The 114031-nt window shown below is 71.3% G+C and carries 97 protein-coding genes and 4 pseudogenes (1 of these 101 cut by a window edge); 46 read left to right on the top strand and 55 right to left on the bottom strand.

The window, feature by feature from the left end:
• From ABIA33_RS30600 to ABIA33_RS30560, 9 genes are all read left to right on the top strand, one after another.
• Positions 1-288 carry the 3' portion of an asparagine synthetase A gene (locus ABIA33_RS30600; RefSeq protein WP_370085928.1) on the top strand. The gene continues 729 nt to the left of window position 1, outside the view, so the window shows 288 of its 1017 coding nt (coding positions 730-1017); its start codon lies off the left edge, out of view; it ends in the stop codon at positions 286-288.
• A gap of 56 nt (positions 289-344) precedes the next feature.
• A complete protein-coding gene (locus ABIA33_RS30595; RefSeq protein ID WP_370085939.1) occupies positions 345-1679 on the top strand; it encodes a glutamate synthase-related protein in 1335 nt (444 codons plus the stop codon).
• Positions 1672-2916: an MFS transporter gene (locus ABIA33_RS30590; protein ID WP_370085927.1), complete on the top strand. Its 1245-nt coding sequence runs from the start codon at positions 1672-1674 to the stop codon at positions 2914-2916. Before ABIA33_RS30595 ends, ABIA33_RS30590 begins: the two co-directional genes overlap by 8 nt.
• The gene (locus ABIA33_RS30585) at positions 2909-4363 is read left to right on the top strand and encodes an amidase family protein (protein WP_370085926.1); all 1455 of its coding nucleotides are present in this window, start codon (positions 2909-2911) and stop codon (positions 4361-4363) included. The genes ABIA33_RS30590 and ABIA33_RS30585 overlap by 8 nt, the downstream gene beginning before the upstream one ends.
• Before the next feature lie 79 nt (positions 4364-4442).
• Positions 4443-4646 (top strand): MbtH family protein, encoded by a 204-nt coding sequence (locus ABIA33_RS30580; protein WP_370085925.1) that lies wholly within the window; start codon positions 4443-4445, stop codon positions 4644-4646.
• A gap of 20 nt (positions 4647-4666) precedes the next feature.
• Complete coding sequence (locus ABIA33_RS30575; protein WP_370085924.1) at positions 4667-9265, top strand: amino acid adenylation domain-containing protein; 4599 nt, start codon at positions 4667-4669, stop codon at positions 9263-9265.
• Entirely contained in the window at positions 9262-13233 is a 3972-nt protein-coding gene (locus ABIA33_RS30570; RefSeq protein ID WP_370085923.1) for an amino acid adenylation domain-containing protein, read from the top strand. Before ABIA33_RS30575 ends, ABIA33_RS30570 begins: the two co-directional genes overlap by 4 nt.
• On the top strand, positions 13230-13673 hold the full coding sequence (locus ABIA33_RS30565) for a nuclear transport factor 2 family protein (protein ID WP_370085922.1): 444 nt from the start codon (positions 13230-13232) through the stop codon (positions 13671-13673). Before ABIA33_RS30570 ends, ABIA33_RS30565 begins: the two co-directional genes overlap by 4 nt.
• A gap of 273 nt (positions 13674-13946) precedes the next feature.
• On the top strand, positions 13947-15005 hold the full coding sequence (locus ABIA33_RS30560; protein ID WP_370085921.1) for a branched-chain amino acid aminotransferase: 1059 nt from the start codon (positions 13947-13949) through the stop codon (positions 15003-15005).
• A gap of 68 nt (positions 15006-15073) precedes the next feature.
• On the opposite strand, the gene ABIA33_RS30555 is transcribed toward ABIA33_RS30560, so the two are convergent.
• On the bottom strand, positions 15074-16642 hold the full coding sequence (locus ABIA33_RS30555) for a beta-N-acetylhexosaminidase (protein WP_370085938.1): 1569 nt from the start codon (positions 16640-16642) through the stop codon (positions 15074-15076).
• Between the two features lie 2 nt (positions 16643-16644).
• Complete coding sequence (locus ABIA33_RS30550; RefSeq protein ID WP_370085920.1) at positions 16645-19518, bottom strand: beta-mannosidase; 2874 nt, start codon at positions 19516-19518, stop codon at positions 16645-16647.
• A 262-nt stretch (positions 19519-19780) separates the two neighbouring features.
• Here ABIA33_RS30550 and ABIA33_RS30545 point away from each other — a divergent pair, with 262 nt between their 5' ends.
• From ABIA33_RS30545 to ABIA33_RS30535, 3 genes are all read left to right on the top strand, one after another.
• Complete coding sequence (locus ABIA33_RS30545) at positions 19781-20365, top strand: type VI secretion system tube protein Hcp (protein WP_370085919.1); 585 nt, start codon at positions 19781-19783, stop codon at positions 20363-20365.
• Positions 20366-20653: 288 nt separating this feature from the next.
• The gene (locus ABIA33_RS30540) at positions 20654-21136 is read left to right on the top strand and encodes a luciferase family protein (protein WP_370085918.1); all 483 of its coding nucleotides are present in this window, start codon (positions 20654-20656) and stop codon (positions 21134-21136) included.
• Between the two features lie 200 nt (positions 21137-21336).
• Positions 21337-22149 carry a putative protein N(5)-glutamine methyltransferase gene (locus ABIA33_RS30535; protein ID WP_370085917.1) on the top strand — a complete coding sequence of 271 codons (813 nt, stop codon included), beginning with the start codon at positions 21337-21339 and terminating at the stop codon, positions 22147-22149.
• Here ABIA33_RS30535 and ABIA33_RS30530 read toward each other — a convergent pair.
• On the bottom strand, positions 22146-23081 hold the full coding sequence (locus ABIA33_RS30530; RefSeq protein WP_370085916.1) for an alkaline phosphatase family protein: 936 nt from the start codon (positions 23079-23081) through the stop codon (positions 22146-22148). The genes ABIA33_RS30535 and ABIA33_RS30530 overlap by 4 nt on opposite strands.
• 153 nt (positions 23082-23234) lie before the next feature.
• On the opposite strand from ABIA33_RS30530, the gene ABIA33_RS30525 reads away from it, so the two are divergent.
• Complete coding sequence (locus ABIA33_RS30525; protein ID WP_370085915.1) at positions 23235-23978, top strand: PIG-L deacetylase family protein; 744 nt, start codon at positions 23235-23237, stop codon at positions 23976-23978.
• A gap of 315 nt (positions 23979-24293) precedes the next feature.
• Positions 24294-24938 carry a DUF2461 domain-containing protein gene (locus ABIA33_RS30520; RefSeq protein ID WP_370085914.1) on the top strand — a complete coding sequence of 215 codons (645 nt, stop codon included), beginning with the start codon at positions 24294-24296 and terminating at the stop codon, positions 24936-24938.
• Positions 24939-24978: 40 nt separating this feature from the next.
• Here the strand turns inward: ABIA33_RS30520 and ABIA33_RS30515 are convergent, their stop codons facing one another.
• A complete protein-coding gene (locus ABIA33_RS30515) occupies positions 24979-25866 on the bottom strand; it encodes a UbiA family prenyltransferase (RefSeq protein ID WP_370085913.1) in 888 nt (295 codons plus the stop codon).
• An 88-nt stretch (positions 25867-25954) separates the two neighbouring features.
• Between ABIA33_RS30515 and ABIA33_RS30510 the strand changes: the two genes are divergently transcribed.
• From ABIA33_RS30510 to ABIA33_RS30500, 3 genes are read left to right on the top strand one after another with little or no spacing between them, the layout of a single operon-like run.
• On the top strand, positions 25955-27034 hold the full coding sequence (locus tag ABIA33_RS30510) for a type III polyketide synthase (RefSeq protein WP_370085912.1): 1080 nt from the start codon (positions 25955-25957) through the stop codon (positions 27032-27034).
• Between the two features lie 7 nt (positions 27035-27041).
• On the top strand, positions 27042-27563 hold the full coding sequence (locus tag ABIA33_RS30505; RefSeq protein ID WP_370085911.1) for an isoprenylcysteine carboxyl methyltransferase family protein: 522 nt from the start codon (positions 27042-27044) through the stop codon (positions 27561-27563).
• A gap of 10 nt (positions 27564-27573) precedes the next feature.
• The gene (locus ABIA33_RS30500) at positions 27574-28599 is read left to right on the top strand and encodes an NAD(P)/FAD-dependent oxidoreductase (RefSeq protein WP_370085910.1); all 1026 of its coding nucleotides are present in this window, start codon (positions 27574-27576) and stop codon (positions 28597-28599) included.
• Between the two features lie 6 nt (positions 28600-28605).
• Here the strand turns inward: ABIA33_RS30500 and ABIA33_RS30495 are convergent, their stop codons facing one another.
• The gene (locus ABIA33_RS30495; protein ID WP_370085909.1) at positions 28606-29343 is read right to left on the bottom strand and encodes a zf-HC2 domain-containing protein; all 738 of its coding nucleotides are present in this window, start codon (positions 29341-29343) and stop codon (positions 28606-28608) included.
• A 264-nt stretch (positions 29344-29607) separates the two neighbouring features.
• Here ABIA33_RS30495 and ABIA33_RS30490 point away from each other — a divergent pair, with 264 nt between their 5' ends.
• Positions 29608-30207 (top strand): hypothetical protein, encoded by a 600-nt coding sequence (locus tag ABIA33_RS30490; protein WP_370085908.1) that lies wholly within the window; start codon positions 29608-29610, stop codon positions 30205-30207.
• Between the two features lie 49 nt (positions 30208-30256).
• Positions 30257-30712, top strand: a complete 456-nt coding sequence (locus ABIA33_RS30485; protein WP_370085907.1) for a hypothetical protein — start codon at positions 30257-30259, stop codon at positions 30710-30712.
• An 18-nt stretch (positions 30713-30730) separates the two neighbouring features.
• Here the strand turns inward: ABIA33_RS30485 and ABIA33_RS30480 are convergent, their stop codons facing one another.
• Positions 30731-31519, bottom strand: a complete 789-nt coding sequence (locus ABIA33_RS30480) for a BTAD domain-containing putative transcriptional regulator (RefSeq protein WP_370085906.1) — start codon at positions 31517-31519, stop codon at positions 30731-30733.
• Positions 31520-31759: 240 nt separating this feature from the next.
• On the opposite strand from ABIA33_RS30480, the gene ABIA33_RS30475 reads away from it, so the two are divergent.
• Complete coding sequence (locus ABIA33_RS30475) at positions 31760-32044, top strand: hypothetical protein (RefSeq protein WP_370085905.1); 285 nt, start codon at positions 31760-31762, stop codon at positions 32042-32044.
• A gap of 56 nt (positions 32045-32100) precedes the next feature.
• On the opposite strand, the gene ABIA33_RS30470 is transcribed toward ABIA33_RS30475, so the two are convergent.
• The 11 genes from ABIA33_RS30470 to ABIA33_RS30420 form a co-directional block, all read right to left on the bottom strand.
• On the bottom strand, positions 32101-33318 hold the full coding sequence (locus ABIA33_RS30470; protein WP_370085904.1) for a hypothetical protein: 1218 nt from the start codon (positions 33316-33318) through the stop codon (positions 32101-32103).
• A gap of 155 nt (positions 33319-33473) precedes the next feature.
• Positions 33474-34349, bottom strand: coding sequence for a maleylpyruvate isomerase N-terminal domain-containing protein (locus ABIA33_RS30465; protein ID WP_370085903.1), 876 nt, complete (start codon positions 34347-34349; stop codon positions 33474-33476).
• Positions 34350-34435: 86 nt separating this feature from the next.
• On the bottom strand, positions 34436-34708 hold the full coding sequence (locus ABIA33_RS30460) for a hypothetical protein (protein ID WP_370085902.1): 273 nt from the start codon (positions 34706-34708) through the stop codon (positions 34436-34438).
• A gap of 88 nt (positions 34709-34796) precedes the next feature.
• On the bottom strand, positions 34797-35417 hold the full coding sequence (locus ABIA33_RS30455; protein ID WP_370085901.1) for a hypothetical protein: 621 nt from the start codon (positions 35415-35417) through the stop codon (positions 34797-34799).
• Positions 35418-35495: 78 nt separating this feature from the next.
• On the bottom strand, positions 35496-35714 hold the full coding sequence (locus ABIA33_RS30450; RefSeq protein ID WP_370085900.1) for a ferredoxin: 219 nt from the start codon (positions 35712-35714) through the stop codon (positions 35496-35498).
• Positions 35711-37075 carry an NADH-ubiquinone oxidoreductase-F iron-sulfur binding region domain-containing protein gene (locus ABIA33_RS30445; RefSeq protein WP_370085899.1) on the bottom strand — a complete coding sequence of 455 codons (1365 nt, stop codon included), beginning with the start codon at positions 37073-37075 and terminating at the stop codon, positions 35711-35713. Before ABIA33_RS30445 ends, ABIA33_RS30450 begins: the two co-directional genes overlap by 4 nt.
• Positions 37072-37809 carry a ferric reductase-like transmembrane domain-containing protein gene (locus ABIA33_RS30440; protein WP_370085898.1) on the bottom strand — a complete coding sequence of 246 codons (738 nt, stop codon included), beginning with the start codon at positions 37807-37809 and terminating at the stop codon, positions 37072-37074. Before ABIA33_RS30440 ends, ABIA33_RS30445 begins: the two co-directional genes overlap by 4 nt.
• A complete protein-coding gene (locus ABIA33_RS30435; protein WP_370085897.1) occupies positions 37806-38744 on the bottom strand; it encodes an FAD:protein FMN transferase in 939 nt (312 codons plus the stop codon). Before ABIA33_RS30435 ends, ABIA33_RS30440 begins: the two co-directional genes overlap by 4 nt.
• On the bottom strand, positions 38741-39178 hold the full coding sequence (locus ABIA33_RS30430) for a hypothetical protein (protein ID WP_370085896.1): 438 nt from the start codon (positions 39176-39178) through the stop codon (positions 38741-38743). Before ABIA33_RS30430 ends, ABIA33_RS30435 begins: the two co-directional genes overlap by 4 nt.
• Before the next feature lie 160 nt (positions 39179-39338).
• Positions 39339-40718, bottom strand: coding sequence for a sensor histidine kinase (locus tag ABIA33_RS30425; RefSeq protein WP_370085895.1), 1380 nt, complete (start codon positions 40716-40718; stop codon positions 39339-39341).
• A 6-nt stretch (positions 40719-40724) separates the two neighbouring features.
• Positions 40725-41411, bottom strand: coding sequence for a response regulator transcription factor (locus ABIA33_RS30420; RefSeq protein WP_370085894.1), 687 nt, complete (start codon positions 41409-41411; stop codon positions 40725-40727).
• A gap of 74 nt (positions 41412-41485) precedes the next feature.
• On the opposite strand from ABIA33_RS30420, the gene ABIA33_RS30415 reads away from it, so the two are divergent.
• A complete protein-coding gene (locus ABIA33_RS30415) occupies positions 41486-42112 on the top strand; it encodes a methyltransferase (RefSeq protein ID WP_370085893.1) in 627 nt (208 codons plus the stop codon).
• A gap of 72 nt (positions 42113-42184) precedes the next feature.
• On the opposite strand, the gene ABIA33_RS30410 is transcribed toward ABIA33_RS30415, so the two are convergent.
• Positions 42185-42913 carry a hypothetical protein gene (locus tag ABIA33_RS30410; RefSeq protein ID WP_370085892.1) on the bottom strand — a complete coding sequence of 243 codons (729 nt, stop codon included), beginning with the start codon at positions 42911-42913 and terminating at the stop codon, positions 42185-42187.
• A gap of 436 nt (positions 42914-43349) precedes the next feature.
• On the opposite strand from ABIA33_RS30410, the gene ABIA33_RS30405 reads away from it, so the two are divergent.
• Positions 43350-44054, top strand: coding sequence for a transglycosylase SLT domain-containing protein (locus tag ABIA33_RS30405; RefSeq protein ID WP_370085891.1), 705 nt, complete (start codon positions 43350-43352; stop codon positions 44052-44054).
• Positions 44055-44157: 103 nt separating this feature from the next.
• Complete coding sequence (locus ABIA33_RS30400; RefSeq protein ID WP_370085890.1) at positions 44158-44496, top strand: hypothetical protein; 339 nt, start codon at positions 44158-44160, stop codon at positions 44494-44496.
• A gap of 452 nt (positions 44497-44948) precedes the next feature.
• Here ABIA33_RS30400 and ABIA33_RS30395 read toward each other — a convergent pair whose 3' ends face one another.
• From ABIA33_RS30395 to ABIA33_RS30385, 3 genes are read right to left on the bottom strand one after another with little or no spacing between them, the layout of a single operon-like run.
• Positions 44949-45827 (bottom strand): sugar phosphate isomerase/epimerase family protein, encoded by an 879-nt coding sequence (locus ABIA33_RS30395; protein ID WP_370085889.1) that lies wholly within the window; start codon positions 45825-45827, stop codon positions 44949-44951.
• On the bottom strand, positions 45824-47011 hold the full coding sequence (locus tag ABIA33_RS30390; RefSeq protein WP_370085937.1) for a dihydrodipicolinate synthase family protein: 1188 nt from the start codon (positions 47009-47011) through the stop codon (positions 45824-45826). Before ABIA33_RS30390 ends, ABIA33_RS30395 begins: the two co-directional genes overlap by 4 nt.
• A 46-nt stretch (positions 47012-47057) precedes the next feature.
• Positions 47058-48209 (bottom strand): Gfo/Idh/MocA family protein, encoded by a 1152-nt coding sequence (locus tag ABIA33_RS30385; protein WP_370085888.1) that lies wholly within the window; start codon positions 48207-48209, stop codon positions 47058-47060.
• Positions 48210-48258: 49 nt separating this feature from the next.
• On the opposite strand from ABIA33_RS30385, the gene ABIA33_RS30380 reads away from it, so the two are divergent.
• Both ABIA33_RS30380 and ABIA33_RS30375 read left to right on the top strand, forming a co-directional pair.
• Positions 48259-49329, top strand: coding sequence for a LacI family DNA-binding transcriptional regulator (locus ABIA33_RS30380; protein ID WP_370085887.1), 1071 nt, complete (start codon positions 48259-48261; stop codon positions 49327-49329).
• Between the two features lie 313 nt (positions 49330-49642).
• On the top strand, positions 49643-49837 hold the full coding sequence (locus ABIA33_RS30375; RefSeq protein WP_370085886.1) for a DUF1059 domain-containing protein: 195 nt from the start codon (positions 49643-49645) through the stop codon (positions 49835-49837).
• Positions 49838-49902: 65 nt separating this feature from the next.
• Here the strand turns inward: ABIA33_RS30375 and ABIA33_RS30370 are convergent, their stop codons facing one another.
• From ABIA33_RS30370 to ABIA33_RS30345, 6 genes are all read right to left on the bottom strand, one after another.
• The gene (locus tag ABIA33_RS30370) at positions 49903-51552 is read right to left on the bottom strand and encodes an APC family permease (RefSeq protein WP_370085885.1); all 1650 of its coding nucleotides are present in this window, start codon (positions 51550-51552) and stop codon (positions 49903-49905) included.
• A gap of 154 nt (positions 51553-51706) precedes the next feature.
• Positions 51707-52306 carry a hypothetical protein gene (locus ABIA33_RS30365; RefSeq protein ID WP_370085884.1) on the bottom strand — a complete coding sequence of 200 codons (600 nt, stop codon included), beginning with the start codon at positions 52304-52306 and terminating at the stop codon, positions 51707-51709.
• 92 nt (positions 52307-52398) lie between these two features.
• A complete protein-coding gene (locus tag ABIA33_RS30360) occupies positions 52399-53427 on the bottom strand; it encodes a LacI family DNA-binding transcriptional regulator (RefSeq protein ID WP_370085883.1) in 1029 nt (342 codons plus the stop codon).
• Positions 53428-53465: 38 nt separating this feature from the next.
• Positions 53466-54287 carry a carbohydrate ABC transporter permease gene (locus tag ABIA33_RS30355; protein ID WP_370085936.1) on the bottom strand — a complete coding sequence of 274 codons (822 nt, stop codon included), beginning with the start codon at positions 54285-54287 and terminating at the stop codon, positions 53466-53468.
• 68 nt (positions 54288-54355) lie between these two features.
• The gene (locus ABIA33_RS30350) at positions 54356-55303 is read right to left on the bottom strand and encodes a carbohydrate ABC transporter permease (protein WP_370085882.1); all 948 of its coding nucleotides are present in this window, start codon (positions 55301-55303) and stop codon (positions 54356-54358) included.
• Positions 55304-55475: 172 nt separating this feature from the next.
• Positions 55476-56807 (bottom strand): ABC transporter substrate-binding protein, encoded by a 1332-nt coding sequence (locus tag ABIA33_RS30345; RefSeq protein ID WP_370085881.1) that lies wholly within the window; start codon positions 56805-56807, stop codon positions 55476-55478.
• A gap of 282 nt (positions 56808-57089) precedes the next feature.
• On the opposite strand from ABIA33_RS30345, the gene ABIA33_RS30340 reads away from it, so the two are divergent.
• The 7 genes from ABIA33_RS30340 (at position 57090) to ABIA33_RS30310 (ending at position 65932) form a co-directional block, all read left to right on the top strand.
• A complete protein-coding gene (locus ABIA33_RS30340) occupies positions 57090-59150 on the top strand; it encodes a beta-galactosidase (protein WP_370085880.1) in 2061 nt (686 codons plus the stop codon).
• Positions 59151-59303: 153 nt separating this feature from the next.
• Positions 59304-60896 (top strand): glycosyl hydrolase 53 family protein, encoded by a 1593-nt coding sequence (locus ABIA33_RS30335; RefSeq protein WP_370085879.1) that lies wholly within the window; start codon positions 59304-59306, stop codon positions 60894-60896.
• Between the two features lie 148 nt (positions 60897-61044).
• The gene (locus ABIA33_RS30330; protein ID WP_370085878.1) at positions 61045-62625 is read left to right on the top strand and encodes a glycosyl hydrolase 53 family protein; all 1581 of its coding nucleotides are present in this window, start codon (positions 61045-61047) and stop codon (positions 62623-62625) included.
• 189 nt (positions 62626-62814) lie between these two features.
• On the top strand, positions 62815-63309 hold the full coding sequence (locus ABIA33_RS30325; protein WP_370085877.1) for an N-acetyltransferase: 495 nt from the start codon (positions 62815-62817) through the stop codon (positions 63307-63309).
• Between the two features lie 33 nt (positions 63310-63342).
• Positions 63343-63657, top strand: coding sequence for a cytochrome P450 (locus tag ABIA33_RS30320; protein WP_370085935.1), 315 nt, complete (start codon positions 63343-63345; stop codon positions 63655-63657).
• 200 nt (positions 63658-63857) lie between these two features.
• Positions 63858-65123 (top strand): SpoIIE family protein phosphatase, encoded by a 1266-nt coding sequence (locus tag ABIA33_RS30315; protein WP_370085876.1) that lies wholly within the window; start codon positions 63858-63860, stop codon positions 65121-65123.
• A complete protein-coding gene (locus ABIA33_RS30310; protein ID WP_370085875.1) occupies positions 65120-65932 on the top strand; it encodes an SAM-dependent methyltransferase in 813 nt (270 codons plus the stop codon). The genes ABIA33_RS30315 and ABIA33_RS30310 overlap by 4 nt, the downstream gene beginning before the upstream one ends.
• Positions 65933-65954: 22 nt before the next feature.
• Here ABIA33_RS30310 and ABIA33_RS30305 read toward each other — a convergent pair whose 3' ends face one another.
• From ABIA33_RS30305 to ABIA33_RS30290, 4 genes are all read right to left on the bottom strand, one after another.
• The gene (locus ABIA33_RS30305; RefSeq protein ID WP_370085874.1) at positions 65955-66503 is read right to left on the bottom strand and encodes a hypothetical protein; all 549 of its coding nucleotides are present in this window, start codon (positions 66501-66503) and stop codon (positions 65955-65957) included.
• Positions 66487-66978, bottom strand: coding sequence for an RNA polymerase sigma factor (locus tag ABIA33_RS30300; RefSeq protein ID WP_370085873.1), 492 nt, complete (start codon positions 66976-66978; stop codon positions 66487-66489). Before ABIA33_RS30300 ends, ABIA33_RS30305 begins: the two co-directional genes overlap by 17 nt.
• Before the next feature lie 76 nt (positions 66979-67054).
• Positions 67055-67705 carry a class F sortase gene (locus ABIA33_RS30295; protein ID WP_370085872.1) on the bottom strand — a complete coding sequence of 217 codons (651 nt, stop codon included), beginning with the start codon at positions 67703-67705 and terminating at the stop codon, positions 67055-67057.
• A gap of 48 nt (positions 67706-67753) precedes the next feature.
• On the bottom strand, positions 67754-68137 hold the full coding sequence (locus tag ABIA33_RS30290; protein WP_370085871.1) for a sortase-dependent protein: 384 nt from the start codon (positions 68135-68137) through the stop codon (positions 67754-67756).
• Between the two features lie 428 nt (positions 68138-68565).
• Here ABIA33_RS30290 and ABIA33_RS30285 point away from each other — a divergent pair, with 428 nt between their 5' ends.
• The gene (locus tag ABIA33_RS30285) at positions 68566-71265 is read left to right on the top strand and encodes an FAD/NAD(P)-binding protein (protein ID WP_370085870.1); all 2700 of its coding nucleotides are present in this window, start codon (positions 68566-68568) and stop codon (positions 71263-71265) included.
• A 35-nt stretch (positions 71266-71300) separates the two neighbouring features.
• Here the strand turns inward: ABIA33_RS30285 and ABIA33_RS30280 are convergent, their stop codons facing one another.
• From ABIA33_RS30280 to ABIA33_RS30270, 3 genes are all read right to left on the bottom strand, one after another.
• Complete coding sequence (locus ABIA33_RS30280) at positions 71301-72932, bottom strand: molybdopterin-dependent oxidoreductase (RefSeq protein WP_370085869.1); 1632 nt, start codon at positions 72930-72932, stop codon at positions 71301-71303.
• 191 nt (positions 72933-73123) lie between these two features.
• Positions 73124-74221 (bottom strand): winged helix DNA-binding domain-containing protein, encoded by a 1098-nt coding sequence (locus ABIA33_RS30275; RefSeq protein WP_370085868.1) that lies wholly within the window; start codon positions 74219-74221, stop codon positions 73124-73126.
• A 181-nt stretch (positions 74222-74402) separates the two neighbouring features.
• Entirely contained in the window at positions 74403-74825 is a 423-nt protein-coding gene (locus ABIA33_RS30270) for a VOC family protein (protein ID WP_370085867.1), read from the bottom strand.
• A 163-nt stretch (positions 74826-74988) separates the two neighbouring features.
• On the opposite strand from ABIA33_RS30270, the gene ABIA33_RS30265 reads away from it, so the two are divergent.
• Positions 74989-75978: a helix-turn-helix transcriptional regulator gene (locus ABIA33_RS30265; RefSeq protein WP_370085866.1), complete on the top strand. Its 990-nt coding sequence runs from the start codon at positions 74989-74991 to the stop codon at positions 75976-75978.
• Between the two features lie 199 nt (positions 75979-76177).
• Here ABIA33_RS30265 and ABIA33_RS30260 read toward each other — a convergent pair whose 3' ends face one another.
• Positions 76178-77578, bottom strand: coding sequence for an ATP-binding protein (locus ABIA33_RS30260; protein WP_370085865.1), 1401 nt, complete (start codon positions 77576-77578; stop codon positions 76178-76180).
• On the bottom strand, positions 77575-78300 hold the full coding sequence (locus ABIA33_RS30255) for a response regulator transcription factor (protein ID WP_370085864.1): 726 nt from the start codon (positions 78298-78300) through the stop codon (positions 77575-77577). The genes ABIA33_RS30260 and ABIA33_RS30255 overlap by 4 nt, the downstream gene beginning before the upstream one ends.
• A 35-nt stretch (positions 78301-78335) precedes the next feature.
• Here ABIA33_RS30255 and ABIA33_RS30250 point away from each other — a divergent pair, with 35 nt between their 5' ends.
• Together ABIA33_RS30250 and ABIA33_RS30245 are read left to right on the top strand one after the other, a co-directional pair.
• Positions 78336-78890 (top strand): hypothetical protein, encoded by a 555-nt coding sequence (locus tag ABIA33_RS30250; RefSeq protein ID WP_370085863.1) that lies wholly within the window; start codon positions 78336-78338, stop codon positions 78888-78890.
• 244 nt (positions 78891-79134) lie between these two features.
• On the top strand, positions 79135-79956 hold the full coding sequence (locus tag ABIA33_RS30245) for a CAP domain-containing protein (RefSeq protein ID WP_370085862.1): 822 nt from the start codon (positions 79135-79137) through the stop codon (positions 79954-79956).
• Positions 79957-79975: 19 nt separating this feature from the next.
• Here the strand turns inward: ABIA33_RS30245 and ABIA33_RS30240 are convergent, their stop codons facing one another.
• From ABIA33_RS30240 to ABIA33_RS30210, 7 genes are all read right to left on the bottom strand, one after another.
• A complete protein-coding gene (locus tag ABIA33_RS30240; protein ID WP_370085861.1) occupies positions 79976-80437 on the bottom strand; it encodes an SLATT domain-containing protein in 462 nt (153 codons plus the stop codon).
• Positions 80438-80521: 84 nt separating this feature from the next.
• Positions 80522-80974, bottom strand: a complete 453-nt coding sequence (locus tag ABIA33_RS30235; protein WP_370085860.1) for a DUF4442 domain-containing protein — start codon at positions 80972-80974, stop codon at positions 80522-80524.
• 104 nt (positions 80975-81078) lie between these two features.
• On the bottom strand, positions 81079-81903 hold the full coding sequence (locus ABIA33_RS30230; RefSeq protein WP_370085859.1) for an ABC transporter permease subunit: 825 nt from the start codon (positions 81901-81903) through the stop codon (positions 81079-81081).
• Positions 81900-82853: an ATP-binding cassette domain-containing protein gene (locus ABIA33_RS30225; RefSeq protein ID WP_370085858.1), complete on the bottom strand. Its 954-nt coding sequence runs from the start codon at positions 82851-82853 to the stop codon at positions 81900-81902. Before ABIA33_RS30225 ends, ABIA33_RS30230 begins: the two co-directional genes overlap by 4 nt.
• Positions 82854-83011: 158 nt before the next feature.
• Positions 83012-83683: a response regulator gene (locus tag ABIA33_RS30220; protein ID WP_370085857.1), complete on the bottom strand. Its 672-nt coding sequence runs from the start codon at positions 83681-83683 to the stop codon at positions 83012-83014.
• Entirely contained in the window at positions 83680-84903 is a 1224-nt protein-coding gene (locus ABIA33_RS30215; protein ID WP_370085856.1) for a sensor histidine kinase, read from the bottom strand. Before ABIA33_RS30215 ends, ABIA33_RS30220 begins: the two co-directional genes overlap by 4 nt.
• A 73-nt stretch (positions 84904-84976) precedes the next feature.
• Positions 84977-85402, bottom strand: coding sequence for a hypothetical protein (locus ABIA33_RS30210; RefSeq protein WP_370085855.1), 426 nt, complete (start codon positions 85400-85402; stop codon positions 84977-84979).
• A 532-nt stretch (positions 85403-85934) separates the two neighbouring features.
• On the opposite strand from ABIA33_RS30210, the gene ABIA33_RS30205 reads away from it, so the two are divergent.
• The 6 genes and pseudogenes from ABIA33_RS30205 (at position 85935) to ABIA33_RS30180 (ending at position 94926) form a co-directional block, all read left to right on the top strand.
• Positions 85935-87347 (top strand): cellulose binding domain-containing protein, encoded by a 1413-nt coding sequence (locus tag ABIA33_RS30205; protein ID WP_370085854.1) that lies wholly within the window; start codon positions 85935-85937, stop codon positions 87345-87347.
• 101 nt (positions 87348-87448) lie between these two features.
• Entirely contained in the window at positions 87449-88696 is a 1248-nt protein-coding gene (locus ABIA33_RS30200) for a glycoside hydrolase family 6 protein (protein WP_370085853.1), read from the top strand.
• Positions 88697-88807: 111 nt separating this feature from the next.
• A pseudogene (locus ABIA33_RS30195) lies at positions 88808-89449 on the top strand (phosphoribosyltransferase); the annotation flags it as partial.
• Between the two features lie 545 nt (positions 89450-89994).
• On the top strand, positions 89995-91671 hold the full coding sequence (locus ABIA33_RS30190; protein ID WP_370085852.1) for a putative Ig domain-containing protein: 1677 nt from the start codon (positions 89995-89997) through the stop codon (positions 91669-91671).
• 196 nt (positions 91672-91867) lie between these two features.
• The gene (locus ABIA33_RS30185; protein ID WP_370085851.1) at positions 91868-94114 is read left to right on the top strand and encodes a hypothetical protein; all 2247 of its coding nucleotides are present in this window, start codon (positions 91868-91870) and stop codon (positions 94112-94114) included.
• Between the two features lie 170 nt (positions 94115-94284).
• Positions 94285-94926, top strand: a complete 642-nt coding sequence (locus tag ABIA33_RS30180; protein WP_370085850.1) for a LysE family translocator — start codon at positions 94285-94287, stop codon at positions 94924-94926.
• 12 nt (positions 94927-94938) lie between these two features.
• Here ABIA33_RS30180 and ABIA33_RS30175 read toward each other — a convergent pair.
• A pseudogene (locus tag ABIA33_RS30175) lies at positions 94939-95523 on the bottom strand (carbohydrate deacetylase); the annotation flags it as partial.
• Between the two features lie 80 nt (positions 95524-95603).
• Between ABIA33_RS30175 and ABIA33_RS30170 the strand changes: the two are divergent.
• The gene (locus tag ABIA33_RS30170) at positions 95604-96503 is read left to right on the top strand and encodes an arylamine N-acetyltransferase (protein ID WP_370085849.1); all 900 of its coding nucleotides are present in this window, start codon (positions 95604-95606) and stop codon (positions 96501-96503) included.
• Between the two features lie 10 nt (positions 96504-96513).
• Positions 96514-97654: pseudogene (locus ABIA33_RS30165) on the top strand (RNA-guided endonuclease InsQ/TnpB family protein).
• Positions 97655-97815: 161 nt separating this feature from the next.
• On the opposite strand, the gene ABIA33_RS30160 reads toward ABIA33_RS30165, so the two are convergent.
• Positions 97816-98142, bottom strand: coding sequence for a VOC family protein (locus ABIA33_RS30160; RefSeq protein ID WP_370085848.1), 327 nt, complete (start codon positions 98140-98142; stop codon positions 97816-97818).
• A gap of 192 nt (positions 98143-98334) precedes the next feature.
• Here ABIA33_RS30160 and ABIA33_RS30155 point away from each other — a divergent pair, with 192 nt between their 5' ends.
• Positions 98335-98607, top strand: a complete 273-nt coding sequence (locus ABIA33_RS30155; RefSeq protein ID WP_370085847.1) for a hypothetical protein — start codon at positions 98335-98337, stop codon at positions 98605-98607.
• A 47-nt stretch (positions 98608-98654) separates the two neighbouring features.
• Here the strand turns inward: ABIA33_RS30155 and rph are convergent, their stop codons facing one another.
• The 7 genes from rph to ABIA33_RS30120 form a co-directional block, all read right to left on the bottom strand.
• The gene (gene rph, locus ABIA33_RS30150; protein WP_370085846.1) at positions 98655-101291 is read right to left on the bottom strand and encodes a rifamycin-inactivating phosphotransferase; all 2637 of its coding nucleotides are present in this window, start codon (positions 101289-101291) and stop codon (positions 98655-98657) included.
• Positions 101292-101691: 400 nt separating this feature from the next.
• Positions 101692-102369: a TetR/AcrR family transcriptional regulator gene (locus ABIA33_RS30145; protein WP_370085845.1), complete on the bottom strand. Its 678-nt coding sequence runs from the start codon at positions 102367-102369 to the stop codon at positions 101692-101694.
• Between the two features lie 59 nt (positions 102370-102428).
• Positions 102429-103595: an acyl-CoA dehydrogenase family protein gene (locus ABIA33_RS30140; RefSeq protein WP_370085844.1), complete on the bottom strand. Its 1167-nt coding sequence runs from the start codon at positions 103593-103595 to the stop codon at positions 102429-102431.
• Positions 103592-105664: a biotin carboxylase N-terminal domain-containing protein gene (locus tag ABIA33_RS30135; protein WP_370085843.1), complete on the bottom strand. Its 2073-nt coding sequence runs from the start codon at positions 105662-105664 to the stop codon at positions 103592-103594. The genes ABIA33_RS30140 and ABIA33_RS30135 overlap by 4 nt, the downstream gene beginning before the upstream one ends.
• On the bottom strand, positions 105661-107259 hold the full coding sequence (locus ABIA33_RS30130; RefSeq protein WP_370085842.1) for an acyl-CoA carboxylase subunit beta: 1599 nt from the start codon (positions 107257-107259) through the stop codon (positions 105661-105663). The genes ABIA33_RS30135 and ABIA33_RS30130 overlap by 4 nt, the downstream gene beginning before the upstream one ends.
• Before the next feature lie 28 nt (positions 107260-107287).
• Entirely contained in the window at positions 107288-108991 is a 1704-nt protein-coding gene (locus ABIA33_RS30125; protein ID WP_370085841.1) for an acyclic terpene utilization AtuA family protein, read from the bottom strand.
• A 179-nt stretch (positions 108992-109170) separates the two neighbouring features.
• Positions 109171-109704, bottom strand: coding sequence for a hypothetical protein (locus ABIA33_RS30120; RefSeq protein ID WP_370085840.1), 534 nt, complete (start codon positions 109702-109704; stop codon positions 109171-109173).
• 155 nt (positions 109705-109859) lie between these two features.
• Here ABIA33_RS30120 and ABIA33_RS30115 point away from each other — a divergent pair, with 155 nt between their 5' ends.
• The gene (locus ABIA33_RS30115; protein WP_370085839.1) at positions 109860-110831 is read left to right on the top strand and encodes an ArsR/SmtB family transcription factor; all 972 of its coding nucleotides are present in this window, start codon (positions 109860-109862) and stop codon (positions 110829-110831) included.
• 68 nt (positions 110832-110899) lie between these two features.
• On the opposite strand, the gene ABIA33_RS30110 is transcribed toward ABIA33_RS30115, so the two are convergent.
• From ABIA33_RS30110 to ABIA33_RS30100, 3 genes and pseudogenes are all read right to left on the bottom strand, one after another.
• Positions 110900-112321 (bottom strand): aldehyde dehydrogenase family protein, encoded by a 1422-nt coding sequence (locus ABIA33_RS30110; protein ID WP_370085934.1) that lies wholly within the window; start codon positions 112319-112321, stop codon positions 110900-110902.
• A 10-nt stretch (positions 112322-112331) separates the two neighbouring features.
• On the bottom strand, positions 112332-113258 hold the full coding sequence (locus tag ABIA33_RS30105; RefSeq protein ID WP_370085838.1) for an NADP-dependent oxidoreductase: 927 nt from the start codon (positions 113256-113258) through the stop codon (positions 112332-112334).
• Between the two features lie 197 nt (positions 113259-113455).
• A pseudogene (locus ABIA33_RS30100) lies at positions 113456-114031 on the bottom strand (hypothetical protein); the annotation flags it as partial.

Below are 114031 nucleotides of genomic sequence, written 5' to 3'. Positions count from 1 at the left end.
GTGCCCGGAGTGCTGCGCAACTTCGACCTGATCGCCCCGGAGGGCTACGGCGAGCTGTGCAGCGGCAGCGAGCGCGAGTCCGACTACGCGCGGATCGTCTCCCGGATCCGGGAGACCGGGGAGAACCCCGCCAAGTACGGCTGGTACCTGCAGTTGGTCCGCGAGGGCATCCCCGCGAGCGCCGGCTTCGGCATCGGCGTGGAGCGGCTCACCCGCTTCGTGACCGGACTGGACAACGCCTGGCAGGCCAACGCCTTCCCGAAGCTCCCCGGCGTGGTGTCGCCGTGAGCGCGGCGGGGCCGAACGCCCCTGGTCCGAGCACGCCAGGTCTGAGCACCCCTGGTCTGAGCACCCCAGGTCTGAGCACGCCCGGCCTGCCCGAGCAGGCGATCCGGGAGCGGGCCCGGCTGGGCGCCGCCGCCGCCTTCCCGCCGGACGGGGCCTACGGGCAGACGCTGTTCGGCGCCGAGCCCGGCGCCGGGACCGGCGACCCGCTGGACGCCTTCCGGCTGGCGCAGCCGGTGTTCATGCCGCTGCGCCTGGAGAAGCTGATCGAGCTGGGCCGCGAGCCGCTGCACACGGACGTGGACCTGTCGGCGAACGTGGGCGGGTTCTCCTCGCCGCTCCCGCTCTACCTCTCCGCCTTCGGCTCGACCCGCGCGGCCGGCACCGAGCAGGTGCTGGGCGCGAGCCGCCAGGCCGGACGCCTGGGCATACCCATGGTGATCGGTGAGAACGTCGTGCCGATCACCGGCTACGGCCGCGCCGGGGAGCAGACCCAGCGCTCGGTGCTGGCCCGGATCCAGTCCTACACCGGCGAACTGCCGGACGGGATGGGCGGTCTGGCGGTGCAGCAGAGTACCGAGGACGCCGACGCCGAGGTGTGGAACCTGGTGTACAGCGACCCCGGTGCGCGGCCGCTGTTGGAGAGCGGACGGCTGGCCTTCGAGCTGAAGGTCGGTCAGGGCGCGAAGCCCGGTCTGGGCGGCATGACCGTGCTGGACCGGGCCGCCGCCGCGCGGGTGGACGAGCAGTTCGCCATCGAGGAGGTGTTCGGCCCGGACGCCGACCGGGTCCTGCGCTGCGGCAGCGCAGGCACGGTCACCGAGGAGATCCTGCGCCAGCAGGTCCGGCTGATGCGCAACAACTACCCGCGGGCCAAGGTGTGGGTGAAGCTGCACCCGGGCCGGGACATCGCCCAGGCCGCCGCGGTGGCCTGGGAGGCCGGCGCGGACGCGGTGACCGTGGACGGCGCGGAGGGCGGCACCGGTTGGGCGCCGACCATCGCGATCCAGCGCGTCGGGCTGCCGCTCGGTGAGTGCCTGCTGCGGATCGGCCGGTCCGGCGGCCGGCCGCTGGCGTCCGGCCGGATCTGGGAGGGGGGCCGGGCCGCCGTCTGCCTCGCCCTGGGGGCCTCGGCGGTCGGTCTCGGCCGGGCGGCCCTGGTCGCCGCGGACGAGGACCCGGAGCGGGGACTGACCAGGCTGGTCGAGTGCCTGGCCCTGGAGCTGCGGATGCTGACCAGCGCGCTCGGCAAGTACGCCGTCTCCGCGCTCGCACCCGAGGACCTGTGGGCTCCCGGCACGGCCGGCCCGCCGAGTACGTCGGGAGCGCACGGACTGTCCGCACCCGGGTCCGCGCGTGCGCGGCAGAGAGAAGGAGCGCTGAGTCATGACTGATCTGCAGACGCACGTACCGGCCCCGAAGGCGCGCAGCGCCTCCTCCCCGTTCGGTCTCAACTACCTCGGCTTCACCGGCGCGATGGGCCTGGCCTCACTCGGCGACGCCTCCTGGTACATCGCGCTCACCTGGACCCTCTCCCGCAGCGTCAGCCCGGCCGTGGCGGGAGCGCTGCTGGCGCTCGCCTCGCTGCCGCGCATGGTCGCCCTGCTCGGCGGAGGTGTACTGGCCGACCGCAAGGGTCCGCGCCGGGTGATGGTGGTGACCGACCTGCTGCGCTGCGGGGTGATGCTGACGGCGGCCGCACTGATCGCTCTCAGCGGACCCTCGGTGCCGTTGCTGTTCGCCGCCGCGGCACTGGTGGCACTGCTCAGCGCCTTCTTCATTCCGGCCTCGGGCGCGGTCAAGCCGCTGCTGCTGGAGGACCGGGACCTGGTCCGCGGCAACGCCATGTTCGTGCTCGGCCTGCGCGGCGGGCAGGCGGCCGGCGGCCCGATCGGCGCCTGGCTGATCGGTGTGGGCGGGGTGGCCCTGATCGCGGTGGTGAACGCCTTCGGCTACCTGTTCTCGGCCGCCGCCTCCTGGCGCGTGCGCTATCTCCGGGAGCCGGCACCTGCGCCCGAACGGCCGCGCTTCTGGCCGCAGTTGGCGGATGGCCTGCGCTATCTGCGCGGCGAGCGGGGCATCCTGACGGCCGTTCTGCTGATCACCCTGACCGAGCTGGCCTGCGCACCGCCGGTGAACCTGGGTCTGGTGCTGCTCTCCAGGCGGATGGACACCGGTGCCGGAGGGGCCGGCCTGCTGCTCACCGCCTACACGGTGGGTGCGGTGGCCAGTTCGGTCCTGGCGATGTCGCTGCCGCCGCTGCGGCGCGGCGGGCTCGCCCTGATCGTGGACACCGCGCTGGCGGGGGTGTGTCTGCTCGGTACCGGCCTGGCCCACTCGCTCTGGATCACCCTGGGGCTTTACGCGGTGCTGGGCATGGTCACCGGGCAGTCCGGCGTCATCCTGGTGTCCCTCACGCAGCGGTTGACCGCCAGTGCCGTCCGTGGCCGGGTGATGGCGGTACTGTCGCTGGTCATCTACGCCTCCGCGCCACTGGCCAACCTGCTCTACGGCCTACTGGTCGGCTTCCTGGGCTTTGCGGCGACGATGGCGGTCTTCTCCTCGCTGGCCTTCGCAGCCACCGCGATCGTCGTACTGACGCCCCGGCTCCGGAGCGTCCGCCTTGACTGACGACATCTTCTGGGGCGACGACACCCCGACCGCACCGCGGCCGGCCGGATTCCCGCCGCTGCGCGAGCTGGGCCGGCGGCTGCGGGACGGACGGGTGAGCAGCGCGGAGCTGACCCGGCGCTGCCTGGGCCGGATCGCCGAGGCTGACGCCCTGGTGGGTGCGGTACTGGTGGTGGACGGCAGCGCGCCGGCGCAGGCGGCGGCGGCCGACCGCCGGCTCGCGGCCGGCACCGGGCGCGGGCCGCTGGACGGCATTCCGGTGCTGGTCAAGGACAGTATCGACACGGCCGGGCTGGCCAGCACCGCGGGTTCGCGGCTGCTCGCCGACGTGCCGCCGCGCACGGACGCGGAGATCGTGCAGCGGCTGCGGGCGGCCGGTGCGGTGGTGCTGGGCAAGACCAACCTCACCGAGTGGTCCAGTTTCCGCTCCACCCGGGCGTCCGAGGGCTGGTCAGCCGTCGGCGGCCAGACCTGCAACCCGCACCGGCCGGACCACAGTCCGGGCGGATCCTCCTCGGGTTCGGCAGCTGCCGTGGCGGCGGGGATGGCACCGCTGGCGCTGGGCACCGAGACCGACGGCTCCGTCGTCGGGCCGGCCGGGGCGTGCGGTGTCGCCGGGCTGAAGCCGCCGCCGGGGCTGCTGCCCCGGCGCGGCGTCGTACCGATCAGCGAGACCGAGGACTGCGTCGGACTGCTGGCCCCTCGGCTGGAGGACGCCGTGCTCGCGCTGGCCGCCCTCGGCGGCCCGCCGGCCCCCGAACCCCGTCCACCGCGGACGCTGCGGCTGGGACTGTGGCGGGTGACCGGTATGCCGCGTGCGGTGAACGCCGCGCTGGACGCGGCCGCCGAGGCGCTGCGGCACCGCGGCGCGGTCGTCGTCCCGGTCGAACTCGTGCTGGAGCGTGACCTGCTGGCCGACGGGCTGCGAGCGATGTACGCGGAGTTCCGGCCCAGCGTGGAGCGCTATCTGCGGACCCGTGCGGGCGTCCCGCAGACCCTGCCGGACCTGATCGCCGCCAACCTGGCCGACCCGGTCGAGCTCTCGCTCTTCGGGCAGGACCTCTTCGAGACCGCGCTGCGGGTCAGCGAGGACGACCGGGCGCACGCGGTCGGATACCGGGGGCGGGCCGTCGAACGCGCGACGGCGCTGCTGGACGGAGTGCTGCGGCGGCACGGCCTGGACGCGGTGCTCGCCGCGACCAACGAGCCCGCCTGGCTGGTGGACCACCAGCTCGGCGACCCCTTCTCGCCCGGCAGCTCCACCGCGCCCTCGCTGGCCCGCCGCCCCAACCTCACCCTGCCCCTCGGAACGGCGGAAGGCCTGCCGATCGGCCTGTCCGTCTTCGGACCGGACGACCTGACCCCGCTGCTCGGCGCCGCGCTCGGGATCGAGAACGCGCTGCGGCAAACTGCCGGTCTTCTGCCCGAATTTCTGCCGATCGGCTGAGTCGGCTATTTCTATGCTTTTCTCGAAAGCATTCCATGGTTTCCTTCGGCTCGCGCCGAATTTCTTTGAGGAGAATCCGGTGGCAAATCCGTTCGACGACGAGGACGGCACGTTCCTGGTCCTGGTGAACAGCGAGGACCAGCACTCGCTGTGGCCGGCCCGCTTCGACCTCCCGGCCGGCTGGACCCAGGTCTTCGGCCCCGGCGGCCGACCCGCCGCGCTCGCGTACATCGAGGACGCCTGGACCGACATCCGCCCCGCAAGCCTCGCCGCAGGCGTCTGAGCGAAGGACGAGGCCCGGCGATGACCCCCCTGTCGTTCGCGCAGACCCGGCTCTGGTTCCTCCAGCAGGTGGAGGGACCGGCTGCGACCTACAACGTTCCGCTGGCGCTCCACCTGCACGGGCCGCTGGACGCCGAGGCCCTGCGCGCCGCAGTCACCGACCTGGTCGGCCGGCACGAGGTGCTGCGCACGCTCTTCCCCGAGCGGGACGGGCAGCCCTGGCAGCACGTCCTGGATGCTGCCGAGGCCCGGCCGCCGTGGACCCGGACGCTGTGCGCACCCGAGCTGCTGGAGGTGGAGCTGGCCCGCGTCGGCGGCCAGGGCTTCGACCTCGCGATGGAACTCCCGCTGCGGGCCCGGTTGTTCGTCCTCGGCCCGGAGCAGCACGTGCTGCTGCTGGTGATCCACCACATCGCCACCGACGGCTGGTCGCTCGGTCCGCTGCTGCGCGACCTGGCCGCCGCGTACGCGGAGCGGGCTCAGGGCCGCCCACCGGCCTGGGAGCCGCTGCCGGTGCAGTACCGCGACTACGCGCTGTGGCAGCACGAGCTCCTCGGTGCGACCGGACAGCCCGGCAGCCTGATCACCGAGCAGCTCGGCTACTGGTGCGAGGCCCTCGACGGGCTGCCTGCGGAGCTGCCCGTACCCAGCGGGCGGCCGCGACCGGGCACGGCGTCGGGCCGGGGCGCGGTGCTCCGCGCCGAACTCGATCCGGAGCTGCACCGGGACCTGCTGGCCTGTGCCAGGGAGCACGACGCCACCCTGTTCATGGTGCTGCAGGCGGCCTTCGCGGCGGTGCTGGCCAGGCTGGGAGCCGGCGACGACATCCCCCTGGGCATGCCGGTCGCAGGACGCACCGACGAGGCGTTGGAGGACCTGGTCGGCTTCTTCGTCAACACCCTGGTGCTGCGCGCGGACGTCTCCGGCGACCCGACCTTCAGTGAGCTGCTGGCCCGGGTCAGGACGGCCGACCTGGGTGCCTTCGCGCACCAGGACCTGCCGTTCGAGCGGTTGGTCGAGGAGCTCAACCCGGTCCGCTCGCTGGCCCGGCACCCGCTCTTCCAGACCATGCTGCTGCTGCAGAGCCACGCCGGGGTGACAGCCGACTTCCCCGGCCTCCGGGCAAGGGCCGAGGTGGTCGAACTGGAAGTGGCGAAGTTCGATCTGACCGTGGAACTCGCCGAGACCAGGGACGCCGGCGGCGACCCGTCCGGAATCACACTGCTGCTCAAGTACGCCACCGACCTCTTCGACCGGGAATTCATGGAACTGCTCGCCGAGGGGTTCACCCGGATTCTGCGGGTCGCGGCGAAGGACCCGGGAATTCGGCCGAGCCGGATCGAAGCACCGACCATTGACACGGCAATTGCGAGAAGGGGCTCCCACGCCATGGACCGAACGGACGACATTCCTCTCTCCTACGCGCAGCGGCGGCTGTGGTTCCTGAACAAGATGGAAGGGCCCAACAGCACCTACAACGTCGCGCACACCATCAGGCTGCGCGGTCCGGTGGACGTGACGGCCCTGCGCACAGCCGTCGCCGACGTGGTGATCCGCCACGAGGCCCTGCGCACGGTCTTCCACGAGATCGACGGAGAGCCCTACCAGTGCGTCGTCGGCGCGGAGGACGCCAGGCTCGACATTCCGGAGTTCCGGGTCACCCCCGAGCAGTTGGCCCTGGAGCTGGACACGGCGGCCCGTCGGGCCTTCGACCTGGGCGCCGAACTGCCGATCAGGGCGGACCTGTTCACGGTCGGCCCGGAGGAGCACGTACTGCTGCTGGTGATGCACCACATCGCCAGCGACGGCTGGTCGCTCGGACCGGTGATGCGCGACCTGGCCGCCGCCTACCAGGCCCGCAGCTCCGGCTCCGCGCCGGTCTGGGAGCCGCTGCCGGTCCAGTACGTCGACTACACGCTGTGGCAGCAGGAGGTGCTGGGTTCGGCGGACGACCCCGACAGCCTCCTGTCCCAGCAACTCGCCTTCTGGCGCGAGGCGTTGACCGGACTGCCGGAGGAGCTGAGCCTGCCGCTGGACCGGCCGCGCTCGGCCGAGGCCAGCCGCACCGGTGAGATCAGCATGCTGACCTTCGACAAGGCGCTGCACCGGCGACTGCTGGACTTCGCCCGGGAGAACAACGTCACCTTGTTCATGGTGCTGCAGGCAGCCGTCGCGGGCCTGCTGACCCGGCTCGGCGCGGGCACGGACATACCCTTCGGCACCCCGAGCGCGGGCCGCAGCGACGAGGCGCTGGACGAACTGGTCGGCTTCTTCGTCAACACCCTGGTGCTGCGCACCGATGTCTCAGCCGACCCCACCTTCCGCGAGCTGGTCGCCCGGGTCAGGGCGGCCGACCTGGAGGCCTATGCCAACGCCGACGTGCCGTTCGAGCGGCTGGTCGAGGAGCTCAACCCGGTCCGCTCGCTGGCCCGGCACCCGCTGTTCCAGGTCATGCTGGTAGTGCAGAACAACGCCGAGGCCAAGCTGCAGATCCCCGGCATCGACGTGGAGATCGAGCCGGTGGTCACCGGCTCGGCCAAGTTCGATCTGACCTTGGGCTTCACCGAGACCTTCGACGCCGACCGTGAGCCGGCCGGGATCCTCAGCGTGGTCGAGTACGCGACTGACCTGTTCGACCGATCCTCGGTGGAGTCGCTCGCCGCCCGCCTGGAACGGCTGCTGGGACGTCAGCTCGCCGAGCCGGACGTGCCGGTGGGCCGGCTGGAGGTGCTCTCCCGCGCGGAGCGGCAGGCCCTGCTGGTGGACTGGAACGACACCGCGACGGAGTTCCCGGCCGACCGCTGCGTGCACGAGCTCGTCGAGGAGCAGGCCGCGGCCCACCCGGACGCCATCGCGCTGGTCTTCGGCGCGGAGCGGCTCTCCTACGCCGAACTCGACGCCAGGGCCGACCAGCTGGCCCGGCACCTGGTGGCCCGGGGCGTCTCGCGCGGCGAGATCGTCGGCGTCTACCTGGAGCGGGGCGTGGAGCTCACGGTCGCTGTGCTCGCCGTGCTCAAGGCGGGTGCCGCGTACACGATGCTGGATCCGGAGTTCCCGGTCGACCGGATCACCGCGGTGCTCGGCCATACCGGTGCCCGCTTCGCCGTCACCCGCGCGTCCCTGGCAGGCCGGATCGGCGGCGGGACCGGCGGGACCGGCCTCACCGAGATCGTCCTCGACGAGCCGGCCGTGGCCGAGGCGGTGGCCGCGCAGCCGGTCGGGCCGTTGGGCCGGACCGCGCGCCCCGGCGACGCCGCCTGCGTGATGTTCACCTCCGGCTCGACCGGCGTCCCCAAGGGCGTGGTCTCCCCGCACCGGGCGGTGGTCGGCACTCTGGTCGGCCAGGGCTTCGTGGACTTCAAGGCCCCGCACGTCTGGCTGCAGTGCGCCCCGGTCTCCTGGGACGCTTTCGCGCTGGAGCTCTTCGGCCCGCTGCTGTCCGGCGGCGTCTGCGTGCTGCAGCCCGGACAGCGTCCCGAACCATCGGTCATTGCCCGGTTGGTGACGGAGCATCAGGTGGACACCCTGCATGTCTCGGCAAGCCTGCTCAACTTCCTGCTGGACGAGTACCCGCAAGCGTTCAGCGGCCTGAAGCAGGTGATGACCGGCGGCGAGGCCGCCTCGGTCGGCCATGTGATGCGACTGCTGCGCGACTTCCCGCAGCTCAAGCTGGTCAACGGTTACTCGCCGGCCGAGAGCATGATCTTCACGGTGGCTCACGAGATCACCACCGCCGACGGAGACGGCGGACCCATCCCGGTCGGCCGGGCGTTGCGGAACAAGCGCCTCTACGTGCTGGACGAGTCGCTGTCCCTGGTCGCGCCCGGCGTCGCCGGAGAGCTGTACATGTCCGGGGTCGGCCTGGCCCACGGCTACGCCGGACAGCCGGGAATGACTGCCTCCCGCTTCGTCGCCTGCCCCTTCGGCGCCGCGGGCGAGCGCATGTACCGCACCGGCGACCTGGTGCGCTGGCGCACCGACGGCGTGCTGGAGTTCCTCGGCCGGGCCGACGACCAGGTGAAGATCCGCGGCTTCCGGGTGGAGCCGGTGGAGATCCAGACGCTGCTGGCCACCCACCCCGAGGTCGGCCAGGCCACCGTGCTGGCCCGTGAGGACGTCCCCGGGGACAAGCGCCTGGTGGCGTACGTCGTGCCCGACGGGGCGACCACCCCCGACCCGCGCGAGCTGCGCGCGTTCGTGGCCGAGCGGCTGCCCGAGTACATGGTCCCCTCCGCCGTCGTGGTGCTGGACTCGCTCCCGCTGACACCCACCGGCAAGCTGGACCGGCGCGCGCTGCCGGTCCCGCAGTACAGCGTCACCGCCCACGGCCGGGCCCCGCGCGACGAGCGCGAGGAGAAGCTCTGCGCCCTGTTCGCCGAGATCCTGGGCCTGACCGGCGGCGTCGGCATCGACGACAGCTTCTTCGACCTGGGCGGCCACTCGTTGCTGGTCACCCGCCTGATCAGCCGGGTCCGCTCGGTGCTGGGCGCCGAAATCACCATCAAGTGCGTGTTCGAGGCCCCGACCGTGGCCGGCCTGGTCGGACAGCTCACCACCGCACCCAAGGCCCGCCCCGCGCTGCGTGCCCGGGTCCGTAGTGCCGGCGGCGGCGTCTCATGATCCCGCTCTCCTACGCCCAGGCCCGGTTGTGGTTCTTCGAGCAGATGGAGGACGGGGCCAACACCTACAACCTGCCCTATGCGCTCCGCCTCCGCGGAGCCCTCGACCAGGCGGCGCTGCGGACGGCCCTCGACGACGTCCTGTCCCGGCACGAGGCGCTGCGCACCGTCTACCAGGAGGTCGACGGCGAGCCCTGGCAGCAGGTGCTTCCGGTCGAACAGGCCACGGCGCCCTGGGAGGTGACGACCTGCACCGAGGCGGAACTGCGCCCCGCGCTGGAGGACGCCTGCCGGGCCGGCTTCCGGCTCGCCGAGGAACTCCCGATCCGGGCCCGGCTGTTCGTCCTCGGTCCGGAGGAGCACGTACTACTGCTGGTGATGCACCACATCGCCAGCGACGGCTGGTCGCTGGGACCGCTGGTACGGGACCTGGCCGCCGCGTACGAGGCGCGCTGCCGGGAATCCGCGCCGGGGTGGGAGCCGCTGACCGTGCAGTACTCCGACTACACCCTGTGGCAGCAGGAGCTGCTCGGCGCGGCGGACGACCCGGAGAGCCTGCTGAGCCGTCAACTGGCTTACTGGCGGCAGGCACTGGCCGGACTCCCGGAGGAGATCCGGCTGCCCGCCGACCGGCCCCGCCCGGCCGTCCGCGGCCACCGGTGCGCGGCGGTCGCGGTGCACGCGGACCCGGCTCTGCACGAGACGCTGCTGTCCTTCGCCAGGCAACGGCAGGTGACCGTGTTCATGGTGGTGCAGGCGGCCCTGGCCGCCCTGCTGACCCGCCTCGGCGCGGGCGACGACATCCCCATCGGCTCGGTCACCGCCGGACGCACCGACGAGGCGTTGGAGGACCTGGTCGGTTTCTTCGTCAACACGCTGGTGCTGCGCACGGACACGTCCGGCGACCCGAGCTTCCGGGAGCTGGTGGACCGGGTCAGGGAGGCCGACCTCAGCGTCTTCGCGCACCAGGACCTGCCCTTCGAGCGGCTGGTGGAGGAGCTCAACCCGCCCCGTGCGATGGGCCGCCACCCACTGATCCAGATCATGCTGCTGGCCCAGCAGACCGACGCCGACGGCTCGGCCGCAGGCGCCTCGCCCTGGTCCGGACTCGCGGCGGAGCCGGTGGGGGTCGGTACCGACTCGGCCAAGTTCGACCTCACCATCGCGGTGGAGGAGCTCTACCGGGCCGGTTCGCCGGACGGCCTCCGCCTGGTCATCGACCTCGCCACGGACCTCTTCGAACCGGAGACCGGCACCCTGCTGGGCGAGCGGCTGATCCGCCTGCTCGGCGCCGCGCTGGCCGACCCGGGGCTGCCGATCGGGGAGTTGGCGCTGCTCACCGACGAAGAACACGCCGCCGCACTGGCCGTGGCCCGCGGTCCGGTGTCGGCGGTGCCGCCGGGTGTCCTGGTGCACGAGCGGATCGCCGCCCATGCCCGCTCCGCACCGGAACGCATCGCGGTCGAGTACCGGGACACCCGTATCACCTACGCCGAACTGGATGGCAGGGCCGATCGACTGGCCGGGCTGCTGGCGGACGCCGGGGTACGCAGGGGAGCGTTGGTCGGCGTCTGTCTGGGCCGAGGCATCGACATGATCGTCTCCCTGCTGGCCGTGCTCAAGGCCGGAGCGGCGTACCTGCCGCTGGACGCCTCGTATCCGCAGGAGCGGCTGGAGTTCATGCTGCGGGACGCGGAGACGGCGGCCGTGGTCACCACCTCCGCGCTGGGGCAGGGGCTTCCGGTCGGCTCGATCCCGGTGCTCAGGATCGACCGGCTGGACCTGCTCGCCGCGGAACCCGCGTCCGGAGCGAGCGAACGCCCGCCGACCGGGCTGGTCGGCTCGGACGCCGCCTACGCGATCTACACCTCAGGATCGACCGGCCGCCCCAAGGGCGTGGTGGTGGAGCACCGGCAGCTCAGCGACCTGTGCGCGTGGCTGCAGCGGGCCTACGGCGTCACCTCGGCCGACCGGGGGGGCCAGGTCGCCACCCCGGGCTTCGACGCCTCCGTCATCGAGATCTGGCCGGTCCTCTCGGCCGGCGGCACCCTCTGCGTGGTCGAGCAGGACATGCTGGACGACGCCGAGGCACTGCCCGACTGGATCGAGAGGACCGGGCTCACCGTCTGCTTCCTGCCGACACCCCGGCTGGAGGTCATGATCGACCGGCTGGCGGCCCGGCCGGGCGCGCTTCGCTTCGTCTACACCGGCGGTGACGTGATGCACCGCTGGCTCCCCCGGGGCACCCCGATCCGCATCGTCAACGCCTACGGCCCCACCGAGTTCACCGTCGCCGCCACCGCCTTCGACCTGGTGCCGGAACCCACCGGCGGGGGTGAGCTGCCACCCATCGGCCTGCCGGTCGACAACGCCCGCAGCTATGTCCTCGACGATCGGCTGGCCCCGGCGCCGGACGGCTGCGAGGGCGAGCTCTATCTCGCCGGGCAGGGCGTGGCAAGAGGCTATCTGCGCCGGCCGGGGTTGACCGCGTCCCGCTTCACCGCCGACCCGTACGGGCCGCCAGGGAGCCGGATGTACCGCACCGGAGACGTGGTGCGTCGCGCCGCGGACGGCACGCTCGCCTTCGTCGGGCGCGCGGACCAGCAACTCAAGCTGCGCGGACTGCGGATCGAAGCAGGCGAGGTGGAGGCGGTGCTGACCCGCCACCCCTGCGTGGAGGAGGCGGTGGTCGACATCCGCTCCGGGCAACTGGTCGGCTACCTGGTCCCGACCGGGGGCGCCCTGCCCGACCCGGACGAACTGGCCCGCCACGCGGTCCGCTGGCTGCCGACGCACATGGTGCCCACGTCCTGGGTGAGGCTCGAAGCGCTGCCGCTGACCGCCAACGGCAAACTCGACCGCCGCGGGCTGCCCGCCCCGGCCGAGGCCGAGCGACGGCCCTCCCGGCCACCGCGCACCGAACGGGAGCGGCTCCTCTGCGGGATCTTCGCCGAACTGCTGGGCCTGGCCGGTGAACCCGGTTCCCCAGACGGTGTGGGTGCCGAGGACAGCTTCTTCGTACTCGGCGGGCACTCACTGCTGGCGACCAGGCTGGTCAGCCGCATCCGTTCGGCCTTCGGCGTGCGGCTCAGCCTGCACTCCCTGTTCGAGGCACCCACTCCGGCCGCGCTGGCCGAACGCCTCGACCGGGGTGACGCCGGGTCAGCCGGTCTGGACGTGCTGCTGCCGCTGCGCACCGCAGGCTCGCTCGCGCCGCTGTTCTGCGTCCATCCGGCGGCCGGGATCAGCTGGGTCTACTCGGGCCTGCTCCGGGTCCTCGAACCCGAACGACCCCTCTACGGACTGCAGTCCCGTGCCCTCGCCGACCCGCAGGCCGCGCCCGCCGACATCCAGGCGATGGCCAAGGACTACCTGGAGGAGATTCGCCAGGTCCGCCCGAACGGCCCCTACCACCTGCTGGGCTGGTCCTACGGCGCCGGAGTCGCGCACGAGATGGCGACGCAGTTGGAGGCGGCAGGGGAGGAGGTCGGGCTGCTCACCATGCTCGACGGCTATCCGCCGCTGCCCGAGCAGCGCCGTCCGTGGGCCGCCGAGGACAGCGACACGCTGGCCGCACTGCTCGGTACCCTCGGCCACCAGGTCGACGAGCGCACCGCCGCGACGCTCACCCCGGCGAGGTACGCGGAACTGGCCCGCGCGGCGGACGGTCCGCTGGCCGGGCTGGACGCCGAGGTGATCGGGGCGCTGCCGCGGGGCTTCGCCGCCAACCTCGGTCTGCTGGCCGGATTCCGGCCCGGGAGCTACCGGGGGGATGTGCTCTACTTCCGCGCCGCCGCCGACAAGACCGCCGACCCGTCCTCGCCCTCGCCCTCGCAGTGGGCACCGCACGTCGAGGGGCGGATCGAGGTGCACGACCTGGACTGCGTCCACGCCGCACTCACCGGACCCGAGCCACTCGCACTGATCGCCCCCGTCCTGACCGCCCACCTTCGGAGCGCCGAAGCATGACCGCACCCACCGCCACCACACCCGCCGCCACCACGACCGCCGTCGCCACACCCAACGTCACCGGACCCGTCGTCACCGGACCCGTCGTCACCCCGACCGACCAGGTGCTGCGCTTCTACGCCTGCGTCGACTCCGGGGACGCCCTCGCCATGGCCGCCCTCTTCGCCCCGGACGCGGTCTACCTGCGTCCCGGCTACCCGGAGCGGATCGGCCCAGAGGGCCTGCTGCACTTCTACACCGTGGAACGCACCATCCGCGAGGGCGGGCACACCCTGCACCACGTGATCGCGGACGGCCCTGACGTCGCCGTCTTCGGCGATTTCCACGGCACGCTGCACAGCGGCGCGCCGGTCGACCTGAGCTTCGCCGACTACTTCGGCGTCGGCGAGCACGGCCTGTTCTCCCGCCGCGAGACCTACTTCTTCGCTCCGCTCGCATAAACCGACCGGCACATGGGGGGCGGCGTCGCGGGCAAGGGGGCACCTCCCGCCCGAAGGGTGGGGGAGGCTCTCGCCTGGCCGGGTTGTCGTCAGTCGCCAGTGCTCCGCAATGGCTCCTTCCTCCGCCCCGCCCAGACTCTCCCCCAAACTTCGTCCGGGGGTGCCCCCTCCCTCGACCCGCTCCTTCACCCACCCCCCATGTGCCGGTCGGTCTTAGGGCCCGTCCTGCCGCCCGTCCTGCCCCGCACCCACACCCCAGAGGAGATCCCCGTCATGACCACCTTCGCGGAACCCAGCCAGGTCGTGCTCAACCCCGGCCACGGCGAGTCCTTCACCGCTCACATGGTGAGCGCGGAGTGGACCGAGGAGACCGGCTGGACCAGCCTGGCGCTGATGCCGCTGGCCGACCTCACGATCCACCCCGGCATGATCGGCCTGCACTACGGACAGGTCGCCTTCGAGGGCCTCAAGGCCCACCGCCGCACCGACGGCTCGATGGGCGTCTTCCGCCCGTACGACCACGCGGCCCGCTTTCGGCGCTCCTGTGCCCGGCTGGCCATCCCGGAACTCCCCGAGGATCTGTTCGTCGGCGCGATCGAGCAACTGATCGTCGCGGACGAGGGGGCACTGTCCACCGACCCGTCGCACAGCATCTACATCCGGCCGATCATCTTTGCGACGGACACCTCGTTGATGCTGCGCCCCTCGCGAACCTACCGCTTCCTGCTGATGGCCTTCGTGGCCGGCGGCTTCTTCGGCGAGGACATCGAATCTGTCGCGGTCTGGGTCAGCCACGACTACGTCCGCGCCTTCCCCGGCGGCACCGGCGACGTCAAGATCGCCGGCAACTACGCGCCTTCCTTCCTGGCCCAGCAGGCGGCCGAGGCCGCGGGCTGCCGGCAGGCCGTCTGGTTGGACGCCCACGAGCGCCGCTACATCGAGGAGATGGGAGGCATGAACATGTTCCTGGTCCGGGGCTCGGGCCAGGACGCGGAGGTGATCACCCCGCAGCTGACCGGCACCCTGTTGCCGGGCGTCACCCGCCGCACCGTGCTCGCCCTCGCCGAACGACTGGGCCATACCGCCAAGGAGGAGCGCATCTCGCTCGACCAGTGGCGCGCGGAGTGCCTGAGCGGCAGCATCACCGAGGTCTTCGCCTGCGGCACCGCGGCGGTGGTCACCCCGGTGGGCCAGGTCCGCGACCGCGACGGCGACTGGACCATCGGCGACGGCACCCCTGGCCCGGTCACCCGTAGCCTCCGGCAGGCCCTGGTCGACCTGCACCACGGGGAACTGGCCGACCCGAACGGCTGGATGCACACCTGCGGCTGACCGCAGTGGGCCCAAAAGGGCCATGGCCGCGACGCGTTGGGGCGTCGCGGCCATGCGGCCGTCGCGGGTCAGGATCCGCTCGGCCAGGTCACCTCCGTCGAGTGGTAGTAGCTGACGCCCATGGTCTTCCAGCGCGGCCCCTGCGCGCCGAGTCGCTGGTGGAAGCCGGTGACGCTGTGCGTGCTCCATGGTGACCAGCCGAGCTCGGCGATGGCCGGCAGGCGGGGGAAGGCCATGTAGTCGATGTCGGCCGAGGTGACGATCGTCTCGGTCCACAGCGGGGCCTCGACGCCGAGCACCGAGGACTCGCCGACGCCGCTCAGGTAGGAGCCGGGATTCCAGCCGTACGCCTTGTTGACGTCGATGTAGCCGGCCCAGTTCTGCCCGAGCCTGGTCTTGCGGGTGTACTTCATGTCGAGGTACGCCAGGTTCGCCGGCGACATGACGACCTTCGTGCCGTTGGCCGCCGCGCTCGCCACCGCGGCGTCGGTCGCGGTCGTGCCCCAGTACTGGGCGACGGTGGACGGCAGCAGCGTGGTGTTGGCGATGTCGTGCCAGCCGACGACCGCCTTGCCGTGGGCGGCGACGATCTGCTGGGCGTGGCTGATGAAGGTGGCGTAGTCGGAGGCTGGGGTCGAGCTGGCCTCGTCACCGCCGATGTGGATGTAGGGGCCGGGGGTCAGCGCGGCCAGTTCGCCGATGACCTGGTCGATGAAGGTGTACGTCAGGGGCAGCGAGACGCACAGCGAGCTGAAGCCGACGTTGGTGCCGGTGTAGAGCGGCGGTGCGACCCCGTTGCAGTTGAGCTGCGCGTACGAGGCCAGCGCCGCGTTGGTGTGCCCCGGCATGTCGATCTCCGGGACGACCGTCAGGTAGCGGGACGCCGCGTAGGCGACGATCGCCGAGTAGTCGGCCTGGGTGTAGTAGCCGCCGGGGCCGCCGCCGACCTCGGTGCTGCCGCCGTGGACGGCCAGGTTCGGCCAGCTGTTGACGGCGATCCGCCAGCCCTGGTCGTCGGACAGGTGCAGATGCAGGTAGTCGATCTTGTAGAGGGCCAACTCGTCGATGTAGCGCTCCACCTGCGCCACGGTGAAGAAGTGCCGGGCCACGTCGAGCATCGCGCCGCGGTGCTCAAAGCGCGGGTAGTCGACGACCGTTCCGCCGGGCACGGTCCACGGGCCCGGGTTGACGGTGGAGCCCATCACCGCCGGAGGCAGCAGCTGGAGCAGTGTCTGCACTCCGTGGAACAGGCCGGCCGGTTGGTTGGCCTGGACCACCACGCCGGTCGCGGTCGCGGTCAGCTGGTAGCCCTCGGTTCCGACCGTGCTCGGGGCGCCGGAGAGCTCCAGTGCGATGCTGCCGGGCCGGGACGAGCCCACCGTGAGCGGCAGCGGGAATCCCGTCGAGGCGCGCAGGACGCCCGCCAGGTAGCCGCCGACATTGGCGTCGTCGGAGCTGAGGGTCGCCGTGGAGGTCAGCGCGAAGGTGCTGCCGTTCGCCGTCTCGCTGACCGGAGCGGGCACCACAGTGTTGGGGAAGGCGGCCGCCGCGGCGGCCTGGCCGGCGCCGAGGGAGGCGCCCGCGCAGACCAGACCCACTGCGGTCAGCAGCGCGAGAAGTGCGCGTCGCAGTCGCATGATCACCCCGCTACTATGTCGGTTTTGGGCACGTTCCAGCCGGAGACGCTGACCACCGGCGTGGCTCCCTGCAGGTCCGCCGAGCTGTAGGTCGCGGTGAGCGTCTCCGACTCGCCCGGCCACAGGGTGACGTCGTTGTTGCTCCAGATCGAGGACTGCAGCTCGTTGTCGCCGGCCAGCTCGGTGCCGGACGCGGTGCCCCGGCGGATGTCGGCCCGCAGGAAGAAGCCGACGGTCGGCTGGGTCGAGTTGTTGGTGACGGTGACGGTGACCAGCTTGTCGGAGCCGCCGGGGCCGGCCTGGCTGCTTGTCGTCGCGGTCGCCGTGATGCCGGCCTGCGGCAGGCTCTGCAGGGCCTTGAGGTTCGCGTACTGCGTCATCGTCCCCTGCGGGTTGCCGATGGTCTTGGTCCAGTTGGTGACGTCCGCCGTGGTGGACTGCCAGTAGACGTTGCGGTCCACCAGAGTGCCGTTCTGACGCAGCAGCAGTTCCACGAAGTAGACCGTGCCCGACGCGGTCGGCGTGGTCGGCTTCAGCACCGCGTTGGCCACCTGCTGGGAGGCGAGGGTGAGGCCGGCCGAGGTCCGGTCGTCGAGCAGGGCGCCGGCCGTGCTGTAGACCTTGGACTCGACGGTGACTCCGGACTGGCTCGCGCCGCCCAGGTTGTCGACGGTCACCGTTCCGTTGTCCAGCGCGTACAGCGCGTGCAGCGGGCGGTTCGCCTTCTGTGCGCCGAAGTAGGCACCGGCCTGGTCGCCGTCGTTGTTGTAGAGCGACCACAGCAGGGTCGGCCAGCCCTTGTTCATCTGCCAGTAGATCGTGCCGGTCGACGGCGCCGAGGCGTTGGTCGAGTGGTCGACGAAGGCCTCGAACTGGGCCCGGGTGTCCTCGTAGTTCTGGACCTGCGCCTCCTCGACGTACTGGCTCAGGCTGGACCAGGCGCCGTAGCGGTCGGTGATGGCGGTGTCCAGGTTGTAGAGCGTGCCGAAGTGGTAGCCGGTGTGCTTGGTCCCTTCGTAGTTGTTGTGGAACTGGTTGGCGCCCGGTGTCTTCCACAGGGCGGACTGGTCCGAGGCGGACAGGAACCGGTTGATCGAGTCGAGGGTCGGCACGGTGTTGCCGGAACTCTGCTCGCTGTCGAAGCCCCAGGAGCCGCCCGCGTTGGTCAGCGTCGAGTCACCACTGCTGTAGTGGCTGGTGTCGTACCAGTAGTTCGGCGGCACCCAGTCGTACGGACCCTCCTTCTCGCCCGAAGCGCCCAGCTGCGGGCTGCTGTTGTACTCGGCCGAGGAGATGAAGGGACCGGCGTAGTCGGCCGCCGCGAATCCGGCAAGGGCCAGGGACTCCTGGGTGGCGGTCGGCGCGTTGTCACTCCACTGGAAGCTGAACACGGAGGGGTGGTTGCGCAGGATCTGCCCGACGGACTGCGCCGTCAGCTGGTAGTCGGCCTGCTGCGCGCTGGTGTAACTGGTGGCCTCCCAGAAGTCGCAGCACTGGTAGCCGGCGTTGACCAGGATTCCGGCCGCGTCCATCTGCTGGTACCAGTCCGGCGGCATCAGATGGCCTTCGAGGCGAACGGTGTTGACGCCCATCGCCTTCATCAGGCCGATCTGCTTCGCGGTGTCCGAAGGGTCGTAGCGCAGGAACAGGTCCGGGTCCCAACCGCCGCCGCGGACCACCAGCGGGACGTTGTCGATTTTGAAGGCGCGGACGCCGCTGGGCGCGGCGGTGGAGGCACCGGTCAGGTAGGAGGTGACGGTGCGGATGCCGAAGGTGCCGCTGGTCGAGTCGAGCACGGTGTTGTTCTGCGACACGGAGGTGGCCAGTGTGTAGAGCGGCTGCGCGCCGAGCTGGTACGGCCACCAGATCTGCGGGCCGGCCACGGTCAGGCCCGGATAGGCCGAGGGCGCGAAGGTCACCGTCTGCGTGACACCGGCGGCCACGGTCACGTTCTGGCTGACGGTGATCGGCGTCCCGCCGCCCGGCGGGGTGACCGTGGCGGAGACGCTGCCGGTCTGGGCGCTTGAGGAGGTGTTGGCGACGTCGGTCTTCACGGTCAGCGCGGAACTGCTGAGGTTCGCCGCGGTGTTCTGCACCACGTGCGCGTTGCCGACCAGCAGCGGGCCGCCGGCCTGCAGCTGCACCGGGAACTGGATGCCGGTGTTGTTGTCCGGCGGGATCTGGCTCCAGTCCACGTTGTCGAGGGTGAGCATGGTGCTCGGATTGTTGGGGTGCATCTCGATCGCGACCGAGTTGGTTCCCTGCACCAGCAGCTTGGTGATGTCGAAGGCGTTGCGGGCGTAGTCCCCGGTGATGGTGGACGAGCTCGCCACCTGGCTGCCGTTGACCCAGACGTCCGCCGAGCCGACCACGCCGTTGAGGACCAGCTTTGCGTCCTGTCCGGCCGGCGGAGCGGTGAAGTCGGTGCGGTACCACCACGGCACGGAGAACTGCGCGATGGTGTCGGCGCCGACCTTCGTCATCTGCCCGAAGCAGCTCTTCATGTTCGTGGAGACGAAGACGTTCGGGCAGGTGCCGTTCTGCAGCAGGGCGTTGATCTCGGTTCCGGGAGCGCCGCCGCCGTCGTTGGCCACGGTGAGCCAGCCGGAGGTGGAGAAGCCGGGCGCGGATATCTGCGCGCCGGTCTGCGTCGCCGTCGCGCTGGTCACCACCTTCCAGCCGTTGCCGGCACCGAGGTTGGACACGGCGGTCGAGCCGGTCGCCGGGTCGGTGAACGACGCGGCGCGGGCCGTGGCCGCCGCGGCGCGGGCTTGAGGTTGCGCGGGGACGGCGGAGGCTCCGTTGGGAAACGTGTACAGGCCCGCGAGGCCGAGTGCGACCGCCGCGGTCGTCAAGAACCTTCTTCGATGTGCCATGTGCGCTCCTTGGATCTGGCGGGGGAGTGGAGCGGGGCAGGAGAGGGGAGGGTCTGATTAAGTAAGGAAACTAAACTATATGGAGTGTCCCGGTCAATGCTCGTGCGGCGGCAATCGGCCCCGCCTGCCGACCGAACGGGCGGCGACGCCAATTTCGTTGCTGCGTGGGCGACTTGTTGGATCATCGGGTCTTCTGGTCCGAGTACCTGGTTGACTGCGGGACGTACTGCCCGAACGTCCCAGAGAAGGATCAAAGCCACTCATGAGCCCACTGATGAAGCGCGGGGCGCTCGCCCTCGCGGTCGCCGCCGTGCTGACCGGAGCCACCCTGGCGACGGCCTCGGCCAGCGGAACGCCGGCCGTGTCGGCGAAGTCCCCGGCCGCCGCGCGGGCCGCGGCCGCCGGCACCGCACTCGCGCCGACCCTGCTGCTCCCCGACGGCCCCGGACACGATGTCAGCACGGTGCTGAGCTACAGCGGGGGCGCGGCCGGAGTGGGCGGGAAGAGCACCTTCGCGGATCTGACGATCACTCGGCTCGTCGACCCTGTCACCGTCTTCCTGCACCAGCGGGTGGCCACCCAGGCAACGCTGGCCAAGGGAGTCGCGCTGGTACTGACTGCCGCCGGCCAAACCCAGCCGACCATGACGCTGACCCTGGGCGGGGTCACCGTCTCCGCGGACCAGTTCTCCGGGGCCACGAGTGCCCCTCAGGAGTCGGTCTCGTTCCACTACTCCGCCATCGAGATCGACTACTACACGGCCAACGGCTTCGGTGGTTTCACCGACGCCAAGATGTGCTGGAACCTGAAGACGCAGACAGCGACCTGCCCGGCGCCCGTGCACTGACGAACACAGTCGGGGGATCTTCTGCGGCCGTTCGGCCCCGTCCCTGTTCCCGCCGGACTCCGGGTAGTGCTCACTGGTGGACAGCGCTGTCGCTGATGGGTCTGGATGTCGGCGCTCGCCGGGGGCTGTCGCACAGTCCCCCGGCACCGCGGGAGCCCCTGCTGTGGACGGGGCTCCCGCCCACTCCCACGTCGGCCGTCACTCTCTCGTAGGGCGATCCGGGGCGATCCGGGCGGTCCTCCGGTACATGGGGTAGCCGTCGGGCGACCACAGGGCCAAGATGGCCGCATGACGGCCGCCCGTCGCGCCATGGAACAACTGGAGACATGGCCCGACCTCACCAGCGCCCCAGCGAGCTGTGGCACCGGCGACGCCCTGCGCGCCGGTGCCAACGAGATCGTGCACTTCCATACGGGGCGCGACGCCGACCTCCACCTCACCAGCCACGCCATCGAGCGACTGCACGGAGAGCTGGACCACTCCACCGCCGTCCGGCTCCATCCCGGCTCCGAGTGGGCGACCGTGCACCTGGACTGCGACACCGACGCCGATCTCCTGATCACCCTGGTGAGCATGGCCCTCCAAGCGCACGAGACGCATCGGCCGGCCTCCGACCGGTCGTCCCCGGCGTCCTGCAACCTCGGCCGGGTCGAGATCATGCACGGCGAGCAGGGCCCGGCCGACGAGGAGCAGCAGGCCGTCCCAGGGTGGATCCACGTCCCCCGGTTCGCACGGCGACGGGGGCGAGCACAGCACCGCCGGGCGGCCTAGCGACCGGGGGAGCGATAGGTCGTGGGCGCAGTCGACCGGTTCGTGTCTGCTGTTAGAGTGTTCTCGACTTCAGCAGTGATCAACAGAGGAGGTGGGACCCATCAACGCTGTATCAGGCTGGGTGCTCCCCTCGCACTGCCGTGCGGTCCGTACGACCTAGGTGACCGCGGGAGCGCCCTCAGGCATCCCGAAAGGCTCCCATGTCGGCTTCACCGTCACTTGCCCCGTACTCCGCCATCGTCTCCAGGCTCCGCGCCGCCGGCTGCGTCTTCGCCGAGGACGAGGCGGAACTGCTCATCTCCACCGCACGCACCCCGGACGACCTCGCCGCGATGGTGGACCGACGAGTCGTCGGCCAGCCGCTGGAACACGTCATCGGCTGGGCTGAGTTCTGCGGTCTGCGGATCGCCGTGGACCCCGAGGTGTTCGTACCCCGTCGCCGCACCGAGTTCCTCGTCACCGAGGCTGCCGCCCTCGCCGGACCACGGGCTGTCGTCGTCGACCTCTGCTGCGGCTCGGGCGCGCTGGGCGCCGCGCTCGGCGCGGCCCTGGACCACCAGGTCGAGCTGTACGCCGCCGACATCGACCCGGCCGCGGTGCGCTGCGCTCGGCGGAACATCGGCAGCGACGGCCAGGTGTTCGAAGGCGACCTCTTCGAGCCGCTGCCCGCCACGCTGCGCGGCCGGGTCGACATCCTGCTCGCCAACGTGCCGTACGTACCCACCCGGGAGATCGCGCTGCTGCCCGCCGAGGCCCGGATCCACGAGGCGCGGGTGGCGCTCGACGGCGGCGCGGACGGACTCGACGTCCTGCGCCGGGTGACGGCCGAAGCGCCCAGCTGGCTGGCACCGGGCGGCCACCTGCTGTTCGAGGCGAGCGAGCGTCAGATACCCCAGGCGGTCGACGTCGTCGCCCGAGAAGGGCTGATACCGCGGGTCGCCGGCTCCGACGAGTTGGACGCCACCGTCGTCATCGGAACCAGGCCCGCGAGCCGGACGGGACCGGTCGGCTAGCGCTGCCAGGCATCCAGGACGGGCGTCACGGCGGAGCTGTCACCGGCGTGCGGGAGGCCGTAGGCGTCCTCCAGGGTGCGCAGCAGCCGGTAGTGGTCGAGGGTCTCGGCGTAGCTGCCGGGGCGGACCGGCTGGCCGACGAGGATCGTGGGGATCTGGTTGGAGTGGCTCTCGTCGTCCTCGTCCCAGGTGACCACCAGCAGACTGTTGTGGGTCCGGGCCCAGGTCGCGTACGCGCCCAGGCTCTGCTTCAGCCAGTCGTCGCCCTGCCGGACCGAGCCGTCGTGCATGTCGTCGTCGAGGTTGGGGATGACGAAGGACAGCGTCGGCAGCTGCGAGTAGTCGTGCGGGAACGCCGTCCAGGGCTGGTTCGCCGCGCTCGGCACATCGCTGAAGTTCACCCACGGGTTGTGCTTGCGGGCGTAGGAGCCGCTGTCGCAGCCGGTGAAGCCGGCGCTGGGCATGCTCTCGGAGTAGCCGGCGAAGCCCAGGCCCGCAGTGGTGAGTTCGGAGCCGAGGTCGGGTCCGGAGAAGGTGTGCGGGCAGGAGTCGTCGGTCACGCCCTGGGTCGAGCCGGAGAACAGCGCAAGGTAGTTGGGTTCGCTCGGATGGGTGATCGCGAAGGAGTGGGTGAACAGCGCGCCCTGCTGCGCGAGGGTGTTGAGGTAGGGCGCGTTCGTGGAGTCGCCGATGATCTGGCTGTACGAGTGGTTCTCCTCGACCACCACCACGACGTGGTCGGGTCGGGGCACCTGGACGCCTTTGGCCACGGCGGTGGTGGCGGACGTGCCCGGGTGGGGGGCGGTCGACCCGGTGCCGGACTGGCTGCATCCGGCCGCCGACGCGGCGAGGGCGACCGCGGTGAGGGCCACCGCGACGGCCAGGCGGGTGCGGCGGCGTGGCGGCTCGGCAGTCGCGGGATTCAGGATCACCCGTCCACTCTTCGCACCCGGGTCGGCGCGGTCAAGGACTTCCCACACGTGGCGTTCGTGCGACACGGCAGCGAACGCCGCCCGTCGCCGGTCCGACCGTCCTAGAGTCGTCAGGCAGGCCGGAGGGTGAGGACGCACCGGAAGGACGGAACCATGACCGAGCAGGCGCCGGAACCGTACGAGCCGATCGACGAGGACTGGCGGACGGCGCTGGCGATCGTCGCCCATCCTGACGACATGGAGTACGGGGCCGCGGCCGCGGTGGCGCGATGGACCTCCCAGGGCAAGTCCGTCGTCTACGTGATGGTCACCAGCGGCGAGGCCGGCATCGATTCCATCGACCCGGCCGAGTGCCGTCCGCTCCGCGAGGCCGAGCAGATCGCCTCGGCGGCGGTCGTCGGCGTCGACAACGTCGAGTTCCTCGGCCACCCTGACGGCGTGGTCGAGTACGGACTCGCGCTGCGCCGCGACATCGCCCGAGCGGTACGCCGGCACCGGCCCGACGTCGTGATCACCACCAACTTCCGCGAGACCTACGGCGGCACGTTCCCGAACCAGGCCGACCACATCGCGGTCGGCCGCGCGACCCTGGACGCCGTTCGCGACGCCGGGAACCGCTGGGTGTTCCGCGAGCTGCTGGCGGAGGGTCTCGAACCGTGGAACGGAGTGGGCCAGATCCTGGCAGCGGGCTCGCCGGACGGCCGGCACGCGGTCGACATCACCGACCACTTCGCTCAGGGCCTGGATTCGCTGAAGGCGCACGAGGCCTATCTGGCGGGCCTGGGCGGGGACATGGGGAACCCGGACGAGTTCCTGGAGTCCGTCGCCAGGATGGCCGGCACCCGGCTCGGCGTGCGGTACGCGTCCGGTTTTGAGGTCATCCGGCTGCGCATGTGAGCGTGGTCCGCGCTGGGGCTACGCCGCGTGGCGGCAGCTCGCCGCGATGGGGGGCAGCTCCGGGCCGAACGTTTGTGGGGCACCACGCCGGAGGTTGCGCGTGTGAGCGTGGTCCGCGGGGCGGCTGCGCCGCGTGGCGGCACCTCGCCGCGATGGGGGCAGCTCGCGGCCGAAGGTTTGCGAGGCACCACGCCGGACGGCAGGCACCACGCCGGACGGCAGGCACCACGCCGGACGGCGAGCGCCGCGCCACGCGGCGGAGCCGCTGGTGCCCACAGCCGCGAATTCCGGCCGGCAGGCCCTAGGCTCGTGCACGTGACCTTCAAGGGCTGGCCTGCTGAGGCACTGGAGTTCTACGAGGGCCTGGAGGACGACAACTCCAAGGTCTACTGGGCGGCGCACAAGGCCGCCTACGACGCCGACGTGCACGCACCGATGGTGGCGCTGCTGGAGGAGCTCGAGGGCGAGTTCGGCGAGGGCAAGATCTTCCGCCCGAACCGGGACATCCGCTTCAGCGCTGACAAGTCCCCCTACAAGACCGCGATCGGCGCGGTGCTGGCCGGCGGCGGGTACGTGCAGCTCTCGGCGCGGGGACTGGCGGCCGGCAGCGGCTACCACATGATGGCGGGGGACCAGCTGGAGCGCTACCGGCGGGCCGTCGCGGAGGACGGCACCGGGGAGGAGCTCCGCCGCGTGATCGCCGGGGTGGCGGGCCACGGGATCGAGGTCGGTGCCCGCGAGAGCCTCAAGAGCGCACCCCGCGGGTATCCCAAGGAGCACCCGCGCGTCGACCTGCTGCGCAACAAGGACCTGACGGCGTGGCGACAGTGGCCGGTCCAACCGTGGCTGGGGACGGCCGCCGCGAAGAAGCGCGTCGTCGACTTCCTGCGCGCGACCCGGCCGCTGGGCGCCTGGCTCGACGCGAACGTCGGCGAGACCACCCTCCCGCGCGGACGCTGACCCGCAGGTCCGCTTGGTCCGCTGGGCCCGCGCGGGGGCGTCAGGCCAGGGTGGTGCCGCGCAGCAGGAGCAGGGCGACGTCGATGCCGACCAGTCCCATGGTGGCCAGGAACGGAGCGCGGCTGGCGGGGTCGCTGCCGAGCGGCAGGACGGTGGCGATGCCCAGTGCCGCCGTCATACCGAGCCCGGCCCACCCGGTGACGCCCGGCGCTCCGGCCGGGCCGAGGACCAGGACGACGGAGGCTGCGGGCAGCACCAGGGCCGCCAGAGCGCGGGCGCCGCGTCGCCCCAGGCGCTGGGGCAGGCCGCGGACGCCGGCGGCCAGATCGGCGTCGATGTCCGGGAGGACGTTGGTGAGGTGCGCGCCCACGCCGAGCAGGGCACCGGCGCTCACCAGCCAGACCGGTGGCCAGGGATGGCCGGGGAGCCCGAGCGTGACAAAGGCGGGCAGCAGGCCGAAGGCGACGGCGTAGGGGAGCCAGGAGAGCAGCGTGCGCTTGACCCCGAGGTTGTAGCACCAGGCCGCGGCGACCCCGATCAGGTGCGCGGCGCCGGCGAGGAGCCCGCTGGCCAGCGACAGCGGGACGCACAGGATCACCGCGCAGCCGGCCGCGACGGCCACCGTGCGGGTCGGCACCGCGCCGGTGACGAGCGGCTTGTCGCGGCGGTGCGCCGCCGTGTCGCGTTCGACGTCGATACGGTCGTTGCTCCAGCCGACCGAGAGCTGCCCGGTGAGCACGGCCAAGGCGACCAGGAGGCAGCCGCGTGGATCGCGACCCGAGGCCGCCGCCAGGGCGGTGATCAGGGCGGTGACCGCCACCGTCGGGGCGGGGTGGGCCGCCCGTAGCAGAGCGAGCGCGATGCCGCCGTCCGCACCGCCGATCGTGGGCGTTGCTGCGGGCGTGTCGGGGGTCGCTTTGCTCTGCACAGCACGATGCTAGGTCGAAACCCGGCCGAGGAAATGCCACTGATGCCTGGTTCATGATATTTAGTCAGATTCCCCCTAGCATGGGGAGATGACGCGAATTGTCGCCGTCCATGGGGTGCTTCCCGAGCACCGGTACGAGCAGTCAGAGATCACCGAGGCGTTCGCCGCCATGTGCCTGCCGCCGGGGAGCGACCGCGGGGTGCTGGAACGCCTGCACTCGACCGCCACGGTCCGCACCCGCCATCTGGCGCTGCCGCTGGAGCGCTACGCGTCGTTGAGCGGCTTCGGCGAGGCCAACGACGCCTTCATCGGCGTCGGTTCGCGGCTCGGCGAGCAGGCGGTGAAAGGGGCGCTGCGGCAGGCCGGACTGTGCGCCCAGGACATCGACATGGTCATCTCCACGTCGGTGACCGGCATCGCCGCGCCGTCGCTGGAAGCCCGGCTGGCCGGACGGCTGGGGCTGCGGCCCGATGTGAAACGCGTACCGATCTTTGGGCTCGGCTGTGTGGCCGGCGCCGCCGGGATCGCCCGGCTCCACGACTACCTCCACGGCCGACCCGACCAGGTCGCGCTGCTGCTGTCGGTCGAGCTCTGCTCGCTGACCCTGCAACGGGCCGACGTGTCGGCGCAGAACCTGGTGGCGGGTGCGCTGTTCGGGGACGGTGCCGCCGCGCTGCTGGCGGTCGGCCGGGACCGCGACCGCCACGCGGACGGCAACGGTCAGGGGCAGCCCGCGCCCACCGTGGTGGCGACCCGCAGCCACCTGTATCCCGGCACCGAGCGCATGCTGGGCTGGGACATCGGTGACAACGGCTTCCGGATCGTGCTCGGCGCCGACCTGCCCGACCTGGTCCGCCGTCAACTGGGCGACGACGTCCGCTGCTTCCTCGACGACCATGACCTCAAGACCCAGGACGTGACAGCCTGGGTCTGCCATCCGGGCGGCCCCAAGGTCCTGGACGCCGTTCGCGACACGCTGGACCTGCCCTCCCGCGCGCTGGAACTGACCTGGCGCTCGCTGGCCGAGGTCGGCAACCTCTCCTCGGCGTCCGTACTGCACGTGCTCAGGGACACCCTGGCCCTGCGTCCGCCCCTGCCCGGCACGGCCGGACTCCTTCTCGCCATGGGTCCGGGCTTCTGCACCGAACTCGTCCTGCTCCGCTGGTAGCCGCGACATGATTCCCTACACCGTCCTGGTCCTCCTGGTCGCCGTCGAACGCCTCGCCGAACTCGTCACCGCCCGCCGCAATGCGGACTGGAGTCGCCGCCACTCGGGGGTGGAGCACGGAAGCGGCCACTACCCGGTGATGGTCGTCCTCCACACCGCACTGCTCGCGGGCTGCCTGCTGGAGACCTGGTCGGCCCACCGTCCGTTCCTGCCCGCGCTGGGCTGGCCCATGCTGGCCCTCGCCCTGGCGGCGCAGGCGCTGCGCTGGTGGTGCATCACCACCCTCGGACCGCGCTGGAACACCCGGGTCATCGTGGTGCCCGGACTGCCGCTGGTCACCGGCGGACCGTACCGGTGGCTGAACCACCCCAACTACCTGGCGGTGATCGTCGAGGGGGTCGCCCTGCCGCTGGTGCACACGAACTGGGTCACCGCCACCTGCTTCACGCTGCTCAACCTGCCCCTCCTGCTGACCCGCGTGCGCTGCGAGAACGCCGCACTCGCCGGCGCCGCACCGGCGCACCCGTGACCGGCAAGCCGTGATCGACCTGCTGGTCGTCGGCGGCGGTCCTGCCGGGCTCGCCACCGCCATCCACGCCGCACGCGCCGGGCTCGACGTGGTGGTCGCCGAACCGCGTCCCGGCCCGATCGACAAGGCGTGCGGGGAGGGGCTCATGCCCGGCGCCGTGAAGGCGCTGGCCGACCTGGGCGTCACGCTCGCCGGGCGGCCCATCCGGGGCATCCGCTACCTGGACGACCGGCATCGCGCCGAGGCGCTGTTCCGGGGCGATCCGGGCAGCGGAGTGCGGCGTACCGAACTGCACGCCGCTCTGGCACGGCGCGCCGCCGAACTCGGCGTGCCGGTGCTTCCGCTGCGTGTGGACGCGGTCCGGCAGGACGGCGACCGCGTCACGGCGGCGGGGGCCACCGGAGGGATCACCGCCCGCTACCTGGCTGCGGCGGACGGGCTGCACTCGCCGATCAGGCGTCGACTCGGCCTGGATCGCGCCGACCTGCGGCCGTCGCGATACGGCCTCCGGTGTCACTTCGCGGTCCGGCCCTGGACCGACTGCGTCGAGGTCCACTGGTCGCCGCGCGCGGAGGCGTACGTCACCCCGCTCGGCCCCGAGCTGGTCGGCGTCGCGGTGCTGACTTCGGAGCGCGGCCCCTTCGACGTCCATCTGGCGCGGTTCCCGGCCCTGGCCGGCCGCCTGCCGCCGGTTGCGGTCACCACGGTGCGGGGAGCCGGACCGCTGCGCCAGCGGGTCCGCTCACGCGTGTCGGGGCGGGTGCTGCTGGTCGGCGACGCCGCCGGCTACATCGACGCCCTGACCGGCGAGGGGGTCTCGCTGGCCCTCGCCGGCGCCGCCGAGCTGGTGCGCTGCGTGCGGACGGACACCCCGGACGCGTACGAGCCCGCGTGGCGCCGGGTCTCGCGACGGCACCGCCTGCTCACCGACTCGCTGCTGTGGGCCCGCGCCCGCCCGCTGCTCGCGCCGCGCATCGTCCCCGCAGCGGCCCGACTGCCTGCCGCCTTCACGGCACTTGTCAACCAGCTCGCCTGAGCCGGCTCAGGGATGAGGGATCTCCACCAGGAGCTGTCCGGAGTCGCTGACGACGTCCATCCTGGTGATGTCCTGCGGGCTGATCGAGGTGGAGGCCGGGATGCTGGTGCTGCGGGAGTAGCCGGAGGCCCAGCCGGCGGCCGTCTCGGTGCGGCCGTCGCGCGCGTGCACCAGCAGATGGCAGGTGATCCCCGAGGGCAGGCCGGTCAGGGTGAGCCGTACCTCCGTTCCCGAGGGCTCCGGCGTGAGGGTCGCGGTCGTCGACACGTGCGTGGACGCGTCGGTCGCGGACAGGGTGACCACGGGGCGGGCGTGGTCGTCCGCCGGTACCGAGGTCCCCATGTAGATGCCGATGGCCGTACCGAGGGCGGCGACCGCCAGCGCGGACGCGATCAGGTCCCGCCGGACGCGGGGACTGCGCGGACCGTGGCGTCGGCTGTCGTCCTGCTCGGTCCGGTCGCCGTCGTCCTGCTCGGCCCGGTCGAGGCCGCCGGGCGCTTCCACGGCGGCCTCGGCCGGTCCTGTGGCCGGCCCCGCGTGCGCTGGGGACGCGGTACCGGCGGTCGTCTCCGGCAACTCCTCGAACGGCGTGTGCCGCAGGAGGCCGGGCAGTGGTGCCATCCGGAGCAGCTCGGCGCGGCACAGGGTGCAGCCGGTCAGGTGCTGCTCGACCGCAGCACGCTCGGCCGGGTCGAGGGCACCGAGCAGGTAACCGCCCAGGGCGACGCTCTCACGACACTCCATCGTGTGGTCACCCCATCCCTGCTCCTGGCACGGACTCGGTTGTCGTGCTGCGTCTGGAATACGCGCGCCGGCCACCTGAGGTTCAATTCGCGCAGGTCCGGCGGGTGTAGGGGGGTCCGCGCGGAACCGGCAGCGGGACCGGGGGCACAGGTGAACCGGGGTCGGCCCGCAGGCGTACTTGGAAGTGCGGACCCGCCTCGCGCGGGCCGGTGGACCGGCCGCTCGCATCGGGCGCAGCGGCGATTCCAGCGGAAGAAGTCCGTCATGCCACGCGTCATCGCAGTAGCCCTGGGGGCGGCCGCCGTTGCGGTGCTGGCCGCCGCCTGTGGGAGTTCCACAACCAACGCGACGTCCTCGCCGTCGCCCTCCGCGACGTCCGCAGCGCCGTCGACGAGCAGCGCACCGAGCAGCGCGCCGCCGAGCAGCGCCCCAGCAGGCACCGGTGTCGCCGCCACGCTGCAGGCGCACAGCTCGGCCGAGGGGCAGATCCTCGTCGACGGTTCCGGTCGGACCCTGTACCTGTTCCAGGCCGACACCGGCTCCACCTCGAACTGCAACGGAACGTGCGCGAAGGCGTGGCCGCCGGACACCACCACCGGGCAGCCGAACGCATCCGGAGTCACCTCGTCCCTGGTCGCGACGAGCACCAGGGCGGACCACACGACCCAGGTCACCTACAAGGGCCACCCGCTGTACTACTTCGTGCAGGACTCCAAGGCCGGGGACACCAACGGTCAGGGCGTCACGGCGTTCGGCGGCACGTGGTACGTCGTCAGCCCGAGCGGTAACGCGATCACCACGATGGCCCCCGCACCTCCAGCGACCCCCACGCCGAGCAAGACCGGAGGCGGTTACGGGTACTGACGTCCGGCGTCGTGCCGAGGGTGCCGCCGTCGGCGTCCTGGCCGGGAGCGTGCTGCTGGTAGCCGGGTGCGCGGGCGGGCATCCGGGGACCGCGATCGGGCATCCGCAGAGCGCGGCCGGACATCCGGGGGCTGCCGCGTACCTAGCGATCGCCCGCGAGGGGAACAGCCGGCTGGAGATCGACTTCGACCGGCTCGGCGGCCCCGATGCCGCGAATCTCGCGGCGGCGCGGGCCGACCTGCGCGACGCCGCCGCCACGGAGCATCTGTTCGACCAGCGCCTGGCCGCCCTCGCGCTCCCCGCCCCGACCGACGCGGTGGCCCGTACGCTCGTCGCGGTCAACGAGTCGCGCGCGAAGCTGACCACCGAGGCGGCCACCGCCTCGACGTCGCCACACCGGCTCCAGCAGTACGAGCAGCGCCTGTCGGCCGCCAACGCCCCGGTCGAGCAGGCCGTCACCACGATCCGCAGCCAACTCGGACTGCCGCCGCCTGCGACAAGCTGAGATCGCTGGCGCCGCGCGTCAACAGATTGTCGAGGGACTGGGGAGCGGCTCCATGGGCGGCGGCTGCGCGGACTGGACGGCGGCAGGGTGGTCCAGGGTGCGGTCCTCGGCCAGGATTCGGCGGTGCAGGCCGCGCAGTTCGGCGCCGGGGTCGACGCCGCACTCTTCGGCGAGCAGCTGGCGGGCCCGGGTGTACGTGCTCAGCGCCTCCGCCCGGCGCCCGCAGCGGTACAGCGCGAGCATCAGCTGGGCCCAGATGTGCTCGTCCAGCGGATCGTTCGCGGCCATCGCCCGCAGCCGGGGCACGATCCCGTGGTGCCGGCCGACAGCCAACTCGGCCCGTACCAGCGAGCGTTCGGCGAGGCGCCGGCGGTCCACGAGATGGATGGTCTCCGCCTCCATCGCCGCAGTGGGCGGGAGGTCGCCCAGGACCGGGTCCGGCCACAGGTCCAGCGCCTGCCCGAGCAGCAGCGATGCGGTCTGCGGGTCCTGGTCGAGCAGTTGTTCGCCGTGATCGGCGAGGCGGCCGAAGTCGTGCAGGTCGAGCTCGCCCGGTTCGACATGGAGGGCGTAACCACCGGGATGGGTGCGCAGCCGGCTCCGGTCGTCGAGCAGACGCCGCATTCTCCAGACGTAGGTGCGCACCATTCCGCCGGCGGAGGAGGGATGGCCCGCGCCCCACAGCAGGTCGGCGAGCCGGTACGTGGCGACGGGGTGGTTGGCGTTCAGTAGCAGGATGCTGAGCAGGGCACGCTGTTGCGGCTGCGTAATGTCCAGCACGTGATCGTCGGCGGTGCGAATCTCCAAACGTCCCAAGATCCGAAATATCATTTTTCCCCCGGATTTCAGGTGTCTCGCGTCGGGCCGGAAGCGGGCCGACGGTGTCAACTGTCCACTCTCAAAGACGCTTTGGACGCGCGGATTGTTCTCGAACGCAGGACCGGTTCCACGGCGGGACGTTCCGTAGACGCCCAATAGACGCGGTGCTTCTAGGGTCGACAGTGGAGGTTCGACTCAGGACCTCACTCGGGGGAGAGGTGTGTCTTGATGAGCACGTGGACGCCCATATGGAGACCGGAGACCGACGATCCAGGCCTGCGGGTCGTCGCCCTGATCGCGGAGGTGGTCCCGATCCGGGTGGACGCCGCCGTGATCGTGCCCGAGGCACGGCTGGTCGAGGACCTGGGCCTCGACTCGCTGGCCAAGGTCGCGCTCGCGACCTGGATCGATGACGAGGCGGGACTCGAACCCGGCTACGGGTTCCAGGAGTTCGCGACCATGAATACCGTCGGCGACGTCCAGACCTTCTACCGCACGCTGCGCGGCGGCTGATCCGGCGGGGTTCTCGATAACGACCTGGCGAGCGATGGGGGTCGTGCGCGCGGTCGTTAGCCGCCCGGCGTCGCCAGGGCGTGTCGCCTGCGCTGGCGGCGCGCCGCCGTATGGGTGCGGCGGCGCGCCGGGCGGTTGGGCGAGAGCAGTACGAAGGCCGCGGACACGGCGACGAAGCCGAGACGGACCAGGCCCTGCGTGGAGGGGGAGTGGACCAGCAGCGCGGTGCCGTACAGGCAGGTCAGTGCGGTCCAGCTCCACCAGGGGACCAGCCGGCGCTGGCCTAGGGTGTCCCAGAGCAGGGTGCCGAGCAGGATGGCCGCGGTGTAGTAGGTGTAGACGCTGGGGTCGAGCAGGATCCGCGCGTCGGCTCCCAGCAGGACCACGGCGGGCCAGCGTCCGCGCCATACCGCCAGGGTGCCGAGGGCGAGGCCGAGCCCGGTCTGGGCGGGGCGGTCCCACCAGGGGGTGGTGGCAGCCTGTACGCCGAACCAGCGCAGCGCGGAGGCAGGCTGGTTGGGGATCGTGAAGCGGGCGGCGGCGAAGGAGCCCAGATCCCCGAGGTAGAAGGGGAGCCAGGCGGCGCCGACCACGGCCAGCAGGCTGAGCAGCGCGGGGCGCCAGGAGGCCCTGGGCAGAACCAGCAGCAGCGGGAGGAAGTTGACGGCCCAGGGCTTGGAGTCGACGGCCAGCGCCAGCAGTAGGGCGGTGGCGATCGGATGGTGCCGGACCAGGGCTCGTACCGCCAGAGTGGTGAAGAACAGCGCGAGCACGTCGTCCAGGTGCCCGAAGCGCACGGCGACCTCGGTCCACATGGGGACGAACGCAAGTCCGGCGATCAGCACCCGCTGCTGCAGCCGGCGGTGGTTGGTTCCGCTGCCGAGCATGTGGTCGGCGGCGGTCCGGCCGACCAGGACCAGCATGTAGAGGCCGAGGGCGGACATCAGCGCCTCGGCGAGGACCTCCCCGACCGCCGGGGGGAAAGGGGCGAAGAGCCCGGCGGTCAGGAAGCTGACCGGGCCCATCTGCAGTTCCGGATGGTTGGCGTACAGGGCCAGCCCTCCGCCCGGTACGCCCCCGAACAGCAACTGCTCCCCGGTCCGGACGTAGTGCCAGGACACCCCGCCGTGCGGCGAGACGACGGCGAACCACAGCGCGGCCCACAGAGTCAGCAGGACGTTGTGCCGGCGCACGGGCCACAGTCTGCGCCCCTCATGACCGGCCGTATCCACGTCGCTCTCCGCGTCGTACATGTGCCCTTCCTGGGAGATCACGGAGAGCATAGGGAGAGCGGGTAAGAGTTCGATCAGATGGTCGGCGTGGGAACGCGGTTGCAGGTAAGGCGGGGGAAAGTGCTCGCCGTGGATGAGCGTGTCGCCCTGATGGGCGATCACAATCGTGAGTGCGATTGTTCTCTGGCCGGTCGGTCTCAGGGCCTGCAGAACAGCTGCGGAAGCTGCGCGGCGATCCAGGGGCGGCGGCCGAAGGCGACGATCCGACCGGCCAGGGCCTGGCGCCAGGTGGGGGTCCGGCCGTAGCCGACGAGCAGGAAGGCCACCGGGTCCGCCCAGATGCGGCAGTCGACCCGCTCGCCGGGCGCTGCGGGTCCTGTGGTGACCGTGCCCGCGTCGAGCCTGACGACGAGGTCGGGTGTGCCGCGGGACGTACCGCGAAAGTTGATCCGGTAGGAGACGGTGGCCGCGCGGCCGGTGTCGCTGAGCATCAGCGGCAGCATCCGGGCGAAGACCTCGCGGGCGACCACGGCGGCGTCGGCGCGCTCGATGGGCCAGGGCGCGCGGGTGGTGCGGGCGATGTCCAGACCGTGGACCAGGAGTTCTCCCAGCGCCAGCGCGGTGAGCGTGTCCGGCGTCCGGTTCACACCAGGCCCGTACCAGGGTGTCTCCAACTGCGCGTCGGGGGCGAGTGCTTCGGTGGCCTCGAGGAATCCGGCGATGCCCTCCTCGATCCGCTGCTCGATCCGCCGCTCGATGCCGCTGGGCGGCGCCGTCGGGTCCAGGCCGGTGGCGGTCTCGGTGAACTCCCGTATGAGCGCGGCGTTCACGGTGGCCAGCCGGTGGTGGAAGTCGGGCTCGTCGGGCACATACCGGGCGAATCTCGCGCTGCTGCCGGTGGCCGCCTCGGTGAATCCCTGGAGGACGAAGCCGAGATGGGTCGCCACGTCGGCGACGCGCCAGTCCGATCCGGCAACCGGCGCGTCCGGATCGCTGCGCCGGAGCAGCTCAGCCAGCCTGGCCGCGGCCAGGGGCAGGGCGATACGCGCGGCGGTGCGGTCGGTCGGTTCCATGCGGGGGCCTCCAGGCGTCGGCAGAGCCTAGAAGCGCCTGGTCCACCCTGTCTACCCTTCGGTAACCCCGGTTCGAGGGGCTCGGCTCAGGAGGCGCCGGAGACGACCTGGCCCGGACCCGACCCCGCTGCCGGCGGCTGCGTGGGGGCCTGCACCGGCTGCTGCGGGTTCCCCTGCGTCGGTGCGCTCCTGAGGCCGGAGGTCGATCCGCTGCCGGACGCGGACTGGCCGGGCAGGCTGTGGGCGAAGACCGCGGCCAGTGCTGCGCAGAGCAGTACCCCTGCGGCTGCGGTTCGGCGGGTCCAGGACGCCGTACGTGCCAGGCCCTGGTCCCGTACCTGAGTGTATGGACTCCCCATGGTCGCCACCTCCAGCGGTGCCAGCTGTTCGTGACCAGTGTCCAGGAGCGCCCGTAGGCACCCGCTAAGGAAAAGGTGCAGGTCTGCTTCAGTGGGCGTTCCAGTGGGAGACCATCGGTGTCCCGGCGAGGGCGATGACCAGACCGGCGGCCAGCGACAGCGCCAGCAGCGTCCAGCGCACGCCGGTACCGCCGGGCCCGGCGGCGCCGTGGCGGGCGGAGCGGCGGCGCAGGTCGGCGCCGACGAGCCGGGGCAGCCGCCACAGGTACGCCAGCACATGCACGGTCATCAGCCCGGCCCAGCACACGAAGCTCGCCTTGTGCAGGAACAGGACCGGGACGGGCCCGGCGTCGCGGCCCAGCAGGCCCAGTGCCACACCGGTGGCCAGGACGGCGACGCTGGAGGCCACCAGCAGGGGTGCGAGCAGTCGCAGCGGCAGGATCGGAGGGCCTTTGCGTCGATAGGCCGGAGCGCCGGTGTAGTAGCGGAAGAAGCGGTAGCCGGTGGAGCCGAGCTTGAGGCAGACCGGGCCGATCAGCAGCAGGCCGATGAAGAAGTGCCAGGTGAGGAGTTGACGCAGGAACAGGATGGTGACGCCTTCGGCGGCGAAGAGCGGGAGCAGCAGTGCTCCGGTGGTTGCGGTGAGTCGCTCGTTGCCCTCTGGTCCGTGGTCTTCCGGAACGGTCGGGTTGCTGCTGAGCGGGGTCATGCGTGCGTCCTTGCCCTCGTACCGTCCGGCCCTGGTGAGTTGATCAGCAGTGTGTCCGATCCCTGACTAAGAACCGGTTCAGCCCGGCTTGGGTGCCTTGTCCAGGCGCAGTGCCAGGACCGGACAGGCGGCGACGGCACGGCGGGCGTGGGTGAGCAGGTCGGCCGGTACGGCCGGGTCGGGTATGACGGGGTATCCCCACTCGTCCAGGCCGACGAGTTCGGGCAGCAGTTCGGCGCACAGGCCGCGGCCGTCGCAGGTGATGCGGTCGATGCCGAGGCGGCGGGCGGCGGTCACTGCCAGCCCTCCTGGTCCGGTCCCGGGGCGTCGGGGATGCGGATGACGGGCCGGTTTCCCGCGGCGGCGCAGGGCCCTGCGGACAGGTGGCGGTCCACGTCGTGGGCGAAGGCCTGCAGCGCGCTCGCGGCGAGGCGGGAGGCCCCGTCGGGGTGGCGGCAGGCGCCGCGCCCGGGGAGCAGGCCGACATGGCGCTGCAGCCGGTCGTACTGGTCGTAGTCGGGGCGTCCCCAGGCGAGTTGCGCGAAGTCCTCGGCGACGGCGGGCAGTCCGAAGAGGCAGGGGCCGCACTGGCGGGCGCTCTGGGCCGCGAGGTAGCCGAGCACCCGCGCGGTCTCGGCAAGGCCGCAGGCCTTGTGCGGCAGGGCGACCAGGACTCCGGCGCCCGGTCCTGCCCCGGCGGCGGCGAGCGCGGACGTGGTGAACGGCGTGCGGACGGCAAGGTCGGCCGGGAGCCAGTTGCCGAAGAACCCGCCGACGAGGACGGCGCCCAGCGACTGTGCGGCGCCCCCGGCCGCGTCGAGCACGGAGCCGATGGGCGCGCCGAGCGTGATCTCGTAGACGCTGGGGGCTCGGACGGCGCCGGACACGGTCACGAGCGTGGTTCCCGGCGCGTCGGCGGTGCCGCTGCTGCGGAACCAGCGCGGGCCGTAGCGGGCGATCAGGGCCAGGTGGGCGAGGGTCTCGACGTTGTCGACCAGGGTGGGACGGCCGTCCACGCCCTTCTCGAAGGGGCGCGGCGGGGTGGCCATCGGGCGGGCGTCGCCGCCGTTGAGCCAGCGCACCAGGGAGGTCTCCTCACTGGACACGTAGTGGTGCGGCAGCGAGTGGAGCTGGACCGGCAACGGGTCGATCCCGGCTCGCCGGCGGTCCTCGACCGCTTCGGCCAGGCGGAGCCGCTGGGCCTCCCGGCTGCGGGGCAGGCAGAGGTGGACGGCGGTGGCGCCGACGGCCGCAGCCGCCAGGGCGGCGCCGTCCAGGACCAGGTGCGGGGCGAGGTCGAGCAGCGTCTCGTCCTTGCGGCTGGCCGGTTCGCTCTCCATTCCGTTGGCGACGACCACGGCGGTCCCGCGCGCCTCGGCGACCGTCCGCAGTTTGCGGCCGGTCGGGAAGGCGGCACCGCCTCGACCGGTGAGCCCGGCCTCCTCGACGGCTCGGATCAGTGGTGTGCCCGAGCGGCGGTCGCGCGGCAGCGGGGGCGGACCGTAACGGCGCAGATGTTCCGTCAGATCGGCCGGCACGCCGGTGCTGAACCAGCCGTCCAGGAGGCGGCTGCCGTACGGGCCGTTGGGGCCGTCGACCGGTGCGTTTGGTCCGCCTTCGGTTCGTTCGGCGTAGACGGTCTCGGTTTCCCGGTTCACAGGGTTCCTTCCGTTCGCACGACGGAGCCCGCCGGGTCGGCGGACCCGAGTGCGACCGCCGGGGCCGGTCCGGCCGCCCGCTGGGCCCAGCCCGGCTTGAGCGGGCCGCCCGCCAGGAACACGGCCAGCAGCAGGGGGACGGCCAGCGTGGCGAGGCCGCCCCAGAGTCGGGCCGCACGGTGACCGGGTCCCGCCCGGTACAGCCGCCACCAGACGGCGGCGACCACCGCGGCCAGACAGCCGACGTAGAGCACGAGTTGCAGCGAGAGCTTGGTGTCCGTCCCGGTTCCGGCACCGTGGAACACGGCGAGCGGCCAGCAGGCGTAGGCCAGCCAGTGCACGGCCTTCCAGCGCCGCAGGCCCATCCGCAGCCGGATCGCGCTGGTCGCCAGGATCGCGAGCAGCAGGTCGAACGCCAGGGTTCCCAGACCCAGCCAGAGCGTCCGATACGAGGAGGCGAACGGCAGCAGCGCGTCCAGCCAGGTCAGATGGACGAAGGTGTCGGCGATGGCGGTGACGATGTGCAGGGCGAGGAATGAGAGCGAGAGCAGGGACAGATTCCGGTGCAGGGTGCTGATCTCGAACCGGGCGATCCGCCGGGGCGCGTACTGGCCGCTCACCGCGATGCCGAGCACGACGGTGGCGGTGAGAAGCAGCAGCGCGACCGTGCCGCCGGCCCGGGTGGCGTACCAGAGCGGGCTGGGTCCGGCGGCGAGCTGGATCGTTCCGGTCATGGCCGTGCTCCCTCCGCGGGCCACCCGCACAGGGTGGTCACGGACCCGTCGACGCGGACCAGCCGGGCCGGCAGCGCCGCGTCTCGCAGCCAGGCGAGCGCCTGCTCGCCCAGGACGATCGCGGCCGTGCTCGCGGCGTTGGCGTCCACGCAGCTCGCCGCGGCGACGCTGACGGTCCGCCAGACCGGAGGCGGCACGTCCCCGGTGGCGGGGTCGACGATGTGGTGCAGGGCGCGACCGCCGCGCCGCCAGGTCCGCACGCTGGTGCCCGAGGTCGCCAGGCCGCCGCTGCGCACGACCACGGTCGGGCCGGACCGGGGTGACGAGGCGGCGTGGTCGTCCGCGATCTCCACCTGCCAGCCGTCGAGCGGGGCCCGGCCTGAGGTCGACAGGTCCCCGCCGAGGCTCACCAGGACCCCGCATCCGGCGGCCCGGGCGGCCCGTTCCGCCGCCCGGTCCGCGGCCAGCGCCTTGGCGGTCGCTCCCAGGTCCAGGCCGGTACCCGCGGGCAGCCGCAGGCGCCGAACGGCGGGGTCCCACTCGACGGTCCGCCACCCCGCGGGCGGGACCAGGGCAGCGGGCCGGACGTCCTCCGGGCGCACGGATGCGAAGGTCCGGTCGTAGCCCAGGGCTGCCAGGGCCGGACCCACCGTCGGATCGACCGCGCCGTCGGTGAGTTCGGCCGCGCGCAGGGCCGCATCCAGCGCCTGGGCGAACAGCGGGCCGACCGTGACCGGGCTGCCGCCGGCGGCGTTGGCGCGCGAGAGCTCGGAGTCCGGACGGAAGCGGCTGCAGGCGAGGTCGATCGCGGCGAGTTCCTGCTCCAGGACCTGTCGAGCCGGGGCTGTCCGATCGGGGTCGGCGACCACGAGGACGGCGGTGGTGCCCAGGGCCGGGAAGCTGGTCGTCGCCGGCCGTGCGGTGGAGACCGTCATGACGCACCCGATTTGGTCGGTTGTGGTTGCGGCTGCGGCGCCTGGGTCGTCGGCGGGGCGAGGGTGGGGGGCTGGACCGGGGGTTGCAGGCTCGGTGTCGGCGCTGCGGTCGCTCGGGGGGCCCGGCTGGTCGGGCCGGCCGAAGGGGTGCGCGCCTTTGTCGCCGTCGGCGTGGGCGGACCCGAGGGTGTGTTCGAGGGCGCGCGCAGAGGAGTCCGCAGAGGAACCGGCGACGCACTGGGTGCCGAGGGAGTGGTGCGCGGAGCTGCTGCGGCTGTGGTGCCGGGGAGCCACTTGGCGTATCCGGTGCTCAGCACCACGGCGCCGGCTGCGGAGGCGACGGTGATGCCGATGGTGGCGAGGCCGACCCGGCGCAGTCCTCGGTCGCGTCGCCGGATCGCTCGGACGCCCGGGACTCGGTCGGGGTGAGGCATGGCGGCACTCCTCGCGCGTCGACAACCGGACGCTCATGAGATGCGTCCGGTCTCCAGGTTCGGGGACGGACGGTCGGGAACCCGTTCAGAAATCCTTCGCAACCGGTAAAGGTCCGGAGAGAGCGCAGGTGGGAGGCCCCGTGGTGAGTCCTGATCCGTGTCACTCGGGCGGCTTGGCGAGCGAACGGCGGGCCGGGGGGAGTTCCAGGACCACGGTCAGTCCGCCCCCAGCGGTGTCCTGCAGGCGGGCGGTGCCGCCGTTCGCGGTCACCAGCCGGTGCACGATCGCCAGGCCGAGGCCAGTACCGCCCGCCTCCGGGTTCCCGAAGCGCCGGAACGCCGACTCGCGCGCGTCCGCGCTCATTCCCGGACCGTCGTCGATCACTCGAAGATGGACCGTTCCGCGCCCGGAGGAGCCCGGAGCCACCGTCCCCTGGATACGCACCCGTCCCCCGTGCGGGACCGCGTCCAGCGCGTTGGCCAGCAGGTTGTCGAGGACCTGCTCCAGATCACCGGGACCGAGATACGCATTCAGCCCTTGTCGGCAGCGGGCGGTGAGCGCCACCTGCCGCTCGGCGGCCAGCGGCTCCCAGGCGGCGACCCGCTCCGCGACCACCTCGTCCACGCGCACCAGGACCGGCCTGGGCACCGCGCCCTCGGCTCTGGCCACCGCGAGCAGCCCGTCCACCAGGCGGGACAGCCGCGCGATCTCCTCCTGGGCGCCGGCGAGCTCCACGGCCGCCTCGCCGTCGACATCGCCGGCGAGTAGATCGAGCCGCAGTCGCAACGCCGTGAGCGGGGTCCGCAGCTGGTGCGAGACATCCGCGATCACGGTCCGGTGGCCGTGCACCAGCGCCTCGGTCCGCGCGGCCATGGTGTTGAACGTCGCCGCGAGCCTGCGCACCTCCTGCGGCCCGCTTCCGGCCGGCGCCCGCACCTCCAGCGTGCCCTCGCCGAGTTGCTGGGCCGCGCGGTCCACTGCGTGCAGCGGGCTGCCCACCCAGCGGGCCAGCCTGACCGAGACCAGGGTTCCGGCGAGGAGCCCGCCGACGCCGATGAGCGCGAGCCAGCCCCACACGGCCGCGATCCGATCGTTCAACGGATCGAGGGAACGCACCAGCACCGCCACGCCGACGGGGTCTTCGGCGTCTCCGATCGGTGTCGTCACGGTCAGCCGGTTCTGCGCCTGCTCGGAGTGGGTCTGGCGGTTCGCGAGCGTGCTCCTGACCAGAGCGGGGACCGCGGTCGCTGTGGCGTCGCCGCACGAGGTGCGCGCGATCACCTGGGCACCCGCGTTGTAGATGGCCGCGCAGTCGCCGTCATGCTGTGCCGCGTCGAGCAGGTGCAGCATGTTCGCGTCGGACTTGTTGTCGGAGAGGTGCTCCTCGGCGGCGGAGGAGAGCGCTCGGGCGCTCGCCTCGGCGGTGCTGCGGAACGAGGTCTGCTCGCGTTCGGTCAGCAGCCAGCCGAGCGGTACGACGGCCAGCACCAACAGAACCGTGACGAGCACCAGTACGGTCAGCGCGATGCGTCGGGTCACGGCCGGTCAGCCCAGCTCGCTCAGACGGAAGCCCCGGCCGTAGACGGTCTCGACCAGACCGGGCACGCCGAGCTTGCGGCGCAGCGCCGCCATGTGCACGTCCAACACCTTGGTCGGGCCGTACCAGTGCGCGTCCCAGGCCCGCTCCAGGATCTCCTGACGGGTCACCACCCGCCCAGGGTCGGCGGCGAGGCACTCCAGGATGTCGAACTCCTTGGGGGTCAGCGCGATCTCCTCCTCGCCGACGGTGACCTTGCGGGTGCGGGGGTCCACCGTGAGCGGCCCGTGGCGTAGCAGCTCCGGTACGGCCGGGCGGGTCCGGCGCAGCACGGCCCGCATCCGGGCCAGGAGTTCGGCCAGGCCGAAGGGCTTGACCAGGTAGTCGTCTGCGCCCTCGTCCAGGGCGGAGACCCGGTCGCCCTCCTCGCCGCGTGCGGTCACCACGATGATCGCGGCATGGGACCGGCGCCGCAGCAGGCGGCAGACCTCGACGCCGTCGATGTCCGGCAGGCCCAGGTCGAGCAGCACCACGTCGGGCACAGGGTCGGCGGCCAGAGCCGCCCGGCCGGTGTCGACGCTCTGCGCGTGGTACCCGGCCCGGTCCAGGCCCCGCACCAGCGAACGGGCGATTCCTGGATCGTCCTCTACCACGAGCACCCGTACGGCGCCGAACTCGGTGCTCATCTCCTGCATGCCCACAGCCTAGGCGGCCTCGGAAAACGCGTGCACCGACCGCGGTCGCTCCCCAGGTCGTTAGGGTTCGGCTCATGGACTGGCACGCGTGGCACGACGACTACGACCGACCGGACTCCGTGCTCGAGCGGCGGCTCCGGGCGGTCCAGGGGCGGATCCGGATCGCTCTGGACACCAGTCCTCCGGGACCGCTCCGGGTGGTCAGCGCGTGCGCGGGCCAGGGGCGCGACCTGCTCGGCGTGCTGGCGGAGCACCCGCGCCGCGCGGACGTCAGCGCGCGGCTGGTCGAACTGGACCCGCGCAACGCGGCGGCGGCGCAGCGCACCGCCGAGGCCGCGGGCCTCCGGCAGGTCGAGGTGGTGCGCGGCGACGCCGCGTCGACCACCCAGTACCAGGGCATGGTCCCGGCCGACCTGGTACTCATGTGCGGGGTGTTCGGCAACATCTCCGACGCGGACATCGAGCGCACCGTCGCCCACTGCACGCAGTTGTGCAGGGGCGGCGGCACGCTCGTGTGGACCCGGCATCGCAGGCAACCGGACCTGGTGCCGCAGATCTGCCAGTGGCTGGACGAACGCGGCTTCGAGCAGGTGTGGCTGTCCGAGCCGGACGCGGGCTTCGGCGTCGGGGCGCACCGGTTCGCCGGTGAGCCCCAGCCGCTGCCCCCGAGCACGCGCATGTTCACCTTCGCCGGAGCGTGACGCGACCTGACGTGACATCAGCTCGGCTGCGGACAGGGCTGCAGACCGCCCAGGATCCGCCTCGGATCCGCTTCAGACCCGCTTGAGGTCCGCGGTGAGCGTGGCGACGTCGATGCCGTTGACCGTGCCCGCCTCCTTGTACTCCTGGGACATGACCGCCCAAGCCTCGTCGGAGTAGGTGGACCACCAGTCCCAGGCCACCTGCTGGACCGCACCCCAGGTGATCGCGTAGAGCCAGTCCGCGTCGTAGCCCAGCAGCGGGATCGCGTGCCCGCCTTCGATCGGCTGCTGCTGCCAGCCCGGGTCCAGGGTCCACGGCTTTCCGTTCTGGAACTGCTGCTGCGCGTTGGAAGGCACCTGAATGCCCGCGTAGACGCCGCCGAAGAGCGAGATGGTCTGCTTGATCGCCGTCAGGTCGTGGACGTTCACCGGCGCGTACGCGACCACGCGGTTGCCCCAGAGTCCGCCGCGCTGCCAGGCCTTGAGCACCTGGGCCTCGACCAACCCGGTGTCCTTGCCGCCGGAGAGTTGCAGGTACTCCGCGACGACCTCCTTCTCGGTCGGGACCGAGTCCGTCTGCTTGGTCTGCGCGTTCCAGGACTGCAGCAAGTGCGCGGCGGCGGCCATGGTGCAGTCGCCGTACTGGTCGTTGCCGTCCATGGGCCAGGAGGCGACGTTCGTCGCCCAGTCCACCGCCGTCGGCGGCGCGGGCAGCGGAGCCAGGGCGTAGTCGGTGAAGTCCTTGAGCGCCACCGGAAACTGCGGACCGAGCTTTCCGTACATTCCTGCGACACGAGTCATTTCTTCTCCATCCGCTCGTACGTTTATCCGAATGGTGGGGGGTCCATCCGGAAATGCAGGGGCGCATACCAAGTTTCCAGATCAGCGGGATTTCTCCTAGTACATCGGCGATTCCCGGCGGCACATTTTCGTCTGCCCGTGGAATCGGCGGTACGCATGCGCGAAAGAGGGTTCTCTGGTGCTGATGGGGTAGCCCCGTGATCGGGCGTTTCGTGCGGCCCAGCGCCAGGGCGGCACACCCACCGCGACCGGGTTGCGGGAGCTGACACCCCTGCCTGTGGAAGCAGGCAGGGCATAATCGCGGATGTGAACTCACCTGACCAGCGGCAGCCTGGCACGACGGGATCTACGGCTTCGGACGACCCGGCCACCACCGTCGAGCGCATGTTCCGCGAGGTGCAGGGCACCGACGCATCAGGAGGCCGGCAGGTGGGGAATGGCGGAGCGTAGCCGGCGTTGGAGCTGGGTCGTGCTGGCAGCGGTGGTCGTGGCGATCGGCTGGGCCGCGCAGCACGGCGGGCGCGGGGCCGGTACCGCCGGATCGCCGACGGCCGCGTCCTCGGGCACTGCGACGGGATCCGCGTCCGGTTCGGCGACGGCGCGGCCGTCGGCGGGCGCAGCCGGAGACCCCGCGCCCACCGTCTCGGCCGACCCGTACGACCCCGCACGCTTCGCCGCCCAGGTCGTCAGCTCCGCGCGCCGGGCCGGGGTGGGCCCGCAGATGCTGATGGCCATCCTCTACAACGAGTCGTACAAACCGCACGACCCGGCGCTGGAGCGCGCCTGGCAGCGGCTCAAGCCGGATGCCGCGTTCGGTATCGCCAATATGCACAAGGCCACCTTCGACGACACCAAGAAGGGCCGTGACTTCGCCGGCCGCGACTGGCAGCAGCTCCCCGACGATCCTGCTCTCGCGATCGAGGCCGCGGCCTGGTACCTGCACGACCTGGCGGCGCAACTGCCCGCGCACCGGTCGAACGGATACACCGAGGACGAACTGCTCGCCCTGGGATACAACACCGGCGCGTCCAACATGCGCGCGTTCGCGCGCGGCGTGAAGCTCGGCTCGATGGCCCAGACCTACCTGGACCACCTCCACCAGAACTGGGCGACTGCGGCGGTGGCGGTCAAGGGACACTGACGCGCCCAGGTCGTACTGTTGGATTGCGGAGTCGGCTGGTCTGCGGAGACGGCGCAGGGCAGGCGCGCTTCCCCGCACCGACCTTCCGCTGAGGAGGCGCACGATGAGCAGGCGCACCATGACCGGGTCCGGCGCCGGACGCCCGACCCCTGAAGCGGCCACCGGAGAGAGCCGGGAGCGCCACGCCGCGGAGCTCATCCTCGCCGACGTCTCCGTCCGGGGCCTGCCCGCGCTGACCCACGTTCTGCTGGCCGCGATGTCCGGTGACCAGGACGCAGCGCGGATGACGGTGGGCGCGCTGCTGCGTGCGATGCCGGGTGCGAGCTGGTGGGACGCCCACGACCAGCTCACCCGCGCCGGGATCAGCGAGGGCTGGACGGTCGGCGAGCTCGACGCGGTCCAGCGCAGCATCCTGACGCGCAGCCTCGGCCACCTCCCCTAGCAGGGTGCCGACGATCCAGGCCGGGCTCGCGCCGCCCTGCGCTCGCGACGCCAGCGGCTCCGCCGCGGGCGCTTGCCGCGTTGTCTCCCCCCGCCCTTCGGGCGGGAGGTGCCCCCTGGTCGCCCTCTACCAACCAGGGTTGGCTCCCTCCTCCGCCTTGCAATCTAAGACCGACCGGCAAATGCGGGGCGGCGTCGCGGGTCGAGGGCTCTCGCCTGGCCGGGTTGTCGTCAGTCGCCAGTGCTCCGCAATGGCTCCTTCCTCCGCCCCGCCCAGACTCGGCCCTCGACCCCCTCCTTCACCCATCCCCCATTTGCCGGTCGGTCTAAGCCGCACGACGCCGCTCCCTGATCCGGGCACCCGGAAGTAGTGCACGGCGGCGGAGACGATCCGGTGCGGGCGACCGTCGCGGAGGAAGCCGTCGCCACTGACGGTGAGTCCGGACCGAGTGGTCACGGTGCCTCTCCAAGGATGCTGCGGTGGCGGTCGACGAGGGTGCGCAGGGTCTGCTCCCCGGGGGTGTCCCAGATCTCCTGGTTGAAGATCTCGACCTCGGTGAAGCCCTGGTAGCCGGCGGCCGCTACGGCCGTGGCGAGTGCCCGGACGTCGATGCAGCCGTCACCGACGTGGCCGCGTCCCAGCAGGGCGTCAGCGGGCAGCGGGAGTACCCAGTCGCAGACCTGGAAGGCGGCGATGCGCCGGCCCGCGCGGGCGATCTGCTGCTCGACCTGCGGATCCCACCACACGTGGTAGCTGTCCACGACGACGCCGACGCTGTCGCCGCCGTGCGTTCCGCCGATCTCCTCGGCGAGGTCCAGGGCCTGACCCAGGGTCGAGACCACGGCGCGGTCGGCGCAGAACATCGGGTGCAGCGGCTCGATGGCCAGACGCACGCCGTGCTGGTGCGCGTACGGGGCGAGCGCGGAGATACCGTCGGCGACCATGCGCCGGGCGCCGGGCAGGTCGCGGCTGCCCCCGGGCATCCCGCCGCAGACCAGCACGAGCGTGTCGGTGCCCAGGGCCGCCGCCTCCTCAACGGCGCGGCGGTTGTCCTCCAGCGCGGCGGCCCGCCCGGCGGCGTCCGGCGCGGTGAGGAAACCGCCCCGGCACAGGCTGGTGACGGTCAGTCCGGCATCGCGGACCAGTCGGGCGGCCTTCTCGGCGCCCAGCTCGGCGACGCGGTCGCGCCACAGCCCGATCCCGGGGATGCCTGCCGCGACGCAGCCGGCGACGGCTTCGGCGAGGGTCCAGCGCTTGGTCGTGGCGGTGTTGAGGGAGAGCCGTTCGAGGCCCGGACCGGCGGTCACGGTAGCGGTCGGGGCGACGGTCACGTGGTGAATCCCTTCGCGGTGAGGAAACTGCGCATCCGGGCGGTGGCCAGCTCCGGGTCGGGGAACGCCCCGGCGTCCCCGGCGAGACGGAACAGCTCGGCCAGGTGCTCCACGGAACGGTGCCCCTGGGCGTCCGCGATCATGGTGAAGTGGTCCTGGTGGCCCGTCAGGTGCGCGAGGAAGACCACGCCGGTCTTGTAGTAGCGGGTGGGTGCGGCGAAGACGTGCCGGGCCAGCGGCACGGTCGGTTCCAGGATCGCCCGGTAGCCGTCGGTGTCGCCCCGGTCGAGCGCGGCGAGCGCGGCTGCCGCGTGTGCGGCGAGCGGGTTGAAGACGCCGAGGAGGGCGTGGCTGAAGCCCTGGTCGTCGCCGAGGATCAGCTCGAGGTAGTGGAAGTCGTCGCCGGTGTAGAGGCGGATACCGTCGGGCAGGGCACGGCGCAGCGCGATCTCGCGGTCGGCGTCGAGCAGGGACACCTTGATGCCGTCGACCTTGGCGGCGTTGTCGCGGATGATCTGCAGCACGTGCTCGGCGGCGAGGTCGAGGTCGGCGGAGCCCCAGTAGCCCTCCAGCGCCGGGTCGAACGGCGTGCCCAACCAGTGCAGGATCACCGGGCGCTCGGTCTGGGCCAGCAACCGGCCGTAGACCTCGGCGTAGTCCTCCGGTCCAGTCGCGGTCGCGGCGAGGGCCCGGCTCGCCATGAGCACCACCTGGGCGCCGGCCTGCTCTACGACGGCGATCTGCTCCTCGTAGGCGGCGGTGATCTCCTTGAGCGTGGCTGCGGGCCCGCCGAGTGCCTGCGCGGTCCCCGGTGTGGGCGCGGCGGTGGTGAGCTGCGCGACGGCGGTGAGTTGGTCGGTGCCGGCGCCACAGGCGAGGCGGCCGCCGACGGCGCGGGCCTCCGCGCCCGAACGGGTGATCAGCTCGCGGGTGGTGGCCCAGTCCAGGCCCATGCCGCGCTGCGCGGTGTCCATCGCGTCCGCGATGCCCAGGCCCAGCGACCACAGGTGGTGGCGGAAGGCGAGGGTGGCGTCCCAGTCGACGGCGTCAGGTTCGCCGGGGCGAGCGGTGACATGCGCTGCGGCGTAGACGGTGCGGCTGCGGGCCGGACCGTCCGGGCGGGGCCAGGCGGCCGGGGCGGAGGCCCGGTAGCGGCGGGCGCCGCCCGGGAGGGGGAGCAGGATCTCGTTGGATGGCATGGGGTGGCCTCGGTGGGTGCGGGCGGGAGGGTCAGAGGGCGAGCTCGGGGACCTGGACCCGGCATCCCCCGCGGGCGGACTGCAGGGCGAGGGCGGCGAGCTGGACGCCCTTGGCCCCGGCGAGCAGGTCGTAGCGGAAGGGTGCGTCGGCGACGACATGGGCGAGGAACTGCTCCCACTGGGCCTTGAAGCCGTTGTCGAACTCGGCGTTGTCCGGGACCTGTTGCCATTGGTCGCGGAACGGCTCGGTGACCGGGAGGTCCGGGTTCCACACCGGCTTGGGGGTGGCGGCGCGATGCTGGATGCGGCAGTCGCGCAGTCCGGCCACGGCGCTGCCCTCGGTGCCGTCGACCTGGAACTCGACCAGCTCGTCGCGGTTGACCCGCACCGTCCAGGAGGAGTTGAACTGGGCCACGGCCCCGCCTTCGAGCTCGAACACCGCGTAGGCGGCGTCGTCGGCGGTGGCGCGGTACGTGCGGCCCTGTTCGTCGCGGCGCTCGGGGATGTGCGTGGCGGTGTGGGCGTAGACGGACCGGATCGGGGCGAAGGTCTGCTCCAGCACGTACTGCCAGTGCGGGAACATGTCCAGGACGATGCCGCCGCCCTCCTCGGCGCGGTAGTTCCAGGAGGGGCGCTGCGCCTGCTGCCAGTCGCCCTCGAACACCCAGTAGCCGAACTCGCCCCGGATGGAGAGGATCCGGCCGAAGAAGCCCCCCTCGACCAGGCGCTTGAGCTTGAGCAGCCCGGGCAGGAACAGCTTGTCCTGGACGACCCCGTTCTTCACGCCCGCATCGCGGGCGAGCGCGGCCAGCTCCAGCGCGCCGGCCAGGGACTCGGCGGTCGGCTTCTCGGTGTAGATGTGCTTTCCGGCGGCGATGGCGGCGCGCAGTGACTTCTCGCGGACCTGGGTGAGCTGGGCGTCGAAGTAGATCTCGTGCGCGGGATCGGCGAGTGCGGCGTCCAGGTCCGTGGTCCAGCGCTCCAGGCCGTGCCGCTCGGCGAGTGCCCGCAGCTTGTCCTCGCTGCGGCCCACGAGCACCGGCTCCGGCCATACCACCGTGCCGTCGGGGAGTTCCAGGCCGCCCTGCTCGCGGATGGCCAGGATCGAGCGCACCAGGTGCTGGCGGTAGCCCATGCGACCGGTGACGCCGTTCATGATGATGCCGATGGACCTGCGGGGCATGCTCGGTTCCCTCCGCTGGAAAGCGCTTTCCAAGAGGTACGTTACGAGCATGGCGAATGCAAGGTCAAGGAGCCGGGCGGACCGTTCCACCGGGGCGGTCACGCTGCAGCAGGTCGCGCGGCAGGCGGGCGTGTCCCTGGCCACGGCCTCGCGGGCGCTGCACGGCGCGGACGGCCGGTCGGTCGGCGACGAGCTGCGCCGCCGGGTGCAGGCCGCCGCCGAGGAGCTCAGCTACATCTCCAACGCCCCCGCGCAGGCCCTGGCCCGGGCCACCACTTCGGTGGTGGGCCTGATCGTGCACGACGTCGCCGACCCCTACTTCGCCGCGATCGCCGCGGGTGCGATGCGCGCCGCCCGCGAGCGACGGCTGATGGTGATGATCGCCGCGACCTTCCGCGAACCAGGGCTCGAACTCGAGTACCTGCGCGGGCTGCGCGCCCAGCGCGCCCGTGCGGTGGTGCTCGCGGGCAGCGGTCTCGCGGTCTCCGCGGACACCGAGCGGCTGGCCGAGGAGATCGCGGGCTTCGAGGAGGAGGGCGGCCGGGTCGTCTGCATCGGTGACCGGGGCACCGACCTGGACACCGTGGCGCTGGACAACCGCGGTGGCGCGGCCGGCGCCGCCCGTAGCCTGTGGGACCAGGGCCACCGCCGGATCGGTGTGATCGCGGGCCCGCGCGAGCTGACGACGGTCCGTCACCGCCTGGACGGAGCGCGGCGCGCGCTGCGCTCGCTCGGCGGCGCGCTGCCCGCGGAGCGGGTGGTCGTGGGCGACTTCACCCGCGAGGGCGGGCGCGCCGCCACGCTGGAGCTCTTCGCCCGTGACCCGGGACTCACCGCGGTCCTGGCCCTCAACGACCTGATGGCGATCGGCGCGCTCGCCGCGCTGCAGCAGGACCTGGGGCGTACCGTGCCGAAGCAGGTCTCCGTCATGGGCTTCGACGACGTCCCCTTCGCCGCCGACCTGCGCCCCGCGCTGAGCACCGTCCGGCTGCCCCTGGAGGCAGCGGGGGAGCAGGCGGTGCGCCTGATCCTGGACGATCCGGCCGAGGCCCCCCGCCGTGTGCTGCTCGACGCCGAGCTGGTCACCCGCGCCAGCACCGGCCCTGCGACGCACGCGTAGCGCGGGGACCGCTTGCCGAGCTGCGGTTCGAAGGCGCGGGCTCACGCGAGGATCCCTGATCGCGAGGAACAGCCCGCCTTCCTCGACGGAACGTTCGACGCAGAGCCGGAACGGGTGGTGTGACCCGCTGCGATCAGCCGGAAGCGGAGCGGCACGGGCAACTTCAGCTCTGACGATCGCTCCCAAACGGGACAGCGCGGGACAGCGGGGGGACAATGGTCGGGCGGCACGTCCGTGCTGCCGCACCTCGGTCGTCCGGCCAGCGCCTGGCCCGCCGGGGACCGCGGCACTGCTGGGTGCCGGGAGGTTGATCATGCGCAAGGTTGCCGACTGCCGGGACCATCCCAGTGTCTCCGGTTGCAGCCTCACTATCGCGGGCGAGGAGGAAGAGGTCGTCCGCGCCGCAACCGAGCACGCAGTCTCGGTGCACGAACACGCGGACACTCCTGAGCTGCGCCAGATGATCCGCGATTCGCTCAAGAACGAGGAGGTTCCGCAGCACGCCTGACCGAGTACTTGCGGCGCGTCGGCGCGCGGGGGCGTGTGCGCCGACGGCCGTCCTTTGTTGCCTGCTCAGTTGTGCCCGGGCTCCTCCTCGACCTCGACCGAGCCGATGTACTCCTGCGTCTCCGCGGCGGGCAGCCGGAGCGCCTGGGCCCAGTAGTAGATCGCCAGGCTGAAGGCCGAAACGACCAGGATGTCCCACCACAGCGGGATGTTGTCGGTCGCACCGCAGGAGACGGTGGACGCCGGGCCGCTGCTGCAGAAGCCGCCCTGCCAGGAGATCACGCCCAGGCCGATCAGGTACGCGGGCAGCCACTGGGCGGACTTCCAGTCCAGGTGCGGGGTCCGGGCGTTGAGCTTGAAGTAGGCCGACGCGCCGAGCAGCAGATAGCCGAGCACGATGCCGATGCCGAGGCGCCACAGCGTGTCGAAGCCGGACCAGAAGATGATCAGATTGGCCACGATGAAGGCCACCGGGGACCAGAAGCCGCCCCCGGGCAGCCGGTACGGGCGGAGCCGGTCGGGGTCCGACTTGCGCAGCACGCCGAAGGCCAGCGGGGCTCCGGCGTACATCAGCACACTCGCCGAGGTGATGAAGCCGACCAGCTTCTGCCAGGTCGGGAACGGCAGGAAGACCACGAGTCCCATTACGAAGGCGAACAGCAGTCCGAACCAGGGCACGCCGCGCTTGGTGGTGCGCTCGAAGATCCCGGGCACATAGCCGTTGCGCGACAGCCCGTAGGAGACCCGGGAGGTGGCTGTGGTGTAGATCAGGCCGGTGCCGGCCGGGGAGATGACCGCGTCGATGTAGAGCACGGTGGCCAGCCAGCCGAGACCCACCGTCGTGGCCAGTCCGGCGAACGGACCTGCCTTGGCGGTGAAGGTCAGGTTTGACCATCCCTGGGCGAAGGCGCTGTGCGGCAGTGCCCCGATGAAGGCGACCTGCAGGGCGATGTAGATGAAGGCGCCGATCAGAATGGAGCCGATGACCGCCAGCGGGATGTCCCGGTGCGGGTTGCGGCTCTCGCCGGCGAGTTGGTCGGCCTGCTCGAATCCCAGCAGTGCGAAGATGATGCCGCTGGTGCTCACCGCGGAGAGCACACCCTTGGCTCCGAACGGGGAGAAGCCCTGGTAGCCGAAGTTGCTGCCGTGGAACGCGGCGATCGCGAGGGCGAAGATGGTCAGCAGCGGAACGCCGATCTTCCACCAGGTGGCCGCGCTGTTGGTGTGCGCGAGGATGCGGATGCCGAAGAAGTTGACGACCACGAAGAGCGCCATGAAGGCGACTGCGAGCGCGTAGCCGCCGGCGGTCAGGTGGTTCTTGCCCGACTGGATCCAGGTCGCGTGCACACTCAGGTAGTTGAGTGCGGCCAGAACCTCGATCGGGGCCACGGTCACCGCCTGCAGCCAGGAGAACCAACCGAAGGACGCTCCGGCCGCGGTGCCGAACGCGTAGTGCGGGAATCGGCCGGTGCCGCCTGAGACCGGGTAGGCGGCGCCCAGTTCCGCGTGGACGAATGCGAGGATGATGATCGCGACCGCCCCGATACCCCAGGAGATGAGGGAGGCGGTACCGGCGGCCTGGGCGGCGAAGAGGGCCCCGAACAGCCAGCCCGAACCGATGATGGAGCCCACAGAGGTCCAGGTCAGACCAATCAGGCCGATGTCACGCTTGAGGCCGACCGGAGCGTTCCCGGTAGGAGCAGTCGCTGTTGCCATGACAGGTCACCCCACGTCCGACCGTGCCCCGGTCGGCGATGTCCAGTGAGTCGGGTGCCGAGCGACAGGTACTCAGACAGATACAGGATAAATGCGACATACGTGTAGGAACTTATCGATTCCGAATCGGTTTCATTGCGTTCCAGGCGGCGTTCTAGTGGCGTCCGGTCCACGCGGGCTCGACCTGGTCCCACTCCCGCTCCCAGGCCCGCAGTGTCCGACGGTCGAGCTGCTGGCGGGCGACGGAGTAGCCGCCGGTCAGGAGCAGCACCGAGCCGGCCAGGATGCCCAGGGAGAAGGCGGCGACATTGCCCGCGGCCTCGGTCGCCGAGGCCGGAGCGGTGGCCGGGTGTCCCTGGGCGTCGATCCAGATCTGGAGCTGCTCGCCCTGGACGGTGCTGATGGGCACAGAGACGGTCCCCTGGTCCGGGTGGCCGTTCGGATCGGCCCAGCGCAGCAACGCGGTCGCGTCCGTGCTGGTCTGGGTGGTGCCGGTGAGCGCCACCGCCTGCACGTGGTGCAGTTGGGCGGCGGTCACCGCGGCGGCGGCGCGGTCGCTCCGGTAGAGCGTCATGCCGAGCAGGGTGCACAGTCCCGCGGCTACGGCCAGGCTCAGCGCGAGCACGATGCGCAGCCAGACACGCAGGGAGTCGCTGCGCCGATGCAGCGGGTTACGGTGGCGGGCCAGTGCGGCGCTCAACCGCCGCCGGCGCGCCGGTACGGAGGGTTGGGGTGCGGCCGCTGACGTTGCCATGGCTGAGGCCTCCTTCGCCACGACGCAGATCACCGATCCCTCTGCTTATCCATTCATGGTGCCCGGACGGACGCGACCAAAACCCCTGCCGGTCACGCGGAGGCGCGCTGGACCAGTTCGGTCGGGAGGATGACGGAGGCCGGCGGCTCGCCGGAGATGAGGGCGAGCAGGAGGCGGACCATCTCCGCGCTGATGCGCTCCCAGGGCTGGCGGACGGTGGTGAGCGGGGGCCGGGTGGTGGCGGCGATGGTGGAGTCGTCGAAGCCGCCGACCGCGACGTCCTCCGGCACGCGGCGGCCGGCGTGCTCCAGCGCGGCCAGGGCGCCGTCGGCCATCAGGTCGGAGGCGACGAACACCGCGTCCAGGTCGGGGGCGGTGGCGAGCAGCGCCGCCATCGCGGCCTCGCCGCCGGCGCGGCTGTAGTCGCCCTCGGCCACCAGCGCCGGGTCGTACGGCAGCCCGGCGTCGGCGAGGGTCTCGCGGTAGCCGGAGAGCCGGTCCACGCCGCCGGGGGTGTCCAGCGGTCCGGTGACGGTGGCGATGCGGCGGCGGCCGGTGGCGAGGAGGTGACGCACCATGGACTGGGCGCCCTCGCGGTCGTCGGCCGCGACGTAGGCGGTGGTCCCGGTGTGCCCGAGCGGCTTGCCGCAGGCGACGACCGGCATCTGCGCCTCGCGGAGCCGTTCGACCATGGGGTTCCCGGAGTGCGAGGAGACCAGCAGCACCCCGTCGACGTGCCCTGAGGTGATGTAGCGGCCGATCCGGCGGCGTTCCTCCTCGGTGCCCGCGATCATCAGCAGCAGCGGGATGTCGTGCTTGGCGAGCGCGGTGGTGCAGCCGCGCAGCAGCAGGTTGAAGTTGGGGTCCTCGAAGAAGCGGTCCTGGGGTTCGGTGAGCAGGAAGGCGACCGAGTCCGAGCGCTGGGTGACCAGGCTGCGCGCGTGGCGGTTGACCACGTACCCGGTCTTCTGGATGGCCGCGTTGACGGCCCTGAGCGCCTCCGGACTGACGTTGTGTCCGCCGTTGAGCACGCGGGACACGGTGCCGCGCGAGATGCCGGCCTCGCGTGCCACGTCGTGGATGGTCGGTGGGCGGCGGCGCCCGCCGGCGGGATCGGTCATCAGGTGCTGGTTCCTCGGGGGTTGTTGAGGGGGCCTGGTCAGGACTTTACGGCTCCGGAGAGCAGGTCGAGGCGCCAATAGCGCTGGAGCGAGAGAAAGAGCCCGATCAGCGGGAGCACGGAGATCAGCGAGCCGGTGATGACCAGGGTGTAGAGGGCGGGGGCGGCCGCGCCCTGCTTGAGAAGGGTGAACAGGCCGACGGTGACCGGGAACTTGCTGTCGTCGCCCAGCATGATGAAGGGCAGCAGGAAGTTGTTCCAGATGGCCACGAACTGGAAGAGGAACACGGTGACCAGACCTGGTGCCATCATCGGCATCGCGATGGTCCGGAACAGCCGCCACTCCGAGGCGCCGTCCATCCGCGCGGCCTCGATGACGTCGTCGGGAATCGCCCCGGCGGCGTAGATCCGGGCGAGGTAGATGCCGTACGGGCTGACGATGCTGGGCAGCAGGACGGACCAGTAGCTGTCGGCGAGGCCGATCTTGGCCATCAGCAGGTACTGGGGGATGGCGAGCACGACCGGCGGCATGAGCACGCCCGCGAGCAGGATGTTGAAGACGGCGTTGCGTCCGGCGAAGCGGTACTTGGCGAGGGCGTAGCCGGTCACGCCGGACAGTGCGGCCGAGAGCAGCGCGCCGAATCCGGCGTAGAAGGCCGAGTTGAGCATCCAGTGCCAGAACTCGCCGCCCCGGTAGGCGCTGAGGTCGCGCAGGTTGGCGAGCAGGCCGCTGCCGGGGAGCAGGGTGAACGTGGAGAAGAGCTGGGCGCTGCTCTTGGTGGCGGCGACCAGCACCCAGATCACGGGCAGCAGGCAGTAGACGGCTCCGGCGAGCAGGCCGAGGGTGGGCACCCAGCCGATCCGGCGGGTCGGCCGGACGGCGGACGCGGCAGTGGAGCGGCCGCGGGCGGTGGTGAGCTGAGTGGTCGTCACTGGCCCTCCCCGTAGGCGCGGCGGCCGACCAGCTTGAGGAAGCCGAAGGACAGAGCGAGGGTGACTGCGGCGATGACGACCGAGGTGGCGGAGGCCGAGTAGATGTCGCCGCGCACGAAGGCGTCGCGGTAGACCTTCATGAGGGGGCTCCAGGTGGAGGAGATGCCGTTGGTCAGGGGGCCCAGCGTGGTGGGTTCGCTGAACACCTGCAGCGTGGCGATCATCGAGAAGAAGAAGGTGAGGACCAGAGAGGGGAGCACCATGGGGATCTTGATCCGCAGGGCGATCTGCAGCTCGCTCGCGCCGTCGAGGCGGGCGGCCTCGTAGAGCTCGGGTGAGACGGAGCGCAGCGAGGTGTAGATCACGATCATGTTGAAGCCGGTGCCGCCCCAGACCGCGATGTTCGCCAGCGCGACGTAGAGGCCGCCGCCCGACAGCAGTTGGGGTGCGCTCATGCCGAGCTTGCCGAGCAGGAAGTAGCCGGGGCTGGTCGTGGGCAGGTAGAGGAAGCCCCAGAGCAGGCTGGCGACGACGCCGGGGATGGCGTACGGCAGGAAGATGGCGATGCGGGAGAAGGCGCGCAGCCGGGTCCGGTCCGCGTCCAGGAGCAGGGCGAAGAGCAGGGCCAGTCCCAGCATGGTGGGGACGAGGATCGCACCGTAGAAGAGGACCCGCAGGGTCCCGGCGAGCAGGTCCGGGTCGGTGAGCGCCGACGCGTAGTTGGAGAGCCCGGCCCAGCCTTCGGAACGCGCCCCCGGGCCGAGTCCCAGACCCTGGATGTGGATCTTGCGGAGGCTGAGGTAGCCCGCGTAGCCGACGGGCAGCGCGAGCAGCAGGGTGAACAGGACGACTGCGGGTGCGATGAAGCCGTACGGCGCGAGGCGGGGTGCGCTGCCGTTGCGGGGGCGGCGTGCCGGGCGACTGGGTGGGGCGGCCGTGGCCATGGGGGTCGGCTCCGTTCCAGGCGGTTGTCGGGGCGGGCGGTCGGGGTGGGCGGTCCGGGTGGGCGGTCGGTGTGGATGGTCGGAGTGGGGGAGCTGGGACCTCCGCCCGGGCGACGGCGCAGGTGCGCCCGGGCGGAGGAGCGGGGGAGTCGCGGAGCGAGCGCGACCGGGGTCAGCCGGCGACCTTGAAGCCCTGCTTCTGCATGTCGGCGGACGTCGCCTGGCTCATGGCGGTCAGCGCCGCCAGGAAGTCGCTCTTGTTCTGCGCGGCCTTGCCGAAGTTGTCCTTGAACGCGCTGTAGGCGACGTTGACGTTGGGGCCCCAGGCGGCGGGGGCCGTCGTCGCCGCGATCTTCGCGGCGGTGGTGTAGAAGTCCGGCTGGTTGGAGAAGTAGTCGGGCGCTGTGGCGAGGGCGCTGCCGCTCTGCGCGTCGGTGGCGGCCGGGTAGACATAGGAGTCCTTGACCAGGGCGGCCACGGCGGTCGGGTCGGTGTTCAGCCACAGCGCGAACTGCGCGGCCGCGTCCCGGTGCTTGGAGTTGTTGGTGACGGCGGTGGAGGAGCCGCCCCAACTGCCGGTGACGTCGGCGCCCGCGGTCCACTGCGGCAGCGGGGCCATCGCCCACTTGCCCTTGGCGGCGGGCGCGCTGCTGCTGAGGACGCCGGGGGCCCAGACGGCGCTGACCCAGGCGATCTGGGTGCCGTCGTTGAGGGCCTTGCTCCAGGCCGGGGTGTACATCGGCTGGTTGTCGACGGAGCCGTCCTTGACCAGGCCGCCCCAGAAGCCGGCGACCTTCTGGGTGGCGGCGTCGTTGATGCCGACCTTCCAGGTGTCGCCGCTGGAGGTCCACCAGGAGGCGCCGGCCTGCTGGGCGAGCCCGGCGAAGAGGCCGGCGTCGTTGCTGGAGAAGGTGGTGAGGTACTTGGTCGGGTCCTTCTGACGCAGGGTTCTCGCGTCGGCGGCGAACTGGTCCCAGGTGGTGGGGACGGTCAGGCCGTACTTCGCGAAGAGGTCCTTGCGGTAGTAGAACATCAGCGGTCCGCTGTCCTGCGGGATCGCGTAGACGGCGTTGCTGCCGAGGGTGACCTGCTTCCAGATGCCGGCCGCGAACTTCGCCGAGGCGGAGCCGTCCTGCCCGGAGATGTCGGCGAGGACGTTGTTGCTGACCAGGGTGGGCAGCGCCTGGTACTCGGCCTGGACGAGGTCGGGGGCGCCACCCGCCTTGGCCGCGGTGATCACCTTGGTGAGCAGGTCGTCGCCGGAGGCCTGCTTCTCAACGGTGACCTGGATGTTGGGGTGGGACTTGTTCCAGATCGCGGCAACCTGGTCGAGCCCGGGGGCCCAGGCCCAGTAGGTGAGCTTGACCGGACCGGAGGACGTGTCCTGGGCGCTCGCGCCCTTGGAGGAAGTCGACGCGCTGCTGCTGCAGCCGGTGAGCAGAGCGGTGGCGACGCCGACGGCGGTGACGCCGAGGGCGAGGCGACGGTGCATCGAGAAAGGCATGGACACTCCCACGGACGAGGACGTCCGCACCCTGCGGACTGTCTCCTATCGCTGTGAGCGTTCACAGTACGGAAACCCACACGTCATGTGTCAAGACTTGTTGCCATCCGGTTATCTTCGACTTTCCGGGTGCCTGATCCCCCGCCAGTCGGATATATCGGGCATGAAGGTAAACAAGTTCCAACAACTTTCTACTTGCCAGAGGCGCTGGGGTATCGGCTAGCGTGTGCACGTTCCCAGTCAGCCGTTCCCAGTCACCCGCCCTCGGCGCAGGAGAAGCCCATGCCTCCCATCACCACCCGGCTCAGCGGATCGGGCCTCGCGTTCGGCGGTGACTACAATCCCGAACAGTGGCCCGAGGAGGTCTGGGCCGACGACATGGCGCTGATGCGTGAGGCCGGCGTGACCATGGTCAGCGTCGGCGTCTTCTCCTGGGCGCTGCTCGAACCCGCCCCCGGCGTCTACGACTTCGGTTGGCTGGACCGCCTGCTGGCACTGCTCCACGAGCACGGCATCGCGGTCGACCTGGGCACCCCCACCACGGTGCCGCCCGCCTGGTTCTACCAGCGGCACCCCGAGGCCCTGCCGGTCACCAAGGACGGCCAGCGCCTGGCCTTCGGCGGGCGCGGCGCGATCTGCCACAGCTCACCCGCCTACCGCGAGGCCGCCACGGCCGTCACCACCAGGCTCGCCGAGCGCTACGCGGACCACCCCGCGCTGGCCATGTGGCACGTCCACAACGAGTACGGCGCGCCCGTCTCCGAGTGCTACTGCGACATCTCGGCGGAGGACTTCCGGCGCTGGCTGCGCGAGCGCCACCAGACCCTGGACGCGCTCAACGAGGCCTGGGGCACCACTTTCTGGGGTCAGCGCTACAGCGACTGGGCGCAGATCCAGCCGCCTCGCCGCACCCCCACCGCCGGAAACCCCGGCCAGCAGCTCGACTTCAAGCGCTTCACCAGCGACGCGATGCTCGCCAACTTCACCGCCGAACGGGACATCCTGCACCGCCTCTCCGTCGGCGTGCCCGTCACCACCAACTTCATGACCGCGCTCAGCCAGTGCCGGAGTGTCGACTACTGGGCCTGGGGCCGCGAGGTCGACGTCGTGTCCAACGACCACTACCTGGTCGCCGAGGCCGAGCGCACCCATGTCAACCTGGCCATGTCCGCCGACATCACCCGCTCCGTCGCGGGCGGCGCCCCGTGGTTGCTGCTGGAGCACTCCACCGGCGCCGTGAACTGGCAGCCGCGCAACATCGCCAAGCGCCCGGGCGAGATGGCCCGCAACAGCCTCTCCCATGTCGCGCGCGGCTCGGACGGCGCGATGTTCTTCCAGTGGCGCGCATCCCGCTTCGGCGCGGAGAAGTTCCACTCCACGATGCTGCCGCACGCGGGAACCGACAGCCGGATCTGGCGCGAGGTCGTGCGCCTCGGCGCCGACCTGGGCAGGCTCGCCGAGATCCAGGGCAGCCGGGTGCGTCCGGACGTGGCGGTGCTGTGGGACTGGCACTCCTGGTGGGCGGAGGACATGGAGTGGCGCCCCACCGAGGACCACAGCGCCGACGAGCGGGCCGACGCCTGGTACGAGGCCCTCTACGACCGGCACCTCACCGTCGACTTCGCCCACCCGGAGGCCGAGCTCGCCGCCTACCCGCTGGTCGTGGTCCCCTCGCTGTACCTGATGACCGAGGCGGCGTCGGCGAACCTGCGCCGCTACGTCGAGCAGGGCGGCGTCCTCGTCGTGTCCTACTTCTCCGGCATCGTCGACGCCACCGACACCGTTCACCCCGGCGCGCACCCCGGTGCCCTGCGTGACGTCCTCGGCCTGACCGTCGAGGAGTTCCTCCCGCTGCGCGCGGGCCGGCAGGTGGCGCTGAGCGGTGACGCCGCGATGACGGGCGGCGGTCTGCTCAGCGGTGACGTCTGGACGGAGACCGTCGTACCGCGCGGTGCGGACACCGTCTGGCGCTACGCCGACGGCCCCGCGGCCGGCGGACCCGCGGTCACCCGGCACGCGCTGGGCGCCGGGCACGCCTGGTACGTCTCCACCCGCCTCGCCCCCGCCGACCTGGACCGGGTCCTGGCGCTGGCCTCCCAGGACACCCGCCTCGACGACCGCGAGGACCTGCCCCGCGACGTCGAGATCGTGCACCGCGAGGGCGAGCAGGGCAGCTACCTGTTCGCGATCAACCACACGGCCGCCGAGACCAAGGTGCCGCTGCCGGTGCCCGGTACCGAGCTGCTCACCGGCGAGCGCACCGTCGGACGCCTCTGCGTCCCGGTGGGCGGCGTCCGGGTGGTGCGGCTCGACCGCGAGCCCGGCGACGAGCCCCGAGGCTGACCAAGCCTCTCGGAGCTCGGCGCCATCGGACTTCCGGTCGGCGGCATTGAGGGGCCGCCGACCGGTCGGGGGGTGCCGACCACCGCCACAGCCCCTCCCCGGGGGTCGGCATCCCCACCCACCCATTCCCCATCGTCAGAGAGGACGATGCCGATGTCACGCCTGGTATCCAAGCTCACGTCCGGGCTCGCCGCAGGGGCGGCGCTCGCCACCGGCCTGCTCGCCGCAGTCCCCGCGTCGGCGAACACGGCGGCCAGTTCGGTCGTCAACGGCGGCTTCGAGGCCGATGGCACGGGAACCGCCACCCCGCACGGCTGGACCACCTACTCCGCCAACGGCACCGGCAACGCCTCGTACACCGAGGCCGGCGGTCACACCGGCGGCTACCGGCTCAGCCACTGGTCGGCCTCCGCCTACGCGGTCACCACCCGGCAGCAGCTCGACCATCTGCGCCGGGGCGACTACACGCTCACCGCGTGGGTCCGCTCCGGAGGGGGCCAGAACTCCGTCACCGTCGGGCTCACCGACTGCGGCGGCGAGGACAAGCGCACCGCCGTCCCCACCACCGCCGACGGCACGTGGGTCAGGATCGTGGTCTCCACGGCCGTCACCGCGGGCCACTGCACCATCGACCTCAGCTCCGACGCCAACGCCGGCAACTGGGCCAACTTCGACGACATCAGCCTCACCCCGGGCGAGGCCTCGCTGCCGATCCGCGGTGGCGACGTCTCCAGCCTGCAACGCGGCGAGCAGCTCGGCGGCACGTACGTCGACAGCCGTGGTCGCCAGCGGAACGCCCTGGACATCCTCGGCAGGGCGGGCATGAACTACGCCCGGCTGCGGGTCTGGGTGAATCCCGCCGACGGCTTCGACAACGAGGCCCAACTACTGGCCATGGCCAGGCAGGTCAAGGCCAGGCACATGAAGCTGCTGCTCGACCTGCACTACTCCGACACCTGGGCCGACCCGGGCAAGCAGGCCGTCCCGTCGGCCTGGGCCGGTGACACCCCGGCACAGCTGCAGGCGCAGGTACGCAGTTACTCGTACCAGGTCACCCGCGACCTGGTCGCCCAGGGCACCGCGCCGGACATGGTGCAGACCGGCAACGAGATCAACGGCGGCATGCTCTGGCCGTTCGGCCTCAGTTACGGCTCCAGCACCAGCTGGCCCCAGCTCGCCTCGCTGCTCAAGGCCGGCATCGCCGGTGTCAAGGAAGCCGCCCCGCGGGCGAAGATCATGCTGCACATCGCCAACGGCGCCGACGACGGCGGCGCGCGCTGGTGGTTCGACAACGCCGTGGCGCAGGGCGTCCCCTTCGACGTCATCGGACTCTCGTACTACTCGTACTGGCACGGGCCGCTGGACCAGCTGCAGACCACGCTGGACGACATGGCGTCCCGCTACGGCAAGCCGGTCGTGGTCGCGGAGACCGCAGCGCCGTGGACGATGGCCAACGGCGACTCCGAGACCAACTCGGTGAACGCGGGCAACACCACCCTCGACGCCGGCTATCCCGCGACCCCGGCCGGGCAGGCGGCCAACTTCCGCGACGTGCAGTCCATCGTCCAGGCCGTCCCGAACGGGATGGGGCTCGGCGCCTTCTACTGGGAGCCGACCTGGACCGTCGTCGCGGGCAACGGCTGGGACCCCACCAACGCCTCCTCCGGCGACGGTTGGGAGAACCAGGCGATGTTCGACTTCTCGGACAAGGCGCTGCCCGTGGTCGACGAGTACGCCGCCCGCTGAGCTCCTGCCCTCCTGACCTCCTGAGCTGCTGGTCTCCTGAGCTCCTGGTCTCCTGAGCTCCTGATTTTCGGCTGACGGGGCGTCACCGTCGCGCAGCCGGGAGCACCACCTCCCCCACCCCATCCCATCGTCAGAGAGGACGATGTCGATGTCTCGCCTGATGTCCAGATTCACCCGGGCGTTCACCGCGACGGCACTGCTCGCGGTCACCCTGCTGGTCGGCGCACCGGCCACGATCGCGCACGCGGCGGCCACCGTCACCAACGGCGGCTTCGAGGCCGACGGCAAGGGCACCGCCACCCCGACCGGTTGGAGCACCTACTCCGCCAACGGCACCGGCGCAGCCTCCTACACCGAAGCGGGCGGCCACAGCGGCAGCTACCGCCTCGCGCACTACTCCGCCTCCGCGTACTCGGTCAACACGTACCAGTACCTGAGCGGGCTGACCAACGGGAACTACACGCTGACGGCGTGGGTCCGCTCCGGCGGCGGCCAGAACTCCGTCTACGTCGGGCTCACCGGTTGCGGCGGCACGGACAAGAAGACCTACGTCCCCACCATGGCCGACGGCAAGTGGGTCCGGATCGTCGTCTCCACCACCGTCAGCAACAACCAGTGCACGATCAACCTGGTCTCCGACGCCAACGCCGGTAACTGGGCCAACTTCGACGACATCAGCTTCACCTCCGGCTACGCCTCGCTGGCGGTCCGCGGCGGTGACGTCTCCAGCCTCCAGCGCGGCGAGAATCTCGGCGGGGTCTACTACAACTCCTCCGGCACCAAGCAGGACCCGTTGACCATCCTCGGCAACGCCGGAATGAACTACGCACGCCTGCGGGTGTGGGTGAACCCCGTCGACGGCTTCAACAACGAGACCCAACTGCTCGCCATGGCCAAGCAGGTCAAGGCCAAGGGCATGGGGCTGCTGCTCGACCTGCACTACTCCGACACCTGGGCCGACCCCGGAAAGCAGGCCATCCCGTCGGCCTGGGCCGGTGACACCCTCGCCCAACTGGAGACGCAGGTCTACACCTACTCCAAGCAGATCGTCGCCGACCTGGTCGCCCAGGGCACCGCGCCGGACATGGTGCAGACCGGCAACGAGATCAACGGAGGGATGCTCTGGTCCTACGGCTCGACCTCCAACTGGAGCCAGCTCGCCGCGCTGCTCAAGTCCGGTATCAGCGGCGTGAAGGCGGCGGACTCCTCGGCGAAGATCATGCTGCACATCGCCAACGGCGCGGCTGACGCCACCGACAAGGCCTGGTACCAGAACGCGGTGAACTACGGCGTGCCCTTCGACGTGATCGGGCTCTCCTACTACGACTACTGGCACGGCCCGCTCGACCAGCTCCAGACCACCCTGGACGACCTCGCCGCCACCTTCGGCAAGCCGGTCGTGGTCGCCGAGACCGCCTACCCGTGGACGATGGCCAACGGCGACTCCGAGACCAACTCGGTGACCGCGACCAACACCACCCTCGACGCCGGCTATGCCGCGACCCCGGCCGGGCAGGCGGCCAACTTCCGTGACGTGCTCTCCGTGGTGCAGGCGGTCCCCGGCGGCCTGGGCTGGGGCGCGTTCTACTGGGAACCCACCTGGACCGTCGTCGCGGGCAACGGCTGGGACCCCACCAACGCCTCCTCCGGCGACGGTTGGGAGAACCAGGCCATGTTCGACTTCTCCGACAAGGCCATGACCGTGGTCAGCGACTACGCCGCCCGCTGACACCAGTCCCCGGAAGCCCGGCCGCGGCGCCCTGACCGGGCCGCGGCCGGTATCCGATGTGCCGAGGTGCAGAGCACTCGCTGTGTCCCGGAGTCCTGCCCCCGCCGCTGCGGAAGTGGCGGGGGCCGCACTCGTCCCGCCGAGATTAACCAGGTGCGGGGTGGCGGAGCGTCAGTTAGCCTCCGGCGCATGACCTGGCTACCTGCTGACTTCGTCCATCCCGTGCGTGTGGCGCTCCCCGGGGGCCACCACCTGCGCCCGATCGCAGGCGCGGACACCGATCTCGACTATCCGGCCGTGATGGGTTCGCGGAAGCGCCTGTGGTCCATCTTCGGCGAGGCATGGGGGTGGCCGCCGGCCACCATGACCTATGAGCAGGACCGGGAGGACCTGGTGCGGCACGAGGTCGAGATCGCCGCCCACAAGTCCTTCAACTACGCGCTGTTCGACGACGCGGGCACCGCCCTGCTCGGCTGCGTCTACATCGATCCGCCGGAGAAGGCCGGCGCCGACGCGGAGATCTCCTGGTGGGTGGTGGACGACAAGGTCGGTACCGACCTCGAACAAGCGCTGGACGCGCTCGTCCCGCAGTGGATCGCCGAGGCATGGCCGTTCGAGCGACCGCGCTACATCGGGCGCGACCTCTCCTGGCAGGACTGGCTGGCCCTCCCGGACTCCGCCTGACCGAGCGGTTCTCCCTGTTCGGGGCCTGAGACCATTCAGATCGGGGACCGGACGATCCGGGCGGGGGAGGGCGCGGTGTGCATGCTCTCCACCGCCAACCGGGACGGCTCCGTCTTCCCCTGGGGCGATCAGCTCGACGTCGAGCGCGACGCCCGGCGGCACCTCGCGTTCGGCTTCGGCGTCCGCCAGTGTCTCGGTCAGCCGCTCGCCCGACTGGAGCTCCAGATCGCGCTGGAGACCCTGCTGCGACGGCTGCCCGGACTGCGCCTGGCCGTTCCCTTCGGGCAGATCCGGTTCCGGCCGAACGCGGTCGTCTACGGCGTCGAGACGCTCCCGATCGCCTGGTAGGCCCGGGCCGGGCCGGAACGCCCGCCCGCTGTAGCCTCCCGCAGGTCTGGACCACCACGCGCCGGCCGGGGCAGGATACGGAGTCGCGTGGTGCGCAATCATGCCCATGCGTCACCCCCGGCTCGGAGCGCGATCAGTAGAGTGCTCTCTGCGGACTTCGGCAGCACTCGGGCAGGACTTGCGTGGGAGGTGTTCCGGCAATGCTTGAGCTGTACCAACAGGCGGATCCGGACGAGCACGCGCGGGGAGACCTGACCGACGGCGTGGACGCGGGAGCGGGCGGGGAAGTGGCCGCGCATCGCGTGCGGCCGCACGCGACGGCGGGGACCCCACCTGCGGAATCGGTGCTGGAACTGGCCGGAGCGCTCCAGCGCAGCCTGCTCCCGCAGCTCCCGCCCCAGCTCCCCGGCGTCGAGATCGCCTTCCGGTACCTGCCCAGCAACGACGTGCTCCAGGTCGGTGGGGACTGGTTCGACGCGATGGTGCTGCCCAGCAAGCGAATAGGCCTGGTCGTCGGTGACGTCATGGGCCACGGCGTCACGTCGGCCGCGATGATGGGTCAGCTGCGCACTGCGGTGCAGACACTGGCCTTCCTCGGGCTGCCGCCGCACGAACTGCTGCGGCACCTGGACGAGGCCGCGCGGCGGTTGTCCGACACGCACCTCGCGACCTGCCTCTACGCCATATACGACCCGGTGACCAGGCGCTGCGCGATCGCCAACGCCGGGCACCTGCCGCCCGTGCTGGCCCGGCCCGGGGAGCCGGGCCGCCTGCTGGATATCCCGACCGGCGTGCCCATCGGCGTGGGCGGCCACGCCTTCGACACCGTCGAGTTCGAGATAGCCGACGGCGAGACTCTGGTGCTGTTCACCGACGGGTTGGTCGAGACCCCGAAGCGCGACGTCGGCGACGGCCTGGAGATCCTCCGGGGGGCGTTGCCGGCCACCCGCGTACCGCTGGAACAGGTATGCGACACGGTGATCGACGCGCTGGACACCGAGCCGCGCAGCGACGACGCCGCCCTGCTGATGGCCCGTTTCCACGGCATCCCCGCCCGCAACGTCGCCTCCTGGGCGTTGGAGCCCGCGCCCCCGGCGGCCGGCCAGGCCCGACGCCTGCTCCGCCGCACGCTGGAGGGCTGGGAGCTCGGGCACCTCACCGACGTGGCCGAGCTACTGGTCAGCGAGCTGATCGGCAACAGCACCAGGTTCGCCTCCCGCCCCATCGGCCTGCGCCTGCTCTACACCGACACGCTGACCTGCGAAGTCCACGACGACTGCCACACCCTCCCGGTCCAGCAGACGGTGCACTCGCTGGGCGAGACCGGGCGCGGGCTGTCGATCGTCAGCGCCCTGTCGCACCGGTGGGGGACCAACCGCACCGATACCGGGAAGATCGTCTGGTTCGAACTCGATCCGGCCGGACCCGGGGCCAGGACGAAGCAGCCATCGGAGAGGACACCATGACGGACCAGACGTGGATACCCGAGGGAGTCGACCCGGAGCGGCCGAGCATCGCCCGGATCTACGACTTCTACCTCGGCGGGAACCACAACCTGCCCGCAGACCGGGAGGCGGCGCGTCACGTCGTCGAACTCACGCCGGAACTCCCCGACATCATGCGCGTCAACCGGGCGTTCCTGAGACGCTCGGTGCGCTACCTGGTCGGCGCGGGTATCCGGAACTTCCTCGATCTGGGCTCGGGCATCCCCACCGTCGGCAACGTGCACGAGATCGCCCAGGGTGTGGACCCGACCGCACGGGTCGTCTACGTCGACAACGACCCGGTCGCCATCGCGCACAGCCGGGAGATCCTGGACGGCAACGACCGCGCCGTGGTCGTCCACGGCGACCTGCGTGACGCTGCCGCGATCCTGGCCGATGCCGAGGTCAACCGGCTGCTGCTGCTCGGGCTCGGCGAGCCGATCGCGCTGCTGATGAGCGCCGTACTGCACTTCGTCCCCGACGACGACGAGGCTGCCGCGCTGGTCGCGGCCTATCGCGACGCGCTGGCCCCCGGCAGTTATCTGGCGCTGTCGCACGCGGCCCACATGCCCGAGTCCGCCGAGCGCAACGAACGGGCCGCCGAGACGTACTCCCGCACGGTCGCGCCGATGAAGCTGCGCTCGTTGGAGGAGGTCACCGCGCTGCTGGACGGGTTCGAGATCATCGACCCGGGAGTGGTCTACTGCGAGCAGTGGCGGCCGGACCCCGAGGACGTGGTCGCCGCCCGTGACCTGCTCCCGCAGATCTGCGTGGTGGCCCGAAAGCCCTGATCCGGCCTGGATCTGGACCCTCCTAGTGACCCACGCCGGTTCCGCCCGTCGCGGCGACAGCTGTCGGCCTGACCGATGTGGTGGCGGAGGGGGAACTGCTCGGCGTTGCGGGCGGGACAGTTGCGCCTGGCGTCGGACCGGCGGTGCTGGGAGCGCTGGTGACCCCGGGGGCGCTGATCGGGCTCGGGGCGGTGGACGGCGGCTTGACCCCGTTCTTCGTCGGGGATCCGCTCGGCTTGGAGGGGGCCGGAGTGGGAGTCGGCGTGGGCGTGGGCGTCGGGGTGCGCGGCGCCTGGGTGCTGGTGGCCGGTGGCGCGAACGGCGGCGCCGGTGCGGCGTGCGTGGACAGTCCGGTCAGGTACAGCGGTCCGGCGATGGCTGCGGCCGCCGCGACAGCGAGCCCGCCGCCGACGGCAGCGCGCACCCGGCGGCGCCTCGCGGCCCTGCTGCGGATCCGCTCGAACGAGCCCGGCAGCGCTAGGAGCAACTCGGCGTCGGGTCGCAGCAGCGCTGCGAGGTCGTCGTCGTGGTCCTCATGGTCGTCGTCCGGGCCGTCAACGTGTCTGATCAAGATGTCCCCCGAGCTTGGAGCGCAGCAGTTCCCGGGCCGCGTGGAGATCGGCCTTGACCGTCCCTTCGTTCCGTCCCATCAGCGCCGAGACCTCCCGGACCGGCAGGTCCGCGTAGTAGTAGAGCAGGACGGGCGTACGCAGGCGCTCCGGCAGCGACTGGACCAGCAGGCGCACGGAAGAGTCGGCACGCTCGCCCTGCAGCTTCACGACTTCCTCCGAGGTTGCTCGACGCATGGCCCTCCGCTCCCGTTCCAGTTTCCGCCAGTGGTCGCGGACGAGGTTCGCCGCCGTGACGTAGAGGAATCCGCGCGGCTCCTCCACCTTGGTCCAGCGCGCCCAGAGCCGGGTGAACGCCTCGGAGGCGATCTCGTGCGCGGTGCCGTCGTCGTCGACCAGACGGCGGCACCAACCGGCGAGGCGCGGATAGAGGGCGGCGAACAGCTCGGACGCTGCGCTGTCCTGGGACCGGGTCAACGATGTCCTTGTCTTCGAGGGGAAGCCGGTCCCGGGCCCGCAGGCTCGGGGGCCTGCGGGCCCGGGACCCGGCTACTTACCGGCTCGCGGATGCCAGGGAGGCGTACACGACCACGTTGTCGGGGTATCCGCTCCTTCCGCTCCCACGCGGGCCGCCGCAGGTGATCAGACGCAGCGCGGGGTGGTTGACGTTCCCGTAGACCGCGCTGGTGGGAAAGCGGGACTTGGCGACCGTCTGCACCGAGTCCACCGTGAACACCGCCGACGCCCCGTTCTGGAGCATGGCGACGACGCGGTCGCCCGGCTTCAGGCGGGCCAGGTGCAGGAAGACCCCGTCCCCGTACTGACCGACCGTCACATGCGCCAGGATCACTGAGGGACCCACCTGGCCCGGTGTCGGGGACCCCTGGTACCAGCCCGCCGGCGAGTGCGCCTCGATCGGCGGCACGTCCACGCTGCCGTCCGAGGCCAGCGCGAGCGGGATGACAGGGGTGTCGACCCCGATGCTCGGGATCTCCAGCCGCACCGGGACGGACCGCGCGAGCGGGCCCGCAGACGGCGTTCCGGCAGCCACAGGTGAGGATCCGTCAGTGCTGTTGCTGCTGCCGCTGCTGCCGGCGGACGGCGCGGCGCCTCCCGCACTCGCGGCCCCGGTCCCGCACCCGGCGAGTCCGGAGAGCAGCGCCGCGGCGACCAGTGGCGTCAGCAGCGCGGTCGCGGACCGCACGGTCTTCCGGTCACGATGGCAAGCCGTTGTGTCGGGTGCAGTCAAGAGTCAGCCCCGGGCCTTCGCCCTGCGGCGCAGCATGACCGTACCGACGCCGCCGACGACCAGCGTCCCGGCGAGTGCCGCGCCCGTGAGCATCCCGCCGTTGCCGTCCCCGGCGGCCACGGGCGGCACACCGGTGTCCGGCGCGCCCTTGGGCACGACGCCGACCTGGCCGGCGCTCGGCGAGGGCGCTGCGGACGGCGCCGTCGTCGGGGCGGGGGCCGCCGTCGGTGACGCGCTCGTCGTCGGGGCCGGAGTCGGCGCCGCCGGGGTGCTCGTCGGCTTGGCGCTCTTGGTGGGGGCCGGCGAGGTGTCGGCCATCGCGGGTGCTGCTCCGAGCAACACGACGGTGCAGGCCAGGGCGGCGGCTGTGAGGGGACTTGTGCGCATGAACGGCTTCTCTCTGTCTCTCATCTGGTGGCTGTGTGCCGGATCGAGGGGGAGAGACGACGCAGGGCCGGACCCGGTTGCAAAGGAATCGTAAAATCTCGGACCCCCACACGCGGACCTGGGCGCCCTGCATACCCAGGGAGGACATCAAAATAATTCGTTCACTGTTCTATGTCTTCTCTTATGCGAGTGAAATTTCAACATAATTCGCCGGATGGATGGCTTGAATTGCTGCCCTCCCGAGCCATTTGGGTGGCATCTATGCAGGTCGGATTGCCACTCCCGCCTGCCAGCCATTCAGTCGGCGGCATGCCGATTTGGCCATTGAATCTCGTCGCCGGAATTGTTGGCGGCAGGACCATTAGCATTTCTACAAGTGCGGCCGTGCGGAATGCGAAAGGCTCGCGGGGAGAATCAGGGGGTCACTGATGGGGATCGAGAGTGCACACTGCGTCGCGATCGTGGGCGCTGGGGCGGCAGGCACGCTGACGGCTGCGCGGTTGCTTGAGCACGCCGACCGCCGCCGGCTCAGCCTCGACGTCTGGTTGGTCGATCCGGCCCGGGCAGCGGGTCGAGGGGTCGCCTACGGCACCGAGGCCGGCACGCACCTGGTCAACGTGCCGGCGGGCGGGATGAGCGCCTACCGCGAGCGGCCCGACCACTTCGTGCGCTGGCTCGGCGGTGCCGGCCACGCCGAGGCCGGGGCTGACGCATTCGTCCCACGGAGTTGGTTCGGGCACTACCTCTCCGACGTCCTCGACGAGGCCGCGCGCACCAGCGACACCGGTCGGCTGCGGCGTGGGCACGAACGGGTCGTCCGGGTGGCCCGCGAGGGAGCCGGGATCGTGCTCTCGTTCCCTTCGGGGCGGACGCTGCGCGCCGACGGGGCGGTGCTGGCGCTGGGCAACTTCCCGGCCAACTGCGCCTGGGCGCCGCTGGGGCTTCGCGAAGCGCCGGGATTCGTCGCAGACCCCTGGGCGGCCGGTGCGTTCGCCGACGTGCCGCCGGACGCGGACGTGCTGCTCGTGGGCACCGGACTGACCATGGTCGACGTGGCGCTGGCGCTGGAGCTCCCCGGCCGGACCCTGCACGCGGTGTCCCGGCACGGCCTGACGCCCCAGGTCCACGCCAGGACCCCGACTGCGTCAATGCCCGGACCTCCGTTGCCTGTTGACTGCGACCTGACTCGGCTCCGTCGGCTCGTACGGCACCAGATCGCGCGCAGCCGACGCCTCTTCGGTGACTGGCGGCCGGGCGTCGACAGTCTCCGCCCGCTGACCGCCGCCCTGTGGCAGCAGCTGTCGGACGCCGATCGTGCGCGTTTGCTGCGCGAGGACCTGCGCGACTGGGAGGTCCACCGCCACCGGATGCCCCCGAGCAGCGCGGACGCCCTGGACGCCGCCGTGGCCGCGGGACGGTTGCGAATCGGCCCGGGCGAGGTGGCCGACGTGACCGCGCACGACGACCGGATCCGGGTGCGGCTGGCCGACGGCCGGCTCCTCACGGTGGGAGCGGTGGTCAACTGCACCGGCTCGCCCGCGGATCTGCGCACGGTCGACGACCCTTTGGTGGCGGATCTCCTCGCGTGCGGCCTGGCCCGGCCGGGTCCCGCCGGGCTCGGCCTCGACACCGCCCCCGACGGCAGCGTGGTCGCCTCCGGCTCCGTCCAGGGCCGAACGCGCGCACCGCTGTGGACCCTTGGCGCACTACGACGGGGAAACCTGCTCGAGACCACCGCCGTCCCCGAGATCAGCGCTCAGGCGCAGGCGGTCGCCAAGGCGGTGGTGGGCTCGCTCGAACGCACCCGCAGGAGGGCGGTCGCACATCCGCGAGACCCCTACGGCCTGCGCTTGAGCACCACCCACGAGGCCGCCGGACTCTACAACCGGGGTCTGCGACGGGTCCTGGCACTACGCAGCGGCGCCGAGGACCTGCTCGCGCAGGCCGTCGCGGCGGACCCCGGCTTCGCTGTCGCGCACGCGACGCTCGCCCTGCTCGCACGCGAGGGCGCGGCCGGCAGCGACGTCGACCGCTCGCTCCGGGCGGCCCGGCGCGCCCTTGCCGCTCGGCGTGCCGACGAGCGCGAACGCAGCTACGTGGCCTGCGTCGACGCACGGATCTCCGCGCCGGCGGAGCGGGGGGCGGCCGCGCTGCTCGGGCACATCGCACAGTTCCCCCGGGACGCTCTCGCCGTGAGCGTCGCGGTGCCGACGATCTCCTTCGACGGAGTGGTCCGCGGCTGCGGGACCTGGGCGCTGGTGGAGTCCCTCGCCCCCGCCTACGGACAGGACTGGTGGTATCTGGGCCAGTTGGCGTTCGTCCGCCAGGAGCAGCGGCGCTGGCAGGAGGCGGACTCCTTGGCGGTGCGGGCGCTCGACGCTCAGCCGACGGCCGGCCACGCGGTCCACGCACGGGCTCACGTCTTCTACGAGACCGGTGAGCACCGGGCCGGACTGGAGTGGCTCGACGGCTGGATCGCGCGGAACGCGCCGGGCTGCAACCAGGGCGCGCACTTCTCCTGGCACGCCGCCCTGCACGAGTTGATGCTCGACGACCAGCCTGCGCTGGCCCGCCGCTACCGCGAACAGCTGGCGCCGCCCCAGGTGACCGGCGCACGGGCGTTGGTCGACTCGGCGTCACTGCTGTGGCGCTGCCGTATGGCCGGTCGCTGGAGCGGACCGCTGCCCGTGGACCGGGTCCTCGAGGCCGTCCCCGCGGGGTGGTTGGACAAGCCCGCGACCGGGTTCACGGCCATGCACGCGGCGCTGGCTCTGGCCGCCGCAGGCGATCCGGACCGGCTGGGCAGCCTCGGCCGCCGGGCGCAGGACGACGACCGGCCGGAGTTCGCCGAGGTCATCGCCCCGATGTGCGAGGCCCTGGCGGCGGTCACCGAGCGACGCTGGCAGGAAGCCGGGCGGCTGCTGGAACTGGTGACGCCCCGGCTGGCCGCGCTCGGCGGCAGCGCGGCACAGCACGAGGTCATCGAGGAGACATGGCTGTACGCACTGATCGCGGCGGGGCAGCACCACCGGGCGGCGGCGCTGCTGTCGTCCCGGCTCGACCGCCGTCCCTCACCGCTGGACCGCCGCCGGTTGCGCGAACTGGCGGACGGCAACCGGAGGTTGTGAGCCGCGCGTATCGCCGGCGTGCATGACCGGCACGGTCAGGTGACGTTGACGGTGACGGAGTGAAAGCCGGTCGCGCCGTTCGGTCGGGCATCGACCTTCTGGTCGGTCTGCGTGTAGCCGGTGTGGTCGGTCGCGCGTACCTCCAGGCGGTGCGAGCCGGGTGTGGCGGGCCACTGCCAGACCCACTGGCGCCAGGTGTCGGTGCTGTCCTCGGCGGCGAGGTCGGCGGTCTGCCAGGGGCCGCCGTCCACTCGCACCTCGACCCGTTGGATGCCCTTGTGCTGGGCCCAGGCGACACCCGCCACCGGGATCTTCCCCGCCGTCAGTTTGCCGGAGGACTTGGGAGTGTCGATACGGGACTCGGTCTTGATGGCGGCCTGCGCGGACCAGCCGCGTTTGACCCAGTACGCGTCGAAGTCGGTGAACCTGGTCAACTCCAGGTCCTGCAGCCACTTGCAGGCCGAGACGTAGCCGTAGAGGCCGGGGACGACCATGCGGACCGGGAAGCCGTGGGCGAAGGGGAGCGGCTCGCCGTTCATGCCGACGGCGAGGATGGCGTCGCGGCCGTCCAGGACGGTCTCCACCGGGCTGCCGATCATCATGCCGTCCACCGAGCGGGCCAGCAGCTGGTCGGCGGGGCCGCCCTGCGACGGCGGCCGGACCCCTGCCTCGCGCAGCAGCGGCGCCAGCGGGACGCCGGTCCACCGGGCGTTCCCGACGTAGGAGCCGCCGACCTCGTCCGAGACGCACATCAGCGTGATGTCGCGTTCGACGACGCCCCGTGCCACCAGATCCTTGTAACTGAGGTTCAACTCCTTGGTCACGCCCTTGCCGTGGATCCGCAGCTGCCAGTGGTTGGCGTCGACCTGCGGGACGACCAGGGCGGTGTCGACCCGGTAGAAGGCCGGGTTGGGGGTGATGAAGGGGCTGAGGCCGGGGATCTTCAGGTCGACGCCCTTGGGGGTCGCGGCGGGCGTGGTGTGCGGGGTGGGGATCGCGACCGCGGCGCGTGAGGCGACGGCCTGCGCGCCCGCGGCATCGTTGAGTTTGCGGCCCAGGAGCCCCGCCCCGGTCGAGGTGGCCGATGTGGCCAACGCGAGCAGGACAAAGCCGCGTCGGTCGAAGGCCCCGCTCGGAGACGCGGCCGGCGCGCCCACCATGCTCGGCTGCCACGATCTCGACCGCCACTCCAGCCGTCCGGCGAGATAGTAGAGCACTGCCGCGCCGACCACCGCGCCGACCAGGGACGGCAGCGCGTCGTAGGAACCCGCGTCCGGGCGGGACTTGGCCGCGAGCGCACCGAGCAGACCGAAGGCGAGCACCCCGGTGGAGCCGGTTCGCCGCCACCGCATCGCCAGCAGACCGAGCGTCATGGCGAAGAGGGCGAGCAGCACCAGAATGCCAAGCTGGAGTATCAGCTTGTCGTTGGTCCCGAAGTTGCGCACCGCGAAGTCCTTCAACGCGCCTGGCGTTTGGTCGATGACGGCCTCGCCCACCGCCGTGACCGGACTCGCCTGCGGCCGTACGGGAACCGCCGCCAACTCGGCGACGGCCAGCGCGGCGAAGGCCGCGAGCAGCCCGCTCAGTGCGCCGAGCAGCCCCCGCAGCAGGCGTTGGCCCTGTGGGCGCGGTGTGTTGCCGCGGGAGTGCTTCGATGAGTTTGGCATTCCGCTCACTCTCCGATGGGCCGCCCGGCGGTCCGAAGAGGCCGCACATGGTCGGCGCGTCGCGTGTAGGACGCCTCCATGAGACAGCGTCCGGGGCGCGGTGAGGGTGCAACGGCTGCTTACGGAAGTCCTACGGCACGGGTCCCGCCAGGTCACGCCGGGTGTGCGGCATTCACGAGCGAACACCTGTCTCAGCCGTTGGTGGCTTCGATGTGTATGTGATCGATGCCTGGGTCCAGGGAGGTGGCCATGGCTTGACCTTCGGCGTGGACGGCTTCCTGGTCTGTGGCGGAGAGGGGGCGGAGTGGGGTGATGGCGAGTTGGTTGTGGTGCAGGGTCCAGGTGGCGGAGACGCGTCCGTCGACGAGGACGGCGCGGAGGCCGGCGACGGAGAGGCCGAGGTGGGCGTCGTCGATGATGCGGCTGCGGTCGTGGTAGCCGAGGATCGCGTTGTCGAAGGCCGGGAGGAAGCGGACCGGCGCGGGGGTGTCGGGGTGCGGGCGCGGTGCGTCGGGCAGGTCGAGGAGTTCGCGGCCGCGTTCATCGCGAAAGGTGACGAGTTCTTCGCGGACGGCTTTGACGGCAGCGGGGAGCCCGGCGAGGCCGCACCAGGAGCGGATGTCCGCTGTGGCGGCGGGCCCGTACGCGGCGAGGTAGCGCCGTACCAGTTGTTGCCCGGTCGGGTCGGTCGGGTCGGGGGAAGCCGGGTCGAGGTCGCGTCCGAGCCAGCTGGCAAGGGGCAGGTTGCGCACGCCTGCCGTGGTCTGCCACAGGCCGCGGGGCGGGAGTTGGGCCATCGGAATCAGGGCGGCGACGAGTAGTTCGCCCAGGGCGCGGCGCGGTGGCGTGGGCCAGCGGTCCTGGAGTGCCTGGACGAGTTCGGCCATGGTGCGGGGCCGGTGGTCGGCCATGACCGCTCTGCCCGCTGCGGCGACCTCGTCGGGGTCGATACCGGCGAGTTCACGTCGGTAGGTGGCCAGCACTCGTTTGCGCAGCATGGTGTCGTGGCGGGCCCGCCAGGCCAGCGCGTCGTTGGCGGTGACGAGGTGGACGGTGCGGCGCATCAGGTGTGTGCGCACGACCTCCCGCCCTGTCAGCAGGTCGTCCAGGGTGTTCGTCGTGAAGGCGTGGAGCCGGGACCACAGGCCGATGAACGGCTCCTGTGGTTGTTGTGCCTGCATTCCGCACAGATGGGCCACGGCGTCGCGGGTCGGTGTGCGGGCGCGCTCGAGCAGGTACTGGCGGGCGAGGGTCGCGCGGTTGAGGGTGCGGGTGTCGAGGACGGTCATGGCGTTCTCAGGCCGCGGCCCGCTCGTCGCCTGTGTTGCAGTCGCACGGTGACCCGCTTCCTTCGCTTCTCTCCACCGGGCCGCCGCGTCCCGGCGGCGGCTCCCTGTCGTTCTCGTGCCGAGCCCGCGGGGCCGGTGCGGCGGCGCGGCGGCGCGCCCTCCGTCGCACCGGCCGGGCGGGTCAGCCGTTGTAGGGGGCGGTGACGTCCAGGACCCAGGTCACACCGAAGCGGTCGCTGAGCATGCCGTACAGCGGCGCCCACGGCGCGGCCTCCAAGGGCCGCACCACCGTCGAGCCGTCCGACAGCCTCTGCCACAGGACGCTGATCTCGTCGGCGTCGTCGCCCCGCACGGAGACGAAGAAGGGGTTCTCGCCCTGGTTCCACGGCAGTTGGGACGGCACGTCGTAGGCCATGACGTGGAAGCCGTTGTCCCCGACCACTTCGCCCCACATCACCCAGTCCGCCTCGTTCTCGTGTCGCACGTTGCCGGCGTCCTTGTAGGTGACGGCGACGGCCCGCCCGCCGAAGACGGACTGGTAGAAGTCCAGCGCCTCGCGCGCGGCCCCCCGGAAGTTCAGGTGGGTGGTGGTCGTGACGGACATGGCCCGCTCCTCGTACTTGTGTTCCTCGGATGTACGCCGCTGCGACGGAAGAGCCGCGGCGCGGCCACCGTGACCTGGGGCTGTGTCCCCTCGGTGGCTTGTGGACCACCATGGCAGAGGTAGCGGACAGGTTGTGTCCTGTACTGGAGGCAGAATGGTGGACATGCAGAAGACCTCCTCGCGCCTGCTCGCCCTGCTCGCGCTGCTCCAGACGCGCCGTGGGTGGTCCGGCGAGGACCTCGCCGAGCGGCTCGACATCACCCCGCGCACGGTCCGCCGCGACATCGGCCGCCTGCGGGAACTCGGCTATCCGATCACGGCCTTCAAGGGGCCCGCCGGGGGATACCGCCTCGACGCCGGCGGGCACCTGCCCCCACTGCTGTTCGACGACGGCCAGGCCGTCGCCCTGGCCGTCGCCCTGCAAACCGCCGCCACGGGCACCACGATGGCCGAGGACGCCGCACGCGCCCTCACCGTGATCCGCCAGGTCATGCCGTCGCGCCTTCGCCACCGCATCGACATGCTGCGCATCACGGCTGTCCAGCCTCCCGAGAACGGCGACGCCCCACAGGTCGACACCCAGGTCTTCACCGACCTGAGCACCGCCATCCACGCCCGTGAGGAACTCCGTTTCGACTACGCGCAGGACCAGAAGGCCGCAACCGGGCAGCAGCGTCGACGGGTACAGCCCCACCACCTGGTCACCTGGCGCGGCCGCTGGTACCTCCTGGCCTGGGACCTCGACCGCGACGACTGGAGGACCTTCCGCGTCGACCGCATACACCCGCGCACACCGAACGGACCCCGCTTCACCCCGCGCGAAGTGCCCGGAGGCGACGTGTCCGCCTTTATCACCGGCCGATTCCGCGGCTCCGACGGCACCACCACCGACTGGCCCTGCCACGGCGAAGTCGTCCTCGACCTTCCCGCCACCGCCGTCGCCCACTTCGCCCAGGACGGAATCGTCGAGGCCCTTGGCCCGGACCGCTGCCGACTCGCCCTCGGCTCCTGGTCATGGACCGGCCTGGCAGCCACCATCGGCCGCTTCGACGCCGACATCGAAGTCATTGGCCCGCCCGAACTCAACGCGGCCTTCGCCTGCCTCGCCACCCGCTACGCCAAGGCCGCCGCCCGCAGAACCACCCCGTCCTGACCGCCAAGGAAGACCCTAGGAGGGTGCTGGAGATCTAGGCCGGATCAGGGAGCGGCGTCATGCGGCTTCGATTGCAAGGCGGAGGAGGGAGCCAACCGTGGTTGGTTGGGGACCGACGACAACGCGGCAAGCGCCCGCGGAGCCGCTGTCGTCGCGAGCGCAGGGCGTTGCGAGCCCGGCCTAGATCTTCAGCACCCTCCTAGCTCCGCGTGGCCCGGGTCCGGCCGCGGCGTCGGGCCTGCGCGCCGCGGCTCGGGGCGGCCGCGAGTCCGAAGGTCACCGCGACCCGGGCGCCGCCCATCGCCCCGCGGGTGATCTGCACCGCGCCTCGGGTCGCCGCCGCCGCGCGGTGGGCGATGTCCAGACCGAGGCCGGTGGAGGCGGAGCTCGCGCCTCTGGCGAGGGCGCCGTCCGGGTCCGGGATGCCGGGCCCTGCGTCCTCGACGGTGAGGGTCACCGCCTGGGCGGTGCGCTCCAGCCGTACCTCGAAAGCGGTCCCGGGCGCCGTATAGCGGAAGACGTTGCCGACCAGCGCGTCGATCACCGCGGCCAGGTCGTCCTCGGGCAGCTCGATCGCGGTGTCCTCGCTGGTCACGGCCACCTGGCAGGGACGCGCCTGCTGCTCGGCGAGGACGGCCCAGAACCCGGCTCTGCGGCTGATCACCTCGGCGGCGGTGCACCCGTCGGCTGGGCGCGCCGAACGTGCAGGGCGCAGGGACCGGCGCTGCGCGGCGGGGGAGCGGAGGGCCAGGCCCATCGGCCCGACGGCGAGCGGTGTGCGCGCGGTGGTGATGATCGTGTGGAGCTCCGACTCGAGCTGGTGGACTGCGGCGGTGATGCGCTCCGAGTCCGGCGTGGGCCCCATCCGCTCGGTCGCCAGGTGCAGCGCGGTCAGCGGCGTTCTGAGCCGGTGCGAGAGATCTGCGACCAGTTCGCGTTCGATGGCGAGCAGTTCCAGCATCCGCTCCGCCATCGCGTTGAAGGCAAGCCCGGCTTCGTACAGCTCGGGCGGGCCCATCGGGTCCACCCGGGTGTCCAGGTCCCCTCTGCCCAGCGCGTGCGAGGCTCGGGAGAGGCCGAGCGAGGAGCGCACCACGCGGGCGGCGAGGCGGTCGGCCACGAGCACCGAGCCGATCACCAGACCGAGCGCCAGCAGCGACATCACCCACCAGGACGCGGCCACACCGTGGGTCAACTCGGCCTGCGGAACGAACTCCTCGACCACCGCCACCCGTCCCCGACCCAGCACCACCGGCTGGAGGTAGACCCAACCGTCCGGCAGGTTCTGGGCGATGGACTCACCGGCCTGCTCGGCGCGCAGCAGTACCGCGTGCGGAGCGTGGGTGACTCCGATCAGCTGGCCGTCCGGCAGATGGACACTCAGGCGGTCGGCCGAGTCCAGCGCGGCCACGGCCTGGCGCAGGTCCGAAGGGTTGCTGGTCAGGGTCAGCGTGGGCGCGAGCGCCGCGGCTCGTTGCTCGGCAGCGGTGATGGTCTGGGTGCGGGCCTCCGAGCGCACCAGGAGCGCGAGCGGTATCAGGAACGACAGGGCCACCATGGTGGTGACGGCCAGGGCCACCCCTGCCAGGGTCCTTCTCAACGCGGTGTCACCAGTTTGATCCCCACGCCGCGCACGGTACGCAGATAGCGGGGATGGGCCGCGCGCTCGCCCAACTTGCGGCGCAGCGACGACAGGTGGACGTCTATGGTCTGGTCCTCCAGATACGGCTCGCGCCACACGTCGGTCAGGATCCGGCGCTTGGACACCACCCGGTCCGCGTTCCCGGCCAGGTAGGCGAGCAGGTCGAACTCCCGGCGGGTCAGCTGGAGTTCCCGTTCGCCCAGGTGCGCGGTACGGGCGAGCGGGTCAACGCGCAGCTCGCCGACCGAGAACGGTCCCTGGAGCGCCGACGGCCTCTCGTGCAGGCCCGCCGACCCCGTGCCGCCGGGGGATTCCGGTCCACCGGCCCGGCGCAGCACCGCCGACAGGCGTGCCGCCAACTGCCCGCCGGAGAACGGCTTGACCAGGTAGTCGTCGGCACCGGCGTTGAGCAGGCGGATGATCTCGGTGTCGTCGTCCCTGGCCGTGACCACCAGGACCGGAACCTTGGAGATGCCGCGGATCATACGGAGGACGTCGCTGCCGTCCAGGTCGGGCAGCCCCAGGTCCAGGATCACGGCGTCGAGCGGTGACTGGGTCACCTCGCGCAGGCCGCCGAATCCGTCGGCCGCGCTGCGCACCACGTGCCCATGGGTGGTCAGTACATCGATCAGGGAGGCGCGTATGCCGGGATCGTCTTCCACGACAAGGACGCAGGCCATGGGGCACACCGTAGCGGATCGGCCATGATGGTGCCGTGCCCCGGTTCCTGCGCTACCTCCTGGTCTGGCTGTCCTGCACGGCTCTCACCGTCACCGCGGTCTCCCTGACTGTGCGCTTCGTGGTGGGCTCCACCGCCCCCATGCCGCCGACCGCGCACACGGTGCCGACGGTGTTCGTCTCGGCCTCCCTCCCTCCCGCGGTCAGCACCCCGTCCGCCCTGCCCAGCGCGTCGCCTACTCCCTCCCCCCGCCGCACGGCACCGGTCCCGCGCCCCTCCCACTCGAGCGCACCACCCGTCCAGGTCGCGGCGACCTCCGCCGCTCCCGACTCCGGCGGCTCCAGCAGCGGCTGCCAAGGGGGTGTCGGGACGCACACCATCCAATCCGTGGGCGGACAGGCCACGGTGAGCTTCGGAGCCGACGCCGTCTGCCTGGTCTCCGCGGTGCCCGCGCTGGGGTTCACCACCAGCACCACCCAGTCCGCACCGGACACCCTGACGGTCACCTTCTCCAGCTCCAACCACCGCTCGCAGCTCACCGCCACGATCCATCCCCAGGCGCAGGCGTCCACCCGAGAGACGTCCTGGTAGGGGCTTACGGCCTGGGGCCGTAAGGCCGACCGGCGGTACCGCAGTGGGACGTGAGGCCTCTCTTAGCGGAACCTAAAGTTGCCCGTCCCCGGTGTTCCCGAGGGCCGGAGCCGCTTAGGGTCGGTCCAGTCCGGTCGTGGGAAGGTCCCGCTCCCGGAACGTTCCCGCAGCTCGCGGCGTGCCACCTCCGGCTCGCGGCGCGCGGACGGGGTGACCTGCCGTCGATCCCAGAGGTGTCCCACGTATGAGCTCCCATCGCCGCGCCGCTGCGCCCGCTACTCGCCGCCGGCAGCGCCAAGGGCCGCGTACTCCGCGCCTTCGGCTCGCAGTCGGCGGTGCGGCGGTACTCGCCGCACTCGGCGGTGGGACCGCCTTCGCCTGCATGGGCGGCTCCTCCCACCCGGTGTCTCAGCCGGTCGCCCGGCCGATCGCTCAGACCTCCGAGCAGCCGTCACCGGCCGCCCTGGCCGCCACCCCCACAGTGACACCGACGACAGCGCAACCGCACCGGTCGGCGAGCGCCACCGCGCACCCGACGCCGCGACCCGCGAGGGCCACCACCGCGCACACCTCCCCCTCCGCCGCGCCGCACGCCCCCGCCACGTCGGGCGCCACCTCGGGCGCCCCGGCCGCGCCGGTCGGGGCGCCCGAGGTCCAGCAGGTACTGGCACTGATCAACCAGGCGCGCAGCGCCCAGGGACTGCCGGCCTACACCATCCTGGACGGGCTGAACCGAAGCGCTGCCGGGCACAACCAGGTGATGGCGGGCGGGTGCGGGCTCAGCCACCAATGCCCGGGCGAGAGCCCGTTCGGGGATCGGGAGCAGGCCCAGGGGGTGCACTGGACGTCGGCCGGGGAGAACATCGGCGAGGGCGGCCCCACCGGCAGCTCGGACTCCTCGATTGCCTCCATGGCGGTCGGGCTGACCCAGAGCATGCTGGACGAGAAGCCGCCGAACGACGGTCACCGCCAGAACATCCTGAGTTCGAGCTTCACGCACATAGGCATCGCCGTCTACCGGGACGCTTCCGGCACCGTCTGGCTCACCCAGGACTTCTCCAACTGACGGAGCGCCACCCGGCCAGTCAGGAGGCCGGGCCGGGCCCGGACCGCAGTCCGCGTCGGTAGGAGGCCCAGTTCTGGATCTCGGAGGCCGCGACGGCCTCCACGTCCTCGACCAGGCGCCGGCGGACGTCGGCGTCCCGGTCGGCCTCCGGGACCAGCTTGTAGCGCTCGATCGCGGGCCGGAGCCTCGACCACGACTCCGCGGCCAGAACGTAGCGCTCCGCGTGGTTGAATACCTGCCGGAACCCGCCGATGAACACGGTCGCTCCGGCGACGGACGCCGTGACAGCGGCGGGCGCCTGCAGACCCGCCGCGACCACGGTGGTGGCCCCGGTGAACAGTGCGCCCAATTCGGTGACCCAGTACCAGGTGCGGGCGCTGTCACGGGTGCGCGCGTACCAGGCCAAGTCCGTGAGGGCGTAGGCCAGTTCGGGATCCGGGCTGGTCGATGGCGGCGTCGTCGTCGATCTCCGTATGATCACCCGAACATCTTGCCCGACCTCAGGAGCTCAGGGAACCGATCGGTCCCGAAGCTCCGGAGGGTCGCCGCCGACGAGGCCGCCCCGTCAGGAGTGCGGGCGCAGCGTCCAGACGACCGTCATCTCGCCGGTGACGGCGCCGTCCTCGCGGGTGATCTCGATGGCGACCGGGAACTCCGGGCGTTCGCCCGCGTCGAGTGCGGCGACGACCTCGGCGAGCGGACGGCCCAGCGTCGCGGTCGCGGTGACCGGACCCATGGCGAGCTTGCGGTAGCCGATCTCGGCCCGCACGGCAAGCGGCACGGCGCGGTTCAGCTGGTCGCCGAACGCGGCGAGCACGATGGCACCGCTGGCCGACTCGGCGAGCGTGAACATCGCCCCGGCGTGCGGTCCGCCCACGTGGTTGTGGAAGTCGGGCTGGTCGGGCAGGCGTACGACGGCACGCTCCACCGAAGTCTCGAGGAACTCCAGGTTCAGTGTCGCGGCCATGGGGACGGTGGCGGTGAGCATCTCGCCGATGGAGGGCAGCATCTCAGTCATGCCGGAATGTTACCAGCGAGTAGCTTCAATCGGCAGGGCCCCGGACACGCTGATGCCCCCTGCTTGCCGCGTCGGCAGGCAGGGGGCATCGGAGGACGGAAACGTCAGGCGTCCCGGCGCTTCAGCAGCACGGCGGCCGCCGCCAGCAGGACCACCGCATAGCCGACGAACAGCGCGAAGCCGTTCCACGGCGACATCAGCGACGGGTCGGGGACGACGTTGAGCAGAGCCTCCCCGGCCTTGCTGGGCAGGTAGGGAACGACGTTGGGAACCCAGGTGGCGGGAAGCAGGTCGGCCAGGCCCGGCAGGACCAGCAGCACGCCGAAGAGCGCGGCGATGGCACCCGCCGAGTTGCGGATCAGCGCACCGGTGGCGACACCGAGCAGGCCGATGACGGTCAGGTAGAGCGCCGTCCCGAAGACCACGCGGGTCACACCGGGGTCGGACATGTGTGCAGCCTGGCCGTACGAGGACAGCACCGCCTGGCCGCCGTAGAACGCCGCGAGGGACGCGATGGTCATCAGGACCAGCAGGACGGCGCCGTACACGGCGGCCTTGGCCCACAGCACCGGCAGCCGCTTGGGGACGGCGGACAGGCTCGCGCGGATCATACCGGTGGTGTACTCGCCGCTGATGATCAGCACGCCGAGGACACCGACCGCGAGCTGCGCCAGCCGGTACATGGCCAGGCTGAGCTCGGCGCCGTTGATGTGCTCGACCCCGCCGTGGCGCGGGTGACTGGCCCTCAGGTAGGTGACCAGGATGCCCAGGCCGACCTCGGCGGCGACGGCGACCAGCAGCGTGATCGGGGTGGAGCGCAGCGTCCGGAGCTTGATCCACTCGGAGTTGAGCACCCGCAGCTGGGTTACCTTGCCCTGCGCGACCGGTGCGCTGGTCGGGCTCGGTGCGGTGGCGGTGGCGGTGCTCATGTGGTGCTCCTTCCGGCGCCGACCGGCTCGCCGGCGACGGCGGTGGTCGTGCTGGCGTGGTACTCGACGGCGTCACGGGTGAGCTCCATGAACGCCTCCTCCAGGGACGCTTGCTGCGGCGCGAGTTCGAACAGGGTGAGGCTGTTCTCGGCGGCGACGGTGCCGATCCGGTCGCTGTCCAGACCGGTGACCTCAAGGGTCCCGGGCTCGACGCTCTCCACGCTCACGTCCGGTCCGAGCAGCAGGCTGCGCAGCTCGTCGGCGTGCGGGGAACGGACCCGCACGACATTGCGGGAGGCGCTGCGGGTGAACTCCTCGACGGAGGTGTCCGCGATCAGCTTTCCGCGTCCCACCACGATGAGGTGCTCGGCGGTGACCGCCATCTCGCTCATCAGGTGCGAGGAGACGAAGACCGTGCGGCCCTCGGCGGCAAGGCCCTTGAGGAGGTTGCGGATCCAGAGGATGCCCTCCGGGTCCAGGCCGTTGACCGGCTCGTCCAGGATGACCGTGGCCGGGTCGCCGAGCAGCGCGGACGCGATGCCGAGACGCTGGCCCATGCCGAGCGAAAAGCCGCCGGCGCGCTTGCGGGCGACGTCGCGCAGGCCGACCAGGTCGATGACCTCGTCGACCCGGCGCGCGCTGATGCCGGTGGTGGCGGCGAGCGCGAGCAGGTGGTTGCGGGCGCTGCGGCCGGTGTGGATGGCACGGGCCTCGAGCAGCGCGCCGACCTCGTGCAGCGGCGCGGGGTGCTCCGCGTAGTGGCGGCCGTTGACGGTGACGCTGCCGGAGGTGGGCGCGTCCAGGCCCATGATCATGCGCATCGTGGTCGACTTGCCGGCGCCGTTGGGGCCGAGGAAGCCGGTGACGATGCCGGGCTTGATCGTGAACGAGAGGTCGTCGACGGCGGTCTTCTCGCCGTACTTCTTGGTCAGGTTGCTGGCTACGATCATCGCGGGTGTCCGTTCATGGTCCCACCCTGGCCTGACCGAGGACCCCGCCGCGTCCGCCTGCTGCGGTGATCGCGACCTACTGCGGTCGCAGTACGGTCGCGCTCGTCGTGCTCCTCCTGGTGGTGTGTCAGGCCGTTGCTGACGCGGCCAGTGGCGGATCAGACGGTACCAGGCAGCACGAGCCCGCACTGGTAGGCGACGACGACGAGCTGGGCCCGGTCGCGCGCGCCGAGCTTGGTCATCGCGCGGTTGACGTGAGTCTTGACCGTCAGCGGGCTGAGGAACAGGCGCTCGGCGATGTCGTCGTTCGACAGGCCCAACGCGACCAGCCCCATCACGTCCCGCTCACGCGGAGTCAGCGCGTCAAGCCGGCCCGGAGCGATGGGCGTGGAGCGTTCCGGCTGGGCGAGGAAGCGGGTGATCAGGCTGCGGGTGGCGGTCGGCGACAGCAGGGAGTCGCCCGCCGCGACGGTGCGCACCGCGTCCAGCAGCTCCTCCGGGCGCATGCCCTTGCCCAGGAACCCGCTGGCCCCGGCCCGCAGGGCCTCGGCGACGTACTCGTCGAACTCGAAGGTGGTCAGGATCAGCACCCGCACCCCGGCCAGGTTCTCGTCCGCGCAGATCAGCCGGGTGGCGGCGAGCCCGTCCAGCTCGGGCATGCGGATGTCCATCAGCAGCACGTCCGCGCGTGACGAACGGGCCAGCTCCACGGCCTCGCGCCCGTTGGCCGCCTCGCCGACGACCTCCATGTCGGCGGTCGAGTCGATGAGCATGCGGAAGGTGCCGCGCAGCAGTGCCTGGTCGTCGGCCAGCAGGACCCGGATGGTCACGCGTCGGCTCCTTCGGTGGCGCTGGTCATGGCGACGGGGCGCAGCGGGAGGTCGGCCGCCACCCGGAAGCCGCCCCATGGGTCACGTCCCGCGGTGAGGGTGCCGCCGACCACGGCGGCGCGTTCGTTCATCCCGACCAGGCCGTGCCCGGTGCCGGTGTAGGGGCGCATCGGCGCGCTGCGGCCCTCGTCCTCCACCCGGATCGCCAACTGCTCGCCGCTGAAGAAGAGCTGGAGGCGAGCGGTCGGCACGCCGGCGTGCTTGCTGACGTTGGTCAGGGACTCCTGGACGATCCGGTAGGCCGTCAGGTCCACGGCGGGTGGCAGCGGACGTACCTCGCCGACCTGGTCCATCTGCACGTCGAGGCCCGCGCGGGCGAACGAGGCGAGCAATTCGGGAAGCTGCGCGAGGCCGGGGGCCGGTTCGAGCGGCGCGGCCGGGTCGTCGGACTGCCGCAGCAGGCCGACGGTGGCCTTCAGCTCCTGCAGCGCCTCGTGGCTGGTGTCGCGGATGTGCTCCAGCGCCTCCCTGACCTGCGGGGGGATCTGGTCGACCAGGTGGACGGCGACGCCCGCCTGGGCGTTGATCAGCGCGATGTGGTGGGCGACCACGTCGTGCAGCTCGCGGGCGATGCGGATGCGGTCCTCGGCGACCCGGCGCCGGGCCTCCTCCTCGCGGGTGCGCTCGGCGCGCTCGGCGCGCTCCTCGATCGCGGCGATGTAGGCGCGCCGCGAGCGCACGGCGTCCCCGACCGCTGCGGCCATCCCGGACCAGGCCAGCATGCTCAGCTTCGACGGCTCCAGCCACGACCCCGTACCGAGGGCCATCGCCGACCCGGACAGCACGATCGCCGCGACTCCGGCCGTCACCCAGGCGGTGCGCCGGTCGGTGCTGACGGCCACGGTGTAGGTGGTGATCACGACCGGGCCGAGCAGCACCGGGTTCAGCTCGTAGCCCAGCGCGACGTAGGCGACGCCGCCGCCGAGGGCCACAGCCAGAGCCGCCCTCGGTTGCTGCCGCCGGTACAGCAGGGCACCGCAGGAGACCGCCGCGACGATGAGGAAGGACGGTTCGAGCGAGGTCAGGGACGGCAGCGAATGCCGGTGCGGGCCCCGCTGGGCGGCCGAGGCGGCGAGGGAGAGCCCGAGGACCACCAGCGCCGTCAGGACGTCCGTCAGCGCAGGCCGACGGGACAGGCGGCGCCGCCAGGACTCGATCACTGCATGACTCTCATGGCGCTACGGTACAAAACCGTCCGCCGCCCCGGCGTCGTCCCCGGACGGTACGGGGCGCCTACGCCAGGCGCGGTACGCCGCCGGCCTCGCGCCAGCGGGCCCACAGACCGGGGTCCCGGATGCCGAGGACGATGCCGCTGACGATGATCTGCAGCATGGTGGAGTCGCGTTCGTCCGAGGCGTGGGGATGGAACTCGGAGTCGGACTCGACCAGGGCCTCGGTGATCCGCCAGCCGCCCTCGGACGCGGGGCCGAACTCCACCTCGTAGATCCCCCGGCCGGTCCGGGCCCGCTGAGCGTAGAGCCGGTGGTCCTCCACGAAGACGTTCCACTTGTCGTCGCCGCGGGACCGGTGGCCGAGCCGGATGCGCTGCCACTCCTCGTCGGTCCAGGTGCGCTCGGGCAGGACGGTCAGCGGAATGGGTGCGGCGATGGGCTCCCATCTTCGCAGGGAGGTCCGCTTCACGGGTTCGTCGGTGGTCATGTCGTTCCCTCTACGTTCCGGCTGGGCGATGGCGGGCTTCATCCAACGACTTCGTCGGCGGCTTGTACAGGGACCAGGTAGAAGCTGGCTCGGAGGGAATGGGACCGCTCCCATTTTTCCGAGGTCGGTGCCCGGCTGTCATTCGTTCGACAAATGAACACTGCGAGACCTCTTGACGCCCATTCACACTACTGACTTCATATGACACGGCGCAACGAGTGCGGTGAGGCTGCGGAACTTGAACCGAAGGCTTCACCACCCGAGCGCCGTCACCACCTTTCGTCCACTCAATGAAGGGTCTGACGCGGATGAAACTGGGAGCGCTCCCAGAAAAGGCAGGTCGCACGCCCCTCCGGATCGGACTGGCCTTCGTCGCCATCGGGACCGCACTGAGCGCACAGCACGCAAGAACCTGACCTCCGGGCGCACGCCGTCGGCTTCTCGCGCGTGCGCCCGGAGCACCACCCGCACCGGAGCGCCCCACCGGACCGCGCCCCACCGGACCGCCCCCCACCCGGGAAGGACCACCTCCATGCAGTTCCGCCTCCCCGTCCCCTTGATGCGACGCCTCAGGGCGTCCCTCCTGGTCGTCGCTCTCGCCGCTCTCGTCACGCCGATCGCCGCAAGCCCCGCGGCCCAGGCCGCCACGGGTACGTCCATCTGCACTGCGACCGGCACCCTGCCGATCAACAACGGCGAGTACACGCTCCAGGCCAACGAGTGGAACTCCAGCGCCGCCCAGTGCGTCACCGCCACCGGTGGCACCGCCTGGTCGCTGACCACCGCGAACTTCAACCTCGCGACCAACGGAGCGCCGGCCACGTACCCCTCCCTCTACAAGGGCTGCCACTGGGGGGCCTGCACCACCGGCAGCGGGCTGCCGATCCAGATCAGCCAGCTCGGCAGCGCTACCTCGTCCTGGAGTACGGTCCAGCCCGCGTCCGGCGCCTACGACGTGGCCTACGACCTGTGGATCAACTCCACTCCCACCACGACGGGTCAGCCCGACGGTACCGAGATCATGATCTGGCTCAACAGCCGTGGCGGCGTCCAGCCCTTCGGGTCGCAGACCGGGACCTCCACCGCCGCCGGGCACAGCTGGAACGTGTGGACCGGCCAGCAGACCTCCTGGAAGATCATCTCCTATGTGCTGCAGGGCGGCGGGACCTCCTTCGCCAACCTCGACGTCAAGTCCCTGATCAGCGACGCGGTCTCGCGCGGCTCGGTCAACCCCGCCCACTACCTGATCGACGCGGAGGCCGGATTCGAGGTCTGGCAGGGCGGCCAGGGACTCGGCACCAACAGCTTCTCCTTCACCGCCGCCACGGCGGGCAGCGGCGGCGGTGGTGACACCACGCCTCCGAGCGCGCCCGCCAACCTCACGGTCACCGGCACCACCAGCAACTCCGCCTCGCTCGCCTGGAGCGCCGCGACCGACAACGTCGGCGTCACCGGCTACGACGTGTACCGGGGCGGCACCCAGGTCGGCACCACCAGCGGCACCTCCTACACCGACGCCGGCCTCAGCGCCTCCACCGCGTACACGTACACCGTGAAGGCGTTCGACGCGGCCGGAAACCTCTCGGCGGCGTCGGGCAGCGCGACCGCGACCACCCAGGCCGCCTCCGGTGGTGGCGGTGGTGGCGGGTGCTCGGCCGTGCTCGCCGTCACCAACCAGTGGACCCCCGGCTTCACCGACACCGTCACCGTGACCAACAACGGCAGTTCGGCCACCCACGGCTGGACGGTGAAGTGGACCTGGCCCAACGGGCAGCAGGAGACCAGCTCCTGGAACGCCGCGGTCACCCAGTCCGGCAGCGCGGTCACCGCGACCAACCTCAGCTACAACGGCGCCATCGCCGCAGGCGGCACCACCACCTTCGGCGTCCAGGGCACCTGGACCGGCACCAACGGCACGCCCACGCTCAGGTGCGCCGCGAGCTGACCCGCAGTCGGCGGTCCCCCGGGCGCGGTTCCACCCGCCGCCGCCCGGGGACCGCTCAGCCCCGCCCCGCCATGATCACGTTCATCCAAGGAGACCGCTCCGTGCGCATCGCCCGTGCCATCAGACCGCTCGTCGCCCTCACGGCGGCCCTCGCCACCTGTGCCGGCGTGTTCGCCTCGGCCGCGACCGCAGCCCCCGCGACCGCAGCCCCCGCACCCGCCGCCCGCACCCTCGCCACCGACACCCACTTCTATGTCGACATCTCCAGCAAAGCTGCCCACCAGGCACTGACCGACCTCAAGGCGGGCGACCTCACGGACGCCGCGACCATGGCGGAACTGGCCTCCTGGCCGGTGGCCCAGTGGTTCGACGGCACCAGCACCGTCCAGCAGACCACCCACGACATGGCCGTACTGGAGGCCAGAGCAGCGTTGCAGCGCCAGGTCCCGGTCGCCGTGGCCTACAACATCCCCGGCCGCGACTGCTCGCAGTACTCCGCAGGCGGCGCGGCCACCAGCGCCGACTACGCCACCTGGATCGACGCCCTGGCCCAGGGAATCGGCAACCGCAGGACGGTCGTCATCCTGGAGCCCGACGGCCTGGCACTCTCGCCCGCCTACTGCGGCGGCACAGCACAGCAGCAGGCCGACCGGCTCGCGCAGCTCAACGCAGCGGTGGACCGCCTGGAGCGCCAGCCCGGCGCCGTCGTCTACCTCGACGGCGGCCACAGCGCCTGGCAGAACGTCGGCACCCAGGCGCAGCTGCTCGTCGACGGGGGAGTGGCCCGGGCCCAGGGCTTCTTCCTCAACGTCTCCAACTACCAGACCGACGCGGACCTGACCCGCTACGGCACCGAGGTCTCGAAGTGCGTCTGGTACGTGCAGAACACGCCGGGCGCCAGCTCCGCCGACTGCGCCAACCAGTACTGGCCCGCCGCCGACGCGGACGCCTGGTACGCAGCGCACGTTCCGGCGTCCGCCCAGCTCGCCCACTTCGTCATCGACAGCAGCCGGAACGGCCAGGGCCCGTGGACCCCACCCGCGGGCAAGTACACCGGCGACCCGCAGACCTGGTGCAACCCGCCCGGCCGTGGCCTGGGAGTGCGCCCCACTGCTGACACGGGTACCGCCCTGCTCGACGCATTCCTGTGGATCAAGGTCCCGGGCGAGTCCGACGGCAGCTGCACCCGCGGTACGGCGGGGCCGGCCGACCCGGAGTACGGCAGCGTCGACCCCTCCGCCGGCGCCTGGTGGCCCGCGCAGGCGCTCAGCCTCGCCCAGAACGCGACCCCGGCGCTCTCCTTCGACCTCGCCCTCCACGCGTCGCCGCTCAAGCGGGCCGCCCGCTGACGTCGTCCTCCGGAGTCGTTCGGAACTCGGAAACCCCGTATCGGGCCAGGTCTGGGAGAATCGGAGTGTGCGGGGACGGCCGTCGGCGACGACTGCTTGAGGAGGTCCCCCATGTTCTTTGCGGATCGGCCCGATGCGGGGCGGCGACTCGCCGAGCGGCTGGAGCACCTGAGAGAGGACGACCCGGTCGTACTCGGACTTCCCAGGGGCGGCGTCCTGGTCGCCGAGGAGGTCGCCGCGGCCCTCGGCGCGCCGCTGGACGTCCTGGTGGTGCGCAAGCTCGGCGTCCCCTCCCAGCCCGAGCTGGCCATGGGCGCGATCGGCGAGGGTTCGGTGCGGGTCATCAACGACGACGTGGTGCGCATGGTGGGCGCCTCCGAGGCGGCGTTGACCGCTGTGGAGTCGGCGGAACGCGCCGAGTTGGAACGTCGAGCCGCGCTCTACCGGGGGAACCGACGCCGGGTCGACCTCCACGGCCGCACGGCGGTGGTCGTCGACGACGGCATCGCCACCGGGGCCACCGCCAGGGCCGCCTGCCGGATGGCCCGCGCCCAGGGCGCCGCTCGCGTGGTGCTCGCGACCCCGGTGGCGTCGCCCGGCTGGAGCGGTCGGATGGAGGGCGTCGCCGACGAGTTCGTGTGCCTGGAGACTCCGGGCAACTTCTTCGGCATCGGATGGTCCTACGTCGACTTCTCGCAGACCCCGGACGAGGACGTCATCGCCAGCCTCGACCGTGCTGCCGCACGCGCCGGCCGGGGTGGGTCGCGACGCTAGGAGGGTGCTGTCCGGCCCCCGGTCGCGGCGCCCGCGCCGGCCGGCGCGGCCGGCCTCCGGGCTGCGCCGACGACCTACCCGGTGGTGGCGTTGAGCCGGTTGAAGAGGTTGGTCACGCCGACCATGAGGATCAGCGCCGCGAGACCCTCCTCGTCGTAGTGGTCCGCGGCCTCGTACCGGATCCCGTCCGGCACCGGGGCGGCCCGGCCGGGTGGCGGCCTCGGTCAGCGACGGCGGCACGCGTTCGGCGTGGGTGAATTTCGGCGCCTCGAAGGGATCTCCAACTGGTCTGTGACTGCCCGTCATATCCGCCGGACTTCGTCGGTCACTGCTATGACCCCGGGCGACGAAGGAAGGTGACCGGCGGACGAAAACGAACGTCCGAGGCTAATTGAGTGAGCATTGCCAATCGTTCACCTTGCGGGTCTATGCGCGTCAACCTCCGGTCCGTCACACTCCCGAGTAGTTCCTCCGCACATCCCCACAGCACGACCAGTCCCGTCCCCACTGCCTGGGAGGCGCTCGTGCATCGCCGTTGGTGGAAGTACCTGGCCGCGTTCGTCGTGGCCGCGATAGCCGTGACCCTGACCATCACCACCGTGAGCGCCGGACCGCGCCACAGCGCGAGCCCGGACGCGGAGGAGCACGAGGAGGTCGTCGCCCACGCCGCCGCAGTGACCGGAAGTTGCGGTGTCGAGCGCTGGTCCGTGAAGACCGGAACCGACGCCGATGCCGCAAAGATCACCGTCCAGTCCACGACGGCCACGACGATCCCAGCGCTGGCCTCACTGGCCGCCCCGGGCAGCCTCCCCGCCAACAACCGGGTCCAGCCCACCGAGACGACCGTCTTCAGGCTGAGCGCCACCCTGGACCAGTACAAGCTGGAGGCCGACTCCGACTATCACCTGGTCCTGGACGACAAGGCCGGGCACACGATGATCGGGGAGATCCCCGATCCTGCCTGCGTCGGTGCGGGCAGCCCGCTGCTGTCGGGCATCCAGAAGTCCCGCGCCGAGTTCGACGCCAAGTACAGCCCGACCGGGAGTTTCCAGACGGCGAACGTTCCCGTCACCGTGACCGGGGTCGGCTTCTTCGACTTCCTGCACGGCCAGACCGGCGTCGCTCCGAACGGCATCGAGCTGCACTCCGTCCTTGACATCCAGTTCGGAAGCGGGACGGGCGGATCCGTGACCGTCGCCAACCCGGGGACCCAGACCGGCACCGTCGGCAAGTCCACCAGCCTGCAACTCTCCGCGACCGACACCGCAGGCGGCACGCTCGCCTACTCCGCGACCGGTCTTCCTCCGGGGCTCGCCCTGAACGCCACCACCGGCCTGATCACCGGTACGCCCACGACGGCAGGCAGTTCCAGCGTGACCGTGACCGCGACGGACTCCACCGGACCGTCCGGCAGCACCAGCTTCACCTGGACGGTGAACGCCGCCACAGGCAACACGGTCACCGTCACCAACCCGGGGAGCCAGTCCGGTACCGTCGGCTCGGCCGTCAACCTGCAGATCCACGCCAGTGATTCGGCCTCCGGGCAGACCCTCTCCTACAGCGCCAACGGGCTGCCCGGCGGCCTGACCCTCAACAGCGCCACCGGCCTGATCACCGGGACTCCCACTGCCGCAGGGACGTCCAGCGTGACGGTGACGGCGCAGGACTCCACCGGAGCCGCCGGCAGTACCGCGTTCAACTGGACCGTCGCCGGCGGCGGTAGCTGCACGCCGTCTCAACTCCTGGGCAACCCCGGCTTCGAGACCGGCTCGCTGTCTCCGTGGACCGGCACCTCCGGGGTGGTCAGCAGTGACACCAGCGAGCCTGCCCGCTCAGGCTCCTGGGACGCCTGGCTCGACGGCTACGGCAGCACCCACACCGACACCCTCGCCCAGGCGGTGACCCTGCCGTCCGGCTGCGGCAGCTACGCGCTGAGCTTCTGGCTGCACATCGACACCGCCGAGACGAGCACCACCACCGCCTACGACACTCTCAAGGTCCAGGTCCTGAACGGCTCCGGCACCGTGCTCGCCACCCTGGCGACCTACTCCAATCTCAACGCCGCCACCGGCTACACCCAGCGCAGCTTCGACCTGTCCCCCTACAAGGGCCAGAGCGTCACGCTGAAGTTCACCGGCGCCGAGGACTCCCAACTCCAGACCTCCTTCGTTCTGGACGACACTGCGCTCAACGTCTCCTGACGGTCCGTCGGCGGGCAGCCGGATCTGTGCACCCCCTGAGTAAATACCGTGTTGCCCGCTGTCGATTTCCTGTCACTCCCCTTGCGTGGTGTCATGTCCCGGTCCAGACTCACGTGTTGCATACTCGCGTGAACCTTGCGTGAACCTCCTTCTCTTCTGCCACCCGGGCTGTTCCCGGCTGCCGAAAGGACGTTCAGTGCCACGCTCCCCACGCCCGACCACACGAAGCTGGTGGCGAGGCCTCGCCGCGACAGCCTCAACTGCACTGCTAGCGGCGGGCCTTGCTGTCGCGGCAGGACCCGCGTCCGCGGCCACCTCGATCACCAACGGCGGGTTCGAGACCGGCAGCCTGTCCGGGTGGACCGCGACCGGCCCTGCGACGAGTGTCACCACCAACAATCCGCACAGTGGCACGTACGCGGCGATGCTGGGCTCGACTTCGCCCACCAACGGTGCCTCCTCGATCGCCCAGTCCTTCACTGCGCCCACCGGCAGCCCGGTGCTGAGCTTCTGGTACGACGTGACCTGCCCGGACACCGTCACCTACGACTGGGCCACGGCCACGCTGAAGGACACCACGACCAACACCACCACCACGGTGCTGGCCAAGACCTGTGTCGCCAACTCCGGCTGGAAGCAGGTCAGCAAAGCTCTCACTGCCGGCCACGGCTACACGCTCACGCTGACCAGCAAGGACGACAACTACGCAGGGGATCCCACCTACACCCTCTACGACGACGTCGCCCTGTCGGGCGGAACCAGCACCAATGACTTCTCGCTGACCGACAACCCCACCGCCGGGGCGGTCAACCCAGGTTCGGCCGCGACCTCGACGCTGTCCACCGCCGTCACCTCCGGCTCGGCGCAGACGGTCACCTTCTCCGCGAGCGGCCTGCCGACCGGAGCGACCGCCGCCTTCAACCCCACCTCGGTCACCGCCGGAGCGTCCTCCACCCTCACGGTGTCCACCAGTTCCAGCACCCCGCCGGGGTCGTACCCGATCACAGTGACGGGTACGGGCACCTCGGCCACCCACACGGTCGGCTACACGCTGACGGTGAACGGGTCCGGCCCGAGTCTGGTCCAGATCAGCACGGACCCGTTCACCAACAGCACCAGCCAGCACGCCACCGAGGTGGAGCCGGACACCTTCGCCTACGGGAACACCATCGTCTCCTCCTCCCAGGTGGGCCGGTTCTACGACGGCGGGGCCTCGGACATCAGCTGGAACACCTCCACCGACGGTGGCACCACCTGGCAGCACGGCATGCTGCCCGGCATCACCACCTATCAGGGCGGCGGCAGTTGGGCCCGCGTCAGTGACGCCTCGGTGGCCTACGACGCCAGGCACGGCACCTGGATGATCGTGGGCCTGGTCATCGACACCAACGTCAACGGCGCCGGGGTCACCGTCAGCCGCTCCGCCGACGGCATCAGCTGGCAGAACCCGGTCATGGCGGTCGGCAACGACGGCCAGGGCTACGACAAGGAATGGATCGTCTGCGACAACACCAGCACCAGTCCCCACTACGGCAACTGCTACATCGAGGCCGACATCACCTCTTCGGGTAACCAGGAGATCATGTCCACCTCCACCGACGGCGGCGCGACCTGGTCCGCCCCCGCCTCGCCCGCCAGCGGGGACTCCGGCCTCGGCGGCCAGCCCCTGGTGCAGCCCAACGGCAACGTCGTGGTGCCCTTCTCCACCAACGGTGCCGCGATCCGCGCCTTCACCTCGACCAACGGCGGCTCCTCCTGGGGCTCTTCGGTCCAGATCGCCACCATCTCCTCCGCCACGGTCTCCGGCGGCCTGCGGGCCGGCGACGGTCTGCCCTCGGCCGAGATCGACGCGTCCGGCAAGATCTACGTCGCCTGGCAGGACTGCCGCTTCCGCTCCGGCTGCCCCTCCAACGACATCGTCTACTCCACGTCCACCGACGGCAGTTCCTGGTCCGCGGTGACCCGGATACCCATCGACGCGGTCACCAGCAGCGTCGACCACTTCACCCCGGGCCTGGGCGTCGACCACGCCACCTCCGGGGCGACGGCCAAACTCGGCCTCTACTACTACTTCTACCCCAACGCCAACTGCACTGCCTCCACCTGCCAGTTGGAGGTCGGCTTCACCTCCTCCGCCAATGGCGGCTCCACCTGGAGCACCGCCCAGACCATCGCCGGACCGATGTCCCTGGCACAGATCGCCTCCACCTCCCAGGGCGCGATGGTCGGCGACTACATCTCCACCTCCGTCGTCAACGGCAGGAGCGTCGCCCTGCTCCCCGTCGGCAAGGCGCCAACCAACGGCCAAGCCTTCGACGAAGCCATGTACACCGTGGCCGGCGGCCTCGCGCTGCTCGGCGGAAGCAACCCGTCCAGCACCGGACCCGTGCTCTACACCGTGCCGAGCCACGTCCAACTCAACCCGCCGATCCTGCGCAACTGACGGCGCTCGAACGACACAGGGGTGATTCGTCTGCGGGGCGGAGGTTTCGGTCTCCGCCCCGCAGCCTGGGCAGGTGGGCCGTGCCCCTCTCGCTCGAGAGCCTGCCCGGTTCCGGGTAAGCGGGTGGCCCGGCTGCTCGGCCGGTCCACCCCCGGCCTAACGTGGCTGCCATGACGCTCGCCACCGCACTGTGGTCCTTCACCCTGGTCGTGGGACTGCTCACGCTCACACCGGGTCTGGACACAGCGCTCATCCTTCGCACCGCCGCGCTCGGCCGGCGCCGCCGGGCCCTCGGGGTCGTCCTGGGCATCCAGACCGGTACTTTGCTCTGGGGCACGCTCAGCTCGCTCGGTGTCACCGTGCTGCTCACCGCTTCCCACCTGGCGTACGACGCCGTGCGGCTGACCGGGGCCGGCTACCTGATCTGGCTGGGAGCCAGGATGCTCTGGAACTCCCGGCGCAGCGATACGGTCCAGCCGCTCGCCGATGCCGAGGAGGGCGTCGACCGTGCGGACAGGTTGTCCGGAGGCTGGCGTCAGGGCGTTCTCACCAACGTGCTCAACCCCAAGATCGGCGTCTTCTACGTAGCCGTGCTGCCGCAGTTCATTCCGCCGTCCGCACCGCACTTCGCCACCGGCGTCCTGCTGACCTGCGTGCACGTCCTGCTCGGCCTGGCCTGGTCGACCGTGCTGGTCCTCTTCGCGCATGCCCTGCGGGGATGGCTCCAACGTCCCGTCGCCCGGCGGCTCCTGGACCGGATCACCGGAACGGCCATCCTCGGCTTCGGCCTCCGACTGGCAGCCGGGGACTAGGCACGGGCACGACTAGGCACGGGACCAGGCTTGCTGGAGGGCTCGGTAGTCGATCACGACGATGCCCTCCTGCTGGAGGAGTTCGCGGGCCTGTCGCGAGGTCAGGAACTCGTAGTCGGTCCTGCGCACCCGCCAGCTGTCGTCGATTGCCTGCGACTCCGCGTCGCCGAGGCTGGGGTGTACTGCCCACTCGCTCAGGCCGGTCGGTAGGTCGCGCAGCAACTGGGCGTATCGGGCCGGCTTGCCGTCGAGGTCGAGGGAGAAGCTGTCCAGGAACGGGTTGTCGGTGACCGGCAAGCCCCGCCGCCGCAGCTTCCGGCGTCCGGGCTCGAGCCACACCCTGGCCGCCAGGCCGTACTCGCCGGCCAGGTCCACGGTCAGGTCGAGGATGTCCTCGCGTCCGCCGTCGGCGAGACAGTGCCAGTCCAGATGGGTCGGCGTCAGCCCGGAATCGGCCACGGCGTCGATCTGGGCCCGGAATTCACGTTCGACTTCGTCGAGACGAGCCTGGGCGAGCAGCTCGGGAACCTGCGCGGGCGTGAACAGTTGGCCCGTCCCGTCGAGCAGGGAGGGAACTCGCGCCGTCGCGGTGAGCGGCCTGTCGGTGGCCTGCACTGGTGCAGCGCCGCGTTAATCCCTGAGCGGATTTTCGCGGGGCTGCACTAGTGTTCGGAGCCATGACCTCGAAGACGAACGATCATCCCGCCTGGACCGCGCCCTACCTGGCCAAGCTCGGCGTCGACGACCCGCAGTCCCTCGGCGCCCCGTCGCTCGACACCCTGCGCAGGCTTCATCGCGCACACGTCGAGCTCATCGCCTTCGAGAACTTCGACATCCAGCTCGGACGCCCGCAGGGCATCGACCCGGCCGAGTCCATAGCCCGCATCCTGGCCGGCCGGGGCGGCTACTGCTTCAACCTGAACAACGCCTTCTGCGAGCTGCTGACCGTCCTCGGGTACGACGTCACCGTGCACCGCGGCCAGATAAACGGCTCCGTCGCGACCGCCAAAGCGACCGCCGACGAATACGACACGCACATGGCCCTCACCGTCGTGATCGACGGCGAACGCTGGTCTGTCGACGTCGGCCTGGCCAACTCGCACCACGAGCCCATCCCGCTTCGGGAGGGCGTCCACGTCCAGGGTCCCTTCCGCTTCGAGCTGCGGCCGCTGCCGGAGATCGGCCCGGATGCCTGGCGGTTCTTCACCGATCCGGCGCAGACGACCTTCCACAGCATGGACTTCACGCTGGCGCCGGCCACGTGGGAGGACTTCAGGAGCTACCACACCGAGTTGTCGACGTCGCCGCAGTCTCCCTACGTCAGGTGGTTCGAGCTCTTCCGCCGCGACGCGGGCTGCGCCGAGTTCGTGCTGGATGACGAGTTCACGCGCGATGAGGGGGCCGGACGGCGCACGACACGCACCCTCGAGTCCGCTGAGGAGCTGTTCAAGATCGCAACGGACGTGTTCCACCTGGACCTGTCGGCCATCGACGACGCCGACCGCGCTGCTCTGTGGGACCGCATCCAGCGCGCGGGGGCGGAGTGGCGAGCGAAGCAGCAGTCGGCCGAGAACTAGACCATGTGACATGAATGTTCATGAAACGCTGGCGCGGATGTCGGACGGTGTGGATACATCCTTGAGGGTTCACTGGCACGTGTCGAGGACGAGCATCACGTACGGGCAGCAGTCCGCGCAGCTCAAGGAGATCCGGGCGTTCGATCTGGAGTGTCAGGGGCGTTGGTCGTTCTCCTCGCAGCAGGCGACCTTGCGGCGGTTGGACAAGGCTTTCGCTGCGTTCTTTCGACGGGTCAAGTCCGGTGGCACGCCCGGCTATCCGCGCTTTCGTGGGGTGAACTGGTTCGACACCGTGGACTTCCCCAAGGATGGGGACGGCTGCCAGTGGGACTGCGCCCCGCACGACCCGCAGACGCGAGTGCGGCTCCAGGGTGTCGGGCAGGTAAAGGTCAAACAGCACCGGCCGGTGGTCGGCAGGGTCAAGACCGTCTCGGTGAAACGGGAGGGGCGGCGTTGGTACGTTGTACTGACCGCCGAGCAGGATCGGCCCGAACCACTGCCCGCGACCGGCAGCTTGGTCGGCATCGACCTGGGTATCGCCAACTTCCTTGCCGACTCCAACGGCGCGTTTCGTCGCCCACCCGCGACATGCCCGCGCCGCAGCCGTGAAGCTCGAGGCCGCGCAGCGGGCACTCAGCCGCTGCAAGCGCCGCAGTAACCGGCGCAAGGAAGTCGTGCGCAAAGTCGCCGACCTCCACCGCAAGGTGCGACGCCAGCGCCTGGACCACGCGCACAAGACCGCCCTGGCCCTAGTCCTTGAGCACGACTTCATCGCGCACGAAGACCTCAAGATCCGCAACATGAGCAAGGCCCCCGCCGCGAAGCCCGACCCCGACCAGAGGGACGTGTTCCTGCCCAACGGCGCAGCAGCGAAGGCCGGACTCAACCGTTCGATCATGGATGCCGGTTGGGGGGTGTTCCTCGCGATCCTCACCAGCAAGGCTGAAAGCGCCGGTCGGGAAGTGATCGCCGTGGACCCCCGTAATGCCTCCCGGACGTGCCCGCAATGCGGGCACGTCTCCAAGGAGAACCGGCCCACACAGGAGACCTTCCACTGTCAGTCGTGCGGCCACAACGCACACGCCGACACAGTGGGAGCCACCAACGTTCTACGGGCCGGGCTGGCCCGTCGCAACGCCAACCCGGCATAGCGAGAAGCCCCGTCATTTATGGCGGAGAGTAGTCACCCATCCCCGCAGTATGCAGAGAACGCGTGCGGGGGACGGGGATTATTCGGCAGGGGCCGCCAGGGGCGCCGCGAGAGTCAGGCGAACTGAGTCAGTGACAGGGTGTTGCCGTCGGGGTCCTTGAATCAGGCGATGCGGTCGCCGTTCGGGGTGGTCCAGACTCCGTTGCAGTCCTGGCCCACGCCCTCGTAGACGGTGAACTCGACCGAGCCTGCGGTGAGCGGGCCCATCGCCGCGGCAAGATCGGTGACGACCCAGCCCAGGACGGTGAACGGCTGCGGGGTCAGTTCCTCGACCCTGGCGACGCGGATCGTGGTGCCCGCGCCCCGGAGGACGAGGGCGTAGGGGGTGAGCTCCGAGACGGTCAGGCCGAGCAGGTCTTCGTAGAAGACCCTGGAGCGGGCCAGATCCGTGGAGGGTACGAAGGCCATCACCGGCGATGAGCCGAGCATGCGGAGAGTCCTTTCGCTGCCGGACATTCAGGGTATGTCCGGGCCGGACCATGCGCAGTCCGCCATTTGAGCGGTGGGCTGGAATGTGTCAGGGTTGTGGCACGCCATGTAACGCAGTCAATACATGAGGTGATGGACGTGGTCATGGGCTCCGCCCCGGAGGGGGATTCGCGGGTTCTCGCGCTCAGGGACGTGACCACACGGACCACCTTCGTCAAGTGCATGGGGCGCATGTACACGGCCACGGCTCTCGACGACAGCGAGGTGGCCCTGGCCGACGTCACCGACGTCACCCGCCCGCTCGCGCTGGGTACCGCCCGCCGCGCTGCGGAGGACCTCTGGGAGGTCCGCTCTCCGCGTGGCCGCGCGCTGCTGCGCACCGGCGACCTGCTGCCGGCACTTGCGGTCCTGCGTGAGGCCACCTGGCCCGGTTCAGCGCTCGCCGGCGCGCGCCAGCGGTTCTAGGGCCTTTTCAGCCGGAAGCGACGCACGGGCCTTTTCGGTGTGGTCGGTCAAGGCAGGATCTCGACGTACCCGTCGGTTCCGTGCACGCGGATCCGCTGCCCGTCCCGGATAAGCCGGGTGGCATCGGCCACACCGACCACGGCCGGCAAGCCGTACTCCCGGGCGATCACTGCGCCATGGGTCATCAGGCCGCCCACCTCCGTCACCAGGCCCGTGATTCCGACGAAAAGGGGCGACCAGCTGGGGTCCGTGTGGACCGTGACCAGGATGTCGCCCACCTCCAGATCGGCCTCCGCCATGTCCAGGATGACGCGGGCCCTCCCCTCGATGGTCCCGGCGGAAACCGGCAAGCCGATCAGGGCGCCGGCCGGCACGTCGTCGCGCCGGTACGCCCCGGCAACGGCCTCGCCATCCGATGTGAGCACCCGGGGCGGTGTGAGCGCGTGGTACGACTGGAACGCGTCCTTGCGCTGCTGGATGAGCTGGTCGTCCACCTGGTTCGAGCGCACGACGTCGTGCAGCTCCTGGAACGTGAGGTAGAAGATGTCTTCCTGCTCAGGGAGCACGTTGGCCTGCACGAGGCGCTCGGCCTCTTCCAGCAGGGCCTGCTTGTAGACGAAGTAGCGGCTGACGATGTTGTACTTCGGGTACTCCCGGTAGCCGATGAAGGTCCGGACCTGGTCGATCATCCGCTTGGCCTCGTCGGCTTTCTGCTCCCCGTCCGGCAGGGCCCGCAAGCGTGACAGCACGTCCCGTTCCTTCTTCTGCGCCTCCTGCCGCCCGTGCTCGAAGCGCCGCTCGGCGGCGCCCGGCTCGAAGAGCTTGATGTTGTCGAGGATCACGGGAACGAGCGTGGTGGGGCGTTCGCTCCAGCGCGCCCTCGTGATGTCGATCTCGCCGACGCAGCGCATGCCGTATCGGTCGAGGTAGGCATCGATGGCGTCGCGCACTTCGGTCCCGCCCGCGAGCTTCGGCAGCTCGTCCAGGAAGCTTTCGTTCTCGACTCCCTGCAGGAACGCCACCACCTCCGGGTACGGGCGGATCACGTCGGCGACGTCGAGCAGCGCCAGTCCCATCTCCGAGGTGACGTTGTTGGGGGCGGACAGCGTGAGTGTGTCGGCCGCGTTCTTCTCGCCCAGCCACTCCTGCAGCGTGTCGTTGAGCCACCACGTGGCCTCCATCCCCGCCATGATCGCCGGAAGGTTCAGCGGATCAGTGAGGACTCGCTTGTGCTCGTCGAAGGCCTCCAGCAGGAAGTCGAACAGCGCCGGTCCGGTCTTCGTCCGGATGTCGCGCCGCAGGGCGGCGAGGGACGCCTGGCTGCGCTCGATCAGCGCGGTGACGATGGCCGGATCAGCCTCGATCGGGGCGGACCCGCCGCGGGCCGGCGGCCTGCCGGACTGCGACCTGTCGGGAGGGGCGTCCGGGAGCGTCGGGATGAAGTCGCCGCGGTCGAGGACGGTCGCCAGCGCGTCTCTGGTGAGCGGATCGCCTCTGCCCATGACGTTCAGGAGGCCGGCGCGGCTCGCGGGCGAGGCCAGGCGCCGGGAGACGTCGACGAACAGCCGCCCGCCGGCCTCGTGCATCGGCACCATCGCCGTCAGCTGCCACATGGAGACGCCCAGGGGCTTCATGGGGTCGGTCATCATCTGCTGATGGCCGACAGAGACGTAGACGTGGTTCTCTCCGTCACCGCTCTCGGGGATGGGGAACAGCGTGGTGATCGGCCGGCTCTGGACGATTTGGAAGTCATCGTCGACCAGGCACCATTCGATGTCCTGCGGGCGGCCGAAGTGCGCTTCGATCCGTCGCCCGAGCTGCACGAGCCGCACGACCTGCGCATCCGTCAGCGCCGGCTGCTCCTGCCGCTCCGGGTCGATCGCCACTTCCTGCGTTCCGCCCGCCGGCAGGGCGTGGATGGCACGCTGCTTGGTGGCGACCGCCTTGGCGACGACTTCGCCGTCGCGCACCTTGAAGACGTCCGGGTTCACCAGGCCGGAGACCAGGGCCTCGCCGAGGCCGAAGCCGGCGTCCACGGCGGCGACCTTCCGGTTGCCCGTGACGGGGTCGGCCGTGAACAGGATGCCGGCCGCATCCGCGAACACCATCTGCTGCACGACCACGGCCATGTGGACCGTACGGTGGTCGACGCCGTTCCGCAGGCGGTAGGTCACGGCCCGCTCGGTGAACAGCGACGCCCAGCACCGGCCGACGTGCTGGAGGATCGCCGCCGGCCCCGCGACGTTGAGGTACGTGTCCTGCTGGCCGGCGAAGGAGGCCGTCGGCAGGTCCTCCGCGGTCGCGCTGGATCGGACGGCGTAGGCAGCCTGCTCGCCGAGCCGTGCGAGCGCGTCAGTGATCGCCGCCGCCAGATCGTCGGGGATGGCGACCCCTTCGAGCGTCTGGCGGATCTCCGCGCTGAGCGCGCGGATCGCCTCCCGGTCATCCCCCTCTCCCAAATCTCCGTCAAAGCGAGTCAGGCGCGACAGCCGATCCAGTTGATCGTCGATCGACGGCGCTTCCGCCATGATCCGACGGAAGGCGTCCGTCGTCACGCAAAAGCCGGCCGGTACGCGGATGCCTTCGATCCGCGACAGCCCGCCCAGGTGCGCGCCCTTACCGCCAACGACCGCGACCTGCGTCTCGTCAACCTCGTGAAGACCCAACACGTACTGCTCGATCATTGCGATACCTCTGAGGCAGCCTTGCTCCGTCGCACTGCACTGGCCGGTCGAATCACCGGCGCCTCCAGCTCTGTCGAACGCAACCGCGCCGCCGGTGCCATCACTGGTTCGACGTCACCGCGTCCCTCATACGTCGACGACAACACACGCACGTCGTGCCCCCATTTCCGCAGGTTGTGGCCTCGGCCGACGATTCTGCGGCACGACCCGGGTCTTGCCGCAAGCCCCCCGGTGCGCTATACGTTAGGAGTGGCAAGGAGAGAGTTCTCTTTGCCTTTGCCTTTTGCCATCCGCTGGAACTGACAAGCATCTCGCAAAGCGGCGGCGCGCCGCGTAGGGCGGTACGCAAGCGGCCGGGCGTGAGGTCGGCCCCGATACGGCCGGGTGGGTCACCCCCGGGTCACCCCCGGGGCGGTCCGGCGGACGTCGGCTGCGGGCCGGCGCCGGTCGGGGCGAGCACCGTGTCCAGGACGCCGGCCCACTGCCGGACGATCCGGCGGCGGCGACGGCTGTCGTCTGTGAGCAGGTTGGCCAGGCCCAGACCGCGAGCCATGTCGAGGGTCGCCTGGATGATCTCGCGGACGCCCGGCACGGACTCGTCCACCCCGAGCAGCTCGACCGCGGCCCGGTGCACCTTGCGGCCGGTTCTGGCCTCCAGGGGCACGACGAGCTCGCGCAGGTACGGGTCGGCCGACGCCGCCACCCACAGCTCCAGGGCGGCGCGGAACGGCAGGCCGGTGAACCAGTTGACGATCAGTTCCACCACGGCCTCGGTGCGCATCGGGCCGGCCGGCAGTGCGTCCAGTTCGCGTTGGATGTCCGCCGTGCGCACCTCGGTGACGTGCTCGACCGCCGCCGTGACCAGCGCCTCGCGGGTCGGGAAGTGGTGCTGCGCGGCGCCTCTCGAGACCCCGGCCCGCTCGGCGACGACGGTCATGGTGCTGCCGGTCCAGCCGAGCTCGACCAGGCACTCGACCGCAGCGTCCAGCAGCCGCTGCCGGGTCGCCCGGCTGCGGTCCTGCTGAGGCGCGCGGCGGGCGGTGGTCACGGTCGGCTCGGCGGTCCGGCGGTTCAGCATCGGACCATTATGGCGTCCACCTGGGCGGTCGCCCGCTCGGCAGGGTGCGGGACGCCATCTCAGTACGACTTCGGCATGCCGAGGCTGTACTGCGCGACGAAGTTCAGGACCATCTCCCGGCTCACCGGCGCGATCCTCGCCACCCGCGAGGAGGCGAGCAGCGAGGCGAGTCCGTACTCGCTGGCCAGGCCGTTGCCGCCGTGGGTCTGCACCGCCTGGTCGACGGCCCTGATGCTCGCCTCCGCGGCGGCGTACTTGGCCATGTTGGCCGCCTCGGCTGCGCCCATGTCGTCGCCCGCGTCGTAGCGCGCAGCGGCCTTCTGCGTCATCAGCCGAGCGAGCTCCAGCTCGATCTTGATCTGCGCGAGCGGGTGCGCGAGGCCCTGGTGGGTGGCGATCGGCGCGCCCCGGAACACGGTGCGCTGGTTGGCGTAGCGGACGGCCCGGTCCAGGGCGAAGCGCCCCGTGCCGCAGGCGAGCGCGGCTGCCATGATCCGTTCGGGGTTCAGCCCGGCGAACAGCTGCCCGATGGCGGCGTCTTCCTCGCCGATGAGCGCCTCGGCGGGCAGCCGGACGTCGTCCAGGAACAGCGTGAACTGCCGCTCCGGCATCACGATGTCCATGTCGATCGGCCGGAACTCGAAGCCGGGCGCGCCGGTGGGGACGGCGAACAGCACCGGCTTGAGCCTGCCGGTGCGGGTGTCCTCGGTCCGGGCGACGATCAGCACGTGGTCGGCGTGGTCGACGCCGGAGATGAAGACCTTGCCGCCGGAGAGCAGCCAGTCGTCGCCGTCGCGCCGGGCGGTCGTGGTGATCCGGTGCGCGTTGGAGCCGGCTTCGGGCTCGGTGATGCCGAAGGCCATGATGCTGGAGCCGTCCGCGATCCCCGGCAGCCAGCGCCGCTTCTGCTCCTCGGTGCCGAAGCGCGCGATGACGGTGCCGCAGATCGCGGGGGAGACCACCAGCATCAGCAGGCCGGAGCCGGCCGCGCCCAGCTCCTCCTGGACGATGGCGAGTTCGTACATACCGCTGCCGCCACCGCCGTACTCCTCCGGCAGGTTGACGCCTATGTAGCCGAGCTTGCCGGCCTCCTGCCACAGCTCGCGCAGCGGCTCGTGGCGCCGGGCCCTCTCGTTGGCGTAGGCGAAGCCGTAGCGGGTGCCCAGCTGGGCGACTGCGGCGCGGAGGGCCTGCTGTTCCTCGGTCTCGGTGAAGTTCACGCTCACTCCTCGGATGCATTGCGCAGGACGACGCCGAGCACGGCGCCCACGTCGACCTGGCGGCCGACGCTCACGGACAGTTCGGTGAGCACGCCGTCGGCAGGGGCGTCGATCCGGTGCTGCATCTTCATGGCCTCCAGCCAGAGCAGTGGCTGACCGGCCGTCACGGTGTCGCCCTCCTTGACGTCGATCCGCACGACGGTGCCGGGCATGGGCGCGAGCAGGGAGCCGGGGAGGGTCTGCGCGATCGGGTCGGGGAAGCGGTCCACGGTGGTCAACGTGACCGCGCCGAGCGGCGAGTCGACGTACAGCTCGCGTCCGTCGCGTCCGTCCCGGGCGACGGTGAAGGTGCGGCGGATGCCGACGACGTCGAGCACGACCTGGTCCGGAGCAGCCTCGACGAGCTCCACGCCGTCGTATCCGTCGGCGACCAGCCCCGTCCGGGGGAGCCGGTAGGCGACGGTGACCTCGCCGTCCATGCCGCCGAACACCGCGCGCTGGGGCTGCGACGCGACATTGCGCCACCCGGACGGGATCCCGCGCTGGACCCGGGCCGTGCTGCGCCGCCGCGCGGCCTCGGCCAGGGCCGCCGCCAGGGCGGACAGCCGCCGGGCGTCCCGGTCGGCGAGCGGTTCCGCGAGGGCGGACAGACCATGCCGGTCGAAGAAGGCGGTGTCGGTGTCGCCGGCCAGGAACGCCGGGTGCCGCAGCACGCGGACCAGCAGGTCGCGGTTGGTGGTCAGGCCGTGCAACTCGGCACGGGTGAGCGCACCGGCGAGCAACCCGGCCGCGTCGGCGCGGGTCGGCCCCCAGGCGATGACCTTGGCGAGCATCGGGTCGTAGTGGATGCCGACGGCGGATCCGTCGGTGACACCGGAGTCGAGCCGCAGCCCGTAGCCGGTCGGGTTCGCGAACTCGGCGGCGACGCCCGGGACATGGAACCGGTGCATGGTTCCGCTCTGCGGCTGCCAGCCGGCGGCTGGGTCCTCCGCGTAAAGGCGTACCTCGATGGCGTGCCCGTCACGCGGCGGGGGAGCGGCCGGCAGCGGCAGCCCCTCGGCGATGCGCAGCTGCCAGCGGACGAGGTCGAGCCCGGTGGTGCACTCGGTGACCGGGTGTTCCACCTGCAGGCGGGTGTTCATCTCAAGGAAGTAGAAGCGTCCCGACTCGTCCGCCAGGAACTCGACGGTTCCGGCGCCGACGTAGCCGATAGCGAGGGCGGCCTTCCGGGACGCCTCGAACAGGGCCTCACGCATCTGCGGCAGCCGCTCGACCAGGGGCGACGGCGCCTCTTCGACGACCTTCTGGTGCCGCCTCTGGATCGAGCACTCGCGCTCGCCCACCGCCCACACCCCGCCGTGCAGGTCGGCGAGGACCTGTACCTCGATGTGGCGGCCGGTCGCGAGGTAGGGCTCGCAGAAGACGGTCGGGTCGCCGAACGCGGACTGAGCCTCGGCGCGGGCCGCCGCCAGCTCGCCCGGCAGCTCGGCCAGGGTCCGCACCACCCGCATGCCCCGCCCGCCGCCCCCGGCGGAGGCCTTGACCAGTACCGGCAGGTCCGCCTCGGTGACCGTGTCCGGATCGGTCTCGGCGAGGACCGGGACGCCGGCCGCCGCCATCAGTCGCTTGGCCTCGATCTTGCTGCCCATCGACTCGACGGCCCGTGCCGGCGGACCGATCCAGGTCAGACCGGCGTCGGTCACCGCGCGGGCGAAGGCGGCGTTCTCCGACAGGAAGCCGTAGCCGGGATGCACCGCGTCGGCGCCCGCGCGCTTCGCCGCCTCGATGATCAGGTCGGCACGCAGGTAGGTGTCGGCCGGAGCGCTGCCGGGCAGGCGTACGGCGGCGTCGGCCTCGGCCAGGTAGGGGGCGCCGGCATCGGCGTCGGAGTGGACCGCGACCGTGGAGAGCCCCATGTCCCGGGCCGTACGGAAGACGCGGCGGGCGATCTCGCCGCGGTTGGCCACCAGCACCGAGGTGATCGGGCGGAGGGTCTCTGCGGCGGTCGTTCCGTTGCCGACGGTGTTGCCAATGGTGACGGTGCTGCCGGTCGCGCTGGTCGTCGCGTCGGTCATGTGCGGAACACCCCGAATCCGGTTGCACCCCGCACGGGCGCGGAGTGGACGGCGGACAGGGCCAGGCCGAGCACCGTGCGGGTGTCGCGCGGGTCGATGACGCCGTCGTCGTACAGCCGCCCGGACATGAACTGGGCCAGCGACTCGCTCTCGATCTGGTTCTCCACGTAGGCCCTCATCTGCGCGTCAGCGGCCTCGTCGTACGCCTCGCCGCGCGCCTGGGCAGCCTGGCGGGCGACGATCGAGATGACTCCGGACAGCTGGGCCGGGCCCATCACCGCCGATTTCGCGCCGGGCCAGCTGAACAGGAAGCGCGGCCCGTATGCCCGTCCGCACATCCCGTAGTTCCCGGCGCCGTAGGAGGCACCCATCACGACGGTGAGGTGCGGGACCTTGGAGTTGGATACCGCGTTGATCATCATCGCGCCGTGCTTGATGATGCCGCCCTGCTCGAACTCCTTGCCGACCATGTAGCCGGTGGTGTTCTGAAGGAAGAGCAACGGGGTGTTCGCCTGGTTGGCCAGCTGGATGAACTGTGTTGCCTTCTGGGCCTCCTGGCTGAACAGCACGCCCCGCGCGTTGGCCAGGATGCCGACCGGGAAGCCGTGCAGCCGGGCCCAGCCGGTGACGAGACTGGAGCCGTAGAGCGGCTTGAACTCGTCGAAGTCGGAGTCGTCGACGATCCTGGCGATCACCTCGCGTGGGTCGAACGGGATCCTGAGGTCGGCGGGGACGATGCCGGCGAGCTCCTCCTCGTCGTAGCGGGGCGGCAGCACCTCGGGGTGCGGATCGGGGCCCGCCTTACGCCAGTTGAGACGAGCGACGATACTCCGGCCGATGCGCAGGGCGTCCAGCTCGTCGACGGCCAGGTGGTCGGCGAGCCCGGAGGTGCGTGCGTGCATCTCGGCGCCGCCGAGTGACTCGTCGTCAGCTTCCTCGCCGGTGGCCATCTTCACCAACGGCGGGCCGGCTAGGAACACCTTGGCGCGCTCCTTCACCATCACCACGTGGTCCGACATGCCGGGGATGTAGGCGCCGCCGGCGGTCGAGTTGCCGAAGACCAGGGCGATCGTCGGAACGCCCGCCGCCGAGGCGCGGGTCAGGTCGCGGAACATCCGGCCGCCCGGGACGAAGATCTCCTTCTGGGTGGGCAGATCGGCGCCCCCGGACTCGACCAGGTTGATGGTCGGCAGGCGGTTCTCCGCCGCGATCTCGGCAGCGCGGAAGGCCTTCTGCAGGGTCCACGGGTTGCTCGCCCCGCCGCGCACGGTCGGGTCGTTGGCGGTGATCAGGCATTCGACGCCCTCGACCACGCCGATGCCGGTGACCAGGCTGGCCCCGACCGGGAAGTCGCTGCCCCAGGCGGCGAGGGTCGACAGTTCCAGGAACGCCGAATCAGGGTCGACCAGCAGCTCGATGCGCTCGCGGGGCAGCAGCTTGCCGCGCTTGCGGTGCCGCTCGGTGTACTTGGCGCCGCCGCCGGCTATCGCCTTGGCATGCTCGGCGTCGAGTTCGGCCAGCTTGGCGAGAGTCGCGGACCTGTTGTCGGCGTAGTCGGGCGAGGCCGCGTTCAGCGCGGACCGCAGCGCGGTCACGGCGCGACTCCCCAACTCGTCGGATCGGTCACAGCAGAACCTCCGGGATGTCGATGCAGCGGGAGCGCAGCCACTCGCCGACCGCCTTGCCCTGCGGGTCGAAGCGGGCCTGGGAGGCGACGCCCGCACCGAGCAGGCCGTCCACCACGAAGTTCAGCGCGCGCAGGTTGCCGAGCACGTGCCGGGTCACCGGCAGATCGGCGGTCTCGGGCAGCAGCCGTCGGAACTCCTCGACCGTCAGCGCGTGGGCGAGCCAGCGCCAGGCGTCGTCGGTGCGTGCCCAGACGCCGACGTTGGCCGAGCCGCCCTTGTCACCGCTGCGCGCACCGGCGACGGCGCCGAGCGGCGTCCTGCGGCACGGCCCCTGTGGCAGCGGCTCCGGCAGGGGTGGAACGCCGAGTTGCCCGAGCTCCAGCGTGTCCAACGGCGGTGCGATGGCGCGGCGTTGCCCGTCCGCCGACACCGCGATGTGCTCCACCAGACGCGCGTCGACGAAGGCGGCCTCGAACACGCCGTAGGGCGCGGCGTCGCCGGGCGGAGCCGTCAGATGGAAACCCGGGTAGCCGGACAGGGCCAGCTCGACAGCGGCGCCGGTGAAGGCGCGCCCGACCTTCCTGGGGTCGCCGCTGCGCACCACGCAGCGCAGGAGGGCGCTCGCCTCCTCCTCGACGGCTGCGTCGGCACGGTCGGTCCGCGCGAGCGTCCACTCGAGGTCGAGGCCGAGGTCGAGGTCGGTGAGGGTGCCGAGTTGGCGCTTCACCAGCTCCGCCTTCGCCTCGATGTCCAGGCCGGTCAGCACGAACTCCACCTGGTTGCGGAACCCGCCGAGGCTGGTGCACCCGACCTTGAGCGTCGGCGGCGGGGCCTCGCCTCGCACTCCGCTGATCCGCACGCGGTCGGGGCCGTCCTCGGTGAGCTCGATCGTGTCGAAGCGGGCGGTGACGTCGGGGCCCGCGTAGCGGGGACTGCCGATCTCGTAGAGCAACTGAGCGGTGACGGTGCCGAGGGTGACCGCGCCGCCGGTGCCGGCGTGTTTGGTGATCACACTGCTGCCGTCGGCGCGTACCTCGGCGATCGGGAAGCCGGGGTGGCGCAGGTCGGCGATCTCGGTGAAGAAGGAGTAGTTGCCGCCGGTGGCCTGTGGACCGCACTCGATCACATGGCCCGCGACCACAGCCCCGGCCAGCACGTCGTAGTCCTCCCGACCCCACCCGAAGTGGGCGGCAGCTGGCCCGACCACCAGCGAGGCGTCGGTGACCCGGCCGGTGACCACCACGTCGGCGCCGTTGTTCAGGCACTCGGCGATACCCCAGGCCCCCAGGTAGGCGTTCGCCGTGATCGGACTGCCCAACTTCAGCTCGTCGGCCCGCGCGAGGACATCGTCGCCCTCCACATGCGCGACCCTGACGTCCAGTCCCAGCCGTCGCGCCAGACCGCTGATGGCGAGCGACAGGCCCGCCGGGTTCAGCCCGCCCGCATTGGTGACGATCTTCACGCCCTGGTCGAGCGCCGGTCCGAGGGCCGACTCGAGCTGGCGCAGGAAGGTCCTGGCGTAGCCGCCGTCGGCGTCCTTGAGCCGGTCCCGGCCCAGGATGAGCATGGTCAGCTCGGCCAGGTAGTCACCTGTGAGCACGTCCAACTCGCCACCGCTCAGCATCTCCTGCATCGCGGAGAAGCGGTCGCCGTAGAAGCCGGAGGCGTTGCCGATGCGGATCACTGAGGGATCGGTCACCGGGCAACCGTCCCATGGGGGCCGGTAAAAAAGCAATCATCATCGCTTGTTTTTCAGGAACCAGTGCGGGGCGGGTGCGGCGCTCCGGCGACTCCCCTGCGGTCGCCGGCGCGCGGCGCAGTCGCACAGTGTCACTGCGACGGCGTGTGCTCACCCGAGCCCTACCGCTCCCCAGGCCGTCAGCCGAGCGTGTCGCAGAGGTTCTCCGTCGCGCCCTGGTGCGCGACCAGCTGCGGCACCCCGTTCGAGTGGATATCCAGAATCAGACGGCCCGTCAGAACGTAGTGGCCTGGTGGCTGGTAGGGATTCCCGGCTTTGATGCCCATCCCCAGATGCCCGACGACGACCCAGGTCTGGCTGCCGTCCGTGTGGTAGTACAGCCAGGCGGTCCCCGCCAGGTTCCGCACCACGGACGCTCCGCTGGACTCGTTGGTGAAGCGGAACACCAGCGGACCGGTGACCTCCCGTTCCGTCGGCTTCCCCGCGGCGTCCACGGCCAGGGTGCGGATCCGTTCCTCGTCCCGGACGACGTCCCCCTTCAGTGCGAAGGCGCACTGTGTCCCCGCCGCCGCGACGAACGGCGAACTGCGATACGGCTGCCAGCCGCCGCGGTCGCCCCCGCTCTGCGGGGTGACCGCGCCGGCCGACGGCACTGCGCTCATCAGAGCACCCCCGGGCAGCAGGTGGGCGGCGGCGGTCCGGCTCGGCTTCATGAGTGCTCCCTTGGGTCTCTGCGCTTCCTGGTTCCCCTCAGGCTCCCCGCTCTTCGCGTACGCAGCGATCCTTTCGGCCCTGCCCTAAACGTGGCAGGGTGAGACGCGTCGGGACACCAGCCGCAGGTCCGCCGGACCCGCAGGACAGGGGACGGATGCTGCGCCTCCACTTCACTGCCCAGGACTTGATGAGTGTCCGCTTCGCGACGGAGCCCGCGCCGCTGGTGGAACTGGGACTGGCTCTCTCCGTGCTTCGCGAGCCCCACGCCGACCCGCTGCTGGGCCGCTGGCGCCGCACCGCCGCCGGAGCGCTCACCCAGCGGACCCGTCCCCTGTTGCAACTCGTCCCGCTCGGCGGCGCCGCGCCCACCTTCCTCGACCCACCCGTCGGGAACCTGGCCGAGGGGCTCGACACCGTGCTGTCCATCGGGCCGACCCGGGCATCCGCGGAACTGCGCCGCGTCTTCGCCGCCGAACGTTCCGTCGCCCCCTGGGTCGCGGACCTGGCCCGCCGCGACCGCCGTGCCTGGGACGTCCTCGCCCGGGCACTGCCCGCAGCTCACACCGCGCTGCTCACGCCCTACTGGCCGCAGATCCGCGCCAGCTTCGCCGCCGATTTGGCCTGGCGCGGTCGGGTCGCACTGGAGGAGGGGCTGAAGGCGATGCTCGCGGCCCTGTTCGCCGACTCCCGTTGGGACGGGACGTGCCTCTCCATCCCCAGTCCGCGGTGCACCGACGTGCGGCTCGCGGGCCGCGGTCTCACGCTGATGCCGTCCGCCTTCTGGCGGGGCTTCCCGCTGCGGTGCGACCACCCGGACGGCTCGCTGCTGCTGGTCTATCCTGCGCTGACGCCGTTGCCGCTGGTCGGCGAGCCGGAGACGGCCGATCCGCTGGCCGCGCTGTTGGGACCGACCCGCGCTCTGGTCCTGCAACTGCTCACCCGCCCGTACACCACCACCGCGCTCGCCCGCGACCTGGGTATCAGTGCGGCCTCCGCCTCCGTCCATGCCAAGACCCTGCGCGCGGCAGGCTTGGTCACCACCGAACGGGAGGGCAAGCACGTTCGCCATACCTGCACGCCCCTCGGCGCCCGGCTCCTCGCCGCTCCGGCGGTCGCGGGCCGCTGATCGACCGCGGTCCGCGATCCGCCCGGATGCGCCTGGTACCGCCCGGCTCCGCTTGGGATGGATCCGGATCAGCTGAGCGGCTTGTCCAGGATCGCCTTCGCGTGGCTGAACGTGTCGATCGAGTACTCGCCGTGGTAGCGGCCCATGCCGCTCTCGCCGACGCCGCCGAAGGGCAGTTCAGGCACCGCCAGGTGCGAGACGGGGAGCCCGAAGGTGAGCGCCCCCGACGAGGTCTCCAGGGTCAGCCGCCGCTTGGTCTCCTCGGACTCGGTGAACGCGTACAGCGCCAGCGGCTTGTCGCGGTCGTTGATGAAGGCGATGGCCGCGTCCAGATCCGGAACGCTGACGATCGGCAGGATCGGACCGAAGATCTCATCGCGCATCACCGGGGAGTCCGGCGACACGTCGGCCAGCACGGTCGGGTCGATGTGGCGGGCGGCACGGTCCCGCCCGCCGCCGGTGACGACGCGCCCGTCGCCCAGCAGCGCGGCCAGCCGGTCGAAGTGCCGCTCGTTCACGATCTTTCCGTAGCCGGGGTTGCCCGCCGGGTCCGCTCCGAACGCGGCCTCGACGGCGTCGGCCAGCTGCGCCGCGAGTTCTGAGGCGGTGTCACCGATGGCGAGGACGTAGTCCGGGGCGACGCAGGTCTGGCCCGCGTTCAGGAACTTACCCCGGGCGATGCGCTGTGCGGTGACCGCCAGGTCCACTCCCGGCTCCACCACGACCGGGCTCTTGCCGCCGAGTTCCAGCGTGACCGGGGTCAGGTGCTTGGCCGCCGCTGCCATGACGATGCGTCCGACCACCCCGTTGCCGGTGTAGAAGATGTGGTCGAAGCGCTGCTCCAGCAGGGCGGTGGTCTCCGGGACCGCGCCCTCGACGACGGCGACGGCCTCCGTGTCCAGGTACTGCGGCAGCAGACCGGCAAGGGCGGCGGAGGTCGCCGGGGCGAGCTCGCTGGGCTTGATGACGGCGGTGTTGCCCGCCGCGAGCGCGCCGACCAGCGGTGCCAGCGCCAGCTGTGCCGGGTAGTTCCACGGGGCGATGATCAGGACCACGCCGAGGGGATCGCGGACCACCCGAGCCGTGGCCGGCAGGAAGGTGTCGGGAACGGCGGCCGGCTTGGGGCGCAGCCACTCCTCCAGGTGGGTGACGGTGTGTTCGAGCTCGTTGAGGGTGAAGCCGATCTCGGTGCGGTACGCCTCCGCGGGACCCTTCCCCAGGTCGGTGAGCAGGGCCTGCTGCAGCGCCTCGGCCTGCTCGGTGAGCATCCTGCGCAGGGCCGCCAGCTGCGCGAGCCGCCAGGACAGCGGCTTGGTGCGGCCGGTGGCGAAGGTGGCCCGAAGCCGTGCGACGACTGCGGCGGGGGAGTCGGGGCTCGAGTCGGCGGCGGCGGTGGCGGTCATGGGGTGCTCCCTTGAGGGCGGTGCGGTTGGGTTGTGAGGGCGCCGGTTCGCGGCGGTGCGGTGTCCGGTCGGGGCTAGTCCGGTCAGGGCTGTCCGGTCAGGGGACGGTGACGACGACCTTGCCGCGGGTGTGGCCGTCCATGTTGAGTCGCTGGGCGTCGGCGGCCCGCTCGAGCGGGAAGGTCGCCGCGACCTCGACGCGAAGCCGGCCGCTCTCGGCGAGCGCGGTGAGTGCGGCCAGGTCCTGGGCGTCAGGGCGGACGAACACGTAGCGTCCGCCGAGGCCGATCACGGAGCCGTCCGCGACGGAGGCGAGGCGGCCGCCCTCGGCGAGCAGCGCGGGCGACATCGCCAGGGCCTCGCCGCCGATCAGGTCGAGGACGCCGTCGACGCCCTCGGGCGCGAGCTCCTTGACCCACTCGGCCAGACCGTCGCCGTAGCGGACCGGTTCCGCGCCGAGAGAGCGCAGGTAGTCATGGTTGCGCTCGCTCGCGGTGCCGATGACCCGCGCGCCGAGGGCGCGGGCGATCTGGACCGCCAGCGAGCCGACGCCACCGGCCGCGGCGTGCACGAGTACGGTCTCGCCGGAGCGAATCCCGAGGGCCTTGGTGAGGGTCTGGTAGGCGGTGAGACCTGCCAGGGGGAGGCCTGCGGCCTCCTCGAAGGACAGGTTCGCGGGCTTGCGGGCCAGCGTGCGGATGGGGGCTGCGACGTACTCGGCGAAGGTGCCTCGCGCGACCATGTCCTCACGGACGTAGCCGATGACCTCGTCACCGGGAGCGAACTCGGTGATCGAGACGCCGACCTGCTCGACGACGCCTGCGACGTCCCAGCCGGGCACGACGGGGAAGATGGCGTCCACCATGCTGTCCATGTATCCGGCCTGGATCTTCCAGTCGACCGGGTTGACCGAGGCCGCCCTGACCTTGACCAGCACGGAGTCCGGGCCGGCCTTGGGGTCGGGGCGGTCGCCGTACTCCAGGACGTCGGGGCCGCCGTAGGTGCGGTAGGTGATGGCTTTCACGGTGGCGCTCCTGGATAGTTGACGACATCAAGCAATAATTGAAGGTATGCCTGAATAGTTGATGATGTCAAATATTGTCCCCTGCCGTGGGGTGGCTGGGCCGCCCCAGCCAGCAGAACACGAGTGCACGCCAACGGCCCGGCGACCGGATGATGATCCGGTCGCCGGGCCGTTGGGGTAGTGCGGTGGGGCGGCTGTCAGCCTCGGACCTCGGTGACTGCCGCGCCGAGGGACTCCTTGATACGGGGACCGAGGCGGGCGAACCCGAACTCCTTCATGGCCGCGCGGAGGAGCTCGTCCTCCGTGCGGGCGACCCCGTCGCCGTCGATCCAGCGGACGACGGAGACGAGTTCCTGGGGTGAATACGCGGTGACGGGACGCCCAGGCGTGAACGACGGCTTCCGCGGACGGCCCGCCTGCGGCGCCACGGCGGGCTCCGCCACGGCGGGCTCCGCCACGGCGGGCTCCGCCACAACCTCCGCCACAGCTTCCGGCGCCGTCACGACCTCGGCCTGAGCCTCGACCACGGCCTCAGCCTCCGGCTCTGCTTCGACCGAGACGTCAGCGATGACCTCGGCCTCTGCCTCGACTGCTGGCTCGACCACGACGTCTGCGACGGGCTTGGCCTCGACCTCTGCAGTGGGCTCAGCCTCTGCCTGTGCTTCGACCGGGACGTCGGCGATGACCTCGGCCTCTGCCTCGACTGCTGGCTCGACCACGACGTCTGCGACGGGCTTGGCCTCGACCTCTGCAGTGGGCTCAGCCTCTGCCTG

Origin of the sequence: Streptacidiphilus sp. MAP12-16 (assembly GCF_041262165.1) — a bacterium.
Taxonomy (GTDB): domain Bacteria; phylum Actinomycetota; class Actinomycetes; order Streptomycetales; family Streptomycetaceae; genus Streptacidiphilus.
Note: the sequence above shows the minus strand (reverse complement) of the source record. Positions and strands in the feature narration are given on the sequence as shown.

Excerpts from the sequence above, each read along its gene's own strand:
- ABIA33_RS30555 (WP_370085938.1), bottom strand. The coding sequence starts at position 16,642 with ATGCGACTGCGACGCGCACTTCTCGCGCTGCTGACCGCAGTGGGTCTG.
- ABIA33_RS30430 (WP_370085896.1), bottom strand. The coding sequence starts at position 39,178 with ATGCCTCACCCCGACCGAGTCCCGGGCGTCCGAGCGATCCGGCGACGC.
- ABIA33_RS30135 (WP_370085843.1), bottom strand. The coding sequence starts at position 105,664 with ATGACCGACGCGACGACCAGCGCGACCGGCAGCACCGTCACCATTGGC.
- ABIA33_RS30160 (WP_370085848.1), bottom strand. The coding sequence starts at position 98,142 with ATGCTCGGCTCATCGCCGGTGATGGCCTTCGTACCCTCCACGGATCTG.
- ABIA33_RS30410 (WP_370085892.1), bottom strand. The coding sequence starts at position 42,913 with ATGACTCGTGTCGCAGGAATGTACGGAAAGCTCGGTCCGCAGTTTCCG.
- ABIA33_RS30210 (WP_370085855.1), bottom strand. The coding sequence starts at position 85,402 with ATGACCACCGACGAACCCGTGAAGCGGACCTCCCTGCGAAGATGGGAG.
- ABIA33_RS30540 (WP_370085918.1), top strand. The coding sequence starts at position 20,654 with ATGACGGCCGCCCGTCGCGCCATGGAACAACTGGAGACATGGCCCGAC.
- ABIA33_RS30290 (WP_370085871.1), bottom strand. The coding sequence starts at position 68,137 with ATGCGCACAAGTCCCCTCACAGCCGCCGCCCTGGCCTGCACCGTCGTG.
- ABIA33_RS30545 (WP_370085919.1), top strand. The coding sequence starts at position 19,781 with ATGAGCCCACTGATGAAGCGCGGGGCGCTCGCCCTCGCGGTCGCCGCC.
- ABIA33_RS30325 (WP_370085877.1), top strand. The coding sequence starts at position 62,815 with ATGACCTGGCTACCTGCTGACTTCGTCCATCCCGTGCGTGTGGCGCTC.
- ABIA33_RS30570 (WP_370085923.1), top strand. The coding sequence starts at position 9,262 with ATGATCCCGCTCTCCTACGCCCAGGCCCGGTTGTGGTTCTTCGAGCAG.
- ABIA33_RS30330 (WP_370085878.1), top strand. The coding sequence starts at position 61,045 with ATGTCTCGCCTGATGTCCAGATTCACCCGGGCGTTCACCGCGACGGCA.
- ABIA33_RS30475 (WP_370085905.1), top strand. The coding sequence starts at position 31,760 with ATGAGCACGTGGACGCCCATATGGAGACCGGAGACCGACGATCCAGGC.
- ABIA33_RS30525 (WP_370085915.1), top strand. The coding sequence starts at position 23,235 with ATGACCGAGCAGGCGCCGGAACCGTACGAGCCGATCGACGAGGACTGG.
- ABIA33_RS30350 (WP_370085882.1), bottom strand. The coding sequence starts at position 55,303 with ATGGCCACGGCCGCCCCACCCAGTCGCCCGGCACGCCGCCCCCGCAAC.
- ABIA33_RS30315 (WP_370085876.1), top strand. The coding sequence starts at position 63,858 with ATGCTTGAGCTGTACCAACAGGCGGATCCGGACGAGCACGCGCGGGGA.
- ABIA33_RS30385 (WP_370085888.1), bottom strand. The coding sequence starts at position 48,209 with ATGCCCCGCAGGTCCATCGGCATCATCATGAACGGCGTCACCGGTCGC.
- ABIA33_RS30145 (WP_370085845.1), bottom strand. The coding sequence starts at position 102,369 with ATGCTGAACCGCCGGACCGCCGAGCCGACCGTGACCACCGCCCGCCGC.
- ABIA33_RS30270 (WP_370085867.1), bottom strand. The coding sequence starts at position 74,825 with ATGTCCGTCACGACCACCACCCACCTGAACTTCCGGGGGGCCGCGCGC.
- ABIA33_RS30375 (WP_370085886.1), top strand. The coding sequence starts at position 49,643 with ATGCGCAAGGTTGCCGACTGCCGGGACCATCCCAGTGTCTCCGGTTGC.
- ABIA33_RS30285 (WP_370085870.1), top strand. The coding sequence starts at position 68,566 with ATGGGGATCGAGAGTGCACACTGCGTCGCGATCGTGGGCGCTGGGGCG.
- ABIA33_RS30335 (WP_370085879.1), top strand. The coding sequence starts at position 59,304 with ATGTCACGCCTGGTATCCAAGCTCACGTCCGGGCTCGCCGCAGGGGCG.
- ABIA33_RS30120 (WP_370085840.1), bottom strand. The coding sequence starts at position 109,704 with ATGAAGCCGAGCCGGACCGCCGCCGCCCACCTGCTGCCCGGGGGTGCT.
- ABIA33_RS30465 (WP_370085903.1), bottom strand. The coding sequence starts at position 34,349 with ATGGAACCGACCGACCGCACCGCCGCGCGTATCGCCCTGCCCCTGGCC.
- ABIA33_RS30255 (WP_370085864.1), bottom strand. The coding sequence starts at position 78,300 with ATGGCCTGCGTCCTTGTCGTGGAAGACGATCCCGGCATACGCGCCTCC.
- ABIA33_RS30345 (WP_370085881.1), bottom strand. The coding sequence starts at position 56,807 with ATGCCTTTCTCGATGCACCGTCGCCTCGCCCTCGGCGTCACCGCCGTC.
- ABIA33_RS30490 (WP_370085908.1), top strand. The coding sequence starts at position 29,608 with ATGCCACGCGTCATCGCAGTAGCCCTGGGGGCGGCCGCCGTTGCGGTG.
- ABIA33_RS30510 (WP_370085912.1), top strand. The coding sequence starts at position 25,955 with ATGACGCGAATTGTCGCCGTCCATGGGGTGCTTCCCGAGCACCGGTAC.
- ABIA33_RS30170 (WP_370085849.1), top strand. The coding sequence starts at position 95,604 with ATGACCTCGAAGACGAACGATCATCCCGCCTGGACCGCGCCCTACCTG.
- ABIA33_RS30310 (WP_370085875.1), top strand. The coding sequence starts at position 65,120 with ATGACGGACCAGACGTGGATACCCGAGGGAGTCGACCCGGAGCGGCCG.
- ABIA33_RS30550 (WP_370085920.1), bottom strand. The coding sequence starts at position 19,518 with ATGGCACATCGAAGAAGGTTCTTGACGACCGCGGCGGTCGCACTCGGC.
- ABIA33_RS30180 (WP_370085850.1), top strand. The coding sequence starts at position 94,285 with ATGACGCTCGCCACCGCACTGTGGTCCTTCACCCTGGTCGTGGGACTG.
- ABIA33_RS30455 (WP_370085901.1), bottom strand. The coding sequence starts at position 35,417 with ATGACCCCGCTCAGCAGCAACCCGACCGTTCCGGAAGACCACGGACCA.
- rph (WP_370085846.1), bottom strand. The coding sequence starts at position 101,291 with ATGATCGAGCAGTACGTGTTGGGTCTTCACGAGGTTGACGAGACGCAG.
- ABIA33_RS30535 (WP_370085917.1), top strand. The coding sequence starts at position 21,337 with ATGTCGGCTTCACCGTCACTTGCCCCGTACTCCGCCATCGTCTCCAGG.
- ABIA33_RS30370 (WP_370085885.1), bottom strand. The coding sequence starts at position 51,552 with ATGGCAACAGCGACTGCTCCTACCGGGAACGCTCCGGTCGGCCTCAAG.
- ABIA33_RS30225 (WP_370085858.1), bottom strand. The coding sequence starts at position 82,853 with ATGATCGTAGCCAGCAACCTGACCAAGAAGTACGGCGAGAAGACCGCC.
- ABIA33_RS30460 (WP_370085902.1), bottom strand. The coding sequence starts at position 34,708 with ATGGGGAGTCCATACACTCAGGTACGGGACCAGGGCCTGGCACGTACG.
- ABIA33_RS30405 (WP_370085891.1), top strand. The coding sequence starts at position 43,350 with ATGGCGGAGCGTAGCCGGCGTTGGAGCTGGGTCGTGCTGGCAGCGGTG.
- ABIA33_RS30230 (WP_370085859.1), bottom strand. The coding sequence starts at position 81,903 with ATGAGCACCGCCACCGCCACCGCACCGAGCCCGACCAGCGCACCGGTC.
- ABIA33_RS30505 (WP_370085911.1), top strand. The coding sequence starts at position 27,042 with ATGATTCCCTACACCGTCCTGGTCCTCCTGGTCGCCGTCGAACGCCTC.
- ABIA33_RS30400 (WP_370085890.1), top strand. The coding sequence starts at position 44,158 with ATGAGCAGGCGCACCATGACCGGGTCCGGCGCCGGACGCCCGACCCCT.
- ABIA33_RS30420 (WP_370085894.1), bottom strand. The coding sequence starts at position 41,411 with ATGCAGGAGATGAGCACCGAGTTCGGCGCCGTACGGGTGCTCGTGGTA.
- ABIA33_RS30565 (WP_370085922.1), top strand. The coding sequence starts at position 13,230 with ATGACCGCACCCACCGCCACCACACCCGCCGCCACCACGACCGCCGTC.
- ABIA33_RS30415 (WP_370085893.1), top strand. The coding sequence starts at position 41,486 with ATGGACTGGCACGCGTGGCACGACGACTACGACCGACCGGACTCCGTG.
- ABIA33_RS30280 (WP_370085869.1), bottom strand. The coding sequence starts at position 72,932 with ATGCCAAACTCATCGAAGCACTCCCGCGGCAACACACCGCGCCCACAG.
- ABIA33_RS30435 (WP_370085897.1), bottom strand. The coding sequence starts at position 38,744 with ATGACGGTCTCCACCGCACGGCCGGCGACGACCAGCTTCCCGGCCCTG.
- ABIA33_RS30245 (WP_370085862.1), top strand. The coding sequence starts at position 79,135 with ATGAGCTCCCATCGCCGCGCCGCTGCGCCCGCTACTCGCCGCCGGCAG.
- ABIA33_RS30380 (WP_370085887.1), top strand. The coding sequence starts at position 48,259 with ATGGCGAATGCAAGGTCAAGGAGCCGGGCGGACCGTTCCACCGGGGCG.
- ABIA33_RS30265 (WP_370085866.1), top strand. The coding sequence starts at position 74,989 with ATGCAGAAGACCTCCTCGCGCCTGCTCGCCCTGCTCGCGCTGCTCCAG.
- ABIA33_RS30440 (WP_370085898.1), bottom strand. The coding sequence starts at position 37,809 with ATGACCGGAACGATCCAGCTCGCCGCCGGACCCAGCCCGCTCTGGTAC.
- ABIA33_RS30275 (WP_370085868.1), bottom strand. The coding sequence starts at position 74,221 with ATGACCGTCCTCGACACCCGCACCCTCAACCGCGCGACCCTCGCCCGC.
- ABIA33_RS30590 (WP_370085927.1), top strand. The coding sequence starts at position 1,672 with ATGACTGATCTGCAGACGCACGTACCGGCCCCGAAGGCGCGCAGCGCC.
- ABIA33_RS30575 (WP_370085924.1), top strand. The coding sequence starts at position 4,667 with ATGACCCCCCTGTCGTTCGCGCAGACCCGGCTCTGGTTCCTCCAGCAG.
- ABIA33_RS30340 (WP_370085880.1), top strand. The coding sequence starts at position 57,090 with ATGCCTCCCATCACCACCCGGCTCAGCGGATCGGGCCTCGCGTTCGGC.
- ABIA33_RS30560 (WP_370085921.1), top strand. The coding sequence starts at position 13,947 with ATGACCACCTTCGCGGAACCCAGCCAGGTCGTGCTCAACCCCGGCCAC.
- ABIA33_RS30495 (WP_370085909.1), bottom strand. The coding sequence starts at position 29,343 with ATGGAGTGTCGTGAGAGCGTCGCCCTGGGCGGTTACCTGCTCGGTGCC.
- ABIA33_RS30235 (WP_370085860.1), bottom strand. The coding sequence starts at position 80,974 with ATGACTGAGATGCTGCCCTCCATCGGCGAGATGCTCACCGCCACCGTC.
- ABIA33_RS30365 (WP_370085884.1), bottom strand. The coding sequence starts at position 52,306 with ATGGCAACGTCAGCGGCCGCACCCCAACCCTCCGTACCGGCGCGCCGG.
- ABIA33_RS30205 (WP_370085854.1), top strand. The coding sequence starts at position 85,935 with ATGCAGTTCCGCCTCCCCGTCCCCTTGATGCGACGCCTCAGGGCGTCC.
- ABIA33_RS30360 (WP_370085883.1), bottom strand. The coding sequence starts at position 53,427 with ATGACCGATCCCGCCGGCGGGCGCCGCCGCCCACCGACCATCCACGAC.
- ABIA33_RS30115 (WP_370085839.1), top strand. The coding sequence starts at position 109,860 with ATGCTGCGCCTCCACTTCACTGCCCAGGACTTGATGAGTGTCCGCTTC.